Source organism: Plantibacter sp. RU18 (assembly GCF_050613355.1).
Classification (GTDB): Bacteria; Actinomycetota; Actinomycetes; order Actinomycetales; family Microbacteriaceae; genus Plantibacter.
On record NZ_CP159618.1, the window covers coordinates 2261392 to 2376315 of the forward strand.

The 114924-nt window shown below is 66.8% G+C and carries 104 protein-coding genes, 1 tRNA gene and 1 pseudogene (2 of these 106 cut by a window edge); 53 read left to right on the forward strand and 53 right to left on the reverse strand.

Features of this window, described 5'->3' with window-relative positions:
* From ABMA10_RS10910 to ABMA10_RS11005, 20 genes are all read left to right on the forward strand, one after another.
* On the forward strand, nucleotides 1–1086 hold the 3' portion of the coding sequence (locus ABMA10_RS10910) for a peptidoglycan D,D-transpeptidase FtsI family protein (RefSeq protein WP_347866616.1). The gene continues 687 nt to the left of window position 1, outside the view; only the last 1086 of its 1773 coding nucleotides appear in the window; the start codon falls outside the window, past its left edge; the stop codon is at nucleotides 1084–1086.
* Between the two features lie 26 nt (nucleotides 1087–1112).
* On the forward strand, nucleotides 1113–2657 hold the full coding sequence (locus ABMA10_RS10915; RefSeq protein WP_431031495.1) for a Mur ligase family protein: 1545 nt from the start codon (nucleotides 1113–1115) through the stop codon (nucleotides 2655–2657).
* A gap of 2 nt (nucleotides 2658–2659) precedes the next feature.
* On the forward strand, nucleotides 2660–4066 hold the full coding sequence (locus ABMA10_RS10920; protein ID WP_347866614.1) for a UDP-N-acetylmuramoyl-tripeptide--D-alanyl-D-alanine ligase: 1407 nt from the start codon (nucleotides 2660–2662) through the stop codon (nucleotides 4064–4066).
* Nucleotides 4063–5160 carry a phospho-N-acetylmuramoyl-pentapeptide-transferase gene (mraY, locus tag ABMA10_RS10925; protein ID WP_431031496.1) on the forward strand — a complete coding sequence of 366 codons (1098 nt, stop codon included), beginning with the start codon at nucleotides 4063–4065 and terminating at the stop codon, nucleotides 5158–5160. The genes ABMA10_RS10920 and mraY overlap by 4 nt, the downstream gene beginning before the upstream one ends.
* Nucleotides 5157–6668, forward strand: coding sequence for a UDP-N-acetylmuramoyl-L-alanine--D-glutamate ligase (gene murD / locus ABMA10_RS10930; protein ID WP_347866612.1), 1512 nt, complete (start codon nucleotides 5157–5159; stop codon nucleotides 6666–6668). The genes mraY and murD overlap by 4 nt, the downstream gene beginning before the upstream one ends.
* Complete coding sequence (gene ftsW / locus ABMA10_RS10935; RefSeq protein WP_347866611.1) at nucleotides 6646–7938, forward strand: putative lipid II flippase FtsW; 1293 nt, start codon at nucleotides 6646–6648, stop codon at nucleotides 7936–7938. The genes murD and ftsW overlap by 23 nt, the downstream gene beginning before the upstream one ends.
* Nucleotides 7935–9032, forward strand: a complete 1098-nt coding sequence (locus ABMA10_RS10940) for a UDP-N-acetylglucosamine--N-acetylmuramyl-(pentapeptide) pyrophosphoryl-undecaprenol N-acetylglucosamine transferase (RefSeq protein ID WP_347866610.1) — start codon at nucleotides 7935–7937, stop codon at nucleotides 9030–9032. The genes ftsW and ABMA10_RS10940 overlap by 4 nt, the downstream gene beginning before the upstream one ends.
* Nucleotides 9033–9060: 28 nt before the next feature.
* Nucleotides 9061–10473 (forward strand): UDP-N-acetylmuramate--L-alanine ligase, encoded by a 1413-nt coding sequence (gene murC, locus ABMA10_RS10945; protein WP_347866609.1) that lies wholly within the window; start codon nucleotides 9061–9063, stop codon nucleotides 10471–10473.
* Between the two features lie 10 nt (nucleotides 10474–10483).
* Nucleotides 10484–11611, forward strand: a complete 1128-nt coding sequence (locus ABMA10_RS10950) for an FtsQ-type POTRA domain-containing protein (RefSeq protein ID WP_347866608.1) — start codon at nucleotides 10484–10486, stop codon at nucleotides 11609–11611.
* 158 nt (nucleotides 11612–11769) lie between these two features.
* Nucleotides 11770–13008, forward strand: coding sequence for a cell division protein FtsZ (ftsZ, locus tag ABMA10_RS10955; RefSeq protein WP_431031497.1), 1239 nt, complete (start codon nucleotides 11770–11772; stop codon nucleotides 13006–13008).
* Entirely contained in the window at nucleotides 13008–13718 is a 711-nt protein-coding gene (locus ABMA10_RS10960; protein WP_347866606.1) for a YggS family pyridoxal phosphate-dependent enzyme, read from the forward strand. The genes ftsZ and ABMA10_RS10960 overlap by 1 nt, the downstream gene beginning before the upstream one ends.
* Before the next feature lie 44 nt (nucleotides 13719–13762).
* Entirely contained in the window at nucleotides 13763–14269 is a 507-nt protein-coding gene (locus tag ABMA10_RS10965; protein WP_347866605.1) for a cell division protein SepF, read from the forward strand.
* Between the two features lie 7 nt (nucleotides 14270–14276).
* A complete protein-coding gene (locus tag ABMA10_RS10970) occupies nucleotides 14277–14579 on the forward strand; it encodes a YggT family protein (RefSeq protein ID WP_431031498.1) in 303 nt (100 codons plus the stop codon).
* Between the two features lie 119 nt (nucleotides 14580–14698).
* On the forward strand, nucleotides 14699–15334 hold the full coding sequence (locus ABMA10_RS10975) for a DivIVA domain-containing protein (protein ID WP_347866603.1): 636 nt from the start codon (nucleotides 14699–14701) through the stop codon (nucleotides 15332–15334).
* A 13-nt stretch (nucleotides 15335–15347) separates the two neighbouring features.
* A complete protein-coding gene (gene lspA, locus ABMA10_RS10980) occupies nucleotides 15348–15971 on the forward strand; it encodes a signal peptidase II (protein WP_347866602.1) in 624 nt (207 codons plus the stop codon).
* Nucleotides 15968–16891, forward strand: a complete 924-nt coding sequence (locus ABMA10_RS10985; protein ID WP_347866601.1) for an RluA family pseudouridine synthase — start codon at nucleotides 15968–15970, stop codon at nucleotides 16889–16891. Before lspA ends, ABMA10_RS10985 begins: the two co-directional genes overlap by 4 nt.
* Nucleotides 16892–17081: 190 nt before the next feature.
* Nucleotides 17082–20546, forward strand: coding sequence for a DNA polymerase III subunit alpha (dnaE, locus tag ABMA10_RS10990; RefSeq protein WP_414693590.1), 3465 nt, complete (start codon nucleotides 17082–17084; stop codon nucleotides 20544–20546).
* Nucleotides 20547–20632: 86 nt separating this feature from the next.
* Nucleotides 20633–22003 (forward strand): histidinol dehydrogenase, encoded by a 1371-nt coding sequence (gene hisD, locus ABMA10_RS10995; RefSeq protein WP_347866599.1) that lies wholly within the window; start codon nucleotides 20633–20635, stop codon nucleotides 22001–22003.
* Nucleotides 22003–22488, forward strand: a complete 486-nt coding sequence (gene nrdR, locus ABMA10_RS11000; RefSeq protein WP_347866598.1) for a transcriptional regulator NrdR — start codon at nucleotides 22003–22005, stop codon at nucleotides 22486–22488. The genes hisD and nrdR overlap by 1 nt, the downstream gene beginning before the upstream one ends.
* Before the next feature lie 47 nt (nucleotides 22489–22535).
* Nucleotides 22536–23573: a quinone-dependent dihydroorotate dehydrogenase gene (locus tag ABMA10_RS11005; protein WP_347866597.1), complete on the forward strand. Its 1038-nt coding sequence runs from the start codon at nucleotides 22536–22538 to the stop codon at nucleotides 23571–23573.
* A gap of 71 nt (nucleotides 23574–23644) precedes the next feature.
* Here ABMA10_RS11005 and ABMA10_RS11010 read toward each other — a convergent pair whose 3' ends face one another.
* Nucleotides 23645–24244, reverse strand: coding sequence for a DUF3043 domain-containing protein (locus ABMA10_RS11010; RefSeq protein ID WP_347866596.1), 600 nt, complete (start codon nucleotides 24242–24244; stop codon nucleotides 23645–23647).
* A 43-nt stretch (nucleotides 24245–24287) separates the two neighbouring features.
* Between ABMA10_RS11010 and ABMA10_RS11015 the strand changes: the two genes are divergently transcribed.
* The 6 genes from ABMA10_RS11015 to ABMA10_RS11040 all read left to right on the forward strand — a co-directional run bounded on the left by ABMA10_RS11015 (nucleotide 24288) and on the right by ABMA10_RS11040 (nucleotide 29885).
* Nucleotides 24288–25733: a dipeptidase gene (locus ABMA10_RS11015; RefSeq protein ID WP_347866595.1), complete on the forward strand. Its 1446-nt coding sequence runs from the start codon at nucleotides 24288–24290 to the stop codon at nucleotides 25731–25733.
* 119 nt (nucleotides 25734–25852) lie between these two features.
* Nucleotides 25853–26218, forward strand: a complete 366-nt coding sequence (erpA, locus tag ABMA10_RS11020; protein WP_431031499.1) for an iron-sulfur cluster insertion protein ErpA — start codon at nucleotides 25853–25855, stop codon at nucleotides 26216–26218.
* Between the two features lie 162 nt (nucleotides 26219–26380).
* A complete protein-coding gene (gene ctaC / locus ABMA10_RS11025) occupies nucleotides 26381–27283 on the forward strand; it encodes an aa3-type cytochrome oxidase subunit II (protein WP_347866593.1) in 903 nt (300 codons plus the stop codon).
* Nucleotides 27280–29007 carry an aa3-type cytochrome oxidase subunit I gene (gene ctaD / locus ABMA10_RS11030; RefSeq protein WP_347866592.1) on the forward strand — a complete coding sequence of 576 codons (1728 nt, stop codon included), beginning with the start codon at nucleotides 27280–27282 and terminating at the stop codon, nucleotides 29005–29007. The genes ctaC and ctaD overlap by 4 nt, the downstream gene beginning before the upstream one ends.
* A 3-nt stretch (nucleotides 29008–29010) precedes the next feature.
* Complete coding sequence (locus ABMA10_RS11035) at nucleotides 29011–29433, forward strand: cytochrome c oxidase subunit 4 (protein WP_347866591.1); 423 nt, start codon at nucleotides 29011–29013, stop codon at nucleotides 29431–29433.
* A gap of 2 nt (nucleotides 29434–29435) precedes the next feature.
* Entirely contained in the window at nucleotides 29436–29885 is a 450-nt protein-coding gene (locus tag ABMA10_RS11040; protein ID WP_431031500.1) for a GNAT family N-acetyltransferase, read from the forward strand.
* Nucleotides 29886–30498: 613 nt separating this feature from the next.
* Here ABMA10_RS11040 and qcrB read toward each other — a convergent pair.
* Genes qcrB through ctaE form a run of 4 tightly spaced genes read right to left on the reverse strand, consistent with a single transcriptional unit; the run spans nucleotide 30499 to nucleotide 34780 of the window.
* Nucleotides 30499–32130, reverse strand: a complete 1632-nt coding sequence (gene qcrB / locus ABMA10_RS11045) for a cytochrome bc1 complex cytochrome b subunit (RefSeq protein WP_347866589.1) — start codon at nucleotides 32128–32130, stop codon at nucleotides 30499–30501.
* Nucleotides 32127–33212, reverse strand: a complete 1086-nt coding sequence (gene qcrA / locus ABMA10_RS11050; protein WP_347866588.1) for a cytochrome bc1 complex Rieske iron-sulfur subunit — start codon at nucleotides 33210–33212, stop codon at nucleotides 32127–32129. The genes qcrB and qcrA overlap by 4 nt, the downstream gene beginning before the upstream one ends.
* Before the next feature lie 35 nt (nucleotides 33213–33247).
* On the reverse strand, nucleotides 33248–34093 hold the full coding sequence (gene qcrC, locus ABMA10_RS11055; RefSeq protein ID WP_347866587.1) for a cytochrome bc1 complex diheme cytochrome c subunit: 846 nt from the start codon (nucleotides 34091–34093) through the stop codon (nucleotides 33248–33250).
* A gap of 18 nt (nucleotides 34094–34111) precedes the next feature.
* A complete protein-coding gene (ctaE, locus tag ABMA10_RS11060; RefSeq protein ID WP_431031501.1) occupies nucleotides 34112–34780 on the reverse strand; it encodes an aa3-type cytochrome oxidase subunit III in 669 nt (222 codons plus the stop codon).
* 144 nt (nucleotides 34781–34924) lie between these two features.
* Between ctaE and trpD the strand changes: the two genes are divergently transcribed.
* The 5 genes from trpD to ABMA10_RS11085 all read left to right on the forward strand — a co-directional run bounded on the left by trpD (nucleotide 34925) and on the right by ABMA10_RS11085 (nucleotide 38781).
* Entirely contained in the window at nucleotides 34925–35986 is a 1062-nt protein-coding gene (gene trpD / locus ABMA10_RS11065) for an anthranilate phosphoribosyltransferase (protein ID WP_347866585.1), read from the forward strand.
* Between the two features lie 119 nt (nucleotides 35987–36105).
* Entirely contained in the window at nucleotides 36106–37107 is a 1002-nt protein-coding gene (gene dhaK, locus ABMA10_RS11070) for a dihydroxyacetone kinase subunit DhaK (RefSeq protein ID WP_431031502.1), read from the forward strand.
* A 6-nt stretch (nucleotides 37108–37113) separates the two neighbouring features.
* Nucleotides 37114–37755, forward strand: coding sequence for a dihydroxyacetone kinase subunit DhaL (gene dhaL, locus ABMA10_RS11075; RefSeq protein WP_431031503.1), 642 nt, complete (start codon nucleotides 37114–37116; stop codon nucleotides 37753–37755).
* The gene (gene dhaM, locus ABMA10_RS11080; protein ID WP_347866582.1) at nucleotides 37752–38459 is read left to right on the forward strand and encodes a dihydroxyacetone kinase phosphoryl donor subunit DhaM; all 708 of its coding nucleotides are present in this window, start codon (nucleotides 37752–37754) and stop codon (nucleotides 38457–38459) included. The genes dhaL and dhaM overlap by 4 nt, the downstream gene beginning before the upstream one ends.
* A 97-nt stretch (nucleotides 38460–38556) precedes the next feature.
* The gene (locus ABMA10_RS11085; protein WP_347866581.1) at nucleotides 38557–38781 is read left to right on the forward strand and encodes a hypothetical protein; all 225 of its coding nucleotides are present in this window, start codon (nucleotides 38557–38559) and stop codon (nucleotides 38779–38781) included.
* A 15-nt stretch (nucleotides 38782–38796) separates the two neighbouring features.
* Here the strand turns inward: ABMA10_RS11085 and ABMA10_RS11090 are convergent, their stop codons facing one another.
* The 5 genes from ABMA10_RS11090 to ABMA10_RS11110 form a co-directional block, all read right to left on the reverse strand.
* The gene (locus ABMA10_RS11090; protein ID WP_347866580.1) at nucleotides 38797–39378 is read right to left on the reverse strand and encodes a TetR/AcrR family transcriptional regulator; all 582 of its coding nucleotides are present in this window, start codon (nucleotides 39376–39378) and stop codon (nucleotides 38797–38799) included.
* Nucleotides 39379–39872: 494 nt separating this feature from the next.
* Nucleotides 39873–40250, reverse strand: a complete 378-nt coding sequence (locus ABMA10_RS11095; protein ID WP_347866579.1) for a hypothetical protein — start codon at nucleotides 40248–40250, stop codon at nucleotides 39873–39875.
* 19 nt (nucleotides 40251–40269) lie between these two features.
* A complete protein-coding gene (locus ABMA10_RS11100; RefSeq protein WP_347866578.1) occupies nucleotides 40270–41130 on the reverse strand; it encodes a hypothetical protein in 861 nt (286 codons plus the stop codon).
* A 410-nt stretch (nucleotides 41131–41540) separates the two neighbouring features.
* Nucleotides 41541–41894 (reverse strand): hypothetical protein, encoded by a 354-nt coding sequence (locus ABMA10_RS11105; protein ID WP_347868715.1) that lies wholly within the window; start codon nucleotides 41892–41894, stop codon nucleotides 41541–41543.
* A gap of 398 nt (nucleotides 41895–42292) precedes the next feature.
* Nucleotides 42293–44665 (reverse strand): ATP-binding cassette domain-containing protein, encoded by a 2373-nt coding sequence (locus tag ABMA10_RS11110; RefSeq protein ID WP_431031504.1) that lies wholly within the window; start codon nucleotides 44663–44665, stop codon nucleotides 42293–42295.
* Between the two features lie 178 nt (nucleotides 44666–44843).
* On the opposite strand from ABMA10_RS11110, the gene ABMA10_RS11115 reads away from it, so the two are divergent.
* Nucleotides 44844–45443 (forward strand): HdeD family acid-resistance protein, encoded by a 600-nt coding sequence (locus ABMA10_RS11115; protein ID WP_347868716.1) that lies wholly within the window; start codon nucleotides 44844–44846, stop codon nucleotides 45441–45443.
* A gap of 63 nt (nucleotides 45444–45506) precedes the next feature.
* Here ABMA10_RS11115 and ABMA10_RS11120 read toward each other — a convergent pair whose 3' ends face one another.
* Nucleotides 45507–46271 carry an SDR family oxidoreductase gene (locus ABMA10_RS11120; RefSeq protein ID WP_347868717.1) on the reverse strand — a complete coding sequence of 255 codons (765 nt, stop codon included), beginning with the start codon at nucleotides 46269–46271 and terminating at the stop codon, nucleotides 45507–45509.
* A gap of 194 nt (nucleotides 46272–46465) precedes the next feature.
* On the opposite strand from ABMA10_RS11120, the gene ABMA10_RS11125 reads away from it, so the two are divergent.
* The 4 genes from ABMA10_RS11125 to ABMA10_RS11140 all read left to right on the forward strand — a co-directional run bounded on the left by ABMA10_RS11125 (nucleotide 46466) and on the right by ABMA10_RS11140 (nucleotide 49214).
* Complete coding sequence (locus ABMA10_RS11125; RefSeq protein ID WP_347868718.1) at nucleotides 46466–46963, forward strand: NfeD family protein; 498 nt, start codon at nucleotides 46466–46468, stop codon at nucleotides 46961–46963.
* The gene (locus tag ABMA10_RS11130) at nucleotides 46960–47940 is read left to right on the forward strand and encodes an SPFH domain-containing protein (protein ID WP_347868719.1); all 981 of its coding nucleotides are present in this window, start codon (nucleotides 46960–46962) and stop codon (nucleotides 47938–47940) included. The genes ABMA10_RS11125 and ABMA10_RS11130 overlap by 4 nt, the downstream gene beginning before the upstream one ends.
* A 9-nt stretch (nucleotides 47941–47949) precedes the next feature.
* Nucleotides 47950–48729 carry a glycerophosphodiester phosphodiesterase family protein gene (locus ABMA10_RS11135; protein WP_347868720.1) on the forward strand — a complete coding sequence of 260 codons (780 nt, stop codon included), beginning with the start codon at nucleotides 47950–47952 and terminating at the stop codon, nucleotides 48727–48729.
* A gap of 122 nt (nucleotides 48730–48851) precedes the next feature.
* Entirely contained in the window at nucleotides 48852–49214 is a 363-nt protein-coding gene (locus ABMA10_RS11140) for an RNA polymerase-binding protein RbpA (RefSeq protein ID WP_347868721.1), read from the forward strand.
* A gap of 46 nt (nucleotides 49215–49260) precedes the next feature.
* Here the strand turns inward: ABMA10_RS11140 and lnt are convergent, their stop codons facing one another.
* The 9 genes and pseudogenes from lnt to ABMA10_RS11185 form a co-directional block, all read right to left on the reverse strand.
* Nucleotides 49261–50763, reverse strand: a complete 1503-nt coding sequence (lnt, locus tag ABMA10_RS11145) for an apolipoprotein N-acyltransferase (protein ID WP_347868722.1) — start codon at nucleotides 50761–50763, stop codon at nucleotides 49261–49263.
* A gap of 86 nt (nucleotides 50764–50849) precedes the next feature.
* Nucleotides 50850–53270: a DEAD/DEAH box helicase gene (locus ABMA10_RS11150; protein WP_431031505.1), complete on the reverse strand. Its 2421-nt coding sequence runs from the start codon at nucleotides 53268–53270 to the stop codon at nucleotides 50850–50852.
* Complete coding sequence (tatC, locus tag ABMA10_RS11155; RefSeq protein ID WP_347868857.1) at nucleotides 53267–54028, reverse strand: twin-arginine translocase subunit TatC; 762 nt, start codon at nucleotides 54026–54028, stop codon at nucleotides 53267–53269. The genes ABMA10_RS11150 and tatC overlap by 4 nt, the downstream gene beginning before the upstream one ends.
* Nucleotides 54029–54165: 137 nt before the next feature.
* Nucleotides 54166–54438 carry a Sec-independent protein translocase subunit TatA gene (tatA, locus tag ABMA10_RS11160; RefSeq protein ID WP_347868724.1) on the reverse strand — a complete coding sequence of 91 codons (273 nt, stop codon included), beginning with the start codon at nucleotides 54436–54438 and terminating at the stop codon, nucleotides 54166–54168.
* Between the two features lie 81 nt (nucleotides 54439–54519).
* Nucleotides 54520–55527, reverse strand: a complete 1008-nt coding sequence (locus ABMA10_RS11165) for a helix-turn-helix transcriptional regulator (protein ID WP_347868725.1) — start codon at nucleotides 55525–55527, stop codon at nucleotides 54520–54522.
* Complete coding sequence (locus ABMA10_RS11170; RefSeq protein WP_347868726.1) at nucleotides 55520–56560, reverse strand: helix-turn-helix transcriptional regulator; 1041 nt, start codon at nucleotides 56558–56560, stop codon at nucleotides 55520–55522. The genes ABMA10_RS11165 and ABMA10_RS11170 overlap by 8 nt, the downstream gene beginning before the upstream one ends.
* 80 nt (nucleotides 56561–56640) lie before the next feature.
* Nucleotides 56641–57594 carry an FKBP-type peptidyl-prolyl cis-trans isomerase gene (locus ABMA10_RS11175; RefSeq protein ID WP_347868727.1) on the reverse strand — a complete coding sequence of 318 codons (954 nt, stop codon included), beginning with the start codon at nucleotides 57592–57594 and terminating at the stop codon, nucleotides 56641–56643.
* Between the two features lie 78 nt (nucleotides 57595–57672).
* Nucleotides 57673–58731: a tRNA (adenine-N1)-methyltransferase gene (locus ABMA10_RS11180; RefSeq protein ID WP_347868728.1), complete on the reverse strand. Its 1059-nt coding sequence runs from the start codon at nucleotides 58729–58731 to the stop codon at nucleotides 57673–57675.
* Nucleotides 58728–59397, reverse strand: a pseudogene (locus ABMA10_RS11185) (HAD family hydrolase). The gene ABMA10_RS11180 and the pseudogene ABMA10_RS11185 overlap by 4 nt, the downstream one beginning before the upstream one ends.
* 117 nt (nucleotides 59398–59514) lie before the next feature.
* Between ABMA10_RS11185 and ABMA10_RS11190 the strand changes: the two are divergent.
* Entirely contained in the window at nucleotides 59515–60453 is a 939-nt protein-coding gene (locus ABMA10_RS11190; protein WP_347868730.1) for a PAC2 family protein, read from the forward strand.
* 57 nt (nucleotides 60454–60510) lie between these two features.
* Here the strand turns inward: ABMA10_RS11190 and mshC are convergent, their stop codons facing one another.
* The 3 genes from mshC to ABMA10_RS11205 all read right to left on the reverse strand — a co-directional run bounded on the left by mshC (nucleotide 60511) and on the right by ABMA10_RS11205 (nucleotide 64024).
* A complete protein-coding gene (mshC, locus tag ABMA10_RS11195; protein ID WP_347868731.1) occupies nucleotides 60511–61749 on the reverse strand; it encodes a cysteine--1-D-myo-inosityl 2-amino-2-deoxy-alpha-D-glucopyranoside ligase in 1239 nt (412 codons plus the stop codon).
* Nucleotides 61746–62570 carry an undecaprenyl-diphosphate phosphatase gene (locus ABMA10_RS11200; protein ID WP_347868732.1) on the reverse strand — a complete coding sequence of 275 codons (825 nt, stop codon included), beginning with the start codon at nucleotides 62568–62570 and terminating at the stop codon, nucleotides 61746–61748. Before ABMA10_RS11200 ends, mshC begins: the two co-directional genes overlap by 4 nt.
* 134 nt (nucleotides 62571–62704) lie before the next feature.
* Nucleotides 62705–64024, reverse strand: coding sequence for a M20/M25/M40 family metallo-hydrolase (locus tag ABMA10_RS11205; protein ID WP_347868733.1), 1320 nt, complete (start codon nucleotides 64022–64024; stop codon nucleotides 62705–62707).
* A gap of 175 nt (nucleotides 64025–64199) precedes the next feature.
* Here ABMA10_RS11205 and ABMA10_RS11210 point away from each other — a divergent pair.
* Nucleotides 64200–64283: transfer RNA gene (locus ABMA10_RS11210), tRNA-Leu, on the forward strand.
* Nucleotides 64284–64459: 176 nt separating this feature from the next.
* Here the strand turns inward: ABMA10_RS11210 and ABMA10_RS11215 are convergent.
* Entirely contained in the window at nucleotides 64460–66277 is a 1818-nt protein-coding gene (locus tag ABMA10_RS11215; protein WP_347868734.1) for a DEAD/DEAH box helicase, read from the reverse strand.
* Nucleotides 66278–66424: 147 nt separating this feature from the next.
* Here ABMA10_RS11215 and ABMA10_RS11220 point away from each other — a divergent pair, with 147 nt between their 5' ends.
* The gene (locus tag ABMA10_RS11220; protein ID WP_347868735.1) at nucleotides 66425–67234 is read left to right on the forward strand and encodes an SGNH/GDSL hydrolase family protein; all 810 of its coding nucleotides are present in this window, start codon (nucleotides 66425–66427) and stop codon (nucleotides 67232–67234) included.
* Nucleotides 67235–67251: 17 nt separating this feature from the next.
* On the opposite strand, the gene ABMA10_RS11225 is transcribed toward ABMA10_RS11220, so the two are convergent.
* Both ABMA10_RS11225 and ABMA10_RS11230 read right to left on the reverse strand, forming a co-directional pair.
* Nucleotides 67252–68496 carry a D-alanyl-D-alanine carboxypeptidase family protein gene (locus ABMA10_RS11225; RefSeq protein ID WP_347868736.1) on the reverse strand — a complete coding sequence of 415 codons (1245 nt, stop codon included), beginning with the start codon at nucleotides 68494–68496 and terminating at the stop codon, nucleotides 67252–67254.
* 76 nt (nucleotides 68497–68572) lie between these two features.
* Nucleotides 68573–69376, reverse strand: coding sequence for a TrmH family RNA methyltransferase (locus ABMA10_RS11230; RefSeq protein ID WP_347868737.1), 804 nt, complete (start codon nucleotides 69374–69376; stop codon nucleotides 68573–68575).
* A gap of 140 nt (nucleotides 69377–69516) precedes the next feature.
* On the opposite strand from ABMA10_RS11230, the gene ABMA10_RS11235 reads away from it, so the two are divergent.
* Nucleotides 69517–70419 carry a Sir2 family NAD-dependent protein deacetylase gene (locus ABMA10_RS11235; RefSeq protein WP_347868738.1) on the forward strand — a complete coding sequence of 301 codons (903 nt, stop codon included), beginning with the start codon at nucleotides 69517–69519 and terminating at the stop codon, nucleotides 70417–70419.
* A 27-nt stretch (nucleotides 70420–70446) separates the two neighbouring features.
* Here the strand turns inward: ABMA10_RS11235 and ABMA10_RS11240 are convergent, their stop codons facing one another.
* Nucleotides 70447–71352, reverse strand: coding sequence for an alpha/beta fold hydrolase (locus ABMA10_RS11240; protein WP_431031506.1), 906 nt, complete (start codon nucleotides 71350–71352; stop codon nucleotides 70447–70449).
* Between the two features lie 105 nt (nucleotides 71353–71457).
* Here ABMA10_RS11240 and ABMA10_RS11245 point away from each other — a divergent pair, with 105 nt between their 5' ends.
* Nucleotides 71458–72225 (forward strand): 3'-5' exonuclease, encoded by a 768-nt coding sequence (locus ABMA10_RS11245; RefSeq protein WP_347868740.1) that lies wholly within the window; start codon nucleotides 71458–71460, stop codon nucleotides 72223–72225.
* Nucleotides 72226–72305: 80 nt separating this feature from the next.
* Here the strand turns inward: ABMA10_RS11245 and ABMA10_RS11250 are convergent, their stop codons facing one another.
* From ABMA10_RS11250 to glgA, 3 genes are all read right to left on the reverse strand, one after another.
* The gene (locus tag ABMA10_RS11250; RefSeq protein WP_056005588.1) at nucleotides 72306–72554 is read right to left on the reverse strand and encodes a type B 50S ribosomal protein L31; all 249 of its coding nucleotides are present in this window, start codon (nucleotides 72552–72554) and stop codon (nucleotides 72306–72308) included.
* A 185-nt stretch (nucleotides 72555–72739) separates the two neighbouring features.
* On the reverse strand, nucleotides 72740–73552 hold the full coding sequence (locus tag ABMA10_RS11255; protein WP_347868741.1) for an ABC transporter ATP-binding protein: 813 nt from the start codon (nucleotides 73550–73552) through the stop codon (nucleotides 72740–72742).
* A gap of 65 nt (nucleotides 73553–73617) precedes the next feature.
* A complete protein-coding gene (glgA, locus tag ABMA10_RS11260; protein WP_347868742.1) occupies nucleotides 73618–74799 on the reverse strand; it encodes a glycogen synthase in 1182 nt (393 codons plus the stop codon).
* A 45-nt stretch (nucleotides 74800–74844) separates the two neighbouring features.
* On the opposite strand from glgA, the gene ABMA10_RS11265 reads away from it, so the two are divergent.
* The gene (locus ABMA10_RS11265; protein ID WP_347868743.1) at nucleotides 74845–76089 is read left to right on the forward strand and encodes a glucose-1-phosphate adenylyltransferase; all 1245 of its coding nucleotides are present in this window, start codon (nucleotides 74845–74847) and stop codon (nucleotides 76087–76089) included.
* Nucleotides 76086–76784, forward strand: coding sequence for a phosphoserine phosphatase SerB (serB, locus tag ABMA10_RS11270; RefSeq protein WP_431030565.1), 699 nt, complete (start codon nucleotides 76086–76088; stop codon nucleotides 76782–76784). The genes ABMA10_RS11265 and serB overlap by 4 nt, the downstream gene beginning before the upstream one ends.
* Nucleotides 76785–76953: 169 nt before the next feature.
* Here the strand turns inward: serB and fabG are convergent, their stop codons facing one another.
* Nucleotides 76954–77664, reverse strand: a complete 711-nt coding sequence (gene fabG, locus ABMA10_RS11275; protein ID WP_347868745.1) for a 3-oxoacyl-ACP reductase FabG — start codon at nucleotides 77662–77664, stop codon at nucleotides 76954–76956.
* Nucleotides 77665–77827: 163 nt separating this feature from the next.
* Between fabG and ABMA10_RS11280 the strand changes: the two genes are divergently transcribed.
* From ABMA10_RS11280 to ABMA10_RS11290, 3 genes are read left to right on the forward strand one after another with little or no spacing between them, the layout of a single operon-like run.
* A complete protein-coding gene (locus ABMA10_RS11280) occupies nucleotides 77828–78136 on the forward strand; it encodes a DUF3099 domain-containing protein (RefSeq protein WP_347868746.1) in 309 nt (102 codons plus the stop codon).
* On the forward strand, nucleotides 78133–78357 hold the full coding sequence (locus tag ABMA10_RS11285; RefSeq protein WP_347868747.1) for a hypothetical protein: 225 nt from the start codon (nucleotides 78133–78135) through the stop codon (nucleotides 78355–78357). The genes ABMA10_RS11280 and ABMA10_RS11285 overlap by 4 nt, the downstream gene beginning before the upstream one ends.
* Complete coding sequence (locus ABMA10_RS11290) at nucleotides 78354–79202, forward strand: SURF1 family cytochrome oxidase biogenesis protein (RefSeq protein ID WP_347868748.1); 849 nt, start codon at nucleotides 78354–78356, stop codon at nucleotides 79200–79202. The genes ABMA10_RS11285 and ABMA10_RS11290 overlap by 4 nt, the downstream gene beginning before the upstream one ends.
* A gap of 102 nt (nucleotides 79203–79304) precedes the next feature.
* Here the strand turns inward: ABMA10_RS11290 and ABMA10_RS11295 are convergent, their stop codons facing one another.
* The 7 genes from ABMA10_RS11295 to sufB form a co-directional block, all read right to left on the reverse strand.
* Nucleotides 79305–80903: an ABC-F family ATP-binding cassette domain-containing protein gene (locus ABMA10_RS11295; protein WP_347868749.1), complete on the reverse strand. Its 1599-nt coding sequence runs from the start codon at nucleotides 80901–80903 to the stop codon at nucleotides 79305–79307.
* Nucleotides 80904–81045: 142 nt separating this feature from the next.
* On the reverse strand, nucleotides 81046–82212 hold the full coding sequence (locus tag ABMA10_RS11300) for a MalY/PatB family protein (RefSeq protein WP_347868750.1): 1167 nt from the start codon (nucleotides 82210–82212) through the stop codon (nucleotides 81046–81048).
* Between the two features lie 97 nt (nucleotides 82213–82309).
* Nucleotides 82310–82639 (reverse strand): metal-sulfur cluster assembly factor, encoded by a 330-nt coding sequence (locus ABMA10_RS11305; protein ID WP_347868751.1) that lies wholly within the window; start codon nucleotides 82637–82639, stop codon nucleotides 82310–82312.
* Nucleotides 82640–82667: 28 nt separating this feature from the next.
* The gene (gene sufC, locus ABMA10_RS11310; RefSeq protein WP_347868752.1) at nucleotides 82668–83444 is read right to left on the reverse strand and encodes a Fe-S cluster assembly ATPase SufC; all 777 of its coding nucleotides are present in this window, start codon (nucleotides 83442–83444) and stop codon (nucleotides 82668–82670) included.
* Between the two features lie 4 nt (nucleotides 83445–83448).
* A complete protein-coding gene (locus tag ABMA10_RS11315; RefSeq protein WP_347868859.1) occupies nucleotides 83449–83775 on the reverse strand; it encodes a non-heme iron oxygenase ferredoxin subunit in 327 nt (108 codons plus the stop codon).
* Nucleotides 83772–84992 (reverse strand): Fe-S cluster assembly protein SufD, encoded by a 1221-nt coding sequence (gene sufD, locus ABMA10_RS11320; RefSeq protein WP_347868753.1) that lies wholly within the window; start codon nucleotides 84990–84992, stop codon nucleotides 83772–83774. Before sufD ends, ABMA10_RS11315 begins: the two co-directional genes overlap by 4 nt.
* Nucleotides 84992–86410 carry a Fe-S cluster assembly protein SufB gene (sufB, locus tag ABMA10_RS11325; RefSeq protein WP_347868754.1) on the reverse strand — a complete coding sequence of 473 codons (1419 nt, stop codon included), beginning with the start codon at nucleotides 86408–86410 and terminating at the stop codon, nucleotides 84992–84994. Before sufB ends, sufD begins: the two co-directional genes overlap by 1 nt.
* 310 nt (nucleotides 86411–86720) lie before the next feature.
* Here sufB and ABMA10_RS11330 point away from each other — a divergent pair, with 310 nt between their 5' ends.
* A complete protein-coding gene (locus tag ABMA10_RS11330) occupies nucleotides 86721–87689 on the forward strand; it encodes a COX15/CtaA family protein (RefSeq protein ID WP_431031522.1) in 969 nt (322 codons plus the stop codon).
* A gap of 38 nt (nucleotides 87690–87727) precedes the next feature.
* On the opposite strand, the gene ABMA10_RS11335 is transcribed toward ABMA10_RS11330, so the two are convergent.
* Both ABMA10_RS11335 and ABMA10_RS11340 read right to left on the reverse strand, forming a co-directional pair.
* On the reverse strand, nucleotides 87728–90220 hold the full coding sequence (locus ABMA10_RS11335) for a DEAD/DEAH box helicase (RefSeq protein WP_347868861.1): 2493 nt from the start codon (nucleotides 90218–90220) through the stop codon (nucleotides 87728–87730).
* A 61-nt stretch (nucleotides 90221–90281) separates the two neighbouring features.
* The gene (locus tag ABMA10_RS11340; RefSeq protein ID WP_347868755.1) at nucleotides 90282–91202 is read right to left on the reverse strand and encodes a heme o synthase; all 921 of its coding nucleotides are present in this window, start codon (nucleotides 91200–91202) and stop codon (nucleotides 90282–90284) included.
* Between the two features lie 350 nt (nucleotides 91203–91552).
* Between ABMA10_RS11340 and tkt the strand changes: the two genes are divergently transcribed.
* Genes tkt through pgl form a run of 6 tightly spaced genes read left to right on the forward strand, consistent with a single transcriptional unit; the run spans nucleotide 91553 to nucleotide 99704 of the window.
* Nucleotides 91553–93643, forward strand: coding sequence for a transketolase (gene tkt / locus ABMA10_RS11345; protein ID WP_347868756.1), 2091 nt, complete (start codon nucleotides 91553–91555; stop codon nucleotides 93641–93643).
* Between the two features lie 24 nt (nucleotides 93644–93667).
* On the forward strand, nucleotides 93668–94777 hold the full coding sequence (gene tal / locus ABMA10_RS11350) for a transaldolase (RefSeq protein WP_347868757.1): 1110 nt from the start codon (nucleotides 93668–93670) through the stop codon (nucleotides 94775–94777).
* A complete protein-coding gene (locus ABMA10_RS11355; protein ID WP_347868758.1) occupies nucleotides 94774–96387 on the forward strand; it encodes a glucose-6-phosphate isomerase in 1614 nt (537 codons plus the stop codon). Before tal ends, ABMA10_RS11355 begins: the two co-directional genes overlap by 4 nt.
* 25 nt (nucleotides 96388–96412) lie before the next feature.
* Nucleotides 96413–97957, forward strand: a complete 1545-nt coding sequence (zwf, locus tag ABMA10_RS11360; protein ID WP_347868759.1) for a glucose-6-phosphate dehydrogenase — start codon at nucleotides 96413–96415, stop codon at nucleotides 97955–97957.
* Nucleotides 97954–98916, forward strand: a complete 963-nt coding sequence (locus ABMA10_RS11365) for a glucose-6-phosphate dehydrogenase assembly protein OpcA (protein WP_347868760.1) — start codon at nucleotides 97954–97956, stop codon at nucleotides 98914–98916. Before zwf ends, ABMA10_RS11365 begins: the two co-directional genes overlap by 4 nt.
* The gene (gene pgl / locus ABMA10_RS11370; protein WP_431030566.1) at nucleotides 98916–99704 is read left to right on the forward strand and encodes a 6-phosphogluconolactonase; all 789 of its coding nucleotides are present in this window, start codon (nucleotides 98916–98918) and stop codon (nucleotides 99702–99704) included. The genes ABMA10_RS11365 and pgl overlap by 1 nt, the downstream gene beginning before the upstream one ends.
* 84 nt (nucleotides 99705–99788) lie before the next feature.
* Here pgl and ABMA10_RS11375 read toward each other — a convergent pair whose 3' ends face one another.
* The 13 genes from ABMA10_RS11375 to rpsA all read right to left on the reverse strand — a co-directional run.
* Nucleotides 99789–100151 (reverse strand): RNA polymerase-binding protein RbpA, encoded by a 363-nt coding sequence (locus ABMA10_RS11375; protein ID WP_347868762.1) that lies wholly within the window; start codon nucleotides 100149–100151, stop codon nucleotides 99789–99791.
* Between the two features lie 70 nt (nucleotides 100152–100221).
* Nucleotides 100222–100470, reverse strand: a complete 249-nt coding sequence (gene secG / locus ABMA10_RS11380; protein ID WP_347868763.1) for a preprotein translocase subunit SecG — start codon at nucleotides 100468–100470, stop codon at nucleotides 100222–100224.
* A 136-nt stretch (nucleotides 100471–100606) separates the two neighbouring features.
* Nucleotides 100607–101410 (reverse strand): triose-phosphate isomerase, encoded by an 804-nt coding sequence (gene tpiA / locus ABMA10_RS11385; protein ID WP_347868764.1) that lies wholly within the window; start codon nucleotides 101408–101410, stop codon nucleotides 100607–100609.
* Nucleotides 101398–102615 (reverse strand): phosphoglycerate kinase, encoded by a 1218-nt coding sequence (locus ABMA10_RS11390; RefSeq protein WP_347868765.1) that lies wholly within the window; start codon nucleotides 102613–102615, stop codon nucleotides 101398–101400. The genes tpiA and ABMA10_RS11390 overlap by 13 nt, the downstream gene beginning before the upstream one ends.
* Before the next feature lie 136 nt (nucleotides 102616–102751).
* Entirely contained in the window at nucleotides 102752–103759 is a 1008-nt protein-coding gene (gene gap, locus ABMA10_RS11395) for a type I glyceraldehyde-3-phosphate dehydrogenase (RefSeq protein WP_086473268.1), read from the reverse strand.
* Between the two features lie 121 nt (nucleotides 103760–103880).
* The gene (locus ABMA10_RS11400) at nucleotides 103881–104507 is read right to left on the reverse strand and encodes a superoxide dismutase (RefSeq protein WP_347868766.1); all 627 of its coding nucleotides are present in this window, start codon (nucleotides 104505–104507) and stop codon (nucleotides 103881–103883) included.
* A 157-nt stretch (nucleotides 104508–104664) separates the two neighbouring features.
* A complete protein-coding gene (whiA, locus tag ABMA10_RS11405) occupies nucleotides 104665–105642 on the reverse strand; it encodes a DNA-binding protein WhiA (RefSeq protein WP_347868767.1) in 978 nt (325 codons plus the stop codon).
* Nucleotides 105643–105771: 129 nt separating this feature from the next.
* The gene (gene rapZ, locus ABMA10_RS11410) at nucleotides 105772–106653 is read right to left on the reverse strand and encodes an RNase adapter RapZ (RefSeq protein WP_347868862.1); all 882 of its coding nucleotides are present in this window, start codon (nucleotides 106651–106653) and stop codon (nucleotides 105772–105774) included.
* 33 nt (nucleotides 106654–106686) lie between these two features.
* Nucleotides 106687–108615, reverse strand: a complete 1929-nt coding sequence (gene uvrC, locus ABMA10_RS11415) for an excinuclease ABC subunit UvrC (RefSeq protein WP_347868768.1) — start codon at nucleotides 108613–108615, stop codon at nucleotides 106687–106689.
* Between the two features lies 1 nt (nucleotide 108616).
* Entirely contained in the window at nucleotides 108617–111508 is a 2892-nt protein-coding gene (gene uvrA / locus ABMA10_RS11420) for an excinuclease ABC subunit UvrA (protein ID WP_347868769.1), read from the reverse strand.
* A gap of 89 nt (nucleotides 111509–111597) precedes the next feature.
* Nucleotides 111598–113664: an excinuclease ABC subunit UvrB gene (uvrB, locus tag ABMA10_RS11425; RefSeq protein ID WP_347868770.1), complete on the reverse strand. Its 2067-nt coding sequence runs from the start codon at nucleotides 113662–113664 to the stop codon at nucleotides 111598–111600.
* A 66-nt stretch (nucleotides 113665–113730) separates the two neighbouring features.
* Nucleotides 113731–114357, reverse strand: coding sequence for a dephospho-CoA kinase (gene coaE, locus ABMA10_RS11430; protein ID WP_347868771.1), 627 nt, complete (start codon nucleotides 114355–114357; stop codon nucleotides 113731–113733).
* A 117-nt stretch (nucleotides 114358–114474) separates the two neighbouring features.
* A protein-coding gene (rpsA, locus tag ABMA10_RS11435; protein ID WP_347868772.1) for a 30S ribosomal protein S1 crosses the window boundary here: on the reverse strand, nucleotides 114475–114924 show its 3' portion. It continues 1008 nt past the right edge of the window; 450 of the gene's 1458 nt are visible here — the last part of the coding sequence; the start codon falls outside the window, past its right edge; it ends in the stop codon at nucleotides 114475–114477.

Sequence of the window (114924 nt, forward strand, 5' to 3'; positions counted from 1 at the left end):
GGCGGCGACGTCGTCCTCACCATCGACAAGGACATCCAGTGGTTCTCGCAGCAGTCGCTGGCCGCGCAGGCGCAGGCAGTCGGTGCGAGCTGGGGCATCGTGACGGTCATGGAGGTCTCGACCGGCAAGCTGCTCGCCGTCGCCGAGTACCCGGCAGTCGACCCCGGCAACGTCAGTGCGACCGCTGCTGAGGACCGAGGCTCGCGTGCCTTCGCCGCACCGTTCGAGCCCGGCTCGACGTACAAGTCACTCACCGCTGCCGCGCTCATCGATCAGGGCGTCGTGAGCCCGAACTCGCAGGTCGTCGCGCCGTTCCGGTACCTGCCGTCGAACGGTGCAGACATCAACGACAGCGAGTTCCACGACGACATGAACCTCACGTTGTCCGGCGTGATGGTGCAGTCCTCGAACACGGGCATGTCGCAGTTCGGCGAGAAGCTCGACGCTGACACCCGGTACGCCTACTTCCAGAAGTTCGGTCAGCTCCAGAAGTCGGAGGTCGGCTTCCCGAGCGAGTCCGGCGGCATCATGGCGGATGCAGCCGACTGGGACAACCAGACCACCTACGCGACCATGTTCGGGCAGGGTTTCTCGACGACCGCGATCCAGGGCGCGAGCCTGTACCAGACCATCGCCAACGGTGGCGTCCGCATGCCGGTGCAACTCGTCGAAGGCTGCAAGCACGCCGACGGGACGGTGACCGACGTCCCTGATGCCACCGGGACGCGCGTCGTGTCCGCCGACGCCGCCAAGCAGGTGAGCGACATGCTGGAGATGGTCGACCAGGAGAGCTGGGTGGCCGCGAACGTGGACGTGCCGGGCTACCGGGTGGCCATGAAGACCGGTACGGCTCAGCAGCCGGATGGCGAAGGCGGCTACAGCTCGAGCTACCTGGTCTCGATGGCCGGCTTCGCTCCCGCCGAGGCTCCGCAGTTCGTCGTTTCGGTGAACCTGGCCGACCCGGTTAAGATGAATTCATCGGCTGCGGTCGCTCCCATCTTCCGGGACGTGACCACCCAAGTGCTGAAGAGCAGGGGAGTGCAGCCCTCGACGGAGCCGGCACCGAACCTGCCGCTCGATTTTTGAACGACCTCATGAAGGATGGGCTCAGCGTGAACAATCAGGGCCCGATCAGCCTCAGGCCGGAGCATCCGCAGCGGCGGGCGCTCTCGCAGCTGGTGACCGAATTCGACCTCGATCTGCACGGCTCAGCCGATGGTGTGGAGATCAGCGGCGTTAGCCTGAGCTCCGGCTCGGTGGAGCCAGGCGACCTCTACATCGGGATGCCCGGTGTCCGTGCCCACGGGGCGGCCTACGCGGTGCAGGCGAAGGAGCGCGGCGCAGTCGCTGTCCTGACCGACGTCGCGGGGCGTGTGCTGGCCGAACCCGCCGGACTCCCGATCATCGTCGTGCCGGAGCCGCGTGCCGCTCTTGGCCACCTCGCTGCCTGGGTCTACCGGACCGCTGAGGAACCACCGACGCTGTTCGGCGTCACGGGCACCAACGGCAAGACCAGCGTGGTGTACCTGCTGAGCGGGATCCTCGCCCAGTTGGGGATCGTCTCAGGACTCAGTTCCACCGCCGAGCGCCGGATCGGCGAGCTCGCGGTGACCAGCTCGCTGACGACGCCCGAGGCGAGCGAGCTGCACGCGCTCCTCGCCCGCATGCGTGAGTCGGAGGTCCGAGCCGTCGCTATCGAGGTGTCCGCGCAGGCGCTCTCCCGGCATCGAGTCGACGGTCTCGTGTTCGACGTCGTGGGGTTCACCAACCTCAGTCACGACCACTTCGACGACTACGGCGACTTCGACGAGTACTTCGCGGCGAAGCGAGGACTCTTCGAGCCCGACCGGGCCCGGCGCGGTGTCGTCACCGTCGATTCCGAGTGGGGTGCTCGACTCGTCGAGGAGAGCCGCATCCCCGTCACCACGCTGACCACGCGCGCCGAGGTCGCGGCCGACTGGCGCATGACCATGGTCGAGGAGGCCGCGGGTTCCACGACGTTCCGGCTTGAGGGGCCCGAGGACCGGGTCCTGGTCACGCGGGTGCCGTTGCTCGGTTGGTTCATGGCAGCGAACGCCGCGCTCGCGATCGTGATGCTCGTCGAGTCGGGCGTCGAGTTCGACATGATCGCCCAGTCGCTGGAGCGCGACGGCGGGATCGACGCGTACATCCCCGGCCGTGCCGAACGGATCAGCGGCGATCGAGGTCCCGTCGTCTACATCGACTACGGTCACAGCCCCGACGCCTTCCTGAACACCCTCGCGGCGATCCGTGCCGTCACTCCCGGGCGGGTGATCATGGTGTTCGGCGCCGACGGCGACCGCGACACCACGAAGCGCGCGGACATGGGCGCGATCGCCGCCCGCGGAGCGGACGTCGTGGTCATCACGGACTTCCATCCACGGAGCGAGGACCCGGCGTCGATCCGACGCGTCCTCCTCGACGCCGCCCGCGATGCCGTGCCCGACGGCGAACTGCTCGAGGTGGCTGATCCCGCCACCGCGTTCCGCACCGCCCTCTCGCTTGCGTCCACCGGCGACTCGATCCTGTACGCCGGGCCCGGCCACGAGGACTACCACGAGGTCGCCGGCGTGAAGATCCCGTACTCGGCACGAGACGACTCCCGGGTCGCCCTCCGGGAAGCCGGCTGGCTCTGATCATGATCGACCTCACCCTCAGCGAGATCGCCGCCGCCACCAACGGCCGATTGATCCCTGCGCACGCCGCTCCCGACCTCATCGTCTCCGGAGTGTCCGACACCGACTCCCGCCTGATCACTCCGGGCGACATCTTCGTCGCGAAGCCCGGCGAGGAGACCGACGGTCACTTGTTCGCCGACGCCGCGATCGCGAACGGTGCCGCACTGCTTATCGTCGAACGTGAACTCCCGGTGGCGATGCCGCAGATCGTCGTCGCCGACTCCGTCACTGCGCTCGGCGACCTCGCGACCGAGGTGATCACCCGCGTCCGTGCCCTCGGGCGGCTCCAGATCGTCGGGATCACCGGGTCGAACGGCAAGACGACCACGAAGAACCTCCTCGCCGCTGTGCTCGAGCAGCTCGGCGAGACGATCAGCCCGAAGGCCTCCTTCAACAACGAGGTCGGTGCACCGATCACGATGCTCAAGGTCACGACCCAGACGCGCTTCCTCGTCGCAGAGATGGGCGCGAGCGGGATCGGCGAGATCGCGCGGCTCATCCGCATGGCGAAGCCCGACATCGGTGTCGTGCTGAAGGTCGGTCTGGCGCATGCCGGAGAATTCGGGGGCATCGAGGCCACGGTCACCGCGAAGACCGAGATGGTGTCGGAGCTCCTTGCGTCGGACGTCGCCATCCTCAACCTGGACGACGCACGGGTCGCAGGCATGGCGGACGCCACGAGTGCCAGGGTGCTGTGGTTCGGACTCAACGAGCGAGCTGCCGTCCGCGCGACGGACATCTCGGCGACCGCGTCCGGCACCGCCTTCCGGCTCCACCTGCCTGACAGCTCCTCAGCACCCGTCCGCTTCCGCGTCCTCGGCGAGCATCACGTGATGAACGCACTCGCTGCTGCGGCTGCCGCCTTCGAACTCGGGGCCACGCTCGAACAGATCGTCGTCGCGCTCGAGAGCGTGAGCCGCGCCGAGCGTTGGCGCATGGAGCTGCTCGGAGGTCGCGACGACGTCTCGATCATCAACGACGCGTACAACGCGAGCCCCGACTCGATGTCCGCCGCCATCCGCACGCTCGCCCAGATCGGCGCCGAGCGCCACCGCACCATCGCCGTGCTCGGTGCGATGAGCGAGCTGGGGGATTGGGCAGGAGAGGAGCACGATCGCATCGGCCTGCAGGTCGTCCGTCTCGGCATCGGCCGTCTCGTGGTCGTGGGTCCTGAAGCGCGACGCATGCACATCACTGCAATCAACGAGGGCTCGTGGGACGGCGAGTCGGTGTACTTCCCGACCGCCGACGAAGCATTCGACTACTTGAGCACCGAGATCGCCCCAGGCGACACCGTGCTCGTGAAATCGTCCAACTCGGCCGGCCTCCGGTTCCTTGGCGATCGACTGGGGGAGCTGTACGCATGAGAGTCCTACTTGCAGCGGGGGCGATCTCGCTGGCGTTCTCACTCTTCCTGACGCCACTCTTCATCAAGGCCTTCCGCAAACTGGCCTGGGGCCAGTTCATCCGTGACGACGGACCGCAGAGCCACCACACGAAGCGCGGAACCGCCACGATGGGTGGCGTCATCATCATCGTCGGCACCCTCGTGGGCTTCTTCGCCAGTTACCTCATCTTCCAGGAGCAGATCGGCGTCTCGGCGCTGCTCGTGCTGTTGATGATGGTCGGCCTCGGCATCGTCGGCTTCATCGACGACTTCCTCAAGGTCCGCAAGAAGCAGAGCCTCGGGCTCGGCGGATGGGCGAAGGTCGCGGGGCAGCTCGTCGTCGCCACCGTCTTCGCGGTGTTGGCGATCAACTTCCCGAACACCGAGGGCTTCACCCCGGCGTCGACGAACATCTCGGTCATCCGCGACATCCCGATCAACTTCATGGCGGTCGGCATCCCCGTGATCGGCATCCTGCTCTACATCCTGTGGACCTCGGTGATCGTCGCAGCAACGTCGAACGGCGTGAACGTCACGGACGGCCTCGACGGCCTCGCGACGGGTGCGTCCATCCTCGCGATCGGTTCGTACATCATCATCGGGTTCTGGCAGTTCAACCAGTCCTGCTTCAGTTCCTCGCTCGCCTCCGACGTCGCGTACAAGTGCTACGACGTCCGTGATCCACTCGACCTCGCGGTCGTCGCAGCGGCCATCGTGGGCGCGCTCATCGGCTTCCTCTGGTGGAACACGTCGCCGGCGCAGATCTTCATGGGGGACAGCGGTTCGCTCGCCCTCGGTGGTGCCCTCGCGGCCCTGGCCATCCTCAGCAAGACGGAGCTGCTGCTCGTGCTCGTCGGGGGACTCTTCGTCATCGAGGCAGGATCGGTCATCGTGCAGCGGCTGTACTTCAAGGTCACCCACGGCAAGCGCATCTTCCTCATGAGCCCGATCCATCACCACTTCGAGCTGAAGGATTGGGCTGAGGTCACGGTCGTCATCCGTTTCTGGATCATCGGCGGTCTGCTCGTCGCTGCGGGAGTCGGGTCGTTCTACCTCGAATGGCTCAGCCGATGAGTCAGGCCCGGTTGGACGAGTTGCGCAGCTGGCACGCGGACTGGCGAGGCCTCCGCGTCGCAGTCCTCGGGCTCGGCATGACGGGGTTCTCGGTCGCGGACACCCTGACCGAGCTCGGTGCTGAGGTGCTGGTGCTCGCCGGCACCGCGGCAGACGAGCGTGCAGACCTCGTCCGGGTCATCGGCGCGACGCTGCTCCAGCACGATCTCTCGACGGTCCCCGACGAACTCGTCGCGTTCGAGCCGGAACTCATGGTCGTCTCGCCGGGTTTCCACCCCGATCACCCCGTCGTCGCCTGGGCACAGCGTTCGTCGGTCCCGGTCTGGGGCGACATCGAACTGGCGTGGCGGGTCCGCGACAAGGTGGGTGTCCCAGCCGAGTGGATCTGCATCACCGGCACGAACGGGAAGACCACGACGGTCCAGCTGACGGCGTCGATGCTCGTCGAGGCGGGCTTCCGGGCAGCGCCGTGCGGCAACATCGGCGTACCCGTCCTCGACGCGGTGCGCGACCCGCAGGGATTCGACTTCTTCGTCGTCGAGCTGTCCAGCTATCAGCTGCACACGCTGGGCCTGCAGGGCGGACGCAGCATCGTCTCCCCGCTCGCGAGTGTGTGCCTGAACGTCGCTGATGATCATCTCGACTGGCATGGTTCGGCCGAGGCCTATCGGGCGGCGAAGGCCGTCGTGTACGAGAACACGAGAGTGGCGTGCGTCTACAACCGCGCGGACGCTGCGACGATGACGATGGTCGAGGAGGCCGAGGTCGTCGACGGCGCGCGCGCGGTCGGCTTCGGCCTCGACGTGCCGGGCCCGAGCGACTTCGGGGTCGTCGACGGCATCCTCGTCGACCGGGCGTTCCTCGACGACCGCCGCACGAGTGCACTCGAGATCACCACAGTGGCCGACCTCGCGCTGCGTGGCCTGTCGGCTCCGCACATCGTCGCCAACATCCTCGCGGCCGCAGCACTCGCCCGCGCTGCCGGCGTGAGCGTGCAGGCCGTGCACGACACGCTCACCGCATTCGGGCTCGATGCGCACCGCATCCAACTCGTCGCGCGGAGCCTCGAGGTCGAATGGATCGACGACTCGAAGGCGACCAACCCCCACGCTGCAGATGCATCGCTCGCGGCCTACCGCTCGGTGGTCTGGATCGTCGGCGGTCTCTTGAAGGGCGTCTCGATCGACCGGCTGGTGGAACGTCACGCCGACCACCTTCGCGGGGCGATCGTCATCGGCGCCGACCGGGCCGAGGTCCTCGAAGCATTCGCGCGACACGCGCCGACGCTCACGGTGATCGAGGTCACCGAAGCGGAGACTGAACTCGTCATGCCGGAGGCCGTCCGCCGGGCCGCCGAGATCGCTCAAGCAGGGGACACCGTCCTCCTCGCACCTGCAGCGGCCTCGATGGACCAGTTCACGGACTACGGACACCGTGGTCGCCTGTTCCAGGCGGCCGTTGAAGCAGAGGTGGGAGGTGAGGCGGATGATCGATCCGCCTCGCGCTGACCCACGCCGGGCACGGTCGTCACCCTCGCAGCGCGAGTCCGGCGACGCCGTGACGGCCGGTGCTTCAGCGAACGTCATGTCCAGCGCCCGCATCTCGCTCGGCAAGGTGCTCCGCCCGGAGTCGAAGAACTACTTCCTCCTCCTCGGAATCACGCTGTTCCTCGTCGGGCTCGGCCTCGTCATGGTGCTGTCGTCCTCGTCGGTCGAGTCGTATGAGGCCGGCGACGGGTACTTCGGGCTCTTCTGGCGGCAGGCCACGTTCGCGATGATCGGCGTCCCGCTCATGCTGGTCGTGAGTCGATTCCCCGCGCGCTTCTGGAAGAAGTGGGCCTGGATCTTCCTCATCGTCGCCATGGGACTCCAGCTGCTCGTCTTCACCCCGCTCGGCTATGAGATCGGCGGGAACCGCAACTGGATCGAGATCGGCGGCTTCACCGCCCAACCGTCCGAGGCGGTGAAACTGGCGCTGGTGGTGTGGCTCGGCCTCGTACTCACGGTCAAGCAGCCTCGGCTGCTCGAGTGGAAGCACGCGCTCATCCCGGTCATCCCGTTCGCCGGGCTGTCGATCGGCCTGGTCCTGCTCGGCGGCGACCTCGGTACGGTCGTCATCATGGCGTTCATCGTCTTCTCCGCGCTGTATTTCGCCGGGGTACGCCTCCGCTTCATCGCGATCCCCGTCGTCGCGGGAGCGGTCCTGTTCTTCATCATGGCGATCACCAGCGCCAACCGGATGCAGCGCATCATGGCCTTCTTCGGTGACGGTAAGGGTGACTACGAGAACTCGGACTGGCAGTCCACGCACGGGACCTGGGCGCTTGCGAACGGCGGCCTGTGGGGCGTCGGGCTCGGCAACTCACGTGCGAAGTACGGCTGGCTCCCCGCGATCTCCAACGACTTCATCTTCGCCGCGATCGGCGAGGAGCTCGGTCTCATCGGGGCCGTCCTCGTCCTCGGCCTCTTCGTCTTCCTCGCGGTCATGTTCATCCGAGTGATCCGTGCGAGCGACGATTCGTTCGTCCGTATCACGACGGGTGCGATCATGGCCTGGGTCATCGGTCAGGCGCTCGTGAACATCGGCGTCGTCCTCGGTGTGCTGCCGGTCCTCGGCGTCCCATTACCCCTCCTCTCGTCCGGTGGCACCGCGCTGCTCACGACGCTCGTCGCGATCGGGATCGTCCTGTCCTTCGCGCGCGAACGCGGTCGACCGGCGACCCAGAAGCCTCGGCGCACGGCCGCCAGGCGCCCCCAGACCTCCGGAGTCGCCCGATGACCACCTATCTCCTCGCCGGCGGCGGTACCGCCGGCCACGTCAATCCGCTACTGGCCGTCGCCGACGGCCTTCGTGCACGTGATCCTGAAGCAGAGATCCTCGTCGTCGGTACGGCCGAAGGGCTGGAGTCGCGGCTCGTGCCCGAGCGAGGGTACGAGCTGCTCACGATCCCGAAGCTGCCGTTCCCGCGTCGGCCCAACGCTGCCGCGCTGCGGTACCCCTCGAGGCTCCGGAGCGCGGTGTCGTCCGTGGTCGAGATCATCCGCGAGCATCGGGTCGACGTCGTCATCGGGTTCGGTGGCTACGCCGCCGCCCCCGCATACCGGGCCGCGAAGCGGGCGAAGGTCCCGCTGGTGATCCATGAGGCGAACGCCCGTCCCGGACTGGCGAACCGACTCGGTGCACGCTATACGCCCTATGTCGGCGTCGCGTTCCACCGGACGCCGATCCGCAACGCCCGTTTCGTCGGCATGCCGTTACGGCACGAGATCGAGGTGCTCGATCGTGATGCACTCCGTCCGTCCGCCCTCACAGAATTCGGACTGGTGGCGGAGCGCCCGCTCCTCCTCGTCACCGGCGGCTCGCTCGGCGCTCGACGGATCAACGCCACCATGAGTGAGAGTGCCGCCGACATCGTCGCCACCGGTTGGCAGGTGTTGCACATCACCGGAGCGACGAGCGAGATCTCGGACCCGGGTGTCGAGCACTACCGGCTGCTCGACTACTGCTCGCGGATGGATCTCGCGATCGCCGCGGCCGATCTCGCCGTGTCGCGGGCCGGAAGCGCGACCGTGAGCGAACTGTGTGCTGTGGGCGTTCCGGCGGTCTACGTGCCCTACCCGGTGGGCAATGGAGAACAGCGCTTCAACGCCGCGGATGTCGTCCGCGCCGGGGGAGCGGTTATGGTTGATGACGCGCGGTTCGTGTCGGAGTGGGTGCGGGAGCACCTCGTTCCGCTCCTCGCGGATCGGCACCGGGTCGACGACATGGCGGCACAGTCGAAGAGTGTCGGTGTCTCCGACGGCACGGCTCGCATGATCGCCCTCATCGATGAGGCGCTCCAACCATCGGTGCAGCGCGTGCGCGGCCGGTGACCGAAGTCTTCTCAGAAAGCGTGACACCGTGATCAAGCCAGACCCCACCGTCGAGATCCCAGCCGACCTCGGCATCGTGCACTTCGTCGGCATCGGTGGCAGCGGCATGAGCGGCATCGCGCGCCTCTTCGTCGGCGCAGGCTCACGCGTCACCGGGTCCGACGTGCGGGAGTCCAAGAACATCGATGCGCTCCGCGCGCTCGGCGTGCCGGTGGCCATCGGGCACGACGCTTCGAACGTCGGAGAGGCCGACACGCTCGTCGTGACCGGCGCGCTCTGGGCGGACAACCCGGAATACCTGCTGGCGAAGGAGCGCGGACTGACGATCCTGCACCGCTCGCAGGCCCTCGCCTGGCTCACCTCCGGCTCCCGGCTCGTGGCCGTCGCCGGTGCGCACGGCAAGACGACCTCGACGGGCATGATCATCACGGCTCTGCTCGAACTCGCCGCGGATCCGAGCTTCGTCAACGGCGGTGTCATCGAGTCGCTCGGGTTGAGCTCGGCTCGTGGCGAGGGCGAGCTCTTCATCGTCGAGGCCGACGAGTCCGACGGCTCGTTCCTGCTCTACGACGCCGCGATCGCGCTCATCACCAACATCGACCCCGACCACCTCGACCACTACGGCTCGCTCGAGGCCTTCGAGCAGGCGTTCGTGACGTTCGCCGAACAGGCGCGCGAACTCGTCGTGATCTCCTCCGACGACGCCGGTGCCGTCCGGATCACGCCGGCGCTGCGCGAGGTCGCCGGGAACAAGCGCATCCTCACCTTCGGCGAGGCCGCGGGCGCCGATGTCCGCCTGCACGATGTCGGCCCCACCGGTCCGGTGTCGTTCCGGCTCAGCTATGAGGGAACCACCTACGCGGCGACCCTGCGGGTGCCGGGGCGGCACAACGCCATCAACGCCGCCGGAGCGTTCGCCGTCCTCGTCGGAGTCGGGTTCGACCCGGCCGCAGCACTGCAGGCGATCACAGCGTTCGGCGGAACGCAGCGGCGCTTCGAGCTCCACGGCGTCGCGAACGGCGTGAGCGTCTACGACGACTACGCGCACCACCCGACCGAGGTCGCTGCAGCTCTCGCTGCTGCACGGACCGTGGTCGGGGAAGGCAGGATCATCGCCGTCCACCAGCCGCACCTGTACAGCAGGACCCGTCTGTTCGCGCAGGAGTTCGCCGATGCGCTCGAACGGTACGCCGATCACACGGTGGTCCTCGAGGTCTATGGGGCTCGGGAAGACCCCGAGCCCGGCGTCACCGGAGCGACCGTCTCGACGCGGTTCAGCGATGCGGGCCATGTCGCCTACATCGACGACTGGCAGCGCGCGGCGGAGTACACGGCGACCGTGGCCCGGCCCGGCGACTTCGTGATCACCCTCGGCTGCGGAGACGTGTACCGGATCGTGCCTCAGCTCCTCGAGGCCATCGCCGGTCACGAGTCCGCCTGATGGGTGTGCGGTGAAGCGCCCGGACGGCTTCGACCCCGCCGTCAGGCCACGGGCCGGGCGCAGCGGAGGGCCGCGAACCGACTCGGATCGAAGCACGCGCGGTGCGGGTGCGTCCCCATCGTCGGACGACGACCAGGCGACCGACGTCCTCGATCTCGACGTCGAGCGCCCGCAGGCGTCGCGAGCACCGGCCGACGACTCCGATGCCTCGTCCGCAGGTGCCGCCGGGTCGTCGGCCGCTGCGGCGACTTCGGGTTCCGAATCGAGACCGGCTGGGTCGACTGTGTCGACCGCCTCGCCGAAACCGCCGCGTTCGAAGCGCTCGAAGTCCTCGCGAGCGTCTGCCGTAACGGCGACGGTTCCGACGGCGGGGGAGGACTCCATCCTCGACCCGCGGGAAGCCGCACGGCTTCGACGTCGACACGAGCGCCAGGAGATCCGCCGCTTCACCGCGCGGAAGCGGGGGAGGCATCGCGCCTGGCTCGTCGTCGCTGCGATCCTCGGCGCACTCGTGGTGGTCTCGCTGGCCGGAGCGTACTCGCCGCTCATGGCCGTCCGGACGATCGAGGTCGTCGGCGCTTCGAGGGTGAGTCAGGCGGAGATCACGGAGGCGCTCGAAGGTCAGCTCGGTCGCCCGCTCGCGCTCGTTGACGGCGGCGCGGTGAAGGCGGTCCTCGTCGGATACCCGCTGATCGCGAGCTACTCGCTCGAGTCGCAGCCGCCGAACACGCTCGTGGTCAGGATCGTGGAACGTGAGCCGGTCGGTGTGCTGCAATCGGGCACCGTGTACACACTGGTGGACGCGGCCGGTGTCACGATCGAACGGAGCGACCAGCCCATCGCGGGCTACCCGACGCTCATGGTGTCCGGTGGCGCCTCCTCGAAGGGGTTCATCGCGGCAGCCGCTGTCGTGCGCGCGCTTCCGGCGGAGCTGCGGGCCAGGGTGGCATCCGTGTCGGCTTCGACCGCGGACGACGTCACCCTCACACTTGTGGACTCGCCGGCCGAGGTGGTCTGGGGGAGTGCTGACGACTCGGCGATCAAGGCTGTCAGCCTCGAACGCGCGATGGCGGCGACCGATCCGACGCAGGTGAACCAGTACGACGTGACGTCTCCGGCCAACGTCATCGTCCGCTGAGCACAACCTGCGCGAATTCGCAGTCGATCTGCCGACACGCGGGGGCGCGTCCCGGACGCGTCCCGACTGGCACCTAACGTCGTGCTCAAGGACAAATTGCATACGCAGCATGACTTTAAACCTGTACTAGAGGTTGAGAGTTCTCACGGAGGCCGGAAGTGACTACTAACCAGAACTACCTCGCCGTCATCAAGGTCGTCGGAATCGGCGGCGGTGGCGTCAACGCGGTCAATCGCATGATCGAGCTCGGCCTTCGAGGGGTGGAGTTCATCGCCATCAATACGGACGCGCAAGCGCTGTTGATGAGCGATGCAGACGTCAAGCTCGATGTCGGCCGCGAGATCACTCGCGGACTCGGCGCCGGAGCGGATCCCGAGGTCGGCCGTCGCGCCGCCGAGGATCACGCCGAGGAGATCGAGGAGGCCATCGCCGGAGCGGACATGGTCTTCGTGACCGCGGGCGAGGGCGGTGGTACCGGTACCGGTGGCGCGCCCGTCGTCGCGCGCATCGCGAAGTCGATCGGCGCACTGACCATCGGTGTCGTCACGAAGCCGTTCGGCTTCGAGGGCCGCCGTCGTCAAGCACAGGCCGAGCTCGGTGTCGCGCGTCTGAAGGAAGAGGTCGACACCCTCATCGTCGTGCCGAACGACCGGCTGCTGGAGATCAGCGACCGCGGCATCAGCATGCTCGAAGCGTTCGCGACCGCCGACCAGGTGCTGCTCGCCGGTGTGCAGGGCATCACCGACCTCATCACCACCCCTGGCCTCATCAACCTCGACTTCGCCGACGTCAAGTCGGTGATGCAGGGCGCCGGTTCGGCTCTCATGGGTATCGGCTCGTCGAGAGGCGCGGACCGAGCGATCAAGGCGGCAGAACTCGCGGTGGCGTCGCCCTTGCTCGAGGCGAGCATCGAGGGCGCGCATGGTGTCCTGCTGTCCATCCAGGGTGGCTCGAATCTCGGCATCTTCGAGATCAACGATGCAGCGAAGCTTGTCCAGGAGGCCGTCCACCCGGAGGCCAACATCATCTTCGGCGCTGTGGTCGACGACACCCTCGGCGATGAGGTGCGCGTCACCGTGATCGCCGCAGGCTTCGACGGCGGCGAGCCGCTCACCCGGACTGCGGCGTCGCCGGCCGACGCGGTCATCTCAGGCGGCGTCATGAGCTCCTCGGACGAGCCTGCCAGCGCTCCGATCAGCACCACGTCGAACGATTCCGCCGAGAGCCGCCCCGCTGCGGCTCCCGCTTCCACGGGATCCGACTGGAACTCGGGCCGCGGTGCGTCCGCGTTCTCCGGCGGCAACGCTCGTCAGTCGGAGACGGTCGTCGAGACGGCGGTCGCCGACCCCTCGTTCGACGATGAGGGCGAGCTGGACATCCCCGACTTCCTGAAGTAGTGGCAGTCGAACCGAACGTGGCCGGATCGGGTTCCCTGGAACCCGATCCGGCTCTGCTCGATCGTCTTGCCGACATCCGTGGTCGAGTGGCGCAGGCCACCCGTGACGCCGGTCGGGTCGACGAGCCGACGCTCATCGTCGTGACGAAGTTCCACCCGGTCGAGCTGGTGCGACGCCTCGCGGCAGCAGGTGTCAGCGATGTGGGGGAGAACCGTCACCCCGAGGCTCGCGACAAGGCTCTCGGATCAGAGGGTCTCGGACTCCATTGGCACTTCATCGGTCAGCTGCAGACGAACAAGGCCAAGCAGGTGCGGCGGTATGTCGACGCGGTGCACTCGGTCGATCGTCCCGAACTCCTCCGCGCCCTCTCGTCAGCGGACAGGAGTATCGACGTCTATCTGCAGATCAACCTCACCGACGATCCTGGCAGGGGTGGGGTGACCGGTGACGCAATGCTCGAAGCACTCGCTGTCGAGGCGCTCGAGACCACGGGTGTCGTCCTCCGTGGCGTCATGGCCGTCGCACCGCTCGACGAGCCGGCGACATCAGCCTTCGCGCGCGTCGCGGCCGCATCGGAGCGGGTGCGATCGCTTGCTCCGGGAGCGACCGGACTGTCGATCGGGATGAGCCACGACTTCGTCGAAGCCATCGATGCCGGCGCGACACACCTACGCATCGGCACGGCAATCACCGGGAATCGGCCAGTGTGACGTTAATCTCGAAGGTGCAAGGACCGCAGATCACGGAGGAAACGATGTCGAACCCACTGAAGAAGACCATGGTGTACCTCGGGCTCGCCGACGATGATCTGGAGTACGAGCAGCAGCAGACCGCTCAGGCCGAGCCGGCCCAGCAGGCCGAGCCACGACGGGCAGAGCGCCCGGAGCGTGTCGAGCGGGTCGAGAAGGCTGCTCCTGTCACTCCGCTCCGGAAGCCGGTTCCCGTGCGTCAGCCGGTCGCGCCGAGCTCAGACCTCAACGAGATTTTGACGGTGCACCCCAAGCAGTACCGCGACGCGCAGATCATCGCCGAGAGCTTCCGCGACGGCGTCCCCGTCATCATCAACCTCTCGCAGATGAGCGACGGCGATGCTCGTCGACTGATCGACTTCGCCAGTGGGCTCTCCCAGGGGCTCTACGGCAAGATCGAGCGCGTCACGAGCAAGGTGTTCCTCCTGTCTCCCGAACACGTCGCCATTTCCGGCGACAACGGCCAAGGTGCCCCCGAGGCGACCGAGGCGACGTTCTTCGCTCAGTCATAATTGAGGGGTGGCTTCTCTCATCTCCGTGATCGGCACGATTCTCTATCTCGCGCTGCTCCTCTATTTCTTCGTGCTCTGGGCACGGTTCATCCTCGACCTGGCTCGTGTGCTCCGGCCGCAGTGGCGCCCTTCCGGCGTCGGCCTGGTGCTCGCTGAACTCAGTTTCACGGTCACCGACCCGCCGATCAGGTTCTTCCGACGGGTCCTGCCCAGGGTGGCGATCGGTCCCGTCGCCCTGGATTTCGGGTGGACCCTGACGATGCTCTGCTGCATCATCGCCATGACGCTCGTGAATGTGTGGCTACGATAGAACGTCCGTCACCCGGCGGCAGCCTCCACTCGCGGCAACATGTCTCACCCTCTGGGTCAGACTTTGCTAGCGTGGGGGCGTTGTACAGATTTTCGATTCGACAGTGAAGGTGGTTCGCTATGGCGCTCACTCCCGAAGACGTGGTCCAGAAGCGGTTTCAGCAGACCAAGTTCCGCGAAGGCTACGACCAGGACGAGGTGGACGACTTCCTCGATGAGGTGGTCGTCGAACTCCGTCGCCTGATCCAGGAGAAGGACGAGGTCCAGCAGAAGCTGACCGCGGCCGAAGCCAAGGTGGCCGAGCTGCAGTCCGGTGGTTCGTCCGCTCCTGCTGCCCCCGCCAAGGTCGAAGCAGCTCCCGCTCCGGTCGTCGCACCGGTCGCAGCACCCGCTGCGGAGTCGGCGGACAACACTGCGGAGAGCTCCAACAACCTGCTGCAGCTCGCACGCCGTCTTCACGACGAGCACGTCGCCGAAGGTGCTCAGCGCCGCGACTCGCTCATCGCAGAGGGTCACGCGACCGCTGCCCGTGTCGTCGCCGAGGCTGAGGCCAAGCAGCGCGCGCAGATGCAGATCCTCGAGCAGGAGCGTTCCGTGCTCGAGCACAAGATCGACGAACTCCGCAACTTCGAGCGTGAGTACCGCTCGCAGCTGCGTGGCTACATCGAGGGCCAGCTCAAGGACCTCGACGCCTCGTCGTCGAGCTCCGCTCCCGACGCGCAGGCCGGCGTGACCGCCGACAGCGCAGCGGTCTAGCGCAGACCCCCGGTTGTCTCCCGCATCACCGTCGAAAACCAGCGCCAGGACTCTTGCAGTCCTGGCGCTGGTTGCCGTCGTGGCCTATTCGGCCGATCAATTCACCAAATTCCTCGTGACGACGAATCTCACGGTGGGTGAGAGCGTTCCCGTCCTCGGAAATGCGCTCGTGCTGTACTTCGTCAAGAACTCCGGAGCGGCGTTCTCCCTCGGGGCCGGGTACACCTGGATCTTCTCGATCCTGGCCGCGGTCGTCGTGGTCGTCATCATCTGGTTCGCCAGGCGGATCCGCTCTCTGGCGTGGGTGGTCGTCTTCGGACTCCTCCTCGGCGGTGTGCTGGGCAACCTGACCGACCGTCTCCTCCGGGAACCGTCCTTCGGCCTGGGTCATGTCGTCGACTTCATCTCGACGCCCTGGATGCTCCCGGCCATCTACAACGTGGCGGACATCTGCATCGTCGTCAGCATGGCGCTGTTCATCCTCCTGACGCTGTTCGGCGTGAACCTTGACGGCACTCGGACCACCCGCGCGAGCGAAGCCGCAGTCGACGCGAGCGAGCCGGTCGCCGAGACGACGCCGGAGACTCCTTCCGGATTGTCCACGGAGCTCCCTCCGACGAAGCCGGACCAGCAATGACCGAGTCACGTAGCCTGTTCGTCCCGGACGGGCTGGAGGGCGAGCGCGTCGACGCCGGTCTCGCCAAGCTCCTCGGGTTCTCGCGGAGCTATGCGGCTGAGGTCGCGATCGGCGGCGGTGTCAGCATGAATGGCAAGCCCGTCGACAAGTCGGATCGGCTCCTCGCCGGTGCCTGGCTCGAGGTCGAATGGACACCGCGCCGTGCGGCGGTCATCGTCCCGATCGCGGTGCCGGATCTCGGCATCGTTCACGACGACGACGACATCGTCGTCGTCGACAAGCCGGCCGGTGTCGCCGCCCATCCATCGGTGGGTTGGGAAGGGCCGACGGTGCTCGGCGCCCTCGCCGCCGCGGGCTTCCGCATCTCCACGTCCGGAGCGGCGGAGCGTGCGGGTGTCGTCCATCGTCTCGACGCCGGGACGAGCGGCCTCATGGTCGTCGCGAAGACCGAGCGTGCGTACACCTGGCTCAAGCGGGCCTTCCACGACCGCGAGGTGGAGAAGATCTACCGAGCTGTGGTGCAGGGCCACCCGGACCCACTCGCCGGGACCATCGACGGACCCATCGGCCGCCACCCGAGGCACGACTGGCGCTTCGCCGTCATCGCCGACGGCAAGCCGTCGGTCACGCATTACGAGACGCTCGAGGCCTTCCCCTACGCATCGCTGCTCGAGGTCCACCTCGAGACCGGCCGGACCCACCAGATCCGCGTCCACATGGCGGCGCAACGCCACCCGTGCGTCGGCGACACGATGTACGGCGCAGACGCGGCGCTGTCGGCTCGCCTCGGCCTGACCAGGCAGTGGCTCCATGCCACGAAGCTCGGCTTCGCACACCCCGCCACCGGCGAGTTCGTGCGTTTCGAAGCACCCTATCCCGCCGACCTCCAGCACGCGCTCTCGGTCCTCGAACTGGACTGAGCACCACTGCCCACCCGCCGCAGACGACGCCCGGTCCTCCCCAGGAACCGGGCGTCGGTCGTGACGGTTAGGCTTGATCCAGACCACCTCGACGTCCGCGTCGAACCCCACAGCACGATCCCCGGAGGCGCCGTCCGTGCCCACGTCCACCGATTCGTTCGTTCATCTGCACGTCCACAGCGAGTACTCGATGCTCGACGGTGCAGCCCGCGTGAAACCGCTCATCCAGGCGGCCGTCGAGCAGGGCATGCCCGCCGTGGCGGTGACCGACCACGGCAACATGTTCGGGGCGTTCGACTTCTGGCGGACCGCCACCGATGCCGGAATCAAGCCGATCATCGGGACGGAGGCGTACATCACGCCCGGAACGGCCCGCGGCGACCGCACGCGCATCAAGTGGGGCGACGGCGGCGGGGACGACGTCTCGGGAGCTGGTTCCTACACCCACATGACGCTCCTGTCGGAGACGACCGAGGGCATGCACAACCTGTTTCGGCTGTCGTCCAAGGCCTCGATCGAGGGCTACTACTTCAAGCCGCGCATGGACCGCGAGATCCTCAGCCAGTACGGCAAGGGGCTGATCGCCACGACCGGATGCCCGAGCGGTGAGGTCCAGACGCGCCTGCGTCTGGGCCAGTACGACGAAGCGGTGAAAGCCGCTGCGGACTTCCGCGACATCTTCGGCGCCGAGAACTACTTCTGCGAGATCATGGACCACGGACTCGGCATCGAGCGCCGCATCATGAGCGACCTCATCCGTCTCTCGAAGGACCTCGGTCTGCCGCTCCTCGCGACGAACGACCTGCACTACACGCATGCGGCCGACGCGAAGGCGCACGCGGCGCTGCTGTGCGTGCAGTCCGGTTCGACGCTGAACGACCCGAACCGCTTCAAGTTCGATGCGGACGAGTTCTACCTGAAGTCGGCCGAAGAGATGCGCCGCCTGTTCCGTGAGTACCCGGAAGCCTGCGACAACACTCTGGCGATCGCCGAACGTTGCGACGTGGCGTTCAACACCTCCGCGAACTACATGCCCCGGTTCCCGGTTCCGGCAGGCGAGGATGAGGAGAGCTGGTTCATCAAGGAGGTCGAGGTCGGCCTGCACCACCGCTATCCGGACGGCATCCCGTCCGACGTCCGAGAGCGCGCGAACTACGAGACCGGCGTCATCGTGCAGATGGGCTTCCCGGGGTACTTCCTCGTCGTCGCCGACTTCATCCAGTGGTCCAAGCGCAACGGCATCCGCGTCGGGCCCGGTCGCGGCTCCGGTGCCGGCTCGATGGCGGCGTACGCGATGCAGATCACCGATCTCGATCCGCTGCGTCACGGCCTCATTTTCGAACGGTTCCTGAACCCCGACCGCGTCTCCATGCCCGACTTCGACGTCGACTTCGATGATCGCCGCCGTGGTGAGGTCATCAAGTACGTGACGGAGAAGTACGGCGACGAACGCGTCGCGCAGATCGTCACCTACGGCACGATCAAGGCGAAGCAGGCGCTGAAAGACTCCTCTCGAGTCCTCGGGTTCCCCTTCGGCATGGGTGACAAGCTGACGAAGGCCATGCCGCCGGCGGTCATGGGCAAGGACATCCCGCTCGAGGGCATCCTCGACACCAAGCACCCGCGATACAAGGAGGCGGTCGACCTCCGAGGCATCCTCGACACCGATCCAGAGGCCCGTACCGTCTTCGAGACGGCGCTCGGCATCGAGAATCTGAAGCGCCAGTGGGGTGTGCACGCTGCAGGCGTGATCATGTCGAGTGACCCGCTCATCGACATCATCCCCATCATGAAGCGTGAGCAGGACGGCCAGATCGTCACGCAGTTCGACTATCCCGCCTGCGAGTCGCTCGGCTTGATCAAGATGGACTTCCTCGGGTTGCGGAACCTGACGATCATCAACGACGCGCTCGACAACATCAAGAGCAACCGCGATCTCGACCTCGTCCTCGAGGATCTCGAACTCGACGACCGCGGGGCCTACGAACTGCTCTCTCGCGGCGACACGCTCGGCGTGTTCCAGCTCGACGGTGGACCGATGCGAGCTCTGCTGCGGCTCATGAAGCCCGACAACTTCGAAGACATCTCGGCGCTCATCGCGCTGTACCGTCCAGGGCCCATGGGAGCGAACTCGCACACGAACTACGCGCTCCGCAAGAACGGGCAGCAGGAGATCACCCCGATCCACCCGCAACTCGCGGAGCCGTTGTCGGAGATCCTGTCGACCAGTTACGGCTTGATCATCTACCAGGAGCAGGTGATGGCGATCGCGCAGAAGGTCGCCGGGTTCTCGCTCGGTCAGGCCGACATCCTCCGTCGCGCGATGGGCAAGAAGAAGAAGTCCGAGCTGGACAAGCAGTTCGAGGGTTTCTCGGGCGGGATGATGGCCAACGGATTCTCGATGGAGGCCGTCAACAAACTCTGGGAGATCCTGCTCCCGTTCTCCGACTACGCGTTCAACAAGGCGCATTCCGCCGCCTACGGCGTCATCTCCTACTGGACCGCCTACCTCAAAGCGCATTATCCGGCCGAGTACATGGCCGGATTGCTGACGAGTGTCGGCGACTCGAAGGACAAGATGGCGCTGTATCTGAACGAGTGCCGCCGGATGGGCATCCAGGTGCTCCCGCCGGACGTCAACGAGTCGATCGGCTTCTTCGCCGCCGTCGGCGAGGACATCCGGTTCGGCCTCGGCGCGATCCGTAACGTCGGTGCGAACGTGGTCGAACTGATCCGGGTCGCGCGTGAACGGGAGGGACGGTTCACCTCGTTCCACGACTTCCTGCGCAAAGTCCCGTTGCCGGTTGCGAACAAGCGGACGATCGAATCACTCATCAAGGCAGGCGCCTTCGATTCCATGGGCGACAGTCGGCGTGCCCTCTACGAGATCCACGAGGACGCCGTCGACTCCGTCGTCAAGGACAAGCGCGCCGAGGCCTCCGGGAGCATCGGGTTCGACTTCGACAGTCTGTTCGCCGAAGTCGGCGAGGTTCCGCTGGCGAGCGTCCCCGAGCGCCCTGACTGGGCCAAGCGCGACAAACTCAACTTCGAGCGCGAGATGCTCGGCCTGTACGTGTCGGACCACCCGCTGGCCGGGCTCGAGATCGAGCTTGCGAAGCACGCGTCCACGACGATCACCGACCTCATGGCCTCCGAGGCAGCCGATGGCGAGACCGTCGTGATCGCCGGACTCGTCACGAGCGTGCAGCACCGCATCGCGAAGGCGTCGGGGAACCAGTACGGCATGATCCAGGTCGAGGACTTCGGCGGCGAGATGACCGCCATGTTCATGGGCAAGGCGTATCAGGAGTTCGCGCCCGAGCTCGTCGGTGATGCGATCGTCGTCGTCCGAGGCCGCGTCAGCGTCCGCGACGACGGGATGAACCTGCACGCCTACAGCATCTTCTCGCCCGACTTCCCGGAGACAGGCGGCGACCGGATGCTGCAGCTCTCGATGGCGGACGCGCGCGCGACGACCGAGATCGTCACGACGCTCAGTGACGTCCTCACCCGGCACACGGGCCCGACGGAAGTCCGGCTCAAGCTCATCCGCGGTGACGTCGCGCGCGTGTTCGAGCTGCCGTACCGGGTCAATCTGTCGTCCGGGTTGTTCGGCGAGCTGAAGTCACTGCTCGGCCCGAACTGTCTCGGCTGATCCCGTCGCCGCCGCTGCTGGGGGAGTGCTCGGAGCACTCCTCCTGCGGCGTGGGCCTACGGCCCGAGCGGTAGGCTGTGACGGCCATGATCACCACCATTGACCTCAGGGGAGTGCGGCCGAGCCGCGACGAGCTCCTCGACATGCTGCCCCGTCCCGTCGTCGACATCACTGCTGCTGCGCGCGCAGCCCAGACACTGATCGATGACGTTCGCGCGCATGGATCCACAGCCCTGCTCGAGCAGGCTGACCGATTCGACGGTGGACGTCCCGACGCGATCCGTGTGCCGCAGGCGGAGATCGACGACGCCGTCCTCGCGCTCGCCCCGGAGGTGCGCGCTGCGCTGGTCGAGGCGATCGATCGCGTGCGCGAGGCGACCCGCGCGCAGGTCCCGCCGACGCGGACGACGACGCTCGCCGACGGCGCGACCGTCGTGCAGCGGTGGGCACCCGTCGGTCGCGTCGGACTCTACGTCCCTGGCGGCAAGGCCGTCTATCCATCGAGCGTCGTGATGAACGTCGTCCCCGCTCAGGAGGCAGGTGTCGGCTCCGTCGCCCTCGCGTCCCCGCCGCAGCGTGAGTTCGGCGGTCGTGTACACCCGACGATCCTCGGCGCGGCCGGGTTGCTCGGCGTGACCGAGGTCTACGCGATGGGTGGCGCCGGAGCGATCGGCGCGTTCGCCTACGGCGTGCCGGACGCAGGACTCGCAGCCGTCGACGTCGTGACGGGGCCCGGGAACATCTTCGTCGCTGCGGCGAAGCGTCTCGTCAAGGGACAGGTCGGCATCGACGCAGAAGCCGGGACGACAGAGATCCTGGTGATCGCCGACGACACGGCAGATGCTCGACTCGTCGCTGCCGATCTGGTCAGCCAGGCCGAACACGACGAAGCGGCGGCGTCACTGCTGGTGACGGACAGTGCCGAGCTGGCCGACGCCGTCGAGGCCTGGTTGCTCCGCTACGCCGCCGGGACGAGGCACGGCGCACGCGTCGTCGAGGCGCTCGGCGGGCCACAGTCCGCGATCGTCCTCGTGGACGACCTCGACGCAGCCGTCGCCTTCAGCAATGCCTATGGACCCGAGCACCTCGAGGTGCAGACGTCCGACCCGGAGTCGCTCCTCGACACGATCACCAATGCCGGCGCGATCTTCCTCGGCAACCACACGCCGGTGAGCCTCGGCGACTACCTCGCGGGTTCGAACCACGTGCTGCCGACCGGGGGACAGGCCAGATTCTCCTCCGGACTCGGAGCATTCACCTTCCTGCGGCCGCAGCAGGTCATCCGCTACGACGAGGAAGCGTTGCGCCAGGTCTCGGCGCACATCGTCGCCCTGTCGGGTTCAGAGGACCTGCCGGCGCATGGCGAGGCGGTGACCGCGCGCTTCGGATTGGTCGCCGCGGAGCTCGACGCCGCGGCGTCTGCCTCGGGAGCCGTCGACGCCGAGGGAGGTCGCTGATGTACTGCCCGTTCTGCCGCCACCCCGATTCCCGCGTCATCGATTCCCGCACCAGCGACGATGGACTGGCCATCCGCCGTCGTCGACAGTGCCCGGAGTGCGGTCGCCGGTTCAGCACGATGGAGACTTCGAGCCTCGGCGTGATCAAGCGCTCAGGTGTGGTCGAACCATTCAGCCGCGAGAAGGTCGTCAGCGGTGTCCGCAAAGCATGCCAGGGGCGACCGGTCACCGATTCCGACCTCGCCGTCCTGGCACAGCGCGTCGAGGAGTCGATCCGGGCGACCGGGGCGTCCCAGATCGATGCGAACGACATCGGCCTCGCCATCCTGGCGCCGCTGCGTGAACTCGACGAGGTCGCGTATCTGCGGTTCGCAAGCGTCTACCAGGCGTTCGAATCGCTCGACGACTTCGAAGCGGCGATCGGCCTGCTCCGTGTGGAGCACGCTTCCGGCGGCACGACCCAAGCGGTCGCGACCGACCACTGACCGGCGTCCGGCCCGGGGTGCGCGGAGCCGCTACGCTTGGTTCCGGTATGTATCGCCTCCTCTTCACCCATGTCCTGTCGAAGCTCGATCCCGAGCGCGCCCATCACCTGGCCTTCGACGTCATCCGCGCGCTTCCGGCTACAGGGCTCGGGCCCGTCGTGAGGCGGCTGACCGCACCGCGTCTTGATCAGTCGGTCGAGACCCTCGGTCTGCGCTTCGAGACGCCGTTCGGAGTCGCCGCAGGCTTCGACAAGGAGGGCAAGGCCGTCCTCGGCCTCGGTCAGCTGGGATTCGGCCACGTCGAGGTCGGCACGATCACGGCGATTCCGCAGGCAGGGAACCCGACTCCGCGCCTGTTCCGCCTCATCCCGGATCGCGCCGTCATCAACCGCATGGGCTTCAACAACGGCGGTGCCGTGGCCGCACAGCGCCGACTCGAACGCACAGCGCGTGTCGGGCGTCGGCCGGTCCTCGGCGTGAACATCGGCAAGAGCCGCGTCGTCGACGTCGCGGACGCCACGGCGGACTACGTCGCAAGCGCCACACTGCTCGCTCCCGTCGCTGACTACTTGGTGGTGAACGTCAGTTCACCCAACACGCCAGGTCTGCGAGGCCTCCAGGAACTCGAACAGCTCGCACCACTTCTCGAAGCGGTCCGTGTCGCGGCCGGGACGACACCCTTGCTCGTCAAGATCGCTCCCGATCTCAGCGATGCCGAGGTCGACCGCATCGCAGAACTCGTCGTCTCCCTCGGGCTCGACGGCATCATCGCAACGAACACGACCCTCTCCCGGGACGGCTTGACGACCGATCCCGCCATCGTCGAGGCGGCCGGTGCCGGCGGGCTCTCGGGTGCACCGCTCGCGCAGCGCTCCCTCGCCGTCCTCCGTCGGATCCGGGCGATCGTGCCCGCTGAGCTCTGCGTCATCGCGGTCGGCGGCGTCGACACGGCCGAGGACGTCCAGGCGCGTCTCGACGCCGGCGCGACACTCGTGCAGGGGTACACGGCATTCCTGTACCGCGGTCCGCTCTGGGCCCGACAGATCAACCGTGGCCTCGACCGCATCGCCCGCACGGGCCGCTGAGCCTCACGAGGTCTGAAGACACGGAAACGCCCGTCGGTAGGTGACCAACGGGCGTCATCGTTCTGACCGGTTTACTTGTTCGGGAACTGACCGCGCTTGACCTGCGGCTTCGGCAGGCGCAGCGGGCGCAGCTGCAGTGCGCGCATCGCGGCGTACCAGCGCACGCCGCGTTCATCCTGCCCGTACTTCACACGGAGCGCCTTGCGCACACGGAAGCCGAGGAAGAAGCAGTCTGCGATGGCGATGACGAAGAACACCCAGAGGGTGAGCATGCCGTACACCTGGATCTCGGGCACGGGCATGAACGTGAGGATGATCACGAGGAACATGACCGGGATCATGAACTCGCCGATGTTGAAGCGCGCATCGACATAGTCGCGGACGAACTTCTTCTGCGGGCCGCGTTCGCGGGCCGGGAGGAACTTGTCGTCGCCGGCCGCCATGCCCGCCTGTGCACGGCGTCGTGCTTCCGCCTGCTGTGCCTTCGCAGCCTTGCCCGCCTCCTTGCGGTCGGAGGGGACCAGCGGACGCTTGTTCTGCGCCTCACGCTCAGCGCGGGACGGCGTCGGGCGGCCTTTCGCCTCCTTGGCGCCACGGGCGAGGCGGTCGGCGGTCTGCTGGGCAGTCTCGACGACAGGCTCTGATGCTGGGGTGCTCTGCTGTTTGGCCACGATGGAACGTCCTTGATTCGGGGATTCGCTTAAGATTACTCGCATGACGACAGGTACCACGACGGAATCGACCCAAGACCCACGCAATGACCAGGAACTGCTCGATCGGCTCCGCGAATCGGTAGCGGGAGCTCTGCCCTCATCGATCGCTGATCTGTCTGCCCTCGTGCGGATCCCCTCGGTGTCCTGGTCGGCGTTCGATGCCGCGGAGGTCGCCCGGAGTGCGGAGGCGGTCGCGGAGCTCGCGCGAGGTCTCGGGGTGTTCGACGAGGTCACCGTGAGGCGTTCGGCGATCGACGGCGGGACGGAACTCGGTCAGCCGGCCGTGCTCGCACGACGCGAACCACGGAACGGTCGGCCGACGGTGCTGCTCTATGCGCACCACGACGTCCAGCCGCCCGGCAGCGACGAGAAGTGGGAATCGCCGCCCTTCGAGCCGACGGTGCGTGACGGCCGCCTCTACGGGCGCGGCGCGGCCGACGACAAGGCGGGCGTGATGTCGCACATCGCGGCGATCCGCTCCGTCACGGAGGTCCTCGGCTCCGACCTCGACCTGGGGATCGTCCTGTTCATCGAGGGCGAGGAGGAGTTCGGCTCACGCTCGTTCGGCGCGTTCCTGGAGGAGCACCGCGACACGCTCGCCGCCGACGTCATCGTCGTGGCGGACAGCGACAACTGGGATGAGCGGACTCCTGCCCTCACCATCGGACTGCGCGGCAACGTCACCTTCCGGCTGCGTATCAAGACGCTCGAACATGCCTCACATTCCGGCATGCTCGGGGGAGCGGTGCCGGACGCGATGCTCGCCGCTGTCACTCTGCTCGCGACGCTCTGGGACACGGACGGTTCGGTCGCCGTCGCCGGGCTGACCTCGCACGACGCCGTCACGCCCGAGTTCGACGAGGCGCAACTGCGTGCCGAGTCCGGTCTCGCCGACGGTGTGACGCCCATCGGACGGGGCTCCATCCTCAGCCGTATCTGGTCGCAACCGTCCATCACCATCACCGGCATCGACGCCCCGTCGGTCGCGAACGCCTCGAACACGCTGGTGCCCGAGGTCTCCGTGCGACTGAGCGCCCGGATCGCCCCTGGACAGGACCCTGCAGAGGCATACCGCGCACTCGAGGCGCACCTGCGGGAAAACGCCCTGTTCGGCGCGCAGCTCACGATCGACGAGGTGGACCAGGGCAGCCCGTTCCTCGTGGACACGAGTGGGTGGGCTGTCGCCGAGGCGAAGCGCGCCATGGCGGACGCCTGGGAGGTCGAGCCGGTCGAGATGGGCGTCGGTGGCTCGATCCCGTTCATCGCCGACCTCGTCCGGGTGTTCCCGGAGGCACAGATCCTCGTCACCGGCGTCGAGGACCCCCACTCGCGAGCACACAGTCCCAACGAGTCCCTGCACCTCGGCGTGTTCCAGAAGGCGATCCTGACGGAGGCGATCCTGCTGGGCCGCCTGGCGGGTGCGCCGAAGCCGCCCTCGTCCGCCTAGACGCCTCGCGGACGACACGCCAGGAGCACCGCCGGGATTCCCGGGGGTGCTCCTGGCGTTGCAGCGGTTAGAATCGGTCCAAGGCGTCGACCGGCGCACCCGACCTCGCGAGGAGCATCATGAGCGACACCATCCTGACCGAGACCAAGACCGACGCGGCTCACGGAGTCGGCCTGTCCGACACTGCAGCACAGAAGGTCAAGAGCCTGCTCGAGCAGGAGGGCCGCGACGACCTCAGACTGCGTGTGGCCGTGCAGCCCGGTGGTTGCTCCGGTCTCATCTACCAGCTCTACTTCGACGAGCGCATGCTCGACGGCGATGCGACGGTCGACTTCGACGGTGTCGAGGTCATCGTCGACAAGATGTGCGTGCCCTACCTCGACGGGGCCTCGATCGACTTCGAGGACACCATCCAGAAGCAGGGTTTCACCATCGACAACCCCAATGCAGAGGGCAGCTGCGCCTGCGGCGACAGCTTCCATTGAGCCAGATTCTTCCGTGAAGGGGAAATCACCCGGTCCAGGGTGGTTTCCCCTTCGTCATTCCCGGCCGGTTTCCACCGCGCGGGCCGGAATGGTCCGGCGCTCACCGCCCATCCCCACTAGACTGGGGGCGATCCACAGGTGTGTATTCGAAAGGTTTCAGAGGTGCGCTCGACTCGTCGTCTCAGATGGTTTGCCATTCCGGTTGCAGCCACACTCGCCATAGTCCTGGCGGGTTGTACGCAGGCGGAACTGCATGGTTACCTGCCGGGATTCGTCGAGGGCGAATCTCCCGTCACGAACCACACGGACCGTATTGCGGGCCTGTGGGTGACGGCATGGCTGGTGCTGCTCGCAGTCGGTGTCGTGACATGGGGGCTCATCATCTGGGCCGTCATCGTCTACCGACGCCGCAAGGGCCAGACCGGTCTCCCGGTGCAGCTGCGGTACAACATGCCGATCGAGATCTTCTACACGATCGTCCCGCTCATCCTGGTGCTCGGCTTCTTCGCCTTCACCGCGCGTGACCAGAACGCCATCGAGACCCAGTACGAGGATCCCGATGTCGCGATCGAGGTCTTCGCCAAGCAGTGGGCCTGGGACTTCGTGTACGACGAGGCCGTCGACGGCGAAGACGTCTGGACCGCAGGCGTCCAGGCCGACGAGGGTCCCGGCGGCGTCATCGACCAGGACGCACTCCCAACCCTGTACCTGCCCGTCGGCAAGACCGTGAAGATCGCGCTCCAGTCGCGCGATGTCATCCACTCTTTCTGGGTCATCGACTTCCTGTACAAGAAGGACATGTTCCCCGGCAAGATCAACTACATGTCGTTCACGCCTGAGCGCGAGGGCACCTATGCCGGCAAGTGCGCCGAGCTCTGTGGTGAGTACCACTCCCTCATGCTCTTCAACGTGAAGGTCGTGTCGCAGGCCGAGTACGACGAGCACCTGGCCGACCTGGCCGAGTCGGGCAACATCGGCGACTACGGCACCGAGTACGACCGCAACAGCAACCTGCCAGGCACCAAGGCGCCGGCGGGTCTCGAAGAGCACGGAGACGCGGAATGACCTCCACCACGCTTCCCGCCGGCCAGGCGAGCGTCATGGGACGCAACACGGTCGAGCGCAAGGGCAACGTCCTGGTTAAGTGGATCACCTCCACCGACCACAAGACGATCGGGTACATGTACCTGATCGCCTCGTTCATCTTCTTCTGCCTCGGCGGCGTGATGGCTCTCATCATCCGCGCGCAGCTCTTCGAGCCGGGCGGGACGATCGTCGAGACCAAAGAGCAGTACAACCAGCTCTTCACGATGCACGGCACGATCATGCTGCTCATGTTCGCGACGCCGCTCTTCGCCGGCTTCGCGAACGCGCTCATGCCGCTGCAGATCGGCGCACCCGATGTCGCTTTCCCGCGGCTGAACGCCTTCGCCTTCTGGCTCTATGCGTTCGGTAGCCTGATCGCCGTCGGCGGATTCCTCACCCCGCAGGGTGCTGCAGCGTTCGGATGGTTCGCCTACTCGCCGTTGTCGAGTACCACCTTCTCGCCAGGTCTCGGCGGTAATCTCTGGGTCCTCGGCCTCGCGCTCAGCGGGTTCGGCACGATCCTCGGTGGCGTCAACTTCATCACCACGATCATCACGATGCGTGCCCCCGGCATGACGATGTTCCGCATGCCGATCTTCACGTGGAACGTCCTCGTGACCTCGATCCTCGTGCTGATGGCCTTCCCGGTCCTTGCAGCGGCGCTCTTCGCTCTCGCCGCCGACCGCGTCTTCGACGCGCACATCTACGACGCGGCCAACGGTGGCGTCATCCTGTGGCAGCACCTGTTCTGGTTCTTCGGCCACCCCGAGGTCTACATCATCGCGCTGCCGTTCTTCGGCATCGTCTCTGAGATCTTCCCCGTGTTCAGCCGCAAGCCGATCTTCGGGTACAAGACCCTCATCTACGCAACGATCGCCATCGCGGCGCTGTCCGTGACGGTGTGGGCGCACCACATGTATGTCACCGGCTCGGTGCTGCTGCCGTTCTTCGCGCTCATGACGATGCTCATCGCGGTCCCGACCGGCGTGAAGATCTTCAACTGGCTCGGCACCATGTGGCGCGGTTCAGTGACCTTCGAGACGCCGATGCTCTGGTCGATCGGCTTCTTGATCACCTTCGTCTTCGGTGGTCTCACCGGTGTCATCCTGGCCTCGCCGCCACTCGACTTCCACGTGTCCGACTCGTACTTCGTCGTCGCCCACTTCCACTACGTCGTCTTCGGCACCGTCGTCTTCGCGATGTTCGCCGGCTTCTACTTCTGGTGGCCGAAGTGGACCGGCAAGATGCTGAACGAGAAGCTCGGCTACTGGCACTTCTGGCTGCTCTTCATCGGCTTCCACACGACGTTCCTCATCCAGCACTGGTTGGGTGTCATCGGCTTCCCTCGTCGCTACGCGACATACTCGCCGGAGGACGGCTTCACTTGGATGAACCAGTTGTCGACGGTCGGATCCTTCATCCTCGCGATCTCGTTGCTGCCGTTCTTCCTGAACGTGTACATCACCACGCGCAAGGCGCCCCGTGTCACTGAAGACGACCCGTGGGGCTACGGCGGTTCGCTCGAGTGGGCGACCAGCTCGCCGCCGCCGCGTCACAACTTCGTCTCCATCCCGCGTATCCGTTCGGAGCGCCCGGCATTCGACCTGCACCACCCCGAGGTGGGTATCCCGGTCGGCGTGGGCCCGGCGAAGGATGCTCCTGATGCCCCGACGCTCGACATCGATGCTGGAAAGGTGAAGTAGCCAATGCGCGCGAATGTCATCCTCTTCACGATCCTGACGGTCTTCTGTGCACTGCTCTGCGCCGTGTACACGGTGTGGTCGCTCGTCGATCCGCTGCATGGACGCGTCGAGTGGGTCGGAACGGTCACGCTGGCCCTCGCGGCTATCCTGAGTGCGTTCCTCGGGTTCTACCTGAGCCGCGTGCACAAGAGCCAGGGAGCCGAGCTTCCCGAGGACACCCTGACCGCGAACATCGACGACGGCGACCCCGAGCTCGGTCACTTCAGCCCGTGGAGCTGGTGGCCCATCATCCTCGCTGGTGCGTGCGCGCTGCTCGTGCTCGGTCTGGCTGTCGGCTTCTGGATCGCGATCATCGGTATCCCCTTGGTGGTCATCGCGGTCGTCGGCTGGAACTACGAGTACTACCGCGGTTACTTCGCACGCTGATGGTGACCTCGTTCAGCATCCGCCGGGGACAGCCCGACGATCGTTCTGCGGTCTTCGGACTCGCGGGACAGCTCATCACCGGATCGATCCCGCCTGGTGCGGATGACTTCGTGACGGCGTACAACAACGTCATGCGCCCCCGTGAAGACGAGACGAACGTGCTCTACGTCGCGATCGACCAGGACGAGCACGTGGTCGGATACACGCTCATGAGCGTGTCCCGTCTGCTGCACTCGGCTGGCCTGACCGCTCATCTGCAGGAGCTCGTCGTCGACGAGAGCGCCCGCGGTGCCGGTATCGGTTCTGCCCTGGTGGAGGCGAACGAGCACTATGCCGTCGAGCGAGGTGCCCGTCAACTCACGATGTCGACGTCGCGTGCCGGCGACTTCTACCGACGTCTCGGATACAACGTGACGGCTGAGTTCTACAAGAAGATCCTGCCGCTCGGCTGAACGACGACGACGTAGTTCCTCGGAACGCCCCGGAGCCTCCTGCTCCGGGGCGTTCTCTGTGTTGTGGCAGGTGATCACCGATCTGGATCGCAGCCTGCGCTGCTCCTCGAGCCGTGCGGGTCAGCATGGCGCGACGCACAGCCATGAGCGGCTTTGCCGATGCGCGCAACTGCCGGCCATCGCTCTCCATGGATGGTCGCATCGGGGGAGCGCCGGTGAGGCGGCCGGGACGGCTCACCGGCGCGGACAGTACGACGGCAGGCCTCTTGTGCCACCCTCGCTGTTCGTGGAAATGCGGCCATGGCCGTGTTCTGTGAACGCTGTGTCGACGAGTGCGCCCTCGATCCTGACATCAGCAGCACCACCCGCTCCATGAGCTCGTCAACGAGCACCGTCTTCAACGCTGTGACGCCAGGTCCAGGTGTGCGATCAGCTGCCGGGGAGGGCGCTGCGTGGATGGGGCCCATCATGTAACGGCACATGCATGCCTCGGGGCGCGTTACCGATGGAACGCCGGGGGAGTGTCGATCGTCAGCGCCACCGGCACGAGGGTGGATGACGACGAAACCCCGGCATCCGAATGGACGCCGGGGTTCCGGTGATGCTGGTAGAGCTAGTGGTGGTCGTGCGATTTCTCGATCTCGGTCTGCGTGACCGGAGCGATCCGGTCTTCGAAGAACCAGCGCGAGAGAGCTGCTCGGGCCTTCTGCATGCCCGTGATCTTGCCCTTGGCGTTCGGGCGGATCATCAGGGGCTTGTGGTCCTTGTAGCTCGCCAGGCGCCAGCGCTCGTACTCGTCGACGGGCTCGTGGACCTCGATGTACTCGCCGCCGGGGAGCCGGACGATTCGACCGGACTCGTACCCGTGGAGGAGGATCTCGCGATCCTTCTTCATGAGGGCGAGGCAGGTGCGCTTCGCAAGGAAGTACGCAATGAACGGACCGAGGATCAGGATGGCCTGGAGGGTGTGGATCACACCTTCCATGGTCACCTTGAAGTGCGTTGCGATGATGTCCGAGCTCGCCGCTGCCCACAGGGCCGCGTAGAACGTGACACCGGCCGCACCGATCGCCGTGCGCGTCGGGGCGTTGCGTGGACGGTCGAGGATGTGGTGCTCGCGCTTGTCACCGGTGATCCAGCCTTCGACGAACGGATAGATGAACACCGTGACGATGAACAGACCGAGGACGAGGACGGGAAGGATGATGTTGAACGAGAACGTGTGGTCCCAGAGGACGAACTCGAGGTGAGGTGGAACGAGTCGGAGAGCGCCGTCGGCGAATCCGATGTACCAGTCCGGCTGGGTACCTGCAGACACAGGTGACGGGTCGTATGGCCCGTAGTTCCAGATCGGATTGATGGTGAACAGTGACGCGATCAGCATCACGACGCCGAAGACGATGAAGAAGAACCCACCGGCCTTGGCGGCGTACACCGGGAGGACCGGGAAGCCGACGACGTTCTGCTCGGTGCGGCCAGCGCCCGGGAACTGCGTGTGCTTGTGCACGACGACGAACATCAGGTGCAGAGCGATGAAGAGGAGCACCATCGCCGGGAGCAGCAGGATGTGCAGCGTGTACAGGCGGCCGACGATGTCGGTGCCCGGGAACTCGCCACCGAACAACAGGAATGTCGTCCAGGTGCCGATGATCGGCAGGCCCTTGACCATTCCGTCGATGATCCGCAGGCCGTTTCCGGAGAGCAGGTCGTCGGGGAGGGAGTAGCCGGTGAAGCCTTCCGCCATCGCGAGGATGAACAGGACGAATCCGATCACCCAGTTGAGCTCACGAGGCTTGCGGAACGCACCGGTGAAGAAGATGCGCAGCATGTGCAGCCCGATGGAGGCGACGAACAGCAGTGCCGCCCAGTGGTGCACCTGACGCATGAGCAGGCCACCGCGGATGTCGAACGAGATGTCCAGTGTGGACGCCATGGCGACCGACATCTCGATGTTCTTCAGCGGGACGAACGATCCGTCGTAGTGGACCTCGGCCATCGAGGCCTGGAAGAAGAAGGTGAGGAACGAACCCGACAGCAGGATGATGACAAAGCTGTAGAGTGCGACCTCGCCGAGGAGGAACGACCAGTGGTCGGGGAAGATCTTGCGACCGAACTCCTTGACCGCGACCGAGACCGAGGTTCGTTCTTCGATGTAGTTCGCCGCGGCGGCCGTGAAGCCACCGGACTTCTTCGCCGGAGCGGCCGGAGCCTGCTCAGGGGCGCGTGTTGCAGTCGAGGTACTCAATGACGCTCCCAGAAGCTCGGGCCGACAGGTTCATGGAAGTCGCTCCGCGCGACGAGGTAGCCCTCGTCGTCGATGGTGATCGGCAGCTGCGGAAGCGGCCGTGCGGCCGGGCCGAAGATGACCGCGCAGTGGTTCGTGACGTCGAACTGCGACTGGTGGCACGGGCAGAGGAGGTGGTGGGTCTGCTGCTCGTAGAGCGCAACCGGGCAACCGACGTGCGTGCACACCTTGGAGTAGGCGACGATGCCGTCGTAGGACCAGTCCTTCTTGGACTCCTCCTCGACGAGATCCTCGGGCTTCAGCCGCATGAGCAGGACGATGGCCTTGGCCTTCTCGTTGAGGACGTGATCCGCCTCGTGGAGGTTCTCCGGGATCACATGGAACGCGCTGCCCAGGGTGACGTCCGACGCCTTGATCGGTGTGCCGGAGGGGTCGCGAGCGAGACGCGTTCCTTCCTTCCACATCGTGTGCTGCATGAGCTCGACCGGGTCTTCGTCGTACGGTGCAAGTCCGCGGAAGAGGGCGATACCGGGCAGCGGGAACACGATGAGCGAACCGATGAGGCTGTTGCGGATGAGCGTGCGTCGGCCGATGCCGGACTCGACGTTGCCCAGGTGCATGATCTCGACCGCACGATCGCGGCTCTCCTGGTTTCCACCGACCTTGTGCCGGTAGTCGATGCCCTCTTCATCGTGCATGAGGGCCTTGCCCCAGTGCACGGCGCCGATGCCGATCGCGAGCAGGGCGAGTGCCATGCCGAGACCGATGAACAGGTTGTTCAGGCGGACGGAACCGATGTCCTCGGGTTCGATCGGGAACGCGATGTAGGCGGCGACCGCCCAGACGCTGCCGACGATCGACAGGTAGAAGAGCGTGTAGACGGCGCGCTCGGCCCGCTTGTCCTTCTTGGGGTCGAGGTCCGTGACGCGCTTCCGGTGGGGCGGCAGACCAGGGTCGACCACAGCATCGCGGGTGATGACCCCGGTACCGGTCGCAACCTGCAGCTCCTGCCCGTGGGCGGACGGATCGGCAGACGAGTCGGCGGCTTGAATCTCCGAGCCGCTCGAGTTGTCGTGAGCCATTGTGCTCCTTCTTACGTGATGTCGATCCGCGAAGGTCAGTTCGACTTCGCGGTGATCCAGACGGTGAGGGCGACGATCGAGCCGAGGCCGAAGATCCACAGGAAGAGGCCTTCGGAGACGGGCCCGAGCGAGCCGAGGTCGTTACCGCCCGGTGACGGGTTGTTCTCCATGAACTTGAGCGCCGTGATGATGTCGCGCTTGTCCTCGGGGGACAGGTTCATGTCGTTGAAGACCGGCATGTTCTGCGGGCCGGTGATCATGGCTTCGTAGATGTGTGCTGCGCTGACGCCGACGAGCGAGGGAGCGTACTTCCCCTCGGTCAGGGCGCCGCCGGCAGCCGCGACGTTGTGGCACATCGCGCAGTTGATCCGGAAGAGCTGGGCGCCGTTGGATGCGTCACCGTTGCCGTCGAGGTACTCCTCGGCGGGGATCTGAGGGCCGGGGGCGACCGATGCGACGTAGGCGGCAAGCGAGGAGATCTGTTCCTCGGTGAACTGCACCGGCTTCTCCGGAGCCTGGGGGCCCTGGTTCTGCAGGGGCATACGGCCGGTGCCGACCTGGAAGTCGACGGCAGCCGCACCCACACCGAGGAGGCTCGGACCGGCGGTCGTGCCCTGCATATCGAGGCCGTGGCAGGTGGCGCAGTTGGCGGAGAAGAGCTTCTCGCCCTCGTCCACGGAGGCCTGCGTGTTCGCTGCCGAGGCGGGTTCTGCACTGGCGGTGCTCACGCTGAACGCCGCGTACGCGCCGCCGGTGAACAGGAGGCCGATCGCGAGCAGTGCCACCGAGGCGAGCGGGCTGCGACGCCCGGTCTTCCGGTTCTTGCGCGCGGTCTTCGTGCTGCCCTTGGGGGCTGCCGGCTGGGTGAGGTCAGTCTTCATGGAGTCAGTCATTCCGGGTTATCGCAGGATGTAGATGACGAAGTAGAGGCCGATCCACACGACGTCGACGAAGTGCCAGTAGTACGACACGACGATGGCGCTCGTCGCCTCCTTGTGGCCGAATCGTTTGACCGCGAAGGCGCGGCCGATGACGAGCAGGAAGGCGATCAGTCCGCCGGTCACGTGCAGGCCGTGGAAGCCCGTCGCGAGGTAGAAGGCCGAGCCGTAGGCGTTCGAGTTGAGGGAGATGCCCTCGCTCACCAGCGTCGCGTACTCCATGACCTGACCGGCGACGAAGACGGCACCGAGTGCGTAGGTGAGGAAGAACCACTCGACCATGCCCCACTTGCGCGGGCTCCAGCCCGTCATGCGAGGCTGCATCCGCTCTGCGGCGAAGACGCCGAACTGGCACGTGAACGACGAGGACACGAGGATGATCGTGTTGATCGTCGAGTACGGGACGTTCAGCCGTCCGGCTTCTGCAGCCCACAGCTCGGGGGCCATCGATCGCAGCGTGAAGTAGATCGCGAACAGGCCGGCGAAGAACATGACCTCGCTGCCCAGCCAGACGATCGTTCCAACCGCGACCGGGTTCGGTCGGTTGATCCGGGGCGCGCTCGGCGCGAGGTTGATTGAGGTGCTCGTCACCCCTCCATTATGGCCGAAAGCGGGAGGGGTTTTTCGCATTTCGGGGGTCCGGAGGGCAGTCTGATCAGTAAGGCTAGCCTTAGTTCCTGACCGAAATCTCCGGTTCTCCTGCGGGATTCATGTGATTCAGGGGCTCCCCACCGACTTCGGAGCTCGGCGGGTCGCACTTGTAGGATCGTCGATATGCCTCTCACGACCTGGCCGACGCTCATCGGCGACCTCCTCGCCGGAACCGATCTCAGCGTGTCGGAGTCGACCTGGGCGATGGAACGGATAATGACCGGTCAGGTCACGGACGCCCAACTGGCCGGTTTCCTCATCGCGCTGCGGACCAAGGGGGAGACGGTCGATGAGATCGTGGGGTTCCGGGACGCGATCCTCGATCACGCGAAGCCCCTCGTGGCCCCTTCTCGGGCACTGGACATCGTCGGTACCGGTGGCGACCGTTTCGGAACTGTCAACATTTCCACGACGGCGTCCATCGTGGCAGCGGCGACCGGGATCCCGGTCATCAAACACGGCAACCGAGCCGCGAGTTCTGCCTCCGGCTCGTCAGACGTCCTCGCGGCGCTCGGCGTCGATCTCGCGTTGCCGACCGAACTCGTGGGGGAGGTGCTGGCATCGACGGGGATCACGTTCGCGTACGCCGCTGCCTTCCACCCGGGTTTCGGCCATGCGGGCCCCGTCCGGGCTGAGCTGGGCGTGCCGACCGTGTTCAACTTCCTCGGTCCGCTGGTGAACCCCGCGCGGCCCGAGGCCTCAGCCGTCGGGGTCGCTCACGCGGACCGCATCCCGCTGTTCGTCGGCGTGTTCCAGACCCGCGGCGCGACAGCGCTCGTGTTCCGCGGCGACGACGGACTCGATGAACTCACCACGACGGGCCACAGTCATCTCTGGGAGATCAGCCGCGGTGCAGTGACCGAGCACGACCTCGACCCGCGGGAGCTCGGCATCGCCCGGGCGGACATCGACGACCTCATCGGTGGGGATGCCGCACACAACGCCGCTGTCGTCCGGGCGACGCTCGCCGGCGCGGAGGGAGCAGTCCGCGACATCGTGCTGCTGAACGCTGCAGCGGGCATCGTGGCGTTCGAGCTCTCCGAGGATCCGGCGCAGTCCCAGCGTCCCATCCTCGAACGGTTCGCCGCAGGACTGGAGCGCGCCGCGCAGGCGATCGACTCCGGAGCCGCGACCGCGCGTCTCGACGCCTGGGTCGAGGCGACGCGCGCCCTCGGAGCCCGCTGACGCCTCTCGCGAGCACAGGCGTTGCGGCCCCTATCGGCGGATCGCCGCACGGCGTAGGTTGAGACTCGATGCTGGCGCACCCGGTCGGCGGACCCGAACCGATCTTGCAGGAGGATTCAATGAAGAAACTCATCAACGATCCGAAGAACGTCGTGGACGAGGCGGTGGCCGGTTTCGGCGCTGCTCATCCTGACCTCGTCACGGTCTCGCTCGACCCCGTCTTCATCGCCAGACTCGACGCTCCGATCGCGGGCAAGGTCGGCATCGTGAGTGGTGGAGGCAGCGGACACGAGCCGTTGCACGGGGGATTCGTCGGTTTCGGGATGCTCGATGCAGCCGTGCCTGGACCGGTCTTCACCTCACCGACCCCTGACCCGATCCTCGCGGCGACCAAGGCTGTCGACGGCGGCGTCGGCGTGCTCCACATCGTCAAGAACTACACCGGCGACGTCCTGAACTTCGAGACCGCTGCCGACCTTGCGTTAGCCGACGGTATCGAGGTCCGATCGGTGGTCGTCAACGACGATGTGGCCGTCAAGGACTCGCTCTACACCGCTGGACGACGAGGGGTGGCGGGCACCGTCCTGGTCGAGAAGATCGCCGGTGCCCGGGCTGAGGCAGGGGGGAGTCTCGACGAGGTCGCGGACATCGCGACCCGTGTCAATGAGCGGACACGGACGATGGGTGTCGCTCTGACGCCCTGCGTCGTGCCGCACGCCGGAGAGCCGAGCTTCACCCTCGCGGACGATGAGATCGAGATCGGCATCGGGATCCACGGCGAGCCCGGGCGCGAACGCATCCCGATGGAGCCAGCCGACCGCATCGTCGATCGGCTGCTCGCGGCCGTGCTGGAGGACCTTCCGTACGAACGCGGAGAACGGGCGCTCGTGCTCGTCAACGGGATGGGTGGGACGCCGCAGGTCGAGTTGTTCATCGTGTCCCGGCGTGTCGCAGAGGCCCTCGCGGAGCACGGCATCGAGATCGCCCGTTCCCTGGTGGGCAACTACACCACGAGTCTGGAGATGCAGGGTGTCTCGATCACGCTGCTGAAGCTCGACGACGAACTGATCGAATTGTGGGACGCCCCCGTGCAGACGGCGGCGCTCCGGTGGGGAAGGTAGGCAGGGATGGGTCTCGATGGAGCATGGGCGATCGCCTGGATGCAAGCGAGCGCAGAGGTCGTCGCCGAGCACCGGGTCGAACTCATCACCCTGGATCGGGAGATCGGCGACGGCGACCACGGCGAGAACCTCGACCGCGGCTTCTCGGCGATCGTGCCGAAGCTCGCGGATCAGCCGGCCGACGCGTCGCCGGCTGACATCCTCAAGCTCGCTGCGACCACGCTGATCTCGACGGTGGGTGGTGCCAGCGGCCCGCTCTACGGTACGGCGTTGCTGAAAGCCTCGATCGCCGTCTCGGGATCGACCGAACTCGACGCCGACGGTGTCGTCGCGATGCTGACCGCTGCGCACGACGGGGTCGTGCTCCGTGGCAAGGCGGAGTCCGGCGACAAGACGATGGTGGACGCGTGGACGCCGGCCGTCGACGCCGCGGTCGCGGCTGCGGCCTCCGGCGCGACGCCAGCCGGAGTGCTCGATGCCGCTGCGACAGCGGCGCTCGAGGGTGCTGTCGCGACCGAGCCGCTCGTTGCGCGGAAGGGGCGCGCGAGCTACCTCGGCGAACGCGCGATCGGCCACCGTGACCCGGGCGCGCAATCGACCGCCTACCTGCTCCGGGCCGCGGCGACGGCGGCGGAGGCAGCGGCATGAGCGGGGTGTCGGTCGGAGTCGTGTTCGTCTCCCACAGTGCTCAGATAGCCGAGGGGCTCATCGCGCTCGCGCGTCAGATGGCACCGGATGCATCCCTCGCGGCGGCCGGCGGCACAGACGAAGGCGGGATCGGGACGAGTTTCGAGCTCGTGCAGGCGGGTATCGCCATGACGGACCGTGGTGACGGAGTCGTCGTCCTGTGCGATCTCGGGTCTGCGATCCTGACGGCCGAGACTGCGCTCGACTTCCTCGACGACGACGTCCGGGCGCGGGTGCGCATCGTCGATGCTCCGCTCGTCGAGGGCGGAGTGGCCGCAGCGGTCGCCGCCCAGACCGGCGCGTCGCTCGACGAGGTGGTTGCTGCCGCACGGTCCGCCGTCGGAACACCGGAGCCGCTCGCCGCCGGAGGAGCGCCCGACGCGAGCGGGTCGACGACGTCGGTGTCGCACGCCGCCGGTACGACCGTGACGCTGCGCAACAAGGACGGCCTGCACGCTCGCCCGGCGGCCGAATTCGTGAAGCTCGCGAGCACCTTCTCCGCGAAGGTCGTCGTGAATGGGAAGGACGCCAAGAGTCTTCTCGGGATCATGGCGCTCGGTCTGGTGAAGGGAGCCGACGTCGACTTGCAGGCTGACGGTCCGGACGCCGAAGCCGCAGTGGACGCCCTGGGTTCGCTGATCGAGTCGGGGTTCGGCGAGCTCTGAGGTTCGGCGATGCCCCGCGGCGGCTTGAGCCGGAGCACGTCACGGACGGCTGCGCAACGGGGTGGCCGGAGGAGTCGGCCGGCGTAGCATGACCGCCATGAATGAGCAGACAACGGTGTCGGAGGCCTCGGAACAACAGTGCACGGTGTGCGGGCACGCACTGTCCGAGCATGCGTTCGACCGTTCCTCGGGGCACGACCACTTCATGTACTGCCCGACGGCCGAGCGCTTGCCGGACCCGTCGGAATCGGCAGTGCCGGTCAACGAGTTCGGCATGGCGCAGTGGGACAAGGATCCTGATCGTGTGATCAGCCCCAGCTGACCACCTTCGAGCGGGTCAGCGTGACGTCAGGAGCGTCTGAACCGCCTGGATGAGGGTGCCAGCCGGGGGAGTGGCGCCGATCGGGTCCCGAGCGGCGCCGTCGAGCAGCCAGCGGGTCCAGGCCGCGAGCTGTGCCGGAGCCACGTCACTCCGGATGTCGCCCTGCACGCTGGCCGCCTCGAGATGGCCGCGGAGGAAGTCGTCGATGCTCGAGGCGTTCTCGTTCACCGCGGCAGCGACCTCGGGGAGATGCGCGACGCCCGCGATCGCGTTCGCGAATCCGACCGAGTGTTCCGTCGCGCGTTCCCGCTCGACTTCGCGGACATGGTCGAGGATTGCGGGCAGGCCGCGGTCGAATTGCGAAATGCGTTCGAGGTGCTGCGTTGTCGAGTCGGCGTTCGCGTGCAGCAGCATGACGAACACCGCCAGCTTTGTGGGGAAGTAGTGGAAGAAGGTGCCGGAGGCTATCCCGGCCTCGCTGCAGATCGAAGCGGTTGTCGTGCGCTCGTACCCGGAGGTCGCGAATTGGCGATATGCGGCCGCGAGGATGAGCGAGCGACGCTGGGTCAGGCGCACGGGATCGACGGTTCGAGGCATACAGGCAGTATACAAGTAAGTAGAGCAGCGACTCTAGAGTAGCCACTCTACCGAGAATTCAAGCTCGGCAATCCCTGTTCAGAGCGCATTTCGTCCGGTCGGGGAGCGGGGCGGAGTCGAGGTTGCAACCTGAACGTCTCCAAGCCGCGTCGTCCTCGCCGAGGGTCGCCGGGTGCAGCACCGTTGACGGCGACCTCGGTGTAGCGAGCTGTGGAACGCGAGTGGTCCTCTGTCCGGATGCGTCCTGATCGGTCCACGCAGTGGCGTCGCCGGGGAGGAGTGCGTGCGTCGCCTGAGTGCGCAACGCGAAGCCGGAATCCGTTTGACTGGATATGCGGCTTATCACGATGGGGACTATTGCTCGCACGAGCCGTTGTCGTGCGATGGCTGATAGCGAGGCGGCCGTCGGGGTGCTCGCAAACACGCGTCAGGCGCAGCACGCAGGCATGTGCCCGAATGCTGCGCCCGATGGGCTCTCTGCCGGCCTCTTGCCGCTAGCTCCGTGTGATGAGAGCCAGAGTTGCCCCGATGGTGTAGCCGGCCATCACTGCCGCGATTGCCGTCGTGACCATCGGAGGCAGTCCGATCAGTGCGGACGTGAGGGCGAGAGCGGCGATTACGAGACCAGCGCCGAGCAGCATGCGAGTCGTGCCTGTATCAACGGCCATACGCCATCGAGCGGGGCCTGGCTTGATGAGACTGGGAGCGAAGACGACGACGACAGCCGCAAACGAGCTGCCAACGAACCAGGCTGGAGGGGCGGCTCCGGAAGAAATCGCCGCGGAGATCCCAACGGCAATCGTCATGCCGGCGAGGACGATGCCGATAGCGACGGCGGCCGTCCCTGTGGGCGGTGTGTCCTGCGTGTTCATCGGATTCTCCGTTCTCGGGCTAGCAGGCTGTGACGACTGGGAAGGTCGCTGCTGCAACGTAGTGGAACTTACGGACCCCGAGGCACTGCCCCTGAGCCAGAGCGTCTGACGCGGTTCCCTGTGCCCAGGATGCGCCCGCTGCGCAGAGCGCGCCAGCCACAACGGTACCGAGGAGCGCGCATGCGGCTCCCAGGATCGCGGCCGCGGTACCGCCGTGGCTCGCGACTGTCTGGGTCTCGGCCTTGCTGAGCACTACCGTACAGAACAGCGCGTCGCAGGTCAGGCGAGGGTCTGCCACGACCGGGTACGCGGCGTCGGCGTGCTGCACATGCTGGGTGAGCACGTTGCCTTCGACTGAGTACCACGTTGGAACGGCGGCACCGTTAGCGTCGAATGCCCATGGCGCCGCGAGCAGGTTGATGACAACACCGTCGCTGTCGGACACGAGTACGCCGCCGCCTTCGAGAAGCTCGAGAGCTACAGGCTCTCCCTGCGTCGCGAAATCGTACTCATACGTTGTGGGGGCACCGGCGTCTTCAATCGTGGTGAGAATCTGCAGGCCGCCGTCCGCGGGCACCACCGGCGTGGTCTTCGAGCCGTCGTTGTTGTCATAGGTCACCTCGCCGCCAATCAATCGCGCGCTACTGGCCGTGTCCGCGGCTGGCAGACCGATATTGAGGTTGCCGGCTTCGCCGAGGTCGAGGGAGATCCATCGGATGGGTCGACGGGCATGGAAGCCAGCCCATTCGAACTGACAATGTCGTCGGCGACGTGGAAGGCAGAGTTGGCTGTTGCCGGCAGGGAACTCGCGACTATCAAGGCCAGAGCGGCCATCGTGGAAATACTGGCGAAATGTGCAATCTTCACGGTCGTTCTCCATATCCGCGGCGTCGTCGCCACTACAGCCAAGCTAGGTGCATGGTGTTTGTGTGTCAAGGCGTAATAAGGACCAACACCTGTTATCTAGTATTCTTGTGTAGCGATTTACCTGTCGTTCTGAGAATCGGAACACATTTTGGGAACGGCGGCGCCTTGGGTCCGTGATCTGCGGCCCAACGCGCAGAGATGGTACTCGGGAGGGATGCCTCGCCGTGCTGCTTGGGCTCATGTGGCATGGGCGCCTTTCGTCCGTAGCAGCGCGGGGGGGGGGGGGGGCTCTGATCTCATTTCGTGCGCGACGCCGGGTAGCTGGCCATCGTGGTTCCGGCGCGGGCGGCGTGGTTCGTCATTGTCATGGAGGAGTAGCGGACGAGCGCGGCGAGGCTCGTGGGGTCGAGCTCTTTCGAGAGGTCAAAGAGGGTGGTATTGCATGTTGCGAGCGGTTGGATGTTGAAGATTTTGAGGCGGTTCCAGAGAGTGTTCGCGCTGACGTGGGTGCCGGGTCTCGGGGGAGGGGAAGAGCCACGGAGAGTTGGTGTTCATGGACCGTGTTCGGGTGCCGTCGCTGAGGTGATCGGCGAACAGGGTAGTCAGGGGCTCGGGGACCGGGGCGGCTTGGGAGCCGAGGGCGGTGGTCATCCCGTAGGCGGTGGTCATCCCGTAGGCGGTAGTTTCGAAGTCTTCTGCGCGCAGGGCGACGATCTTCCCGATCGGGGTGCCGTAGAGCAGGAAGATGAGTGCGGCGATCCTGGTGCTGGCGTACATGAGCCAGGTTCTGAACGCCCCGCAGGTGCGCGAAGAAGTTGTTCGCGTCTCCCGGGAGCCATTCCCACGGGTGTTTTCCAACGAACGAGGCCCTGAGCATCACTGAACGGGTACGCCGTTGGACCGTACTGAGTCCAAGGTTCTGCGCGAGCCGTTGACGTTTCCAGCCGGTCAGCGAGAGGGATCTCAATGAGAGACCGGATGGAACAAGCCCAGATCAAAGCGCTGATCGCGCGTCTGGCGCGCCAGCGTATCCAGGGGGACTACCTGCAAATTCTGCAGATAGTCTTCTTACGAGTTGACATAATGTGCATTATCAGCTCTTTCGGGGCCCGCCGCGAGAGGGGCTCGACGGCCTCCGTGAGGGGAAATCGACAAGCTCGACGATGACCCGTCCGTCAGGAGCCGACGTACTGCGCCAGGTGCTCACCGGTAAGGGTCGAACGCGTTGCGATGAGCGCTGCCGGCGTTCCGGCGAACACGAGCCGTCCGCCGTCGTGGCCGGCGCCCGGCCCGAGGTCGACGAGCCAGTCCGCGTGTGCCATGACCGCCTGATGATGTTCGATGACGATGACCGACTTGCCCGAGTCGACGAGACGGTCCAGCAGGCCGAGCAGGTTCTCGACGTCCGCCAGGTGCAGGCCGGTCGTCGGCTCGTCGAGGATGTACACCGAACCGGAGTCGGCCATCTGCGTCGCAAGCTTCAACCGCTGGCGTTCACCGCCGGACAACGTGGTCAGTGGCTGACCGAGGCTCAGGTAGCCGAGCCCGACGTCGGCGAGCCGGGCGAGGATCGTATGCGCGGACGGTGTCTTCGCGGGGCCGGCGGCGAAGAATGCCTCGGCTTCGGTGACGGACATCGCGAGCACCTCGCTGATGTCCCGCTCCCCCAACTGATATTCCAGAACAGAAGCATCGAAACGGCGTCCCTCACACACCTCGCACACCGTCGAGACGCTCGCCATCACTCCGAGGTCGGTGAAGATCACGCCAGCTCCGTTGCAGTTGGGGCAGGCCCCCTCGGAGTTGGAGCTGAACAATGCCGGCTTGACACCGTTCGCCTTTGCGAACGCCTTGCGGATCGGCTCCAGAAGCCCGGTGTACGTGGCCGGATTACTCCGACGGGAGCCGCGGATGGCGCTCTGGTCCACGGTGACGACGCCGACGCGGCCCGCGACCGATCCATGGACCAGCGAGCTCTTCCCGGAACCGGCGACTCCGGTGACGACCACGAGGACGCCGAGCGGGATGTCGACATCGACGCCCGTCAGGTTGTGCTCCGTCGCTCCCCTGATCTCCAGCACGCCCGTCGGTTCGCGCAGCGTCGTTTTCACCGCGGCACGGTCGTCAAGGTGTCGCCCCGTCAGGGTGTCGCTCGCGCGCAGACCATCGACGGTCCCTTCGAACATCACCTCTCCCCCGTTGGTACCGGCTCCGGGGCCGAGATCGACGACGTGGTCCGCGATGGCGATGGCTTCAGGCTTGTGCTCGACCACCAGGACTGTGTTGCCCTTGTCGCGCAGCCGGAGGAGTAGCTGGTTCATCCGCTGGATGTCGTGGGGGTGCAGACCGACGGTGGGTTCGTCGAACACGTACGTCACATCGGTGAGCGACGAACCGAGGTGACGGATCATCTTCGTGCGCTGCGCCTCGCCCCCGGACAGTGTTCCGGTGGCGCGGTCAAGCGACAGATACCCGAGACCGATCGTGACGAAGGAGTCGAGTGTCTCCTGCAGCACGGCGAGCAGCGGGCGGACCGATGGCTCGTCGAGCGCTCTCACCCACTCCCCCAGATCGCTGATCTGCATGGCGCAGAGTTCGGCGATGTTCCGACCGGCGATGCGTGAACTCCTGGCACCCGCGCTGAGTCGGGTGCCGCCGCAATCCGGACAGGTGGTGAAGGTCACTGCGCGGTCCACGAACGCACGGATGTGCGGCTGCATGGCTTCGCGATCCTTCGACAGGAACGACTTCTGCACCTTCGGGATGAGCCCCTCGTAGGTCATGTTGATGTCGCCGACCTTGACCTTCGTCGGTTCATGACGGAGGAAGTCGTGGAGCTCCTGTTCGCTGTAGTCGCGGATGGGCTTGTCCGCGTCGAGGAATCCGGACCCCGTGAAGATCCGCACACCCCAGCCGTCCGGTGTGTAGCCAGGGATCGTCAGAGCGCCCTCGTTGAGTGACTTGCTGTCGTCGTACAGCTGCGTGAGATCGATGTCGTTCACCAGGCCCATACCCTCGCATCGCGGACACATGCCGCCGGTGATGGAGAAACTGCGACGTTCCTTCGTGCTCTGTCCCCCGCGTTCGATGGTGACGGCCCCGGCTCCGCTGACCGACGCCACGTTGAACGAGTACGCCTGCGGAGAGCCGATCGACGGGTCGCCGAGCCGGCTGAAGAGGATTCGTAGCATCGCGTTCGCGTCGGTCGCAGTGCCGACGGTGGACCGCGAGTTTGCGCCCATGCGCTCCTGATCGACGATGATGGCGGTCGTCAGTCCTTCGAGGATGTCGACGTCGGGGCGCGCCTGCGACGGCATGAAGCCCTGGACGAAGGCGCTGTAGGTCTCGTTGATCATGCGCTGCGATTCGGCGGCGATCGTCCCGAACACCAGAGAGCTCTTGCCCGAGCCCGAGACACCGGTGAACACCGTCAATCGACGCTTCGGGATCTCGACGCTGATGTCCTTGAGGTTGTTCTCCCGTGCGCCCTGCACCCGGATGAGGTCGTGGCTGTCGGCGAGCGGGGTCGCGGGAGGCGAATCGTTCATGAGTGACAGCGTAGCCGGGCGTCAGACGAGCGATCCGCGTCCGCCCAGATGTCCGACAGGCGTCGAGTTGACGAAACACTCCTTCATGCTGTGAAAATGCTGTGCGAGTGCGTCACACTGGGATACGCGACCGTATCGCTACGGTTGCACCGCACTGTTCGCCTGTCAGGAGCCGACCATGTCTGAACCGTCCATCGTCACCACCACCTACGTCTTGAACTCCGCGAAGCTCTCCGCGAGCCAGATCCGGGGCATCCGCTGGGCCTTCGCGATCGGTGGCATCCTCACGATCGCACTCGGCATCTTCCTGCTCGCCGCGCCGAAGGCGTCGCTTGTCGCCGTCGCCTGGATCTTCGCGATCTACTTCCTCATCGCGGGCATCGCCCGCATCACGCGCGGCATCGTCGCGAAGGACCTCGGCGGAGCGTGGCGCGTGTTGACGATCGTCTTCGGCGTGCTGCTCCTGCTCGCGGGTGTCTACATCTTCATCGACCCGCTGCTCGGCATCGGCGCCCTCGTGTTCGTGATCGGCATCTCCTGGATCATCGAAGGCGTGGCGTCACTGTTCGACGCCTCACCCGACGTGTCGCGCTGGATCACCGTTCTCTACGGTGTCATCAGCGTCGTCGCCGGTATCTTCGTCCTCGCGAACCCCGTCCTCGCGGCGTTCACGCTGCTCCTCGTGACGGCGTTCTTCCTGATCGCCGCCGGCGTCGTGGAGATCGTCCAGGCGATCACGTTCGGCAAGCAGGCCAAGAAGGCCGGCCTCGCCGCCTGACCCTCCGATCGAACGCGAACGGCCGGCCCTTCCAGGACCGGCCGTTCGTCGTGAGGGTGGGTGTTACTCGGCGACGAAGTCGCTCGTGTCGCCGACATAGCGGGTGTGGTTCTCGGGGATCGGGTCGACCGATGCCGCGGCGACCTCCGCAGCGAACTCCCCGACGTTGTAGAGGCGTCCCGCGGACTCCTTGCGTGAACTGATCGCGCCCGGGTTCGCGCGCTCGAGGAGCGTCGCGGTGATCGTGCCCTCGATCATGTCGCCGGAGACGACGACGAACCCGACGCCGGCCGCGTCGAAGTCGGCCTGCTTGGCGCGAAGCGCATCCTCGCCGGCGCGCTTGGACGTCGCGACGGGGACGTACTCGGGCATCGTCGGCGTCGTCCGGATGAAGTGGGCCTGGTGGCTCGTGACGAACACGATGCGCGAACCCGGTCCGAGCAGCGGGAGTCCATGCTCGACGACGCTCACCTGCGCATCGCGATTGAGCTGCATCGCGTAGTCCTCCGCCATGCCACTCTCCATGCCGCCAGAGGCGTTCAGGACGAGTACGTCGAGGTCGCCCAGTTCGGCCTTGGTCGTGGCGAACATCGCTGCGACCGACTCGGGATCGGTGAGATCCGCTCCGACGACGACGGCCTGCACTCCGAGCGCGCGTACCTCGTCGGCGAGCTTCACCGCGCGCGCCTCCTTGTTGCGGTAGTTGATGACGACATTCGCGCCGGCTCCGGCGAAGTAGCGGATGGTGTCGGCGCCGATACCGCGGGAGGAGCCCGTCACGAGGACGTTCTTCCCGGCGAGGGATCCGGCGGCCAGAGGGTTCGTCACAGGTGGGCTCCTTCAGATCTGGGACCGCTCATCGGCGGCTGGTTCCAGCCAACGACCCTATCAACATCGGTTGGCACCGACCGGGTCGCCGGGCAGTACAACTGCTAGCGTTGAGGAGAAGCGGCGCAATGTCTCGCGCTCCGCAGAACCGCGAGGCGGCCGATGCGAGAGCCGGTTCGAGAGGAAGCAGTGCCATGGACGTCATCACCGAGTACGCGTGGATCGCCTGGCTGGTACTCATCCTCGTCTTCGTCATCATCGAGGTGCTCTCGCTGGAGTTCACCTTCCTGATGCTGGCCGTCGGCAGCGTCGTGGGCCTGCTCTCCGGGTTGATCGGGGTCCCTTGGTGGGGCCAACTCCTCATCGCCGCGGCCGCGTCAGTCCTGCTGCTGCTCGCTGTGAGACCGGCGCTGCTGCGCGCATTGCAGAAGGGTGCCGACCCGGCGAAGAGCAACGTCGACGCCCTCCTCGGGCAGCACGGCATCGTCGTGTCGACCGTGTCGCGTCATGACGGCCAGGTGAAGCTGAGCAACGGCGAGACCTGGACGGCCAGGATCGCGCAGGACTCCCTCGAAGCACCCCTCGAGCCGGGTACGCCCATCGTGCTCACCATCGTCGACGGCGCCACGGCGATCGTCGTCCCAGTCCCGACCCGGCCGCAACTGCCGGACGAGCAGAAGGAGCAATCGTGAACGACATCAGTCCAGGAGCGGTCATCGGATGGGTGATCGCGGCCATCGTCATCATCTTCGTGCTGGTGGTGCTGTTCCGCTCCATCCGGATCATCCCTCAGGCGAGCGCCGGTGTGGTCGAACGACTCGGCAAATACCACAAGACACTTCTCCCGGGATTGAACCTCCTCATCCCCTTCATCGACCGGCTCCGTCCGCTCATCGACCTGCGCGAGACGGTGGTCTCCTTCCCGCCGCAGCCCGTCATCACCGAGGACAACCTCGTCGTCTCCATCGACACGGTCGTGTACTTCCAGGTGACCGACGCGCGGGCCGCGACGTACGAGATCGCGAACTACCTCGGTGCCGTCGAGCAGCTGACGACGACAACCCTCAGGAACGTGGTCGGCGGGCTGAACCTCGAGGAGGCGCTCACGAGCCGCGATGAGATCAACAGCAAGCTGCGCATCGTCCTCGACGAGGCGACCGGCAAGTGGGGCATCCGCGTGGGACGCGTCGAGCTCAAGGCCATCGACCCGCCGCTGTCCATTCAGGATTCGATGGAGAAGCAGATGCGCGCCGAGCGTGACCGTCGTGCTCTCATCCTCACCGCCGAGGGAACGAAGCAGTCGGCGATCCTCACCGCCGAGGGAGCTCGTCAAGCAGAGATCCTGCGAGCCGAGGGTGACGCCCAGGCCGCAGTGCTCCGCGCGCAGGGCGAGGCGTCGGCCATCCAGACCGTGTTCAAGGCGATCCACGACGGCGACCCCGACGAGAAGCTGCTCGGCTACCAGTACCTGCAGATGCTGCCGAAGCTCGCCGAAGGCCAGGCGAACAAGCTCTGGGTGATCCCGAGCGAGCTCACCGAGGCGTTGAAGGGCATCGGTTCGGCCTTCGGCCCGGGAAACACCCGCGACCCGGCAGCCACGGCTCGTGCTGCCGCTGCCGCCGCTGCGCAGGTTCCACCGACGGTTCCGCCCTTCGCCGGCACGCAGTAGGTTCCAGGCGTGCCCGAGGACGAGCTCCCCTTCTTCCGTCCGGCGAAGCCCCGCATCCTGGCGCACCGAGGGCTCGCCGGGCCCGGAGCTCCGGAGAACACGATCGCAGCGTTCCGCAGAGCACTCGAAGCGGGGGCCGAGTACGTCGAGACCGACACGCACTGCACCCGCGACGGCCACGCCGTCCTCGTCCACGATGCCTCCCTCCGTCGGTTCACCGGCGACCCACGCCCCATCGCCGAGTTGGACCTCGCCGAGTTGCAGCGGGTGGATCTCGGCGGTGATCGGGTCCCGACCCTCGCCGAAGCGCTCGAGTCCTTTCCCCTGACGCGCTTCAATCTCGATGTCAAGGCGGTCACTGCGGTCGCACCGGCGACATCGGCGATCCTCGAGGTCGGAGCGGCGGACCGGGTGCTCGTCACGTCCTTCGACGAGGGACGCCGGGCTGCGATCTCGACTGCTCTCACCGATGCGGTGGGACAGGGGCGGGTGGCGAGTTCGGCTTCGGCCGCGATGTTGCTGCGCGCGCTTCCTGCCGCCACGTTCCGGCGCATGGGGACCGTGCGGCGGTCGCTGGCCGGGGTGCAGGTCCTGCAGGTACCGGAGCGGTTCAGGGGTTTCCCCATCGTCACGGCGCGGTTGATCCGTCAGATGCACTCGCTCGGTGTGGAAGTGCACGTCTGGACGGTCAATGATCCTCGGGACATGCAGCGCCTCCTCGACCTCGGCGCGGACGGCATCGTGACCGACCGATGCGATCTCGCCCTCGCGGTCGTCGCTTCGCGGTGACGTCGCCAGAATCAGCCGGCCGATGTAGCTGGGCACGAGCTGGGAGCTGAGTGGGGGAACGGAACACTTTACCCAGCTTGTGGGTTTATAACTATGGGTGCCGAGCGAGAGGAGACCACACAATGGCAGATCGTAGTTTGCGCGGAATGCGCCTGGGCGCCCAGAGTCTACAAACGGAAGAGGGCGTCATTTTCTCGGCGCGAAGCAACCACACCTACCGGTGCCAGAGTTGTGAGCGCGAGACCACCATGACGTTCGCCGCTGATGCGGAAGTACCCGAGCTCTGGGAGTGCCGACACTGCGGCGCGGAGGCGATCCTCCTCGTCGATTCCAAGCCTGTGGTCGTCGACCGCGGCGATGTGAAGATCCCCAGGAGCCACTGGGACATGCTGCTCGAGCGTCGATCGCGTGACGAACTCGAAGAGTTGTTGGAAGAGCGCCTCAGCTACCTGCGCGCGCGTCGCGGTCAGCAGAAGAGCGCCTAGTACCGAGCCGCCAGGCCTCCCCTCGATCGGCTGATCCGGAACCGGATCAGCCGATCGTCATGTCCGGGCGGTGATCGCCACGGCGTCGACGCGAGAGGAGACCGGCGAGGAGGAGCGTCGCAAGTCCCACGCCGGCGATGAAGAGCTCGAGCTGATGCCCGAATGCCATCGACGGGGTCACCGTGTCTGCGAGCGGGACGTCGGCGACCATCGATCCCGGAACGAACGCGGGGATGCTCGAGATGGTCGCACCGTCGGGACCGATGATCTGGCTCGTACCCACCGTCGAGATGTTCACGACGGAACGAGCCGACTCGATGGCCCGCAGACGTGCGATCGCGAGCTGCTGCTCGTTCTCGTCGGTCTGACCGAAGTCGGCGTTGTTCGTCTGAGCGAAGACGATGCGCGCCCCGCCCGCCACAGCATCTCGGGTCAACTGGTCGTCGGCGATGTCGAAGCAGATGCTGATCCCGGCGAGGATGCCGTCGATGTCGAAGACGTTGTCCTTCGTGCCGGGCGTGTACTCGCGCTGGATGAGGCCGATGAGGTCCGGTGACAGCGGTTCCCAGAACTTGCGATCGGGAACATACTCGCCGAACGGGACCGGGTGCTTCTTGTCGTAGACGTCCTGGACGCCATCGGGGTAGCTCCAGAGCAGCGACGAGTTGAAGTAGCGGTCTCCTCGTGACGAGATGGTACCGACCACGAACGGAGCATCCATGCGCCCACTCAGGTAATCGAGTGCGGCGGCCGATTGCGGGACGCGCTGTGGGTCGAGGTCGGCGCTCCCCTCCGGCCACACGACCACGTCCAGGTCCTCGTCCATGATCTTCAGTGTCTCGTCGATCTGAGTCTGCATGACGGTACCGGGCGATGCGGCGTCGAAGTATCCCGCCGGCCCGTTGCCTTGGACGGCCCCGACCCGCATCGACCCTGTCGTGGCGGTCGGCCATGCCGGGATGATCAGGACGGCGATCACTGCCAGTACTGCTGTTCCGACGCGCGTCATGGCCGGGAGATCGCCCGTCGACGCGAGTTGCAGCGCGAGCGCGACGAGGAGCACCATCAGGAATGACAGACCGGAGATCCCGACCCAGGCGACGAGCGGCGCGAACGGGCTCTCGGACTGGCTGAGCGCCATCCGCGCCCACGGGAATCCTCCGTAGGGCCAAGTGCTCACCAGCGTCTCGCGAGCCGTCCACACCGCCGCGACCACGGCCGACGTCAGCCAGACGCGGCCCCCGACTCCGGGGAAGGCCCGTGGGACCCATCGGTAGGCGAGGGTGATGAGCACGGCACCGAGAGAGAAGAAGATCGACTCCACGGTCGAGAGCGCGGCCCACGGCACCGGCCCGAGGTACGCCGTCGCCCATTCGATGTGGATGAGGTAGAACGCCTCTCCTGCGACGAAGCCGACGAGGAGCGCACCGCCGACGCTGCGCCCCATGAGGCACAGCAGCACGAGCGCGATGCCGACGAACGTCAGCGGCCAGACACTCTGATCCGGGAATCCGCCGTCGAGGACTGGTCCGGCAGCGATGGCGACCACGATCGCGAGCCAGAATGGCAGTGGTGGTCTGCCGCCGCCCGGCTCGTCAGTCGCGCGGAGCGTTGAGCTCCGCGACCGTCCGCCGCTCACAGCGAGCTGTACGCGACGATGCCACGCCGGATGGAATCGAGGGCTTGTCGTGAATTGCGTCCGACCGGGCCGTCGACGATGCGCAGTTGGTCGAGCAGGTCGATGGTCTGTTTGCACCAACGCACGAAGTCGCCGGCCGCGAGTTCAGCCTCGACGAGCACGACGTCGAGACTCGCGCCCTTCGACCACTGGTGCATCGCGAGTGAGAGCCCGGTGGAGATCGGGTTGCTCCCGGGCAGCTTGTGTTCCCGTTCGGTGTCGTCGAGACGGCTCCAGATGTCCTGAGTGCGTTCGAGTGCCGACCGGAAGGCCCCGCGGGGAAGGAACCGCTCGGGTGTGTTCTGCTCGTCGCGTCGTGGCTCGTACACGATGGCTGCAGCCATCGCGGCGAGGGAGGCCGCGTCGAGTTCGTTCCAGGCTCCAGTGCGCAGGCATTCGGCGACGAGGAGGTCCCGTTCGCCGTAGATGCGCTTCAAGGTCCGGCCTGCCGCGGCCACGATGACCGCGCCGTGCTCGTCGCGACCGAGGTACTCGTATTCGAGCAGCACGTCGACCACACGGTCGAACACGCGCGCCACGGCGCCGGTGCGGGTCTGGATCTGCTGGCGCAGTTGGTCGGTCTGTTTCTTGAGCTTGAACCAGCGCTCGGCCCACCGCGCGTGGTCCTCACGCTGCGGGCAGACATGACAGGCATGCGCCCGCATCCGCTTGCGCAGCTCTGCGAGCTTCCGCTGGCGGCGGTCCTTCGATGCCCGCGAGCCGTGGGCCTCGCCCTTGCGCTCGAGGTCGGTGAGTTCGCGACGGATGCCCGCATACTCGGCGAAATCGCCCAGGTGGCATGACATCGACTTCTCGTAGCCGGCGAGTGAGCTCTCCTGCTCACGGACCTTGCGAGCGATTCCGACGACGGCGCGGTCCGCCTGGAACTGCGCGAACGACGATTCGAGGATCTGACGAGTGCGCTGGCGCCCGAACTGGTCGATCAGGTTGACGGCCATATTGTAGGTGGGCCGGAAGCTCGAGTTCAGCGGGTACGTCCGGCGAGACGCGAGAGACACGACGGACTGCGGGTGCAACCCCTCGTTCCACTGGATGACCGCGTGCCCCTCGACGTCGATGCCACGACGACCGGCACGACCGGTGATCTGGGTGTACTCCCCCGGCGTGATCGGCACTCGTGCCTCGCCGTTGAACTTCTCGAGCTTCTCGAGCACGACGGTGCGCGCCGGCATATTGATGCCGAGGGCGAGGGTCTCGGTTGCGAAGACGACCTTGACGAGCTTGCGCTGGAAGAGTTCCTCCACGACCTCCTTGAACGCCGGCAGCAGCCCGGCGTGGTGCGCGGCGACACCGCGCTCCAGCCCGTCGAGCCACTCCCAGTAGCCCAGGATGGCCAGGTCCTCGTCGAGGAGGGTCCGACAGCGCTCGTCGACGATCTGGCGGATCTCGTCACGCTCGTGCGCCTCGGTCAGGCGGATGCCGGATCGCAGCACCTGCTTCACGGCCTGGTCGCAGCCGATCCTGCTGAACACGAAGAAGATCGCCGGCAGCAGGTGGTGGTCGCCCAGCATCTGGACGAAGGGGCCCCGATCCATCTTCTCGGTGCGGTGCGGGGCCCGACGTTGGTTGTACCTGCTGATGTCCTTGTACTGGCGGCTGTTCGGTGCTCGTCCTCCGAACTGCGCCATCCGGACGAGTTCCGGGTTGACCTGATGGGTGTCGGCGAGGCTCGGCGCCGCGAACAGGTCGACGAGCTTGTTCCGCATGAGGACGTGCTGAGTGAGGGGCACCGGACGCTCCTCCGAGACGATGACCGCAGTATCGCCGCGGACGGCCTGGAGCCAGTCGCCGAACTCCTCGGCGTTCGACACGGTGGCGCTGAGTGACACCATGCGCACCGCCGCTGGGAGATGGATGATGACCTCTTCCCAGACGGCGCCGCGGAAGCGGTCGGCCAGGTAGTGCACTTCGTCCATGACGACGTACGCGAGATCGGTGAGTGCATCGGAGTCGGCGTACAGCATGTTGCGCAGCACCTCGGTCGTCATGACCACGATGCGGGCGTTGCCGTTGACGTTGGTGTCGCCGGTGAGGAGTCCGACGTTCTCGGGTCCGTACTCGGCTGTCAGTTCTTGGAATTTCTGGTTGCTGAGCGCCTTCATCGGCGTCGTGTAGAAGACCTTCTTGCGCGTACCGTGCAGCGCGAGCGCGATCGCGAACTCGGCGACGATCGTCTTCCCGGCACCCGTCGGTGCCGCGACGAGGACGCTGCTGCCGCCCTCGATCCGTTCGCACGCCTCCAGCTGGAAGGCGTCGAGGTCGAAGCGCTGTCTGGCGCGGAACTCCTGAAGCCTCGGCGTCGCAGAGCGGACCGCTGCCGCCCGATACCGTTCAGCCGGGGAAGCAGGGTCGCTCATGCAAGGTCCTTGCTGCCGAGTTCGGCATCGATCCGCTGCTGACGCTTTCTGACACGACGATCGTGGAGCCAGGCGATGCCGTACGCCGCGAAGTACAGGATGATCATCGGGATGGCAAGCACGAACATCGACACGATGTCGGCCGCCGGGGTGGCGATGGCCGTGAAGAGGACGATGACGAGGATCGCGACGCGCCAGCCCTTGATGATCGATGCGGCGGAGAGCACGCCGACGAAGTTGAGCAGCACCAGGAAGACGGGCAGGACGAATGCGACGCCCACGGCCAGCACGAGCTTGAGCACGAAGTCGTAGTAGGTCGTTGCATCGAGGAAGTTCGCTGCGGCGGTCGGGGTGAAGCCGAGCATCAGCTCGACGACGTGCGGCAGGACGAACCATCCGGCGTAGCACCCGGCGAGGAAGAGCGGGACGGCGGTCGCGAAGAAGCCGATGGCGTATTTGAGTTCCTTGCGCGTGAGACCGGGGACGAGGAACGCCCAGATCTGATAGAGCCACACGGGGCTCGAGAGCACGATGCCGGCAGTCAGCGCGATCTTCATGCGGAGGTCGAAGGCGCTCGTGACGTTCGTGAAGTTCAGGAACGCCTGGCCGCGGTCGTCTGCGATGACGAGGATCGGCGCGCTCATCGCCTCGATGATCCACTCGGACGCGATGAAACCGGCGATCATGCCGACGATGATGCCGATGGCGGCGTAGAAGAGCCGCTTCCGGAGTTCGACGAGATGCTCGCCGAGCGACATGCGCCCCTCGCGGTTCCGGCTCTTCGGGCGCTTCTCGGTCATTGCCACGGCTGCGCGGTCCATTCCTGCACGGCGTGTTCGAGGCGCACTCGTCTGGTGCCAGACACTGGCGTCATCACGCTCGGGTGGTCCTCGGGCTAGGGCTGGGCAGGCGGGTCGGTCGGCTTCGGCTGGACCGTCGCCGCGGGAGTCTGCTCGGGAGCGCTCGGTGCGGCGGGGGCAGCGGTGCCCTTCGCGGCGTCGGGCGACTCCGGGTCGTCATCGCGCATGCTCTTGACCTCGCTCTTGAAGATGCGCATGGACTGTCCGACGCTGCGGGCGAGCCCGGGGAGCTTCGGTGCTCCGAACAGCAGCAGCACGATGAGAAGGATGATGACGAGGTGCCACCCAGTGAAAGCGTTGCCGAACATAGTCTTCGTTCCTGATCTTCGAGGTCGAGGTGCACCCACTCTACCTTGCATTCGAGCGGACGCTGCTGGAGTGTCGCGGACTCAGTTCGTGGCGTCCGAGCGATATTGCACGAGCCCGGCTGATGCCCAGTCGGACACGGCTGCCCTGGCATCTTCGGGGCCCAGCACGGTGATGAGCCCCGGATGGGCCGCGACGAGGCGTTTCAGCCCGTGATGGTGGGCGAGCCGGAGCGTCGCGGTGACCTCGGTGTCGGTGTCCTCGCGTACCGCGGACGCGCCGGTCCGGTCGACGTTGACGACGTAGTCCTCGATGAGCGGCAGGACCGAACTCCGGACGAGCACGGTGACCGTGCGGTCCGAGTCGCTCGGCTCGAACAGAGCCGTCGGGACGACGACGTCCGCCTCGCGGAACACGACCTCCGCGTCGCTCTCGCGGAGCCCGGTCATGCGGTCGAGGCGGAATCGTCGGGTCGCCTCGCGGAGATGGCACCACCCGAAGAGGTACCAGTCCTGGTCTTGGGACTCGAGCCGGAGCGGATCGACGAGCCGTGCCTCGGTCGCGCCCCTTGCGTCGACGTAGTCGAACTCCACGCTGTGTCCTGCGGCGACGGCGCCGCGGATGATGCCGACAGCGGTAGCCGAATAGGACTCGGTGACGGCGAGCTGACCGGGCGCCGATGACGCACCTCGCGCGAGTTTGGCCATGACACCGCCGATGACGTCGCTGTCGACGAATTCCGGCAGGCGCTGGAGTGATTGCAGACCGGCGATGAGCGCTGAGGCTTCCCGCGCGGAGAATCGAGGGGTGTCGTCCAGCGCGACCCGATGGGTCAGGACGATCTCGTCATCCTCCTCGAAGCTTCCCCAGTCGATGTCGAAGAGGTCACCCGCGAGGTATTGACGGGTGTCGCCAGGAACGCCTGAGACGGTCAGGAGCTCGACCGCCTCCCGGATCTGGCGTGGTGGCAGTCCGAAGTGACGTGCAGCCTCGTCGACCGTCACACGTTCGCGATCGATGAGATACGGGACGAGAGACAGCAGGAAGATCAACTTGTCCTGTGCTCGGGGTGCAGATGGTCGCTTAGCCACGAGGTGCCTCCGGTTCGGACGCCTGGTCGTCGAGGTCGCGATGCCGGGCGACGACCAGCGCGAGCCGGGTGGAGACCGCATCGATGAGCGTCGGCGGGTCGAGCACGAGGACTTCGGGACCGAAACCCGCGAGCTCGTCAGCGAGGATGTTGAGGTCGAGGTAGGGGATGGTCAGCTCTGCAGGGTCGGCGGTGCCGACGTGATATCGGTTGCCGAGGCGGGCTGCGGCGTCGGAGCCGGGTTGGACGCGCACGAGCGCCCGCTGGGACGCAGAAACGCGTCGGAGCCCCTCGATGGCCTCTGCCGCGTTGTCGCGGTCTTCGGCAGCGAAGATCGCTCCGGTCGGTTTGACCTGACCCACGATGCGCGACAGCAGGAACGTGCGCGGTTCGTCGACCGTGCGGTCAGTCGCGTACAGGTGCCAACGTCCCTCGTGCTGCACGAGCGCGAGCGGTGCGACGGTGCGGACCCGCGGGCGCTGCTCCCCCGGTTTCAGGTAGGGGAAGGAGACGACGGCACGTCGTTCCAGCGCGGCGTCGAGCGGTTCGAAGGAGGTCTCCCGCGTCCGGAGACGCGGGGCGTACCCGATGATCGGTTCGTCCGGGTCGATCCCGAGTGAACGCAGTTTCGTCATCGCACGTTGTGATTGCCCGGACAACGATCCCTCGCGCCACACCGTCGCTGCGAGTGACAGCAGTGAGAGCTCCGCAGGGGTGAACCGCACGTCCGCGGGGAGCTCATAGGCGCCCTTGGGGATGCGGTAGCGCATCGACTGGTTGTTGCCCGGTTCGCCGGGCTGCTCGATCGTCTCGAGCGGCACGCCGAGTTCGCGGATGTTGTCCTTGTCGCGCTCGAACTGGCGCTCCAGGCTGGCGTTGGCGCCGTCGCGCGAGAACTGCTGGCGGTAGCCCTGGACGGTCGAGAGGATCTCGTTCTTCGTCAGGCCGGTCTGTGTCGCGAGGAGGGCGAGCACGAGGCTGAAGAGTCGCTCCTCGACCGGGACCGGCTTCGGGGATTCACGGGCTGAGGACACCAGCCCAGTCTACCGACGGACGGCCCGCTCCCGACTCGCGACGCGAGGTGGGAACGGGCCGTCTCGGCCGAGGGCGGCCGCTACTGCGCTGCAGGCTGGGTGCCGAGGACGTCGATGACGAACACCAGGGTCGAGCCGGCAGGGATGGTCTGTGAACCCTGGTCGCCGTAGCCGTCCGCAGGGGTGACGACGAGGATGATCTGCGAGCCGACCGTGGAACCGACGACGGCGTCGTTGAACGCCTTGATCATCTGGCCGCCGTCTGCCGCGAAGACGAGGGGCGTGCCCTTCTCCCAGCTGCTGTCGAAGACGCTCTTGTCGTCCCAGAGCACACCGGTGTAGTTGACGATGACCTGGTCGCCGGACTTCACCGTCGCGCCGTCGCCGACCTTCGACAGGGTGTGCTTGGTGGTCTTCGGGGCGCCGGTCGACGGGATCGTCACGCCGGGTTGACCGTTCGGTGCGACCACCACGGACGGGAAGCCGGAGGGGATCGGAAGCTCAGCGCCGTTCGCCGCGGCGAGGAATGCGCCTTGGACGTCCGCGACCAGGACGATCGAATCGTCCTTCTTGATGCCTGCACTGGCATTGCCCTCGTCGCCGAACGCGTCCTTCGCCGACATCACGGCGGTCACGCGGGAACCGACCGTGGCACAGGTCAGCGCCTTCGTGAGCCCGGGCAGCGTGCTCGACATAGCGACGAGTGTGCTCGCGGGAGCCGTGAAGTCGCTCTGCTGGATGACTTCGCCCGTGCGGCCGTTGATCAGGACGAGGTTGATGCTGGCGGTTCCGCCTGCGGAGATCTGGTCGCCGTCGCCCTCGATCGTGATCTGTCGTTCGGTCTTCGAGGTGTAGATCGGCGAGGGGACGTCGACCTGGGGCTGGCTGCCGAAGTCGCCGGACACCTTGACGAGTTTCGTCGCGGCTCCCGGCGATGCCGCGATGTCGCAATCGGCGGCGGCCTGGGCGCTACAGCCGGTCAGGGAGACCAACAGCAGGCCTGCTGCGGCGATGAGAGCGGGTGCAGTGCGCACGGATCCTCGATTCGGTGATACGGGTGGGACGGCAGGGCGCCGTCGCACAGTTTAGTTGACGCTGAAGTGACTCTGCGCTCAGTGCTCGTCGCCTGTGGAGACGGTCGGCTCCTCAGAGTCATCGCCGCCGGCGCTCGGAGCGTCGTCCAGGCCTCGGGCGCGCGACAACTCGGCGCTCGCACCGGCGAGGCGGGCGCGCTTGCGCAGGATCTTCGCGCTCGCCGAGCGCTCACCCAACGCGCCTGGTGTCCAGAGTTCGACGTCCTCATCGCTGAAGTCGGTCTTCGACGCGCGGCGCTTGAGTTCCGGCAGGACCGTTCCGGGCGCGAGCTTCCGCGCCGTGATGAGGAATCCGGTGTGTCCGATCATCCGGTGGTCCGGGCGGACGGCCAGCCCCTCGACGTGCCAGCCACGAACCATGGTCTCGTTCGACTGCGGGTTCGTGAAACCACCGGTGGCGCGGATCGCCTCGGCGACGCGCGAGAGCTGGGTGACCGTGGCGACGTAGCAGAGGATCACGCCGCCGGGCTTGAGTGCCTCCCATGCGACGTCGAGGCACTCCCAGGGAGCGAGCATGTCGAGCACCACCCGGTCGACGGACTCGGCGGGCATGGTGTCCGGCAGGGTCTCCTGGAGGTCCCCGACGGTGACGGACCAGTTGTCGGGGTCGTAGCCGAAGAAGGTCGCGGCGTTGCTGCGGGCGACCTCTGCGAAGTCCTCCCGTCGCTCGAACGACGCGAGACGACCCGACGGGCCGATCGCTCGGAGCAGCCACAACGACAACGCACCGGATCCGACTCCGGCCTCCACGACGGTCGCGCCGGGGAAGATGTCGGCCTGGCCGATGATCTCCGCGGCGTCCTTGGGGTAGATGATCGCCGCACCGCGAGGCATCGACATGACGAAGTCGACGAGCAGCGGGCGGAGCGCGAGGTGCTCGATGCCCTCGGTGTTCGCGATCACGCTGCCGTCCGGTAGTCCGATGATGTCGGTGTGCTGGATGATGCCGCGGTGCGTGTGGAACGCCTTGCCCACCTCGAGCGTGACGGTGTTCTTGCGCCCCTTGGGTCCGGTGAGCTGCACGCGGTCGCCCTCGCGGAAAGGGCCGCTGTTCTGCGGTTGGTGGTTCGCGCTCATCGCTGTGCTGCCTCGTCTTCTACGGGGTGTTCGGTGGTGCCGGCCGCTGCGCGCAGCCCGGCGAGATCGGCGACCGTCCGCCCGAGGAGCGTCGACCAGGTGGTGTGATGCGGCCCGGTCGGGATCGGGATGATGTGTGGGACCGAGACGGCGATGGTGCCCGCCGCGACGGCCGAGGCGAGCCCGGTGGCCGAGTCTTCGATCGCGACGCAGTCGCGCGGGTCGACGCCGAGCGCGTGGGCCGCACGCAGGTACGGATCCGGATGCGGCTTGGGCTGCTCGACCTCATCACCGGCGACGATCAGGTCGAAGGCGTCGAAACGGGATGCCGTTGGCGATGTCCTCGGCCATGGAGCGGATCGACATCGTGACGAGTGCCGTCGGGACGCCAGCTTCGCGGAGCTCCTGCAGCAGTTCCTGGGCGCCCGGTCGGAACGGGACGCCGCGTTCGTCGATGAGGCGGCGGACATGGTTCGTGAGGTGGAGGACGATCGCATCCGCGTCGAGAGCGACGCCGCGACCCTGCAGCACGGCCGCAGAGTCCCACAGGCCTGAGCCGACGAGCAAGAGACCGTCCTCGTGCGTCCACACTCCCCCATGGGCCGCGACCAGCTGGGTCTCGGCCTCCATCCAATAGGGCTCGGTGTCGACGACGGTGCCGTCCATGTCCCACAGGACGGCGGCTGGGAGGAGAGTAGTCACGGGGTGCCATGCTACCGGGTGGTGAAGCGCCTATCCTGGATGGATGGTCGCGGGAGGTCCCCGTGCGCCGAGGAGTGTGACGTGACGGAAGACACCAAGGAGCCGCTCGGCGGTCGCCTGCTCGTGGTGGCGTTCGAAGGATGGAACGACGCCGGTGAGGCGGCGAGCGGCGCTGTGCGCGTGCTCCGGGCCTCGCTCGCGCTGCAGCCCCTGCTCGAGATCGACCCCGAACCGTACTACGACTACCAGTTCAACCGGCCCACGGTGGGTGTGGACGAAGACGGGAGACGATCGCTCACCTGGCCCGGTACGACCATCTCCGGACCGGATCCAGCAGCGGCGAAGCCCGCGACCCCCCTCGCCGAAGACGCTGAGATCCGGGTCAGTGCGGACGGCGGCGACAACATCTACGTACTCCTCGGGTCCGAGCCGTCGAGAGGCTGGAAGGCCTTCGTCGATGAGGTCCTCGCCGTCGTCGCAGAGCAGCGCATCACGAGCATGGTGATGCTGGGTGCGATGCTCGCAGACGTCCCGCACACCAGACCGATCTCCGTCTTCGCATCGAGCGAGAGCTCAGAACTCCGACAGGCGTTCGGGCTCGAGCGGAGCACCTATGAGGGTCCGGTCGGTATCCTCAGCGTGCTTGCCGACGCGGCAGAACGCCAGGGGGTGCAGAGCCTGTCGGTCTGGGCGTCGGTCCCCCACTATGTCCACAGCGCCCCGTCGCCGAAGGCCGTCCTGGCGCTCATCGACAAGCTCGAGGAACTCATCGACGTGGTCATCCCCCGCGGCGACCTCGTCGAGGAGTCGGGTGAATGGCAGAGCGGGATCGACACGCTGGCGGCTGAGGACGACGACATGGCCGCATACATCCAGCAGCTCGAGCAGGCACGGGACACCGTCGAGTCGCCCGAGGCGAGCGGCGAGGCCATCGCCAAGGAGTTCGAGCGATATCTGCGCCGCGACGAGGGTAAGGGCGACGGCAAGGGCGACGAGCCCTGGCGCAAGGACCGCGAGTAGCGGTCTTCTCCGTCGGCCCCAGCTGCCGGCGGTCGATCCAGACCACGCCGTCCCGGATCAGCGGATGCCGAGCAGGGCGTCGATGCTGTTCCGGACGAGGGCCGCGTCGTCGACGCCTGACGAGGCCGCTGCATCCACGAGGGCGATGGCACCAGGTGTGTCGAGGTCGTCTGCCAGGCGCTCGCGCAGCGAGTCGAGGAGCGCTGTGGACGATCCGCCTGCAGACGAGTCCGCCGTGAATGCGACGCGCCAAGCGGACAGCCGAGCGACTGCCTGCTCGAGGTGCGCGTGGTCCCACTCCCAGTCGCTGCGGTAGTGGTTCGCGAGGATCGCAAGCCGGATCGCGGCAGGATCCGAACCGTCCGCGGCGAGACGCGAGACGAGCACGAGGTTGCCGAGTGACTTCGACATCTTCTCGCCCTCGTAGGCGACCATGCCCGCATGGCTGAAGACCTGTGCGAGGGGGTGTCCTGACAGTGCGGCCGCGTGACCGGCGCTGAGGTCGTGATGCGGGAAGACCAGATCGGATCCTCCGCCCTGCACGGTGAAGTCCGAACCGAGGTGTTCGAGGGCGATGACCGAGCACTCGATGTGCCAGCCGGGGCGTCCTCGACCGACGACGGTCTCCCAACTCGGTTCGCCGTCTCGGGCCGCCCGCCAGAGCAGCGGGTCGAAGGGGTCCCGCTTGCCGTCGCGGTCGGGGTCTCCCCCGCGCTCGGCGAAGTAGGTCGCCATCGTCGCCTCGTCGAGACCGCTCTCGGTGCCCAGATGCCAGACGTCGTCGGCCGCGGCACGCACGTCGAAGTAGACGTCGTCGCCCACCGTGCTCTCGGGTGTCGGGACGGAGTAGCCGAGCCCGCGCTCGACGAGCAGCGCGACCGCCGAGGCGATCGGTTCGATGACCTCGGTCACGGCGACGTAGTCCTCCGGAGGCAGGATGCGCAATCGTTCCATGTCGGTCCGGAAGAGCTCGACCTGGCTCTCGGCGAGCTCGCGCCAGTCGACGCCGGTCGCGTTCGCACGCTCGAGGAGCGGGTCGTCGACGTCGGTGACGTTCTGCGCGTAGTGCACCTCGTACCCGGCATCGAGCCAGACGCGCTGCAGCGTGTCGTACGCCAGGTAGCTCGAGGCGTGCCCGAGGTGGGTGGCATCGTACGGCGTGATGCCGCACACGTAGAGCCGAGCCGTGCGTTCGGCAGAGGCTTCGACGAGGCTCCGGCTCGGGGTGTCCCAGAGACGCGGCGCGCTCCCCGATCCGGGCAGCTGCGGGACGACGGGCGCCAGCCAGGCTCTCACGCGGCGAGCACGCCCGTGCCGAGGAGCACGAGGAGGACGACGCCGAGCACGATGCGGTAGATGACGAACGGCAGGAAGCTGCGCTTCGAGATGTAGCTCATGAAGAAGACGATGACGGCGAGGCCGACGACGAAGGCGATGATCGTCGCCACCAGCGTCTCGAGCGGTCCGTACGGACTCGGTTCGCCGATGCTCTTGAACACCTGGTAGAAGCCACTGCCGAAGACCGCCGGGATGGCGAGGAGGAAGGCGTACCGGGCGGCGGCGCGGCGTTCGTAGCCCATGAAGAGCCCGGCGGTGATCGTGCCCCCTGAACGGGAGACGCCGGGGATGAGCGCGAGGGCCTGGGCCCCGCCGAAGATCGCGCCGTCTCGATAGGAGAGGTTCTTGAGCCGACGCTTCTTCGCGCCGACCGCGTCAGCGATGCCCAGGAGGATACCGAAGGCGATGAGCATGATCGCGACGATCCAGAGTGAGCGGAACGTCGTCTCGATCTCGTCCTGGAACAGCAGACCGAGGATGACGATCGGAATGCTGCCGATGATGATGAGCCACCCCATGCGGGCATCCGGGTCGTTCCGTGGGATCTTGCCGACCAGAGCCTTGCACCAGGAACTGACGATCCGGACGATGTCTCGCCAGAAGAACACGACGACGGCCGCCTCAGTGCCGATCTGGGTGATCGCGGTGAACGCTGCACCGGGGTCCTTCGCGCCGGGGAGGAACTCCCCCAGGATGCGCAGGTGCGCGCTGGAGGAGATCGGGAGGAACTCCGTGAGGCCCTGTACGAGGCCGAGGATGATGGCGTTGATGAAGTCCACAGCGCGCCTTTCTGTAGCCGTATGGCTCAGTCTGCAGCCGGATGGCTGGTGTTCGGCCGGATCCGGCAGTCGTCGGCGGGGCGGCTCCAGGCCGTCCGTCTGTGCGTGAGCACACGACGACGACCCGTAGAATATCAGTAGTCGAGGAGGAGGTCGGTCAAGACCTGCCTGCCAAACCCTAGCGCGTCGAGCGGCACCCGCTCGTCGACTCCGTGGAACATCGCAGGGAAGTCGAGGTGCTCGGGCAGGCGGAGCGGCGCGAAGCCGTAGCCGGTGATGCCGAGCAAGGACAGCGCCTTGTTGTCCGTGCCGCCGGAGAGCATGTACGGCAGGACCGGTGCGCCCGGATCGTGCCGGCCGAGGGTCTCGATGACGGCATCCACCAACGGTCCTGAGAACGGGGTCTCAAGACCGATGTCGCGGTGCATGACCACGATCTCGATGTCCTCCCCCACGATCTCGGCGACCTGCGCGAGGACGGCGTCCTCCTCGCCCGGGAGTGTGCGGATGTCGATGAGGGCCTCGGCGCGATCGGGGATGACGTTGTGCTTGTAGCCGGCCTGCAGCAGGGTCGGGTTGCTGGTCGTCCGCAGCGACGCCTGGATGAAGCCCGAGGCGGTGCCGGTCGCGAGCGCGAGCTCGTCGGGACTGAGGTGTTCGGGTGTGGTGTCGAGGATCCGTGCGATCTCGGCGAGCAGCTGGTCGGTCGTCGAGGTGAGGCGGATGGGCCACTCCGTCCGGCCGAGTGCTGCGACAGCCTCCGCGAGGCGTGTGACGGCGTTGTCCTGCACGTAGCGCGAGCCGTGGGCCGCGCGGCCGGTCGCAACGAGCTTGATCCAGAGGAGCGCCTTCTCGGAGGTCTGCAGGAGGTAGGAGCGACGACCGGCGAAGGTGATCGAGTACCCGCCGACCTCACTGATCGCCTCTGTCGCTCCCGCGAAGAGCTCCGGGCGCTCCGACACGATGTGGTGCGACCCGAAGACGCCCCCGTTCTCCTCGTCCGAGAACATCGCGATCACGAGATCCCGTTCCGGTCGGCGTCCGCTGCCGAGGATGTCCGTGAGGGACGCGAGGATCATCGCGTCCATGTTCTTCATGTCCACGGCGCCTCGACCCCACAGCAGGCCGTCCTTGATCTCGCCGCCGAACGGGTCGACGGACCAGTTCGCGGGGTCCGCGGGGACGACGTCCAGGTGGCCGTGCACCACGAGTGCGGGTTTGTCGGGGTTCGCGCCGGTGACCCGGGCGATGACACTCGTGCGACCCGGGGCCGCATCGATCAGTTCGGGCTGCAAGCCGAGGTCCGCGAGGTAGGACTCGACGTATTCTGCGGCCTCGGTCTCGCCGTTCGACCGACCCTCGCCGTAGTTCGTGGTGTCCATGCGGATGAGGTCGCGAGCGATGCGCGTGGTCTCGTCGAGCTGGGGTACGGATGCGTCTGAGCCGGAGGTCATGCCTCAACGCTACCCGCAGCCGTGTCCGGCGTGGACACTCGTGACGGATCGAGCCGGGAAGGTCGCCTGCGGATGCCGATGAGCAACGCGGTTCGGTCGAGGTGGTGAACATGTCTCGAAATCCGTGATAGTGTTTCTTCTCGTGCCCAGCGAAAGCCGGACACGATCACAACACGCGCGGGTGGCGGAAATGGCAGACGCGCTAGCTTGAGGTGCTAGTGCCCTTACGGGCGTGGGGGTTCAAGTCCCCCTTCGCGCACACCGTGTTGAGACGGCGAACGGCCGGAGCGAAAGCTCCGGCCGTTCTTGTTTTCCTGGGTGCATTGCGCGGGCCGATCATACGATCACGTCGTTCAGGTCGAGGACCAGATGTCCTCCCGGACCCATGTTCAAAGCCCGGCCGGGCTCACGTGCAGTCCTGCATGACCCGGACGCTCAGTGGCCGTGCCCCAGTCGCCGCCGTAACAGGTCGATGCGCGCCTGCAACTGGGTGACACTCGCCTGTGCCACCGCTGGGCCACCGCAGACGCGCCGCAGCTCGGCGTGCACGAGGCCGTGTGGTTCCTTCGTGTGCTTCGCGTAGAGGCCGACGAGCGTGTTGAGGACCGAACGCTGCTCCTTGAGCGTGCGGTAGAGCGGTGCCGGGATGTCCGCCTCCGGGCTCGGCGATCCGGCGTTCTTGTCGACGAATGCGCCGCGCTTCGCCTGGCGGCTCTGCCGCTGGACGAGCAGTTCGTGCACCTGCTCGGGTTCGAGCAGCCCTGGGAAGCCGATGAAGTCGAACTCCTCCTCGGTTCCGGGCTGCGCGAGCTCACCGAACTCGTCGCCGTCGAAGACGACGCGGTCGAAGTGCGCGTTGGAGGAGACCGCTTGCCAGGTGAATTCCTCAAGCAACGAATCGGACGCCTTGTCCTCCTTCTCGGCGGCCGCCATCATGGCGTCCTCCGGGTTGAAGAGGTCCCCCTCGGCGTCGGGGTCGCTCGGTCGGTCGAGGGCATGATCCCGTTCGAGCTCGAGCTTCTCGGCGAGGGCCATCAGGTTCGGCACGTTCGGAAGGAAGATGCTCGCGATCTCACCGCGGCGTCTGGCGCGGACGAAGCGTCCGATTGCCTGGGCGAAGAACAAGGGGGTGGCCGATGAGGTCGCGTAGACACCGACGGCGAGCCGGGGCACGTCGACGCCTTCCGACACCATGCGGACCGCGACCATCCAGCGCTTCGAGTTTCCGGCGAAGTCGGCGATCCGATCGCTCGCCTCCTTCTCGTCGGAGAGCACGATGGTCGGCAGCTCGCCCGTCAGCTCGTGGAGGATCGCCGCGTAGGCACGCGCCGTCATCTGGTCGGTCGCGATGACGAGGCCACCCGCGTCGGGCACCGCCTGCCGGACCTCGGAGAGTCGGAGGTCGGCGGACTTCAGCACGGCGGGGATCCAGTCGCCCTGGGGGTCCAAGGCGGTCCGCCAGGCTGCGGAGGTGATGTCCTTGGTGTTGCCCTCCCCGAGCCTCGCCTCCATCTCGTCGCCGGCCTTCGTGCGCCACCGCATGTGCCCGGCATAGACCATGAAGAGCACCGGACGGACGACGCCGTCCTCGAGGGCGCGACCGTAGCCGTAGTTGTAGTCGGTGACCGAGGTACGGATTCCCTGCGCGTCCGGCTGGTACACGACGAACGGGATGGGCGCCGTGTCGGAGCGGAACGGTGTCCCGGTCAGCGACAGGCGACGCGTCGCCCGCGCGAACGCCTCGTGGATGCCGTCGCCCCAGCTGAGCGCGTCACCGCCGTGGTGCACCTCGTCGAGGATCACGAGGGTACGGCCGGAGTCCGTCGCGCGCTGGTGCACCGGAGGGTTGGCCGCGACCTGCGCGTAGGTGACGGCGACACCGTGGTAGTGCCGCCCGAAGACCTGGTCGCGGTTCGCGAAGTTCGGGTCGAGACGGATCCCGACACGGCTGGCTGCTTCGGCCCATTGTCGCTTCAGATGGTCGGTCGGCGCGACGACGGTGATCCGGTCGATCGTGCCGCGATGCAGGAGCTCCGATGCGAGTCGCAGTGCGAATGTGGTCTTGCCTGCGCCAGGCGTCGCCGCCGCCAGGAAGTCGCGCGGCTCGGTCTGGAAGTACTGCTCGAGGGCCTCGGCTTGCCAGGCACGCAGCTTGCTCGCGGTACCCCAGGCGGCGCGTTCCGGGAAGGCCGGCGAGAGGTGTTCGGCTGCGGAGCTGCCCAGATGCTGGGTCGATGGGGTTTCCGCGTTCACTGGAGACCAATGTACCCGACCCCACCGACAGTGCCGACCATCCGAGCCGACGAACGGGAGTCGAGGATCTCCGTCGCGCGGCTGATCCGCCGCAGGTGCTCAAGGCGTACATTGGAACGTCTGGATACGCATCTGGAGGAGCACAGCATGAGTGAACGGCACCATCCCTGGACACGCTACGTCGCGATCGGCGACTCCTTCACCGAGGGCATCGGGGACCCGGATCCCGGGACACCGGGCGGCAATCGGGGCTGGGCCGATCGCGTCGCCGAAGTCCTCGATACGCAGAACGCCGACTTCTCGTACGCGAATCTCGCGGTCCGCGGCAAACTGGCCCAGCAGATCCTGGACGACCAGATCGAGCCGGCGCTCGAGTTGCGCCCCGACCTCATCACGATCTCGGCTGGGGGCAACGACGTCATCCGTCCGGGCACCGATCCCGACGACATCGCCAGGCGGCTCGAGCAGGCGATCATCCGGCTGCGCGGTGACGGCGCGACCGTCGTGCTGTTCACCGGTGTCGATGTCGGGTTCTCCCCCGTGTTCCGGAGCATCCGCGGCAAGGTCGCGATCTACAACGAGAACCTGCGCGCGATCGCGACACGCCACGAGTGCATCGTCGCCGACCAATGGTCACTCGCGGCCATCCAGGACCCGCGGATGTGGGCTCCCGACCGACTGCACCTCAACGCGCTCGGGCACCACGAGGTCGCACGTATGGTGCTCAAGGCATTGGACGTCGAGAACGACCTCAAACCGCTCCAGCCGGAACCATTGCCGGCGAGCCGCTGGCGCCAGGCGCGGACGGAGGACCTCGCTTGGGCGCGGGAGTATCTGGTCCCGTGGGTACTCCGCCGCGTGCGGCATCAGTCCTCGGGTGATCACATCACCGCGAAGCGGCCCACAGCCGGCCCGTTCCACCCCGCTGACGTGCATGGACAGGAACTCGACGTCTGAGCCTCGGTCGGCTCTCCTCAGGGGTTGGTGAGCCGCCACCACGGTGTCACCGGTGCGATGTCGCCGTCCAGCGCGATCGGCACGTCGATGGTGGCCGCGCCGCCCTCCGCGCCGACACCGACGGCGTAGCTCAACGAGCCGACCGTCGATCCACTCGCACCCGCTTCGATCGATCGGGCCGTCGCTGTGACGGTGATCGGGGTGTCCTGCCAGACGAGCACGGACGCGTCCGTGGCGACGACCACGTTCGCGGACTGCTCCCACTCCGTCGTGTATGACCCGACCGACTCCCCCGCCGTTGCGAGCTGCACCTCGTGGAATCCTGCGGGCATGCTCTGCAGGAGCGAGACGACGGCGTCGTCGAGGGTCGTGTGGTCGGCCGCGCCGAGGATCACGCCGACGACCGTGACCGTGCGCCCGTCCACCTGGAGGTCTGCCGAGAACATGAGGCAGGCGCCGGAGGCGTCGTCGGTACCCGTCTTCAGTCCGGTGACCCCGTGCTGTCCGAGGAGGGCGTTGGTGTTCTCGACCTCGCCGATCGCCGGAAGGATCGCGGTCGTCTCGCGAACGATGGGCGACAGCACCGGATCCGCGAGGACCATCTTCCCGATGGTGATGAGGTCGCTCGGGGTACTGACGTTCGTCTCGCCGAGGCCGCTCGTGTTCGTCACGGTCGTGCCGGTGAGCCCGTGGGCGTCGAGCCACGCGCGGGCCGCAGCGAGGTAGGCGTCGACGGAGCCGTACGCCCATACCGCGAGCGAGATGCTGTAGTTGTTGGCGGACGGCAGCAGGAGAGCTTCGAACATCTGCCGTTGGGTGAACACCGAGCCGGCGACGACCGGTGCCGCTGAGCCGTTCTCGGCGATCGTGTCGTAGTAGAAGTCGACGTCGGCCTCGGTCAGCGTGATGTCCGGGCCGGTCTCCCCCGCCGCCATGGGTTTCGCGTCGAGGACGACGAGCGAGGTGATGGTCTTCGTCAGGCTCGCGATCGGGAAGGGCGTCTGGTCCCCGCTGGAGCTGAGGACGCCGTCGAAGCCCACCGCCCCGATCGCACCGCGACCGAAGCCCGGCCAGGCGACGGGTGACGTCTGCTGGACGAGTGATGTCGCGAGGGCGTCAGGGCTCTCGAGCGCCGCGGCTGCGGCGGGTACCGGACGGATGAGCGCGCCGGCGCCGTAGCCCAGGATGCCGATGACCACCGCGAGGATGCCGAAGACGGCGAGACGGCGGCGGCGGTAGATCTGTCGTCTCGTGAGTGGCACCCGGTCATGTTACCTGCCGCTCCTGCACGTCTGCTGTCGCGCCACTCGGCTTGCCGGGACGGGACGGCGCCGCGGGTCAGCGGACTCTGAGCTCCCACAGCGCGACAGCGCTGGCCGACGCGACGTTGAGCGAGTCGACGCCGTGCAGCATCGGGATCGTGACGATGGTGTCCGCAGCGTTCAGCGCGGAGGCGCTGAGTCCGTCGCCCTCGGCCCCGAGCACGATCGCAAGACGGGCCGGTGCGGTGAGCGCGTAGTCGTCGAGATCGACGGCGTCGTCAGCGAGCGCGAGCGCTGCCGTCTGGAAGCCGGCTTCCCGCAGGATGACCGAGGCATCATCCCACTCCGGGAGTCTCGTCCACGGGACCTGCAGGACCGTCCCCATGCTGACGCGGACGCTGCGTCGGTAGAGCGGGTCGGCGCATCTCGGTGTGATGAGCACGGCGTCGGCACCAAGACCTGCGACGGAGCGGAAGATCGCCCCGACATTCGTGTGGTCGACGATGTCCTCGAGGATGACCACACGTCGTGCGTCGGCGAGGAGCTCGGCCGGGTCTGCGAGGGGCGGCCGGTGCATCGAGGCGATCGCGCCGCGATGCAGGTGGAACCCGGTCAGCTGTTCGAGCAGTGCCGGTTCGCCGACGAACACGGGGACGTCGTGTTCGCTCAGCAGCGGGGCGACGTCGTCGAGCCACTTCTCCTGGAGGATCACCGATCGCGGGCGGTGCCCGGCGCGCAGGGCGCGTTCGATGACCTTCGGCGACTCGGCGATGTAGAGTCCACCGGCCGGTTCTGACACCCGCCGCAGGGCGACGTCGGTCAGCCGCGAGTAGTCGGCGAGCCGATCGTCGTCCAGCTCGGTGATACGGATGACCTGCATGTGGGTGTTCCTCTCGGGCGGGTGCGCACTCCACCTTGCCAGAGTCCGGAAATACATTCGAAAACGAGGCCGTTTAGACTCAGGGAAGGACGACGGTTCCGGAGCACTCCGGTCAGGCCGGTGTTCGGGACGGAGCGGGGATGAGCGCGCTGATCGAAGCGGGTGGTTCCGCGCGGGAGACGATCGAGGCGGCCACCGAGCGCGCGATCGAACTGCTCGATGGACGACGCCTGTCGTTCCTCACCGGGGCGGGCGTGAGCACGGACTCCGGGATCCCCGACTACCGGGGCAAAGGTGCTCCGAAGCGGACGCCGATGACGGTGGACCAGTTCCTCTCGAACGACGACGCAGCACGGAAACGGTATTGGGCCGGGAGCCACCTCGGCTGGAAGCGTTTCGACGGTGCGCGCCCGAACGCCGGACATCGTGCCATCGCCGCCCTCGAGGAGGCCGGCGTCGCGGACGGCGTGATCACCCAGAACGTCGACGGTCTGCACGTCCGTGCCGGGTCACGACGGGTGGTCGACCTCCACGGCTCGATGGACCGTGTCAGTTGCCTCTCCTGCGGCCAGAGCTATGCGAGGTCCGGCATCGCCGAACGCATGACGACGTTGAACCCCTGGCTCGACACCGAGACCGATGTGACCATCAATCCGGACGGCGATGCCGAGGTGGGGCGCGTCGACGAGATCGTCGTGCCCACGTGCACGGTGTGCGGCGGCATGCTCAAGCCCGACGTCGTCTTCTTCGGTGAGTTCATCCCGACGGAGAAATTCGCTGAGGCGGCATCGCTCGTGCGTGGCGCCGACGCTCTCGTCATCGCAGGCTCGTCGCTCGTCGTCAACTCCGGCATCCGGCTCCTCGAGCTCGCGAGACGCAAGCGCATCCCCGTCGTCGTCATCAACCGTGGCCCGACGAAGGCCGACGGTCGCGCCGAGGTCAAGCTCGACGCCGGCACGAGCGAGACACTGACCCACATCGCGTCGCGGCTGCTGCCGGCCGCGTTCACGAGCGTGATCGCTCAGGAGGCCACGGACGCCTGAACCGTCCGCGGAACCGTCGTCGGCTGATCAGTCGTCGGCGGGTGGCTCGGCGGCCAGGAAGGTGGTGAGGCGCGCAGCAGCATCGTGCGGTTCCTCGTAGTGGATGAGGTGACCGACGCCCGGGATGACATGGAGCTGGGCGTCCGCGAACCGTTCGGCGAGGACGAACTGCGCAGCCACCGGCGTGATGTCGTCACGCTCCGCGGCGATGAGCAGCGTCCGGGTCGGGATGCGGTCGGCGTACTCGCTCACATCGTGACTGACCGAGGCGGTGAACGACTCGAGGACGACTTCACGGTCGGAGAACGCGCTGAAGTACTGGTCATGCTGGTCGTGGATCCAGCGACGAAGCGACGGATCCTTGGTCTTGGCCATCGCGACACTCATGATGCGGACGACGCCCTTGTTGCGGAGGAACGCGAACCCCAGGCGCCTCGGGAGCTTCGCCGACGACCAGTAGTAGAAGACCGCGAGACGGGTGAGGACACCACGGGGTCCCTGGAGAGCCGGTGCCGCGATCGGGTTGATGAGGACGAGGTCGTCGGGGCGCAGGCCGCCGGCCACGGCAGCGCTCGAGACGATGGACCCGAAGGAGTGTCCGAGGAGGACGATGCGACCGGTCGGGGCGAGTGCTTCCATGAAGCGGCCGAGCCAGGCGGCGTAGCCGTCGACCGAGTGCGCGCTGATCGTCAGCGGCGCGGAGCTGCCGAAGCCCGGCAGATCGGGAGCCACGATACGGAACCCGGAGAGCTGTGCGACAACTGGCTCGAGGCCGTGGTGATCGCCGCGGAACCCGTGGACCATCACGATGGTCGTGGCAGCGTCCGGGGAGCCGTAGTCCCAGAATCGGGTCTCGGCGCCGTCCACGAGGAGCGCGCGCTCCTGGACGGGAATGCGATCGAGTTGTTCGGCATACGGGGAGACGACGGGCATCCTCCCAGTCTAGGCAGTGGTCCCGAGCGTCCACCGGACGACCACTCCGCGCGTCGGCTCGGCGTGGCACGAGGCCCTGTCGGAGGCGCGACGTATGGTGAAAGCGTGAATACGGTCGAGACGAACCCCAGCTGGACGGACCGCCTCGCGGTCTTCGACCTCGAGACGACGGGCATCGAGGTGGAGACGAGCCGTGTTGTCACGGCGTTCGTCGGCGTCATCGGTGCCGACGGGTCGCTCGAGCAGTCGTGGTCATGGATGGCGGACCCCGGCATCGACATCCCCGAGCGAGCGACCGAGGTCCACGGCGTCACGACCGAACGCGCCCGTGCGGAGGGACGTCCGGCTGCAGCGGTCGTCGGCGAGATCGTCGCCGTACTCCGAGACCTGCTCGATGCCCGCACCCCGGTGGTCGCCTACAACGCGCCGTACGACTTCTCGTTGCTGCACTTCGAAGCACTACGCCACGGGATCGAGTCGATCATCGCTCCCTCGCCGGTCGTCGACCCGCTCATCCTCGATCGCCGACTCGACAAGTACCGCAAAGGGAAGCGGACGCTCGAGGTCGTCGCCGCTCTGCACGGTGTCCCGTTGGACGGTGCGCACGACGCAGGCGTCGACGCCGTCGCGGCAGGACGCGTCGCGCAGGCGATCGGGCGTCTGTACGCCGCTGAGCTGCCCTCGGGCGTGGACGAGCTGCACGAGGCGCAACGGGCCTGGTCGCTCGAGCAGGCCGCCGACTTCCAGTCCTACATGCGTCGCATCCGAGACCCGGAGTTCGTCGCCGAAGGTGAGTGGCCGATCCGTCACGGGCAGGATGCTCCGGCTGCGCCTGTCGCCGTGCCTGCAGATCAGCTCCCCATCGGGATCTGAACCGATAGACGTCGCCCCGGCACACGAGAGAACGCCCCGATCCGAGGATCGGGGCGTTCTGCGTTCGACTGGGTCGAAGACTACTTGCCGAAGCCCTTGAAGCGCTGGTTGAACTTCTCGACGCGGCCGGCGGAGTCCATGATGCGCTGCTTACCCGTGTAGAACGGGTGCGACTCGGACGAGATCTCCACGTCGATCACCGGGTAGGTGACGCCATCGAGGTCGATCGTCTTGCCCGACGAGACCGTCGAGCGCGTGAGGAACGTTGCGCCGGAGGCGAGGTCGCGGAAGACGACGGCTTCGTACGTGGGGTGGATGTCAGATTTCATCAGCAGTCCTTGTTGAGTGGATGGTGTGGGCAGTACCCGCGCCCGAGGCTCCGGACGGGAGGCAGCAAGCACAAGGCAGAAAGCACAGGACGAAAAGCACAGCGCTCCGCGAGCCAAAGGATAACTTTACCAGACTCGGCTCGTCTCTGCTCGCCATGGCCGATCGGCGAGCCGGGACGGGTGCGTCAGGCCGTCGAGACCGCGGTACGACCCGCCCGCGCGGAGCGGGCGTGGAAACGACCGTCCTCCTCGCTCAGCTCGATCGGGAGGTCGAAGGTGTCGCTGAGGTTCTCGGACGTCAGGGTGTCGCCGATGGGGCCGGCGGCGACGATCTTGCCCCCGCGGACGAGGAGCACGTGGGTGAAGCCCACCGGGATCTCCTCGACGTGGTGGGTGACCATGATGATCGCCGGCGAGTCGTCTGCGCTTGCGTAGCCGCCGAGCAGCTCCACGAGCTCTTCGCGCGTCCCGAGGTCCAGGCTCGCCGCCGGCTCGTCGAGCAGCAGCAGTTCGGGGTCGGTCATGATGGCGCGTGCGATCTGCACACGCTTCTGCTCACCATCGCTGAGCGTCCCGAAACGACGCTCCGCCAGGTGTTCGAGCTTCCATTCGGCGAGGACTCGGGTCGCGCGCTTGATGTCGATGTCCTCGTACTGTTCGACCCACCGACCGGTGACCGAATAGGCAGCGGTCAGCACGACGTCGAGGACCGTCTCCTCCGGCGGAACGCGTTTGGCGAGGGCGGAGGATGCGAAGCCGATGCGCGGACGGAGCTCGAACACGTCCACTCGCCCGAGGGTCTCGTCGAGCACGCCGACCGACCCCTTCGAGGGGTGGATGAGTGTGGCGGCGAGCTGCAGGAGCGTCGTCTTGCCGGCACCGTTCGGGCCGAGGACGATCCAGCGTTGGTCCCCCGTCACCGTCCAGTCGACGCCATCCAGGATGGGGTTGAGATTGCGGACCACGGACACGTCGGAGAATTGCAACACGCTCGGCATGGTCCTAGCCTAACCGTCCGCACTCGGCTCGCACGTCCGTCCGCAGCGGTATCCGCGGACCTGTTTCACACGAGGCTGCGGTACAGCTCCGCCGTCTGCGTCGCGATGCGCGACCAGCTGAAGTCGGACTCCGCGCGCCGTCTTCCGGCAGCCCCGTAGATCCGGGCCTGAGCGGGATCCTGCACCACCTCGGTGAGCGTGGCCGCGAGGTCTGCGACGAACCGTTCAGGGTCGAGCGGGGTCCCCGTGCCGTCGGAAGCCTGCGCGAGTGGGACGATCCTGCCCGTCACGCCGTCCTGGACGACCTCGGGGATGCCGCCGGTCCCTGTCCCGACCACGGCAGCGCCGCACGCCATCGCCTCCAGGTTGACGATGCCGAGCGGTTCGTAGATCGACGGGCAGACGAAGGTCGTCGCCGCCGTCAGCACCGTGCAGAGTTCATGACGCGGCAGGAGGCGTTCGATCCACACGACGCCGGTACGCTCCGTCTGCAACTCTTCGACGAGACCCCTGACCTCGGCCAGGATCTCCGGAGTGTCGGGTGCTCCGGCGCACAGGATGAGTTGGACGTCCGGCGGCAGCAGACGAGCGGCGCGCAGCAGGTAGGGCAGGCCCTTCTGGCGGGTGATGCGGCCGACGAAGACGACCGAGGGACGCGCGGGGTCGATGCCGAGCGAGCGCAGCAGCTCGTCGTCGACACGCGGCTGCCAATCGGTCAGGTCGATGCCGTTGTAGATGACCTGGACCTTCGCCGGGTCGAGCGCGGGATAGGACCGCAGGATGTCGCGGCGCATCCCCTCACTGACCGCGACGACCGCAGCGGCGCCCTCGTAGGCCGACTGCTCGATCCAGCTCGAGACGCGGTATCCGCCGCCGAGCTGCTCCGCCTTCCACGGGCGCAGGGGTTCGAGGCTGTGCGCGGTGACGACGTGCGGGATGCCGTGCAGCAGCGAGGCGAGGTGTCCGGCGCCGTTCGCATACCAGGTGTGCGAGTGGACGAGGTCGGCACCCGCGACATCCTGGGCGATGAGGAGATCGGTACCGAGGGTGGTCAAGGCACCGTTCGCGCCCTGCAGCTCGGCCGGGACCCCGTAGGCCACCGTGTCCGGCTCATCGCGTGGCGCGCCGAAACAACGGACCGTCACGTCGATGTCGCTGCGGAGGGATTTCACCAGTTCCGCGACGTGGACACCCGCTCCGCCATAGATCTCCGGCGGATACTCCTTTGTCACAAGATCGACTCGCATGTCTAGACGCTAGTACAGGTCTCGTCCGGCATCTATTGTGAAGCCATGGCCGCATCAAAGAAGATCTTCGGAATCGTCCTCGCTGGTGGGGAAGGAAAGCGGTTGATGCCGCTGACCGCAGACCGCGCGAAACCGGCCGTACCGTTCGGCGGGCAGTACCGTCTGATCGATTTCGCGCTGTCGAACCTCATCAACTCGGGACTCACCCAGATCGTCGTCCTCACCCAATACAAGTCGCACAGCCTCGACCGCCACGTCTCGCAGACCTGGCGTCTGTCGGGTCTCCTCGACTCCTATGTCGCGTCCGTCCCGGCGCAGCAGCGGCTCGGCAAGCGCTGGTTCAGCGGCTCGGCCGACGCCATCCTGCAGAGCTTGAACCTGATCCGCGACGAGAAGCCCGACATCGTGGTCGTCGTCGGTGCGGACCACGTGTACCGCATGGACTTCGCGCAGATGATCCAGGCGCACATCGACTCGGGGAAGAAGGCGACCGTCGCGGCGATCCGCCAGCCGATCTCCCTCGCGGACCAGTTCGGCGTCATCGACGTCGACGCGGGCGATCCGACGACCATCGCACGGTTCCTCGAGAAGCCACTGGACGCGCCGGGGCTGCCGGACTCTCCCGGCGAGGTCCTGGCCTCGATGGGCAACTACGTCTTCGATGCCGACGCGCTCATCCAGGCCGTCATCGACGACGGCGAGGTCACGAGCTCGAACCACGACATGGGTGGCGACATCGTGCCGTACTTCGTCGACAAGGGCGAGGCCGGCGTCTACGACCTCCAACGCAACGACGTTCCAGGATCCACGGATCGCGACCGCTACTACTGGCGGGACGTGGGGACGATCGACTCGTTCTACGAGGCGCACCAGGACCTCATCTCCACGCTGCCGGTCTTCAACCTGTACAACCGCGACTGGCCGATCTTCAGCTCCCAGCTCAACTCGCCGCCGGCGAAGTTCGTGCGCGACGCGAAGGGGAACCTGGGGCAGACGATCGACTCGATCGTGTCCCTCGGCTCGCTCCTGTCCGGCGCGCACATCGAGCGCAGTGTGCTCGGTCCGTGGGCGCTCGTCGAATCGGGGGCGCACGTCTCCGACTCGGTGGTGTTCGACAAGGTGCACATCGAACCGGACGCCGTCGTCAAGCGGGCTATCCTGGACAAGGATGTGGTGGTCACATCGGGCGCGCGCGTCGGAGTCGACCACGACCGTGACCGCGCTCGCGGCTTCACCGTCACCGAGTCCGGTCTCACCGTCGTTGGTAAGGGAGTACGCGTCGTTCCATGAGTATCGAGCGTTCGGCGTCGGCGGATCACCAGACAGCACCCGCATCGACCGGACAGGGCGTTCGGTTCCTCGCGGTCCTCGACGCCGACTCGACGCTCATCGAGAACGAGGTCATCGAGCTGCTCGCCGAGGAGATGGGCAGCCTCGCTGAGGTCGCCGGCATCACCGAGCGTGCCATGCAGGGCGAGTTGGACTTCGCCGAGAGCCTGCGCGAGCGCGTCGCGACGCTCGCGGGACTGCGCGTCGACCGCATCCCGGTGATCGCGGCGCGCATCACGCTCACACGCGGGCTGGAAGAGCTGATCGATGGACTGCACCGGCGCGGCTCGCGGATCGGGGTGGTCTCAGGAGGCTTCCACGAGCTGCTCGATCCGCTCGCATCCGCGCTCGGACTCGACCACGTCAGGGCGAACCGACTCGCCGTCGCGGACGGCCGCTTGACCGGAGGCCTCGACGGTCCCATCATCGATGCAGCCGCGAAGGCCGAGGCGCTCGCGGAGTGGGCGGCCGAGGACGGCATCCCGCTGTCCCGCACGGTCGCGATCGGCGATGGCGCGAACGACCTGGAGATGATGGCGACAGCCGGGCTCTCGGTCGCCTTCAACGCGAAGCCGATCGTCAGACGCCGGGCGGACGTCGTCGCCGGACGGGTGGATCTCGCCGGTGTCCTCCCGCTCCTGGGCTTCGTCGACTGAGTGCGCTGTGCCGGTCTGTACCGGTCAGCTGCCACCCGGGACGAGGAACCCCACCTCAGAGACGATGATCACGAGCTGCCCACGGTGCGGGTGAACGCGATGACGCCGCGGCGACGACAGCGGGCCAGGACGATTCCGTCCTGGCCCGATGCCGTGCTGGGTCCGTTCGTCAGTGCCCCATGCCGAGGCCGCCGTCGACCGGGATGACCGCACCCGAGATGTAGCCTGCGTCGTCTCCGGAGATCCAGACGACGACCTTCGCGACCTCGTTGGCGCTCGCGAACCGCGCAGCCGGGATGCTCTTCTTGTACTCGGCCTGCGTCTCCGTGGGCAGCTCGGCCGTCATGTCCGTCTCGATGAAGCCGGGAGCGACGACGTTCGCGGTGATGCCTCGCGCTCCGAGCTCGCGCGTGATGGAGCGCGCCATGCCGACGAGCCCGCTCTTGGACGCCGCGTAGTTCACCTGGCCCGCCGAGCCGTAGAGACCGACGACGCTGGAGATGAGGACGATCCGGCCGAAGCGCGCCTTCAGCATCCCTTTCGACGCGCGCTTGACGACCCGGAACGAGCCGCCGAGGTTCGTGTCGACGACCTGATCGAAGTCGTCCTCGCTCATGCGCATGAGCAGTGTGTCCTTCGTGATGCCGGCGTTCGCGACGAGGACCTCGACGGGGCCGAGTTCCGCTTCGATCGCCGTGAAGGCGGCGTCCACGGATGCCGCATCGGTGACGTCCGCACGGACGGTGAAGGCGCCGGCGGGCCCCTCGCCCGACCGAGCGGTGACGGCGACGCGGTGACCCTGCGCGATGAACTCCTCGGCGATCGCATATCCGATCCCCCGGTTGCCTCCGGTGACGAGCACAGTGCGTGGCGTGGTCATGGGCGATTCCTCTCCTGCGGCGGTGCCGGTCGGCTGGTTGCTGCGACCGTCGACGGCCGCGACATTCCCGCCGCGGACCCGTACCAGCATATGGGCGGGTGAGAGCGCAACCGGCCATTTCACGGCCGCTGTGTGCCCGATGAGCGCGTAGGCTGGGGGTGGAATGAAGCAGCAGAGCATCACGTCACTCCCACCGTCGCCCGATCAGGAACGACGGCAGCGGATCATCAAGTATTCGATCACCATGGGTGTTCGGTTGCTCTGCCTCGCTGCGCTCCCGTTCGTGCACGGCGGCTGGATGTTCGCCGTCGCGGCAGGGGCGATCTTCCTCCCCTATGTCGCCGTCATCCTGGCGAACGCCGGGTCCCTGCCGAACCGCGGCGCCATCGAACGGCCGACCGGCGTCGTCGTGTCGCAGCGGCCGACGAGCACCGAGGACACCTCGCGCCCGGGTCCGGCGGACCAGGCATGATCGGCTTCGGCACCGGACCGGACGGCGTCATCTGCTCGCGCGCCGGCTGTCATGCCGGAGCGGGCTGGCGGATCGAGTGGCGCAATCCCAAGATCCACACCGAGGACCGCGTGAAGGTCTGGACGGCATGCGACGAGCACGTCGACTTCCTGACGGCGTTCCTCGAGGCACGCTCGTTCCCGCTCACGCGCCTTCCCCTCGATACGGAGGTGCCGTCATGACCGCCGGATGGCGCTTCGCCTTCAGCCGACGCTGGCTCGGCTACCTCGGTGTCGCAATCGTGTTCGCGATCGTGTGCGTCCTGCTCTCGAACTGGCAGCTCTCACGAGCGAGCGAGAAGGAGGCCGAGGTCGAACGCATCGCGGTGAACTGGGATGCCCCAGCGACACCCATCGATGAAGCGTTGCCGGGTCTCGACTCGTTCAGCGTGGCCGACGAGTGGCATCCCGTCTCCATGGCCGGGACCTACCTCGTCGATGAACAGCTCCTGGTCCGCAACCGGCCACGCGACAACCAGGCGGGTTTCAACGTCCTGACGCCGCTCCGGCTCGCGAACGGAGACGTCTTCATCGTGGACCGCGGCTGGGTGGCCGCCGGGGATTCCCTCGAAGCGCCTGAGTCGATCCCGGCGCCGCCGAGCGGCGAGGTGTCGGTCGTCGTCCGCATCCGTCCTGGTGAGCCCACGCTGCCGGGCCGAGGGGCGGCAGACGGTCAGGTCGCGACCATCAACCTGCCGCAGATCGCCGAGCTCCGCGGTGAGACACTCTACTCGGGTGCCTACGGCATGCTGATGTCCGAGAGCCCGGCTCCTGCCGACACAGCGCCACTCGGCCCGATCAAGCCACAACCGAACGAGGGCATGCACCTCTCGTACGCATTGCAGTGGGTCGTGTTCGCGTTGATGGGGTTCCTGTTCCTCGCCTACGCGATCCGCCAGGAGTACCGCATCCTGAACTCCGACGATCCGAAGGAACAGCGTCGTGCCGCGGCGCGCGCCGCTCGGAAGGCCACGAGGGTGCGTTCGGACTCCGACATCGAGGACGAGATCCTGGAAGCGAGTCGCTGAGCAACGGCTCGGAGGCACGACTCCGGAGCAGCACTGACAGCAGCGTCCCGGAGCGCGCGCCTGCGCCGAGGAGATGATTCCTCGGCGCAGAGGCGCAGACGGCTATGCCAGGCTGACGAGGTCCTGGTAATCCTTGTTCCAGTGGTCCTCGACGCCGTCTGGCAGGATGAGCACCCGCTCGGGGTTCAGCGCCTCGACGGCACCTTCATCGTGGCTGACGAGCACGACAGCGCCCTCGTAGTGCGCGAGAGCGTCGAGGATCTCCAGGCGGCTCGCGGGATCGAGGTTGTTGGTCGGTTCGTCGAGCAGCAGCATGTTCGCGCCGGAGACGACGATCATCGCGAGCGCCAGACGGGTCTTCTCTCCACCGGACAGCACGCCGGCGAGCTTATTCGAGTCGTCGCCGGTGAACAGGAATGAGCCGAGGACCTTGCGGGCCTCCATCTCGGTGATGTTCGGTGACGAGGAGACCATGTTCTCAAGCACGCTGCGCTTGACATCGATCGTCTCATGCTCCTGCGCGTAATACCCGACGCGGAGACCGTGGCCGGGCTCGAGTTGCCCGGTGTCGGGCTGGTCGACACCGGCGAGGATGCGCAGCAGGGTCGTCTTGCCTGCTCCGTTGAAACCGAGGATGACAACCTTCGAGCCGCGGTCGATCGCGAGGTCGACGGCGGTGAAGATCTCGAGGGAACCGTAGCTCTTCGAGAGGTTACTGGCCATGAGCGGCGTCCGGCCGCAGGGTGCAGGCGTCGGGAATCGCAGCTTCGCCACACGGTCCACCGCTCGGACCTCTTCGAGTCCCGAGAGCATCTTCTCGGCGCGGGCGACCATCTGGTGGGCCGAGGCGGCCTTGCTGGCCTTCGCGCCGAACTTCGCTGCCTGCAACTGCAGCGCTGTGGCCTTCTTCTCGACGTTGGTGCGCTCCTTCTTGCGGCGCTCCTCATCGGCCTCGCGCTGACGCTGGTAGTTCTTCCAGTTCATGTTGTAGATGTCGATGACCGTGCGGTTGGCATCGAGGTAGAAGACACGGTTGACGGTCTCACCAACGAGCTCGATGTCGTGGGAGATGACGATGAACCCGCCCTTGTACTGCTTGAGGAACTCGCGCAGCCAGACCACCGAGTCGGCGTCGAGGTGGTTCGTGGGCTCATCGAGGATCAGCGTCTGCGCGTCGGAGAACAGGATGCGCGCGAGTTCGATCCGGCGGCGCTGGCCACCTGAGAGCGTCTTGAGCTGCTGATCGAGGATGCGGTCCGGCAGGTTGAGGTTCGACGCGATCGATGCGGCTTCAGCTTCGGCGGAGTACCCACCCAGTGCGTTGAAGCGGTCGGTCAGGTTGCCGTACTTCTTCATCGCGGCTTCGGCGACCTTCGGGTCGTCGCTCGCCATGGCCATGCTCGACTCGTGCATGCCGAGTGCGAGCTGTCCGAGGCCACGGGCATCGAGGATGCGCGTACGTGCCAAGTCTTCGGGGTTCCCGGAGCGCGGATCCTGCGGGAGGTACCCGATCTCTCCCCCGCGGTCGATCTTGCCCGTCGTCGGCAGGGTCTCTCCGGCGAGGGTCTTGGTCAGGGTGGTCTTGCCGGCGCCGTTGCGGCCGACCAGACCGATCTTGTCACCGGCGGAGACACGGAAGTTCACGTGCTCCATGAGCACGCGTGCCCCCACGCGGATCTCGAGGTCGTGCACACTCAGCAAGGCATGGTCCATTTCTTCGGGTGCGTTTCGACAACGCGGAGGGTGGGGGTCAACTTCCCAGTATAAATCCTCAAACGCGTGCTCTTCACCGCGAGCGGTTCGAGCCCCGAGGAATCAGGAGTGCAACGGCACGGGCCGCCGGTCAGCGCAGGCCCGCGATCCGTTCGGCGGCCTGCGTGAGCAGCTCGGGATCGCAGGCGAGATTCAGGCGGGCATGACCGCGTCCGGAGGGCCCGAACGGCGCTCCTTCCTGCAGCGCGACCTTCACCTCGCGCAGGATGCGTCGGGCGGGCGCTTCGTTCCAGCCGAGGGCCGTGAAGTCCAGCCACGCCAAGTATCCAGCGGCCGGTATGCGGTACCCGACTGCCGGCAGGTGCGTCGCGAGGAGGTCCGCAAGGAGCCTCCGGTTACCGTCGATGAGTTGGAGTAGGCCGTCGAGCCACGGTTCGCCGGCCTCGAACGCGGCGACCGAGGCGAGCACACCGAATTGACCCGTCCGCCAGAACACCTCGACGGGCATCCTCGCGACGACGCTGCGGGGTCCGGGCGCCGCGGTCACCATCACAGCGCATTTGAGACCGGCGAGATTCCACGCCTTGCTCGCCGACAGCACCGCGAAGCCGTTCGCCGCAGCCTCGTCGGACACGCTCAGGTACGGGACGAAGACCTCACCGGGTTGGGTCAGTGGAGCGTGGATCTCGTCGCTCACGACCGCGACACCGTAGCGTGCGGCGAGAGCTGCGACGGCGCGGAGCTCCTCGAGCGTGTGCGGACGGCCGATCGGATTATGCGGATTGCAGAGGAGGAACGCCTTGGCGCCGGCGCTGAACGCCGCCTCGAGTCCTGGCAGGTCCAGTCTGAGTGCGCCGTCCGCGTCACCGGCACCGGTGCCGTCCCGCAGCGGAACCTCGACGACGACCGCCCCGGCCTCCGGGACGAGTTCGAAGAACGGCGGGTACACCGGTGGTGTGATCACGACGGCGTCGCCCGGGGACGTTACCCGTCGGAGGATCTCGACGATCCCCATGCTCACATCGGCAGTCGTGAAGACCGAATCGGGGTCGACCGTCCATGCCCAGCGACGCCGAGCGAAACCGGTGAACGCCTGTGGGAGGCGGGTGCGGCTCGCCACATACCCGGCATCACCGCGATCGATCGCCGCGTGCAGGGCTTCACGGATGACCGGAGCGAGCGGGACGTCCATCTCCGCGACGAACATCGGCAGAACGTCGTCCGGATACTCCGACCACTTCTCGCTCGTCCGGCTGCGGAGGACGTCCAGTGGGTCTGCAGAGACGGTCTCGGTCATACGTCGACCCTATCCGCCGTGACCCGGAGTGCCACAGCCCAGGACGACGAAGGGTGGAGGGTTCGTGTTGAACCCTCCACCCTGTACTCGTCCTCGATCAGATCGAGAACCCGAGAGCGCGCATCATGTCGCGACCGTCGTCGGTGATCCGCTCCGGACCCCACGGCGGCATCCACACCCAGTTGATGCGGAACGCATCGACCACGCCGTCAAGCGCCTGACCGGTCTGTTCCTCGAGCACGTCGGTGAGCGGGCACCCGGCAGAGGTCAGCGTCATGTGGATGATGAGCGCGTTGTTCTCGTCGTCCCAGCCGAGATCGTAGATGAGGCCCAGGTCGACCACGTTGATCCCGAGTTCGGGATCCATGACGTCCTTGAGCGCTTCCTCGACCTCGTCGAACTTCTGCGGACTCAGCGTTGTTACCATGTCGTTATCTTAGACCGCGGATCCGGTCTCAAGCACCTTCCGGCGCGACGACTGCATCGACGAGGAAGCGGTCGTAGCCCTCGTTCTCGAGGCGGTCCGCGAGCTCGGGACCACCCTGCTCAGCGATCTTGCCGTTCACGAACACGTGCACGAAGTCCGGCTTGATGTAGCGGAGGATGCGCGTGTAGTGCGTGATGAGGAGCACACCGAGGCCGGTGTTCTCCTTGGCGCGGTTGACGCCCTCCGAGACGATCTTCAGCGCGTCGACGTCGAGGCCGGAGTCGGTCTCGTCGAGGACCGCGAACTGCGGCTTGAGGAGTTCGAGCTGCAGGATCTCGTGACGCTTCTTCTCGCCGCCGGAGAAGCCCTCGTTGACGTTGCGCTCAGCGAAGGCCGCATCCATACGCAGGCTCTTCATGGACTCGCGGACGTCCTTGATCCAGCCGCGGATGGCAGGGGCCTCCCCGTCGACAGCGGTCTTCGCCGTGCGGAGGAAGTTGGTGACGGTGACGCCCGGGATCTCGACGGGGTACTGCATCGCGAGGAAGAGACCGGCGCGCGCGCGCTCATCGACGGTCATCGCAAGGACGTCCTCGCCGTCGAGCGTGATCGAGCCACTGTCGACGGTGTACTTCGGGTGACCGGCGATCGTGTAGGCGAGGGTCGACTTGCCGGAACCGTTCGGGCCCATGATCGCGTGGCTCTCGCCCTTGCGGATGGTGAGGTCGACACCACGGAGGATCGGCTTCGTGCCCTGTTCGGTTTCGACGCTGACGTGCAGGTCGCGGATTTCGAGGACTGACATGGTGCTAGATCTCTTTCGTTGCGGTCGGGTCGATGTAGATGTCGCCGTCGATCAACTCGACGGTGTAGACGGGGACCGGCTCATAGGCCGGAAGGGTGAGTGGCTTGCCCGTGGTGAGTGAGAACTGGGAGCCGTGCGCCCAGCATTCGAGGTTGCCGTCCTCGACGAAGCCCTCGGAGAGCGAGATGTCACCGTGGGTGCAGACGTCGCCGATCGCGAACAACTCGTCCGAGGCATCGCGCACGAGTGCGATCGGCACGCCGTCAACCACGACCCGCTTGGCCTGGTTGACGGCGAGCTCGTCGAACGAGCACACCTTCGTCGCCACTATCGCTGCACTCCGCCTGCTGCGGTCTCGGCGTCGTTCACATCTGCGCCGAGGAGTTCGGCCTCGATGGCGGCCGACAGGCGCTCCTGCAGCTCGGGGTCGCCGATCTGCTGGATGATCTCGATGAGGAAGCCGCGGACGACGAGACGACGTGCCTCGTCCTCAGGGATGCCTCTCGCCTGCAGGTAGAACAGCTGCTCGTCGTCGAAGCGTCCGGTGGCGCTCGCGTGGCCGGCGCCGGCGATGTCGCCGGTCTCGATCTCGAGGTTCGGGACGGAGTCCGCCCTCGTGCCGTCGGACAGCACGAGGTTGCGGTTCTGCTCATAGCTGTCAGTGCCGACGGCCCGGTTGCTGATGAGGACGTCGCCGATCCAGACGGATCTGGCACCCTGCCCTTGGAGCGCGCCCTTGTAGGTCACTCGGCCTCGTGTCTTCGGGGCATCGTGGTGCATGTACACCTGCTGCTCGAGGTGCTGGCCCGCGTCGGAGAAGTAGACGCCGAGCGAGTCGAGGTCGGAACCCTGCCCCGACAGATGGAGCGTCGGGTTCACACGGACCACCTTGCCGCCGAGTGAGACGACGACGTGTTTGAGGTGCGCGTCGCGGCCGATGGACGCGAAGTGGCTCGCGAGGTGCACAGCGGCGTCGTCCCACCACTGCACGCTGACGACGGTGATGTCCGCCTGCTCGCCCACGACGATCTCGACGTTCTCGGTGAGTCGTGCGTCGCCGGTGTTCTCGATGATGATGAGTCCACGGCTGAACGGTGCCGCCGTGATGACGGTGTGTGCAGCTCGGGCACCGGAGCCGAGTCCGCTGCGCTCGATGCGGAGGGTCTTCGCCTCTTCCCCCGAGACGGTGATCGAGAGTGCCTGCTCGAACGTCGACCAGGCGTTGGCGGACGCCCGCTCCTCCGGGATGCCGGCGGAACCGATCCGCGCATCGTCGCGAGCGATCCACTCGACGGCGAAGCCGTCGACCTCGTCGTGGCGCATGGGGCTCGGCGAGCCGTCGAGCTCACCCGCGGTGAGATCGGTGAACAGGGCGACGGGGCTGAGTTTCCAGACCGCTTCGCGCCCCGTCACCGCTGGGAAGTCGGCGACATCGAACGAGCTGAACCGTTCCGATCGGGTCTGCACCGGGACGACGCGTCCTGCGCCGTCGCTGTGTGCCGTGATGCCGTGCTGTCCTTCGGTCTGAGTCGGTGCTGCAGTCGTCATTAACCGACTGATCCTTCCATGCCCATCTCGATGAGCTTGTTGAGTTCGAGTGCGTACTCCATTGGCAGCTCACGAGCGATCGGTTCGATGAAGCCGCGGACGATCATGGCCATCGCCTCGTCCTCCGGCATGCCGCGGCTCATCAGGTAGAAGAGCTGCTCTTCGCTGACCTTCGAGACGGTCGCCTCGTGGCCGAGCTGGACGTCGTCGACGCGGATGTCGATCGCCGGGTAGGTGTCGCTGCGGGAGATGGTGTCGACGAGGAGCGCGTCGCATCGCACGGTGTTCGCGGAGTGATGCGCGTTCGCATCCACCCGGACCTCACCGCGGTAGCCTGCGCGTCCGCCGCCTCGGGCGATCGACTTGGAGACGATCGAGGACTGCGTGTACGGCGCCATGTGGATCATCTTCGCGCCGGCATCCTGGTGCTGGCCCGGGCCTGCGAACGCCACGGAGAGCGTCTCGCCCTTGGCGTGCTCGCCCATGAGGTAGATGGACGGGTACTTCATCGTGACCTTGGAACCGATGTTGCCGTCGATCCACTCCATGGTCGCGCCCTCGGCGGCGGTCGCCCGCTTGGTCACGAGGTTGTAGACGTTGTTGGACCAGTTCTGGATCGTCGTGTAGCGCACACGTGCGTTCTTCTTCACGATGATCTCGACGACGGCCGAGTGCAGCGAGTCGGACTTGTAGATCGGGGCAGTGCAGCCCTCGATGTAGTGCACGTAGCTGCCCTCGTCGGCGATGATGAGCGTGCGCTCGAACTGGCCCATGTTCTCCGTGTTGATGCGGAAGTAGGCCTGCAGCGGGATCTCCACGTGCACGCCCGGTGGCACGTAGACGAACGATCCCCCCGACCACACGGCCGTGTTCAGAGCGGCGAACTTGTTGTCCCCTGACGGGATGACCGAGCCGAAGTACTCCTCGAAGAACTCCGGGTGCTCCTTGAGTGCGGTGTCGGTGTCCATGAAGATGACACCCTGCGCCTCGAGCTCCTCGTTGATCTGGTGGTAGACCACCTCGGACTCGTACTGGGCCGCGACGCCGGAGACGAGGCGCTGGCGCTCCGCCTCGGGGATCCCGAGCTTCTCGTAGGTGTTCTTGATGTCGTCCGGCAGGTCTTCCCAGGTCTGGGCCTGCTTCTCCGTGGAGCGGACGAAGTACTTGATGTTCTCGAAGTCGATCTCGGAGAGATCGGCGCCCCACGTGGGCATCGGCTTCCGCTCGAAGAGCTGCAGGGCCTTGAGACGACGCTGCAGCATCCAGTCGGGTTCGCTCTTGAGCGCGGAGATGTCGGTAACGACCTCGGTGGAGATGCCGCGGCGCGCGGAGGCACCTGCGACGTCGCCGTCATGCCAACCGAACTCGTATTGGCCGAGTCCGGCGAGCTCCGGGCGATCGATCAGGATGTCTGACATGTGTCCCTCTTTCCTCCCTGGAGACAACCACCGGCTGGAGGTCGTCATTCCCTCCCGCAAGACACGCCGAATCGGAGCAGAGTGCGGAGGGATGTGCGGGCGGCTTCGTTGCGAACCTACAATGTTCATGAACCTTGGCGCTTCTCGCGCGCACCATGAACCTCATAATCCTACAGCTTCCTGTGGGTATTGGGTGAGGTTGGTGCACACTGCCCTGGTCTCCCCCGCGAACCGAAGGACCGTCTCCGTGTCAGAACTCCCCCAGGCCATCGATCGACCGACGCTCGCCGGCAGGATCCGCCGGAGCCGGATCGTCGACGGCTTCGTCGCCTGGCTTCCCGACACGATCGACAGGCGCGTCCGGGTCATCGCGTGGTTGTCGTTCGCATTCCAGCTCGTGCTCATCGGCACCGGTGGCGCGGTTCGTCTGACCGCGTCCGGCCTCGGCTGCCCGACGTGGCCGCGCTGTACGGCCGAGTCGTTCGTGAACACGCCGGAGATGGGCATCCACGGCTTCATCGAATTCGGCAATCGTCTCCTCACCTTCGTCCTCGCCTTCATCGTCATCGCCGCGTTCCTCGCGGTGATCCGTCTGCGGAAGCAGCGGAAGGACCTCTTCTGGCTGACGCTCCTGCAGGGCCTCTCGATCCCAGCTCAAGCGGTGCTCGGTGGCATCACCGTCTTGACCGGTCTCAACCCGTACGTCGTCGGCCTCCACTTCGTCGTCTCGATCGTGCTGGTCGCGCTCACCACGATGCTCGTTCACCGGGTCTACCGTGGCCCGCGTGGCACGGTGAAGGTCATGCCGAGCTGGTACACCGTCGTCGTCCACGTGACGAGCCTGTTCGTCGCGATCACCGTGGTGTTCGGCATCCTCACCACTGGATCCGGGCCGCACGCCGGGGACAACTCCAAGGAGGTCCCGGCGCCACGCAACGGTTTCAACCCGGAGTTCCTGCAGCACCTGCACAGTTGGCCCGCCTATGCGACGCTCGCCGGAACGCTCATCCTGCTCATCGGTGTGATCGCGCTGAGCGGTCGGCGCGGCGCTCGCGGCGTGCGCACGGCGATCCTCGCCCTGCTCGGCGTCGAGATCCTGCAGATCGCCGTCGGACTCACGCAGGCCCGTCTCGGTCTGCCCGAGGTCCTGGTCGGCCTGCACATGGTGCTCGCCGGACTCCTCGTGGCGGCCATGACCTGGGTCGTCCTGCAGCAGCGCATCCCGACGATGAACGTGTCCTCGGGAGAAATGGCGCCCAGCCTCGCCGCTGCTCGATAGACGCTCGAGGAACTCGGCAGCGACGTTCGCCGGTCGCGTCAGCGCATGCCGACGGCGGTGACCCGCACGACCGCGGTGCCTGTATCGTCGGAGGCGTCGAGGTCGACGACGGCATCGATGCCCCAGTCGTGGTCTCCGGCCGGATCGGCGAACACCTGTCTGACGCGCCAGACGCCCCCGGCATCGCCGACCGGGCGTTCGTCCTCGTCATCGATCACCAGCAGCGCGGGACTCCGCGCTGCGGCACCGGTCGGCAGTTCGCCGTGCTCCTCGAAGTAGGGGTCCATCGCGTCCGCCCAGGCATCGGCGTCGAAGCCGACAGCCGCATCGAGCTCGCCCAGCGCCTCGTAGCGCTCGAGCGAGGCCAGCTGGACACGCCGGAACAGTTCGTTGCGCACGAGCACGGTGAATGCCCGCCGGTTCGCCAGGACGCTTCTCGGCGCCGGCGGCAGGGTGTGCGCCGCCTGCTCATGGCGCGCAGGATCGGGGTGGGAGAGCTCCTCCCATTCGTCGAGGAGGCTCGAGTCGACCTGGCGGACGAGTTCGCCGAGCCACTCGATGAGGTCTTGGAGCTCGTCGTCCTTGAACTCGTCCGGGACGCTCTGCCTGATGGCGCGGAACGCATCGGACAGGTAGCGGAGTACCAGACCTTCGGAGCGCGACAGGCTGTAGAACGAGACGAACTCGCTGAAGTTCAGGGCGCGCTCGATGAAGTCGCGCACGATCGCCTTCGGCCGCAGCTCGAGGTCGAGCGCCCACGGTTGAGCGGCCGTGTAGCTCGCGAAGGCTGCCTCCAGCAGTTCCGCGAGTGGCTTCGGATGGGTCACCTCCTCGAGGAGTTCCATCCGCTGCTCGTACTCGATCCCCTCGGCCTTCATAGCCTGCACGGCCTCACCTCGTGCGAGGTGCTGCTGCGCCATGATGATGGCTCGCGGGTTGTCGAGTGTCGACTCGACGACCGAGATGACGTCGAGGGCGAAGCCCGGCTGCTCGGGATCGAGCAGCTCGAACGTCGCGAGTGCGAAGGGCGAGAGCGGAGCGTTGAGGGCGAAGTTCGGCTGCAGCTCGACGGTGAGGCCGATGACGATCTCGCCGGTCCGCGGATCCGGCGTCTGCGTGATGACCCCGGCGGTCCGGAGGGTGCGGTAGATCTCCAAGGCTCGCCGTGCGAGCGCGAACTGCTTCGTGCGCGGCTCGTGATTGTCGAACACGAGCGAGCGGATGGTGCCGAAGCTGTCTCCACCCCGCGCGATGACGCTCAGCATCATGGCATGGGTGAGTTGCATGTGGCTGGTGAGCGTCTCAGGTTCGGCCGCCACGAGTCGCTGGAAGCTCGGCTCGCCCCAGGAGACGAAACCCTCCGGTGCCTTCTTCCTGATGATCTTGCGCCGCTTCTTGGGGTCGTCACCGGCCTTCTCGATGAGTTTGAGGTTCTCACTCTCGTGTTCCGGAGCCTGGATGACGACCGTTCCGGCGGTGTCGTAGCCCGCGCGCCCCGCTCGACCGGCGATCTGATGGAACTCCCGCGCGTTGAGCTGGCGCATCCGTGTGCCGTCGTACTTCGTCAATGCGGTGAAGAGCACGGTGCGGATGGGGACGTTGATTCCGACGCCGAGGGTGTCGGTTCCGCAGATGACGCGCAGGAGGCCGCGCTGGGCGAGCTGCTCGACGAGTCGGCGGTACTTCGGCAGCATCCCGGCGTGGTGCACTCCGATTCCGCTGCGCACGAGGCGGGACAGTGTGGTCCCGAAGGCGGTGCTGAAGCGGAAGTCGCCGATCGCCGCCGCGATCTCGTCCCGTTGCTCGCGCGTCACGATCTTGAGACTCGTGAGCGCCTGCGCCCGTTCGAGGGCGGCCGCCTGGGCGAAGTGCACGATGTAGACGGGCGCCTGGTTGGTGAGCAGGAGCTCCTCGACCGTCTCATGGATCGGTGTCGTCGCGTAGGAGAAGTGGAGGGGTACGGGACGTTCGACGCCGGTCACGACCGCGCACTCGCGTCCCGTGCGGCGCTCGAGGTCTGCTGCGAGCTCGCTGACGTCGCCGAGTGTCGCGGACATGAGGACGAACTGTGTCTTCGGAAGGGTCAGGAGCGGCACCTGCCACGCCCATCCGCGGTCGGGATCCGCGTAGAAGTGGAACTCGTCCATGACGACCTGGTCGATGCCCGCGTCCGCGCCGTGGCGAAGTGCCAGGTTCGCCACGATCTCGGCGGTGCAGCAGACGATCGGTGCGTCAGCGTTGACCGAGGAGTCGCCGGTGACCATCCCGACGTTCGAGGCACCGAACATCTCCACGAGCGCGAAGAACTTCTCGCTCACGAGGGCCTTGATGGGAGCCGTGTAGTAACTGCGTCTGCCTGAACTGATGGCGGCGAAGTGTGCGCCCGCTGCGACGAGGCTCTTACCTGTCCCCGTCGGGGTCGACAGGATCACGTTTGCTCCGTCGACGATGCCGATCAGCGCTTCCTCCTGCGCGGGATACAGGCTGATGCCGCCGGCTTCCGCCCAGGAGACGAAACGATCGAAGACCATGTCGGGGCTCTCCCCCGACGCAGCGATCAGCTGGCCGCGCTCCGGTGCGTCGCCCACCGGGTCAGAACGGGAGTAGCGGGTCGATGCCGACGGCGAGGAACAGGAGGGTCAGGTAGGTGATCGAACCGTGGAACACGCGCATCGGCGACACATGCTCGTGGCGGATCGCGAGGTTGTAGAGACGATGCGTCTCGTAGACGAACCAGCCGCCGGAGAGGAGCGCGACTGCGCTGTACAGCACGCCCATGTCCGCGACGGGGATCAGTAGCAGCGAGCATGCGACCGTGGCCCAGGCGTAGAGGATGACCTGCAGGCCCACCTGCGCGCGCCCTCGGACGACCGCGAGCATGGGGACGTCGACTGCCTTGTAGTCGCTCCGGTACTTCATCGAGAGCGGCCAGTAGTGCGGCGGGGTCCAGAGGAAGACGACGGCGAAGAGGATGATCGGCGCCCAGCTGAGGGAGCCCGTCACCGCGGCCCAACCGATGACCACGGGGAAGCAGCCGGCGATCCCACCCCAGATGATGTTCTGCTGGGTGCGACGCTTCAGCCACAACGTGTAGATGAACACGTAGAAGAGGATGGCTCCCACGGACAGCGCAGCGGCGAGCCAGTTCGTTGTGGCGAGGAGCCACAGGGTGGAGACGACAGCGAGGGTCCAGGCGAACACCAGCGCCTCGCGCGGTGTGAGCTCGCCGGTGACCAGCGGTCGCTTCTTGGTGCGGTCCATGACGGCGTCGATGTCGCGGTCGATGTAGCAGTTGAAGGCTGCGGCGGATCCGGCGCTCAGTGAGCCGCCGATGACGGTCGCGATGACGAGCCACCAGTCGGGCAGGCCACCCTTGGCGAGGATCATGACGGGGATCGTCGTGACGAGCAGGAGCTCCATGACCCGCGGCTTCGTGAGGGCGATGTACGCCTTCGCCTTGCGTCGGAAACCGAGCCTGGGGCTCGAGACACGTTCTGCTACAGCGACGTCCATTGCTCCTCTAACGTTCGTTCGCCACGCACTGCTCGCCCGGTGCGCGGTCCGCAGACGATTCTACGACACGCGGGCCCCACGCAGTGCTCACGGCGGGCGCCGTGCTGCAAGCGCTGCAACGATCCTGCGCTGCGTGGCGTTCGCGGTCATCGAACATGGACCGACGAGTGTGGTGGTTCGCTATGCTGGAAGTGCTCGCCAGCCACTGTGCACGCGTGTTCCTCCCTTCAAGTCGTTCGAAGTGCGGTGCCGCGTGCGCGGACGCCGAAGAAGTCGTGGGCCGCGAACGCACAGAAGAAGGCACGACTGAAGCGTCGTCCTCCTGTTCCGATAAGAAGGGTCAGTATTCAGTGGCAGCTCTGCAGTGGGAAAGCATTGACAACCAAGCAGTCGACACGGCGCGAATCCTCGCCGCCGACGCCGTGGAGAAGGTCGGCAACGGCCACCCCGGCACGGCGATGAGTCTCGCTCCGGCGGCCTACCTGCTGTTCCAGAAGGTCATGCGGCGCGACCCGAAGGACCAGGACTGGCTCGGACGCGACCGCTTCGTACTGTCGGTCGGGCACAGCTCGCTGACGCAGTACGTCCAGCTCTACCTCGGCGGCTACGGCCTCGAGCTCTCCGATCTCGAGGCGCTCCGCACGTGGGGCTCCCTCACGCCTGGTCACCCGGAGTACGGTCACACCAAGGGTGTGGAGATCACCACGGGTCCGCTCGGACAGGGTCTCGCCTCCGCCGTCGGGTTCGCCTACGCATCGCGCTTCGAGCGCGGTCTCTTCGACCCCGAAGCCGATGCGGGCACGAGCCCGTTCGACCATTTCGTCTACGTCATCGCCGGCGACGGCGACCTGCAGGAGGGCGTCACCAGCGAGGCCTCCTCGCTGGCCGGGCACCAGCAGCTCGGCAACCTCATCGCGATCTACGACTCCAACCAGATCTCGATCGAAGACGACACGAACATCGCCTTCACCGAGGACGTCAAGGCTCGTTACGAGGCGTACCACTGGCACGTCCAGGTGGTCGACTGGAAGAAGACCGGCGAGTACGTCGAGGACGTCCACGCACTGAACGACGCGATCGAAGCCGCCAAGGCCGAGACCGACAAGCCCTCGCTGATCATCCTCAAGACGATCATCGGCTGGCCCGCGCCCAAGAAGCAGAACACCGGCAAGATCCACGGCTCCGCACTCGGCGCCGAGGAGCTCGCAGCGGTCAAGGAGGTGCTCGGCTTCGACCCCGAGCAGAACTTCTTCGTCGCAGACGAGGTCATCGAGCACACCCGCAAGGCCGTCGATCGCGGTGCAGCTGAGCGCGCAGAGTGGCAGGTGACGTTCGACGCATGGGCTGCAGCCAACCCCGAGCGCGCAGCACTCCTCGCGCGTCTGGAGACCGGTGAGCTCCCCGACGGCGTCGAGTCCGCTCTTCCCGTGTTCGAGGCGGGTAAGGACGTGTCGACCCGTGCCGCCTCCGGCAAGGTGCTCAACGCGCTCGGCCCGGTCATCCCCGAGCTCTGGGGCGGCTCCGCCGACCTCGCCGAGTCGAACAACACGACGATCGAGGGTGGTGCGTCGTTCATCCCGAGTGAGCACTCCACCCACGAGTGGACCGGCAACCCCTACGGTCGCGTCCTCCACTTCGGTATCCGCGAGCACGCCATGGCCGCCATCCTGAACGGCATCGTGCTCCACGGCCCGACGCGCGCCTTCGGTGGGACCTTCCTCATCTTCAGCGACTACATGCGTCCTGCGGTCCGTCTCGCCGCGCTCATGAACGTGCCGTCCATCTTCGTCTGGACGCACGACTCCGTCGCGCTCGGCGAGGACGGCCCGACGCACCAGCCGATCGAGCAGCTCGCTTCGCTGCGCGCCATTCCGAACCTCGCCGTCGTCCGCCCGGGCGACGCCAACGAGGTCGCATACGCCTGGCTCGAGATCCTCAAGCGTCGTGGTGGCCCGTCCGGCATCGCGCTGACCCGTCAGAACATCCCGGTGTTCGAGCGCGGCACGGGCGAGGCGACCGGTGAGACCTTCGCGAGTGCCTCCAACGTCTCGAAGGGCGCGTACGTGCTCGCAGAGGCTCCCGGCGGCACCCCCGACGTCATCCTCATCGCGACCGGCTCCGAGCTGCAGCTCGCCGTCGAGGCTCGCGAGGTCCTGCGCGGCGAGGGCGTCAACGCCCGCGTCGTCTCGGTCCCCGTCCTCGAGTGGTTCGAGGACCAGTCGGCCGAATATCGCGAGTCCGTCCTCCCGAAGGCCGTCACCGCGCGCGTCTCCGTCGAGGCTGGCCTCGGCCTGACCTGGAAGAGCATCGTCGGTGACGGTGGCCGTACGGTCTCGATCGAGCACTTCGGTGCGTCGGCCGACTACAAGACGCTGTTCCGCGAGTTCGGCATCACCACGGAGGCAGTCGTCTCCGCAGCACACGAGACGCTCGGCAAGTAGCCCGGGCGAAGGAGACAGAAGAACATGACTGAAACCCCAACCGCTCAGCTGTCCGCCGCCGGCGTCAGCATCTGGCTCGACGACCTCTCCCGCGGACGCATCCAGTCCGGTGGCCTGGAGCAGCTCATCGCGGACCGCAACGTCGTCGGCGTCACCACGAACCCGACCATCTTCGCCGCCGCGCTCAGCAACGGCGACGTCTACGCCGAACAGGTCGCGACGCTCGCCGCGGCCGGCACGTCGGTGACCGACGCCGTGTTCGAGATCACGACAGACGATGTGGCAGCAGCCTCGAAGATCTTCCGCCCGATCTACGACGGCTCTCACGGCTACGACGGCCGCGTCTCGATCGAGGTCGAGCCCGGCTTCGCCCACGATGCTGCCGCCACGATCGAACAGGCCAAACAGCTCTGGGCCAAGGTCGACCAGCCGAACGCGATGATCAAGATCCCCGCAACTGTCGAAGGCCTCGAGGCGATCACCGCGGTGATCGGCGCGGGTATCAGCGTCAACGTCACGCTGATCTTCAGCCTCACGCGCTACCGCGAGGTCATCAACGCATTCCTCACCGGTCTCGAGCAGGCCAAGGCTGCCGGCCACGACCTCTCGACCATCCACTCGGTCGCTTCGTTCTTCGTGTCGCGAGTCGACACCGAGATCGACAAGCGTCTCGACGCGATCGGCAGCCCGGAGGCCGTCGCCCTCAAGAGCAAGGCAGGTGTCGCGAACGCCCAGCTCGCCTACGAGGCCTTCGAGCAGGAGTTCTCCAGCGAACGCGCCACTGCACTCATCGAGGCCGGTGCGAACAGGCAGCGCCCGCTCTGGGCATCGACCGGCGTCAAGTCGGCCGAGCTCCCGGACACGCTCTACGTCACGGAGCTCGTCGCAGACGGCGTCGTCAACACCATGCCGGAGAAGACCCTCGAGGCCACCTTCGACCATGGCGTCATCACCGGCGACACGGTCACCGGCTCGTACGGGTCCGCCAACGAGGTGCTCGACGCCCTCGCAGCGCTGGGCGTCTCCTACGACGAGGTCACTGCGCTCCTCGAGAAGGAGGGCGTTGAGAAGTTCATCGTCTCCTGGAACGAGCTGCTCGACACCGTGACCGCCGCCCTGGAGGCCGCCAAGTGAGCTTCAAGATCCACGTGAGCGGCGCGGCCGAGGCCGCTGTCGAGGCGGTCGTCCCGACCCTCGTCAGCGACCTCGTCGCTTCGCGCATCACGGACCAGGACCCCACCCTGTGGGGTCCTGCGACCGAGGCTGAGGCGTCCAAGCGTCTCGGCTGGGTCCAGGCGGTCTCCGTCTCCCGTGCACTCGTCGAGCCCATCCTCGCCCTGCGCGAGGAACTCCACGACCAGGGCATCGACCACATCGTGCTCGCGGGAATGGGCGGCTCCTCGCTCGCGCCCGAGGTCATCACCAACACGCTCGACGGTCAGCTCACGGTCCTCGACTCGACGGCACCCGGCCAGGTCCTCGCGGCCCTCGCCGACCGCCTCGAGTCGTCCGTCCTGGTCGTGTCGTCGAAGTCCGGTTCCACGGTCGAGACCGACAGCCAGCGTCGTGCCTACGAGGCCGCGTTCACGGCAGCGGGTATCGACCCGACCGGGCGAATCGTCATCGTCACCGACCCGGGTTCCCCGCTCGAGACCGCTGCGAATGCGGCGGGCTACCGCGTGTTCAACGCCGATCCCAACGTGGGCGGTCGCTACAGCGCACTGACCGCGTTCGGTCTCGTTCCGTCCGGACTCGCCGGTGTCGACATCGGCGCGCTCCTCGACGAGGCCGATTCGGTCCTCGGCGAGCTCGCGATCGATGACGCTTCGAACCCAGGACTCATCCTCGGTGCAGCCATCGGTGGCACCGTCCCTCTGCGCGACAAGGTCGGTCTGATCACCGACGGAACGCACATCGTGGGCTTCCCCGACTGGGCGGAGCAGCTGATCGCCGAATCGACCGGGAAGTCCGGCCGCGGTCTGCTTCCCGTCGTACTGAACACACTTGCTCCCGAACTCGAGTCGAAGCCCGCCGATCTCCAGATCGTGCGCATCGTCGACGACGCCCACGAGCTCCATCTGTTCCCTCGGGACCGCCACGAGGGAGAGATCCTCGTCAGCGGCAGCCTCGGTGCGATGATGCTGGTGTGGGAGTACGCGACGGTCGTCGCCGGTCGTCTGCTCGGCATCGACCCGTTCGACCAGCCCGACGTCGAGTCGGCGAAGATCGCGACCCGTGGGCTGCTCGACAACCGTCCTGAGCCTGAAACCCCGGCGTTCGTCGAGGACGGCATCGAGGTCCGCGGCTCCGACGGTCTCCTCGCCGGGGTCACCACGCTGTCCGGCGCGATCGAGGCGCTGCTCGCGCAGCTCCCGGCCGACGGCTACGTCGCGATCCAGGGCTACGTCGACCGTCTCGCCTCTCCGCAGCTCGAGAGCATCCGCGACCTCGTCGCGGCGAAGGCGGCCCGCCCCACGACCTTCGGCTGGGGCCCGCGCTTCCTGCACTCGACCGGCCAGTACCACAAGGGTGGCCCGGCGAACGGCGTGTTCCTGCAGATCACGGAGACGGCACCTGTCGATCTCGAGATCCCGGAGCGACCGTTCACCTTCGGCCAGCTCATCGAGGCCCAGGCGGGCGGCGACGCCCGCGTCCTCGCGGAGCACGGCCGCCCGGTCCTCACACTGACGCTCTCGTCACCGGACCAGAACATCGTCACCCTCTTCGACGCCGTCAACGACTAGCGCGCGTCACAGTACAAGGAGCTTCATGTCCCCGGTGGAAATCACCCCGGAGTCCAACCCATTGCGGGTGGACACCGACCGACGCCTCAATCGGATCGCGGGTCCGAGCGGCCTCATCATCTTCGGCGTGACAGGCGACCTGTCCCGCAAGAAGTTGATGCCGGCCGTGTACGACCTCGCGAACCGCGGCCTTTTGCCGCCCGGCTTCTCGCTCGTCGGGTTCGCCCGACGCGACTGGGAGGACCAGGACTTCATGGAGGTCGTCCACGACTCCGTGAAACAGTACGCCCGCACGGAGTTCCGTGAGGACGTCTGGAACCAGCTCGCGCAGGGCATCCGCTTCGTTCCCGGCGAGTTCGGCGACGACGCGGCCTTCGAGAAGCTCAAGGCCACGATCGAGGAACTCGATGCCGACCGCGGAACCATGGGCAACCACGCGTTCTACCTCTCCATCCCGCCGAAGGCGTTCCCGCAGGTCACGGAGCAGCTCCGGCGCTCCGGCCTCGCGGAGCCCGCCGAGGGTCAGTGGCGCAGGGTCGTCATCGAGAAGCCGTTCGGGAGCGACCTCAAGACGGCTCGCGAACTCAACGACATCGTGCAGTCGGTCTTCCCGTCCGACTCGATCTTCCGGATCGACCACTACCTCGGCAAGGAGACGGTTCAGAACATCCTCGCGCTCCGTTTCGCGAACCAGTTGTACGAACCCATCTGGAACGCGAACTACGTCGACCATGTACAGATCACGATGGCCGAGGACATCGGCGTCGGCGGTCGTGCCGGGTACTACGACGGGATCGGCGCCGCCCGCGACGTCATTCAGAACCACCTGCTCCAGCTCCTCGCGCTGACCGCCATGGAGGAGCCCATCTCCTTCAACGCAGCCGATCTGCGCGCGGAGAAGGAGAAGGTGCTGGCTGCCGTCCGGCTTCCGGACGACCTCGGCGCCGCGACCGCTCGCGGCCAGTACGCCGGCGGTTGGCAGGGTGGCGAACATGTCACCGGGTTCCTCGACGAGGACGGGATGGATCCCGAGTCGACGACGGAGACCTACGCCGCGATGCGCCTCGACATCGGCACCCGCCGGTGGGCCGGCGTGCCGTTCTACCTGCGCGCAGGGAAGCGTCTCGGCCGTCGCGTGACCGAGATCGCCGTGGTCTTCAAGCGTGCCCCGCAGTATCTCTTCGCGGAGAGCCAGACGTCTGCACTCGGGCAGAACGCGCTCGTCATCCGCGTCCAGCCCGATGAGGGCGTCACGATCCGGTTCGGCTCCAAAGTCCCTGGGGCTGGCACGCAGGTGCGCGACGTCACGATGGACTTCGGCTACGGACATGCATTCACCGAGGCGAGCCCCGAGGCCTACGAGCGACTCATCCTCGATGTGCTGCTCGGCGACCCGCCACTGTTCCCCCGGCACGAGGAGGTCGAGCTCTCCTGGAAGATCCTCGATCCGATCGAGGAGTACTGGGCTGCTCAGGACACACCGCTGGAGCAGTACGCTCCCGGAACCTGGGGCCCGTCCTCTGCCGATGACCTCATGAACCGCGACGGACGTACCTGGAGACGACCATGATCGTAGACCTGCCCGACACCACCACGAGCAAGCTCTCCAAAGCGCTCGTCACCATCCGCGAGGATGGCGGCGCCGTCGCTCTGGGGCGTGTGCTCACCCTGGTGATCTCGACGCGTCTGGGTGCCGAGGAGGAAGCCATCGAGGCCGCCAATGAGGCGTCTCGTGAGCACCCGATGCGTGTCATCGTGTTGTCGACCGAGGCGGAGGGCGAGCGCTCGTCCGTCGGCGACCGTCTCGACGCGCAGATCCGCGTCGGTGGCGATGCCGGCGCGAGCGAGGTCGTCATCCTCCGCGCGTACGGTGCGGTCGCCGACAACGAGGAGAGCCTCGTCACGGGTCTCCTCCTGCCTGACGCACCGGTCGTCGCCTGGTGGCCGGGTGAGGCGCCCGAGCGCGTCTCAACCTCGCCGATCGGCCGGATCGCCCAGCGACGCATCACGGACGCGTCAGCAGCGGCGGACACCCACGCTGCGCTGCGCGGTCGTGCCGCGAACTACGCGCCCGGTGACACCGACTTCGCGTGGACCCGTTTGACGCTGTGGCGGGCCCAGCTCGCCGCAGTGCTCGATCAGCCGCCCTACGAGCCGGTCACGGCGATCGAGGTCTCCGGAGCATCGGACTCCCCGTCCACCGAACTGCTCGCGGCCTGGCTGCAGCTGCAGCTGCAGGTCACGGTGACCCATGAGCTGAGCATGGCCCACGGCTCGAGCGGCATCCACGGTGTCCGCCTGACGCGCGCCTCCGGGAACGTCATCCTCGAGCGTCCCGTTCCGGACATCGCGACCCTCATCCAGCCCGGTCAGCCGACGCACGACCTGTCCCTCCCCCGGCGCAGCCTGCGCGACTGCCTCGCAGAGGAACTTCGCACGCTCGACCCCGACGTGCTCTACGGACAGGTCATCACGGTCGGCCTGCCCGGACTCGGTGAGCCGGTCACGCTTCGAGCTCGGGCAAGCTGATGCCGACCGAGCGACGCGTCCTCGTCTATCAGGACCGCGAGCAACTGACCACCTCTGTCGCCAAGCGGTTCCTCTCGCGGACGCGGGAGCTCCTCGAGTCGCAGGAGACCGTGCATGTCGTGCTCACGGGCGGAACCGTCGGGACGGGTACGCTGGCCGCGGTGGCCGCGTCGAAGGACCGCGCCCGTGTCGACTGGTCGCGCGTCCACCTGTGGTGGGGCGACGAACGGTGGGTCCCCCGCGACCACGCCGATCGCAACGAGTTCCAGGCGCGTGAAGCGCTCCTCGACGACCTTCTCGCTCTCCCAGAGCGTGCTCTGCTCGCGGAGCACGTGCACGGCTACCCGGCACCAGAGGACGGGATCGATCTCGATGCCGCCGCCACCTGGTATGCCGACGAGCTGAAGCGGTTCGCTCGAGACGATGAGGACCACCCACGCTTCGACATCACGTTCCTCGGTGTCGGACCGGACGGGCACGTCGCTTCGCTCTTCCCGGAACGCGCCGAGGTCTCGGTGACCGACGTCTCGGTCGTTCCGGTGCGGAACTCCCCCAAGCCCCCCGCGGAGCGCCTGAGCCTCACCCGGCCGGCGATCAACTCCTCGGTCAGGGTGTGGCTCGTGCTCGCCGGCGCAGACAAGGCCTCGGTGCTCGGTCTCGCGCTTGCAGGGGCCAGCTACAACGAGGTCCCCGCTGCCGGAGCCAAGGGTCGCAAGCGCACCGTGTTCTTCGTCGATCAGGACGCCGCGGCCGAAGTGCCCGACGCGTTGATCCTGCCGGAGTACTGATCGCTCAGGTCCACAACGGACAGCAACGCAACATGAACAGGCCGTTCCCCTCGGGGAACGGCCTGTTCATGTTGCGGCGTCGGGCTACTTGGAGGCGGTGCCTCGGCGTGCGCGAAGCTGCTGCAGCGCCTCTTCGAGCAGCTGCTCTGCCTCTTCCTCCGTGCGACGTTCCTTCACGTAGGCAAGGTGCGTCTTGTACGGTTCGAGCTTTGCGACCTCGGGCGGGTTCGCCTTGTCGCGGCCTGCCGGCAGTCCGGAGGTCGGGCAGTCGATCGTCTCGGGGATCTCCTCGTCGGGCACGTTGGCCGCGAAGTGCCGGACGGTCTCGTTGCCGAGGGCGTCCCAGTAGGAGATGGCGATGCGGTCGGCGTGGTAGCCGTGGTCCTGCTCGCCCATGGGACCTGCGCCGACGCGTGATCCTCTGATTGCGCTTCCGCCTGATGCCATGGTGTTTCCTCTTTCTCGTGCTGTCGAGAGTGATTCGGGTGTGTTACGTGGAGCCGGGGCCGCGAGCTGTTTACGCCGCGGCGAACTTGGTCAGGAGACCGATGACGACGATGCAGGCGCCCCACGTGAGACCGAGGATGACGGTGAAGCGGTTGAGGTTCCGCTCTGCCACGCCCGAGGAGCCGAGGTTGCTGGACGAACCGCCACCGAACATGTCGGAGAGTCCGCCACCGCGACCCTTGTGCAACAGGATCAGGAAGGTGAGCAGGAGGCTGGTGATGCCGAGCAGCACCTGCAGGACGACCTGGAGAATCTCCACGTGAAACCTTTCGCATTCGCGTTCAGAGGGGCTGAACCGTCGTCAAGTATACCTCGACGGTGCAACGGACCCGGCTCGGCCCGCGGACGATGCCGCAGAGCCGAGCCAGGTGGGTGATGCTGGATGAGTCGAGCGCTTACAGGCCGACGTGCTGGGAGAAGCGTGCAATGCCCGCGAACTCCTCGGCGAGGAGGCTCGCGCCACCGACGAGGGCACCGTCGACGTCGGGTTCGCGCATGAAACCGGCGATGTTCGAAGACTTCACGGATCCGCCGTAGAGGATACGGGTCCGCTGGGCTGCATCGTCGCCGAGGACCTCGGCGAGCGTGGCGCGGAGCGCTGCAGCGACCTGCTGCGCCTGCTCCGGCGTCGCGGCCTGACCGGAACCGATGGCCCAGACGGGCTCGTAGGCCACGACGATGTCGGCGTCGGGCGACAGGCCGGCGATCGCGGCGCGGAGCTGCGCGACCGGCACTGCCGACGGACCGTGCTGCTCGAGGTCCGCCGCAGTCTCGCCGATGCAGATCACCGGGACGAGCCCGTGCTTGACCGCAGCCGCGGTCTTCGCCTGGACGACCTCGTCGGTCTCGTCGTGCAGGGTGCGACGCTCGGAGTGACCGACGAGCACGTAGCGGCAGTCGAGCTTCGCGAGGAACGCTCCGGAGATCTCGCCTGTGTAGGCGCCGGAGTCGTGCTGCGACAGGTCCTGTGCGCCGTAGGCGAGCTGGAGCTTGTCAGCGGCGACGATCGTCTGGACCGAACGGAGATCGGTGAACGGCGGGAAGATCGCGACCTCTGCGTCGGCGTAGTCGTGCTTGCCGTCCTTCAGCGTCCAATCGAGCTTCTGGACGAGCGCGATCGCCTGGAGGTGATCCAGGTTGAGCTTCCAGTTGCCGGCGATGAGGGGCACGCGCGCGTGCCCCGGGGTTACTGCTGCCATCCGAGGACCTCCAGTCCAGGCAGGCGCTTGCCCTCGAGGAACTCGAGGCTCGCGCCGCCGCCAGTTGAGATGTGACCGAACTGGTCATCATCGAAGCCGAGCGCGCGAACCGCGGCGGCCGAGTCACCGCCACCGACGACGCTGAGGCCGTCCGTGCGGGTAAGAGCTTCTGCGACAGCACGGGTGCCCGCCGCGAACGGAGCCAGTTCGAAGACGCCCATCGGGCCGTTCCAGAACACGGTCTTGGAGGAGGCCACGATCTCCGCGAACGCGGCTGCCGTGTCCGGACCGATGTCGAGGCCGAGGCCGGCGGAGCCGTACGGTGTGTCCTCGATGCCCTCGGCGGGGCGCACGACGTGTTCGGCGTCCGCACCGAACTTCGAGGCGACGACGACGTCGGTGGGCAGCACGATCTTCACGCCGAGCTCCTCCGCCTTGGCGAGGTAGCCGAGGACGGTGTCGATCTGATCCGCTTCGAGCAGACTCGAGCCGACCGGGTGGCCCTTGGCGGCGAGGAAGGTGAAGAGCATTCCGCCGCCGATGAGGAGCGAGTCGACGCGCGGGAGGAGGTGACCGATGACGCCGAGCTTGTCCGACACCTTCGAACCGCCGAGGACGACCGTGTACGGGCGCTCAGGGGTCTCGGTGAGCCGGTCGAGGACGTCGAGCTCGGTGGAGATGAGCAGGCCTGCGGCACTCGGCAGGAGCTTCGCGAGCTCGTACACGCTCGCCTGCTTCCGGTGGACGACGCCGAATCCATCGGAGACGACCACATCGCCGAAGGCGGCGAGCTTCGCGGCGAACGCGTTGCGTTCGGCCTCGTCCTTGCTCGTCTCGGCGGCGTTGAAGCGCAGGTTCTCGAGGAGCACGACGTCGCCGTCGGTGAGGGCGGCGACAGCCTCGGTGGCAGCACTGCCCACGGTGTCGGCGGCGAAGGTCACGGGCTTGCCGAGGAGTTCGGACAGACGCTGCGCAACCGGCGCGAGGCTGTACTTCGCGTCAGGCGTGCCGTCGGGCCGGCCGAGGTGAGAGACGATGACGACTCGCGCACCCTGGTTGATGAGTGCGTTGACGGTCGGGAGGGCTGCGCGGATGCGGCCGTCATCGGTGATGACGCCGTCCTGCAGCGGGACGTTGAGATCGAGGCGGACGACGGCGCGGCGGCCGCCGAGGGCGCCGAGCGAATCGAGGGTGCGGAGGGTCATGTGGTGGGTCTTTCTCTGCGCGGAGCCGGGACAGACGATGAAGCCGAACGGGCGCCCTGAACATGATTCAGGACGCCCGTTCGGACCATGCGGTGTCTGGCTGCTCTGGTGAGGAGTCTGGCAGACAGCCGGTTGGTTAGAGGCGGTCCGCGACGTACTCGGTGAGGTCGACGAGGCGGTTCGAGTAGCCCCACTCGTTGTCGTACCACGAGGCGACCTTGACCTGCGAGCCGATGACCTTCGTGAGGCCGGCATCGAAGATCGAGGAGTGCGGGTCCGTCACGATGTCGCTCGAGACGATCGGGTCCTCGGTGTACTTGAGGATGCCCTTGAGGGGACCCTCTGCGGCCGTCTTGTATGCAGCGTTGATCTCTTCGACGGTGGCCGGGTTCGTCAGCTCGACAGTGAGGTCGGTGATGGAGCCGGTCGGGACCGGGACGCGCAGCGCGTAGCCGTCGAGCTTGCCGACGAGCTCCGGGATGACCAGACCGAGCGCCTTGGCTGCGCCGGTCGAGGTCGGGATGATGTTGACCGCTGCGGCGCGCGCGCGACGGAGGTCGCTGTGCGGTCCGTCCTGCAGGTTCTGGTCGGCAGTGTAGGCGTGGACCGTGGTCATGAGACCGCGCTCGATACCGAAGTTGTCGAGCAGCACCTTGGCGAGCGGCGCGAGGCAGTTCGTGGTGCAGGAGGCGTTCGAGATGATGTCGTGCGTCGCTGCGTCGTAGGTGCCCTCGTTGACGCCGAGGACGATGGTCGCGACGTCGCTCCCCGTGGCGGGAGCGGAGACGAGGACCTTCTTCGCGCCGGCGGTGATGTGCTTGCGCGCATCGTCCGACTTGGTGAAGCGGCCGGTCGACTCGATGACGATGTCGACGCCGAGCTCGCCCCAGGGCAGGTCTGCGGGGTCGCGCTCCGCGAGGACGATGATGGGCTTCCCGTTGACGATGATCTTGTCGCCGTCGAGCTCGACCGTCGCGTCCAGACGACCCGTGATGGAGTCGTACTTCAGGAGGTGGGCGAGAGCCTTGTTGTCGGTGAGGTCGTTGACTGCGACGATCTCGAGGTCGCTGCCCTTGGCGAGGGCGGCGCGGAAGAAGTTGCGGCCGATGCGGCCGAAGCCGTTGATGCCGATCTTGACGGACACAGATGACTCCTGATACTGAGGCGCCGACGGCGCGATTGTACGGTCTGCTCGGAGTGAGCGCCTACTCAATTGAGCAGGAAGTGGTCCGTCCCGGCCCGGAGGACCGGGACGGACCGGTCAACTACGACAGTACCAGCAGGCCGTTGGTCTGCTTGCGCGCGACCTCGAAGCGAGCCTGGACGTCAGCCCAGTTGACGATGTTCCAGAACGCCTTCACGTAGTCCGCGCGGACGTTCTTGTAGTCCAGGTAGTAGGCGTGCTCCCAGACGTCGAGCAGCAGCAGCGGGACGGTGCCGGCGGGGAAGTTGCCCTGCTGGTCGAAGAACTGCTGGATGTTGATGCGCTGGCCGAGGGTGTCCCACGTGAGCGCTGCCCAGCCGGAACCCTGCACGCCGAGCGCAGCCGCGGTGAAGTGCGCCTGGAACTTGTCGAAGTTGCCGAAGTACTCGTCGACAGCCGACTCGAGCTCACCGGTGGGCTTGTCGCCGCCGTCGGGTGAGAGGTTGTTCCACCAGACGGTGTGGTTGACGTGTCCGCCGAGGTTGAACGCGAGGTCCTTCTCGAGCTTGTTGACGTTCGCGAAGTCGTTCGCGTCACGCGCTTCTGCGAGCTTCTCGAGAGCCGTGTTGGCTCCTGCGACGTACGCGGCGTGGTGCTTGTCATGGTGCAGCTCGGTGATCGTCGCACTGATGTGCGGCTCGAGCGCGCTGTAGTCGTAGGGCAGTTCGGGCAGTGAGTAAACAGCCATATTCGTTGTGATCTCCTCGTGTTGTCCCGTGCGCTGTCTGCACACGGCTCTGAGCGTCATCACCCAGTCTAGCGAGCGGCAACCGACACGAGGCCTGGGTTCTTCCCAGCATGACGAAACACGTCGGCACGGCCGCGCCGAGGGTTCATGGTGTGTTTCAGTCCTCGTAATCGGCCGGCAGGTTGGCGTCGGTTCCCGGGATACCGAGGTCGCTCGCGTGCTTGTCGGCCATGGCGAGGAGGCGGCGGATACGGCCGGCGATCGCGTCCTTGGTCATCGGCGGATCCGCGAAGTGGCCGAGCTCGTCGAGGCTCGCCTCCCGGTGATCGAGGCGCAGCGCTCCCGCGTACCGAAGGTGCTCGGGGACCTCGTCGCCCAGGATCTCGAGGGACCGCTCGACGCGTGCGCACGCAGCGACGGCCGCCTGAGCGGAACGACGCAGGTTGGCGTCGTCGAAGTTGACGAGGCGGTTCGCCGTCGCGCGGACCTCCTTGCGCTGACGCATCTCCTCCCAGGAGGTGACCGTCCCCGTGGCACCCATGAGGGAGAGCATGCCGCTGATGGCGTCGCCCTCGCGGATGACGACGCGGTGGATCCCCCGGACCTCGCGTGCTTTGGCCGGCACGCCGATCCGACCGGCGGCACCGACCAGGGCCATCGCGGACTCGTTGCCCGGGCAGACGACATCCAGCGAGGCGGAACGGCCGGGATCGGTGAGCGACCCGGTCGCGAGGAAGGCCCCGCGCCAGACGGCGGCGAGTTCGTCGCGTGAGCCTGTCGTGAGACGGTTCGGAAGCCCGCGAACGGCGCGGCGGCGGGCATCGAGGAGTCCGGTCTGGCGGGCGAGTGTCTCTCCGCCCTCGATCACACGCACGACGAAGAGCGTCGGTTTCCCATTGCTCCCCGGATTCTGCACGAGGATCTCGCTGCGGATGCCGTAGAGCTCACCGATGTCCCGGCGGACGCGCTGCGCCAGCGTCGGGCTGTCGAGTTCGGCTTCGATGGCCACCCGGCCGGAGATCGTGTGGAGACCGCCGGAGAAGCGGAGGAGGGATGCGAGCTCGGCCGCGCGGACCGAGTTGCGGGTCTCGCGGACGAGCGCCAGTTCGTTCTTGACGTCGGCGGTGAGGGCCACGGTGGTTCCTATCTGTCGTGATGACGCCGTCGGATGCCGGCCTCGATCATGCTGCGGGTGTTGTCGCCCGATGACCGCGGCCATCGGTGCGCTCGGGTTCGCCAGCGGATGCGGCGGGCCCGGTGGACGCTATTCGCGTCCGAGGTCTCGGTGCCTGACGTGCACGGCGACGCCCGACTGCGTGCGGAGGCGGTCGGCCAGCTCGAGCGCGACGGCGACCGAACGGTGCTTCCCGCCCGTGCAGCCGATCGCGATCGTCGCGTGCCGCTTGTTCTCACGCTGATATCCGGCGAGTACCGGTTCGAGTGCCCTCGAGTAGCTGTCGAGGAACTCCGTCGCGCCGGGCTGCGAGAGCACGTAGCGGCTGACCTCCGCATCCTGGCCACTCAACGCGCGGAGTTCCGGCACCCAGAACGGGTTCGGGAGGAAGCGCATGTCCGCGACGAGGTCCGCGTCCGGCGGCAGACCGTACTTGAAGCCGAAGCTCAGTACCGTCACCTGCACGCCGGGGACTTCGGCTCCGGCGAAGAGCTCACGGGTGGTGGTGGCGAGCTGGTGGATGTTGAGGTCGCTCGTGTCGATGATGACATCGCTCGATTCACGGATCTCGCTGAGCCGTTGGCGCTCCGCGACGATGCCGTCGAGGATCGTCCCCTCACCTTGTAGCGGGTGAGGCCTGCGGACGGCCTCGAAACGGCGCACGAGTGCGGCGTCCGTCGCCTCGAGGAAGATCATGCGCAGATGCGTGCCACTGCGCAGAGCCGGCACGATCTCTTGGAGGTCACTGAAGAAGTCGCGGCCACGGACGTCGACGACGGCGGCGATCCTGGGGAGCCGCGAACCGGCGCGTTCGGCGAGATCCACCAGGGGACGGAGCATCTGCGGGGGCAGGTTGTCGACGACGTACCAGTCGAGGTCTTCGAGTGCGTTCGCGACGGTGGAACGGCCTGCGCCCGACATTCCGGTGACGATGAGCACTTCCTGCTGGTGCTGCGGCTGGCCGGGGGTCATCGACACGCTTTCCTCGAGGGTGGAAGTACCAGACTACCCATTCCGCGGAGCCTGTGACGGCTGTCGGGTGCCACCCGATGCCAGGGCGTCGTGGATGGTCGCGGCCAGTTTGTCGCCGATGCCCTTGACCTCGGTGATCTCGGCCGGCGTCGCCGTCTTCAGGCGCGCGACCGAGCCGAAGTGCCGGAGGAGCTCCCGGACCTTCGCCGGACCGAGGCCGGGGATCTCTCCCAGCACCGTCGAGATGTCACGCTTGCGCTTCTGGCGCTGGAAACTGATCGCGAAGCGGTGGGCCTCGTCGCGGACACGCTGCAGGAGGAACAGCGCTTCGCTCCCGCGGGGCAGGATCACCGGGTAGGGGTCGTCCGGTAGCCAGATCTCCTCGAGACGCTTCGCGAGGCCGCACAGCGTGATCCCGGTGAGGCCCGACTCCTCGAGCGCGCGCGCCGCTGCGGCGACCTGCGGTTGTCCGCCGTCGACGATCAGCAGCTGCGGCGGATAGGTGAACTTCCGGCGCTTGCGCTCTCCGGTCGCTTCGTCCACCGTCTCGACGGGGTCTGCCGAGGTGAGGTGCGCCAGGCGGCGTGACACGACCTGGTAGATCGAGTCGGTGTCGTCGGTGGATTCGGCCACCCCGAACCTGCGGTACTCGTCCTTGCGTGACAGACCGTCCTCGAACACCACCATCGAGGCGACGATGTTCGTCCCGCTCAGGTGCGAGACGTCGAAGCACTCGATCCGGAGCGGTGCTTCAGGCATACCGAGCGCGTCGCGGATGTCTTCGAGGGCCTGGGTGCGTGCGACGAAGTCCGAACTCCGACGAGTCTTGTACAGCATCAGTGACTGCTTCGCGTTGACCACAGCGGTCTCCATGAGAGCGGCCTTCTCGCCGCGTTGGGCCACGCGGACCGCGACCTTCGTGCCTCGACGGTCTGCGAGCCAGTCCTCGAGGCTCGCGGCGTCGTCCGGCAGCTCCGGGACGAGGACCTCACGCGGGACCTCCGGCCCGCTCGCGCTGGCATAGACCCGCTGCACGACGCTGTCGACGAGCTCGGCGGTGGACATGTCGAGCTCTTTGTCGACCGTCCAGGATCGGACACCACGGATGCGTCCGCCGCGGACGATGAACTGCTGCACTGAGGCCGCGAGTTCATCGTGCTCGATGCCGAAGAGGTCGGCGTCGACGGCGTCCCGCAGGACTACGGCGCTCTTCGCGAGCACCTGGTCGAGCGCCTGCAGCTGATCGCGGTACGTGGCGGCGGACTCGTAGTCCTGGCGTGCGGCCGCGTCTTTCATGTCCGCGGTGATGCGGGTGGTGAACCGACGATCGTTGCCGACCATGAAGGAGACGAAATCGTCGACGATCGCGCGATGCTCCTCGGTCGTGACCTTGCCGGAGCACGGACCGCCGCAACGCCCGATCTGCCCCGGGAAGCATGGTCTGCCCGACGTCATCGCGCGCTTGTACGCGGAGTCGGAGCAGGTCCTGACCGGGAACACCTTGATCATGAGGTCGACGGTGTCGTGGACGGCCCAGATCTTCGGGTATGGACCGAAGTACTTGGCTCCGGCGATGCGGGTGTTGCGGGTCACCATGACCCGGGGCGCCTCATCGCCGAGTGTCACCGCGAGGTAGGGGTACGACTTGTCGTCGCGGAACTTGACGTTGAACGGCGGGTCGTACTCCTTGATCCAGGTGTACTCGAGCTGGAGTGCCTCGACGTCGCTGCCGACCGTTGTCCACGTGACGTTCGTCGCCGTCGTCACCATCCGGCGTGTGCGCTCGTGCAGCGAGTGCAACGGAGCGAAGTAGTTGCTCAACCTCGCGCGGAGGTTCATCGCCTTGCCGACGTAGAGCACCCGGCCTGAGTCATCGCTGAAACGGTAGACACCCGGCGAGGCGGGGATCTCCCCCGCCTTCGGCCGATACGCCAGGCCGCTTCCGCCGCGGGCAGCCGCCACGTCAGCCGGCCTTGCGGCTGCCGCCGGCCTCTGCCTCGAACAGTTCGTTCAGGAAGAAGCCCGTGTGGCTGCCGGGGACGGTCGCGAGGTGCTCCGGTGTGCCGACGCTCAGGATGGTGCCGCCGCCGGCGCCTCCTTCAGGGCCTAGGTCGATGAGCCAGTCCGCCGACTTGATGACGTCGAGATTGTGCTCGATCACGATGACCGTGTTGCCCTTGTCGACGAGGCCGCCGAGCACCAGCAGGAGCTTCCGGACGTCCTCGAAGTGCAGACCCGTCGTCGGTTCGTCGAGGACGTAGACGCTGCGACCATTGCTGCGGCGCTGCAACTCGGTCGCGAGCTTCACGCGCTGTGCCTCACCGCCCGAGAGGGTCGTCGCGCTCTGGCCGAGTCGGACGTATCCGAGTCCGACCTCGACGAGCGTCTTCAGGAAACGGTGGATCGACGAGATCGGCTCGAAGAAGTCGGCCGCCTCGGCGATCGGCATGTCGAGCACCTCGGCGATGTTCTTGCCCTTGTAGTGGATCGTGAGGGTGTCGCGGTTGTACCGTGCTCCCCCGCACACCTCGCAGGCGACGTAGACGTCCGGGAGGAAGTTCATCTCGATCTTGATCGTGCCGTCTCCGGAACAGGCCTCGCAACGGCCTCCCTTGACGTTGAAGCTGAAGCGGCCGGCGAGATACCCGCGGACTTTGGCCTCCTGCGTCTCGGCGAAGAGGTTGCGGATCTTGTCGAACACGCCCGTGTACGTCGCCGGGTTCGAGCGGGGGGTCCGGCCGATCGGCGCCTGGTCCACGTGGATGACCTTGTCGAGATGCTCGAGACCGGTCACGCGGGTGTGCTTGCCCGGCAGCTTCCGTGCGCCGTTCAACTTGTTCGCGAGCACGCGGTAGAGCACGTCGTTGACGAGCGACGACTTGCCGGAGCCGCTGACGCCCGTGACCGCGGTGAGGACGCCGAGCGGGAAGTCCGCGCTGACCTTGCGCAGGTTGTTGGCCTGCGCCCCGATCACCTGGATCTGTCGTTTGGGGTCGATGGGGCGGCGCTTCGCCGGGATCTCGATCGACTTGCGGCCGGAGAGGTAGTCGCCGGTGAGCGACTCCGTGTTCGCCTCGAGTTCCTCATAGGAGCCCGAGTGCACCACTCGCCCGCCGTTGACACCCGCGCCGGGGCCGATGTCGACGATCCAGTCGGCGGTCCGGATGGTGTCCTCGTCGTGTTCGACGACGATGAGGGTGTTGCCGAGGTCGCGCAGGGCGACGAGAGTCTCGATGAGGCGGCGGTTGTCACGCTGGTGGAGGCCGATGCTCGGCTCGTCGAGCACGTAGAGCACGCCCGTGAGCCCCGAGCCGATCTGCGTGGCGAGGCGGATGCGCTGTGCCTCGCCACCCGAGAGCGAGCCTGCGGTGCGTGACAGGTTGAGGTAGTTGAGACCGACCTGGATGAGGAAGTCGAGGCGGAGCTTGATCTCCCGCAGCACCTGCGCGGCGATGTGCGCCTCACGGTCGCTGAGTTCGAGACGGTCCATGAACTGGCGCGCGTCGGTGAGGCTGAGCTCCGCGACCTCGGCGATGCTGTGCTCGTGGATGAGCACGGCGAGGACTTCGGGCTTCAACCGTCGGCCACCACAGACCTGACACGGGACTTCTCGGAGGTACTCGGACCAGCGCACGCGCTGGCTGTCGGTGTCGGCCTGGAGGTACTGGCGCTCGATGTAGGGGATGACGCCCTCGAAGCCTGAGGAGTAGCTCATCTCGCGGCCGAAGCGGTTCTTCCACTTGACCTTGACTTTGAAGTTGTCGCCGCGGAGCACCGCTTCCTGCACGGTGGCCGGCAGATCCCGCCAGGGGGTGTCGAGCGAGAAGTCGAGGTCGCGGGCGAGGCCGTCGAGGAGCTTCTCGTAATACTGGTAGAGCCCCTTGCCCTGCGTGGTCCAGGGGACGATGACGCCCTCGTTGATGCTGAGTTCATCGTCGCCGAGCAGGAGTTCGGCGTCGACCGACATACGCGTGCCGAGACCGGAGCACTCGGGGCACGCACCGAATGGTGCGTTGAAGGAGAATGTGCGCGGCTCGATCTCCGTCAACTGCAGCGGGTGGTTGTTCGGGCAGGAGAGCTTCTCGGAGAAGGTGCGCCAGGCGTCGTCGCCCTCTTCGTCGACGAAGTTGATCATGACGAGCCCGTCGGTGAGCGACAGTGCGGTCTCAAGGGAGTCGGTGAGCCGACCGAGGATCTCGGGGCCGGCGACAAGACGGTCGACCACGACGGAGATGTCGTGTTTGACCTGCTTCTTGAGCGTCGGTGGTTCGGAGAGCTGGACGGCCTCACCATCGACGATGGCGCGCGCGAAGCCCTTCGCGGAGAGTTCCTTGAAGAGGTCGACGAACTCGCCCTTCTTCTGGCTCACCACCGGCGCGACGATCTGGTACCGGCGCTTCTCGTCGAGTTCCATGAGCTGGTCGGCGATCTGCTGCACCGTCTGGCGCTGGATGACCTCGCCGCAGATCGGGCAGTGCGGGATGCCGATGCGCGCCCAGAGGAGACGCATGTAGTCGTAGACCTCGGTGATCGTGCCGACGGTCGAACGCGGGTTCCGGTTCGTGGACTTCTGGTCGATCGAGACCGCGGGGCTCAGACCCTCGATGAAGTCGACGTCCGGGCGGTCGACCTGGCCGAGGAACTGGCGCGCGTAGGCCGAGAGCGACTCCACGTAGCGTCGTTGCCCCTCGGCGAAGATGGTGTCGAACGCGAGGGAGGACTTCCCCGAGCCGGAGAGACCCGTGAACACGACCAGGGAGTCGCGCGGGATCTCCAGATCGACGTTCTGGAGGTTGTGCACGCGGGCGCCGCGAACACTGAGCGTTGAGTGGTGATCTACCTTGGCAATTGACACCCTTGAAGTCTACGCAGCACCACCGACACCGGACTCCCGGTCCGGGTCTGTGGTACTGCGCTCTCAGCGAAGCCCGAGCCGGGACGGACTCAGATATGCCCGGCCTTGGCCATCTGTCGGAGCTCCTGCTTGAGCTCGGAGACCTCGTCGCGCAGGCGGCCGGCGAGTTCGAACTTCAGCTCCGCGGCAGCCGAGAGCATCTGGGCATTGAGGTCGGCGATGATCGACTCGAGGTCGTTCGCGCCCTCGGCGGCGATGCCCTCTCTGCGGAGGTTCGGCGTCGGGCTCTTCTTCTTGCCGTTGTCGCGACCGGCGAGCAGTGCAGCGGTGTCTGCGCCTTCGCGGGCGAGTGCCTCCGTGATGTCGGCGATCCGCTTCCGCAGGGGCTGCGGGTCGATCCCACGCTCGAGGTTGTAGGCGACCTGCTTCTCGCGGCGGCGATCGGTCTCCTCGATCGCGCGTTTCATGGAATCGGTGAGCCGGTCCGCGTACATGTGCACCTCGCCCGAGACGTTTCGAGCGGCTCGCCCGATGGTCTGGATGAGCGAGGTGGACGAGCGCAGGAAACCCTCCTTGTCGGCGTCGAGGATCGCGACGAGGGAGACCTCGGGGAGGTCGAGCCCCTCACGCAACAGGTTGATGCCGATGAGGACGTCGTAGACGCCTTGACGCAACTCGCTCAGCAGCTCCACGCGGCGCAGCGTGTCGACGTCCGAGTGGAGATACCGGACACGGACGCCCGCCTCGGTGAGGAAGTCCGTGAGCTCCTCGGACATCTTCTTCGTGAGGGTCGTGACGAGGACCCGTTCGTCGCGCTCGGCGCGGACCCTGATCTCCTCGAGTAGGTCGTCGATCTGTCCGTCCGACGGCTTCACGATGATCGCGGGGTCGACGAGGCCGGTCGGGCGGATGATCTGCTCGACGATGCCGTCCGCGATGCCCATTTCGTATTTGCCCGGCGTCGCCGACAGGTACACGGTCTGGCCGACGCGGTTCTTGAACTCGTCCCAGCGGAGCGGCCGGTTGTCCATCGCGCTCGGGAGACGGAAGCCGTGTTCGACGAGCGTGCGCTTCCGCGAGGCATCGCCCTCGAACATCGCGCCGATCTGCGGGACGGTCACGTGTGACTCGTCGATGACCGTGAGGAAGTCGTCGGGGAAGTAGTCGAGCAGGCAGTTCGGGGCTTCGCCGGCAGAGCGGCCATCGATGTGCCGCGAGTAGTTCTCGATGCCAGAGCAGAACCCGATCTGCTGCATCATCTCGAGGTCGAAGGTCGTCCGCATGCGAAGACGCTGGGCCTCGAGGAGTTTGCCCTCCCGCTCGAGCGACTGGAGTCGCTCGGCGAGCTCCTCCTGGATGGTGCCGATCGCGCGCTGAATGGTCTGCGGGCTGGCCGCATAGTGCGATGCAGGGAAGACGGAGACCGCTTCGAGCTTCTTGACGATGTCGCCGGTGAGCGGGTGCAGGGCGTAGAGCGCTTCGATCTCGTCACCGAAGAACTCGATGCGGATGGCGAGCTCTTCGTAGACCGGGATGATCTCGATGGTGTCGCCGCGGACGCGGAAGTTACCCCGTGAGAAGTCGACGTCGTTGCGGTTGTACTGCATGCCGACGAACTTGCGGATGAGGCGGTCGCGGCCGATGTTCTGGCCCACCTGCAACGCGGCCATCGCCTCCAGGTACTCCTCGGCAGCACCAAGGCCGTAGATGCAGGACACGGTGGAGACGACGATCACGTCGCGGCGACTCAGCAATGAGTTGGTGGTCGAGTGCCGGAGTCGCTCCACCTCCGCATTGATCGACGAGTCCTTCTCGATGAAGGTGTCCGTCTGGGGGACGTACGCCTCCGGCTGGTAGTAGTCGTAATAGGAGACGAAGTACTCGACCGCGTTGTTCGGCATGAGTTCGCGGAACTCGTTCGCGAGCTGCGCCGCGAGGGTCTTGTTGTGGGCGAGCACCAGTGTCGGGCGCTGGACGGCTTCGATCAGCCAGGCGGTCGTGGCCGACTTGCCGGTTCCGGTCGCGCCGAGGAGCACGACGTCGGTCTCGCCGGCGTTGATCCGGCCGGAGAGCTGCTCGATCGCAGCGGGCTGGTCACCGCTCGGTTCATACTCGCTGATCACCTCGAACGGGTGGACGGCACGGGTGGGTTCCATGCTTCGAGTCTACGGAGCGCCACCGACACCGCTCCCCCGCTTCGCCCACAGCGGAGCGGCCGACGGTCAGTCGGTCCTGGTCGCCACCCGATTGGCGGCTGCGGCGGCTGCGTCGCTCCAGACGGCGTCCACCTGGCTGATCGTGTGGTCGAGTGTGCCCGCTGTGTCGATGACGACATCCGCCACAGCCGCGCGCTGCTCATCGCTCGCCTGCGCGGCCATGCGTCGTTCCGCCTCGTCGAGTTCGAGTCCGCGGATCTGGGTGAGTCGGCGCGCTCGGACCTCGCTCGGCGCGAAGGCGACGACGACGAGGTCGAACTCGTCCTTGCGCCCGGTCTCGACGAGCAGCGGCACGTCGTAGACGACGATCGCAGCGGGGTTCGTGGACGCTTCCGCGATGCGTTCCTGAGACCGGCGCTTCACCTCGGGATGCACGATCGCATTGAGGTCTGCCCGCGCCTGTTCGTCGGCGAACACGATCGCGCCGAGGGCCGGTCGGTCGAGGGCGCCGTCGGCCCCGATGACACCAGGACCGAACCGTCTGGCGATCGCGTCGAGCCCCGGTGTGCCGGGCTCGACGGCCTCGCGGGAGAGGACGTCGGCGTCGATGACGACGGCGCCGTGCTCGGCGAAGCGCGCAGCGATGGTCGATTTCCCGGAGGCGATGCCCCCGGTGAGGCCGATGAGATACATGCCTGCCAGCGTACCGGCGTCGCCGTGGACATCGTCCGTGACGACGCCGGAACGCAGCAGGGGGCCGCCCGAAGGCGACCCCCTGCTGGACGTCGACCGAGGTCGACGCGGACGTGACTAGTTGCTCGAGAGCTTCTCGCGCAGTGCGGCGAGCGACTCGTCGTCTGCGAGGGTGCCGCCACCAGCGGACTCGCTCGTGAACGAGGAACCGGCCGAGGACGAAGCGGTGGTCGAGGAGGCCTGGTTGGCCTCTTCCACGGCTGCAGCTGCAACCTGCTTCTTGTGGGCTTCCCAACGCGCCTGGGCGGCAGCGTAGTCCTGCTCCCACTTCTCGCGCTCGGCGTCGAAGCCTTCCTTCCACTCCTGCGTCTCGGAGTCGAAGCCCTCGGGGTACTTGTAGTTCCCGAGCTCGTCGTACTCCGTGAGCATGCCGTAGAGGGCCGGGTCGAACTCGGTGCCCTCGGGGTCGACGCCCTCGTTGGCCTGCTTGAGGCTCAGCGAGATACGGCGACGCTCGAGATCGATGTCGATGACCTTGACGAAGACCTCTTCGCCGACCGACACGAC

What these genes read in the sequence shown, in the direction of transcription:
- qcrC (WP_347866587.1), bottom strand. Translation starts at nt 34,093, where the DNA reads ATGAAGACTGACCTCACCCAGCCGGCAGCCCCCAAGGGCAGCACGAAG.
- sufB (WP_347868754.1), bottom strand. Translation starts at nt 86,410, where the DNA reads ATGTCAGACATCCTGATCGATCGCCCGGAGCTCGCCGGACTCGGCCAA.
- ABMA10_RS11400 (WP_347868766.1), bottom strand. Translation starts at nt 104,507, where the DNA reads ATGGCTGTTTACTCACTGCCCGAACTGCCCTACGACTACAGCGCGCTC.
- dhaK (WP_431031502.1), top strand. Translation starts at nt 36,106, where the DNA reads ATGAAGAAACTCATCAACGATCCGAAGAACGTCGTGGACGAGGCGGTG.
- uvrB (WP_347868770.1), bottom strand. Translation starts at nt 113,664, where the DNA reads ATGGAACCCACCCGTGCCGTCCACCCGTTCGAGGTGATCAGCGAGTAT.
- tal (WP_347868757.1), top strand. Translation starts at nt 93,668, where the DNA reads ATGACTGAAACCCCAACCGCTCAGCTGTCCGCCGCCGGCGTCAGCATC.
- trpD (WP_347866585.1), top strand. Translation starts at nt 34,925, where the DNA reads ATGCCTCTCACGACCTGGCCGACGCTCATCGGCGACCTCCTCGCCGGA.
- ABMA10_RS11300 (WP_347868750.1), bottom strand. Translation starts at nt 82,212, where the DNA reads ATGACCGAGACCGTCTCTGCAGACCCACTGGACGTCCTCCGCAGCCGG.
- ABMA10_RS11035 (WP_347866591.1), top strand. Translation starts at nt 29,011, where the DNA reads ATGCGCGCGAATGTCATCCTCTTCACGATCCTGACGGTCTTCTGTGCA.
- ABMA10_RS10985 (WP_347866601.1), top strand. Translation starts at nt 15,968, where the DNA reads ATGACCGAGTCACGTAGCCTGTTCGTCCCGGACGGGCTGGAGGGCGAG.
- tatC (WP_347868857.1), bottom strand. Translation starts at nt 54,028, where the DNA reads ATGTCGCTCGGCGAGCATCTCGTCGAACTCCGGAAGCGGCTCTTCTAC.
- ABMA10_RS11250 (WP_056005588.1), bottom strand. Translation starts at nt 72,554, where the DNA reads ATGAAATCTGACATCCACCCCACGTACGAAGCCGTCGTCTTCCGCGAC.
- nrdR (WP_347866598.1), top strand. Translation starts at nt 22,003, where the DNA reads ATGTACTGCCCGTTCTGCCGCCACCCCGATTCCCGCGTCATCGATTCC.
- ABMA10_RS10975 (WP_347866603.1), top strand. Translation starts at nt 14,699, where the DNA reads ATGGCGCTCACTCCCGAAGACGTGGTCCAGAAGCGGTTTCAGCAGACC.
- ABMA10_RS11115 (WP_347868716.1), top strand. Translation starts at nt 44,844, where the DNA reads ATGTCTGAACCGTCCATCGTCACCACCACCTACGTCTTGAACTCCGCG.
- ABMA10_RS11335 (WP_347868861.1), bottom strand. Translation starts at nt 90,220, where the DNA reads ATGGTCTTCGATCGTTTCGTCTCCTGGGCGGAAGCCGGCGGCATCAGC.
- ABMA10_RS11290 (WP_347868748.1), top strand. Translation starts at nt 78,354, where the DNA reads ATGACCGCCGGATGGCGCTTCGCCTTCAGCCGACGCTGGCTCGGCTAC.
- ABMA10_RS11265 (WP_347868743.1), top strand. Translation starts at nt 74,845, where the DNA reads ATGGCCGCATCAAAGAAGATCTTCGGAATCGTCCTCGCTGGTGGGGAA.
- ABMA10_RS11015 (WP_347866595.1), top strand. Translation starts at nt 24,288, where the DNA reads ATGACGACAGGTACCACGACGGAATCGACCCAAGACCCACGCAATGAC.
- murD (WP_347866612.1), top strand. Translation starts at nt 5,157, where the DNA reads ATGAGTCAGGCCCGGTTGGACGAGTTGCGCAGCTGGCACGCGGACTGG.
- ABMA10_RS11220 (WP_347868735.1), top strand. Translation starts at nt 66,425, where the DNA reads ATGAGTGAACGGCACCATCCCTGGACACGCTACGTCGCGATCGGCGAC.
- ctaE (WP_431031501.1), bottom strand. Translation starts at nt 34,780, where the DNA reads ATGCGAAAAACCCCTCCCGCTTTCGGCCATAATGGAGGGGTGACGAGC.
- sufC (WP_347868752.1), bottom strand. Translation starts at nt 83,444, where the DNA reads ATGTCAGTCCTCGAAATCCGCGACCTGCACGTCAGCGTCGAAACCGAA.
- erpA (WP_431031499.1), top strand. Translation starts at nt 25,853, where the DNA reads ATGAGCGACACCATCCTGACCGAGACCAAGACCGACGCGGCTCACGGA.
- fabG (WP_347868745.1), bottom strand. Translation starts at nt 77,664, where the DNA reads ATGACCACGCCACGCACTGTGCTCGTCACCGGAGGCAACCGGGGGATC.
- mraY (WP_431031496.1), top strand. Translation starts at nt 4,063, where the DNA reads ATGAGAGTCCTACTTGCAGCGGGGGCGATCTCGCTGGCGTTCTCACTC.
- ABMA10_RS10920 (WP_347866614.1), top strand. Translation starts at nt 2,660, where the DNA reads ATGATCGACCTCACCCTCAGCGAGATCGCCGCCGCCACCAACGGCCGA.
- ABMA10_RS11365 (WP_347868760.1), top strand. Translation starts at nt 97,954, where the DNA reads ATGATCGTAGACCTGCCCGACACCACCACGAGCAAGCTCTCCAAAGCG.
- ABMA10_RS11150 (WP_431031505.1), bottom strand. Translation starts at nt 53,270, where the DNA reads ATGAGCGACCCTGCTTCCCCGGCTGAACGGTATCGGGCGGCAGCGGTC.
- coaE (WP_347868771.1), bottom strand. Translation starts at nt 114,357, where the DNA reads ATGTATCTCATCGGCCTCACCGGGGGCATCGCCTCCGGGAAATCGACC.
- ABMA10_RS10965 (WP_347866605.1), top strand. Translation starts at nt 13,763, where the DNA reads ATGTCGAACCCACTGAAGAAGACCATGGTGTACCTCGGGCTCGCCGAC.
- ABMA10_RS11085 (WP_347866581.1), top strand. Translation starts at nt 38,557, where the DNA reads ATGAATGAGCAGACAACGGTGTCGGAGGCCTCGGAACAACAGTGCACG.
- ABMA10_RS11110 (WP_431031504.1), bottom strand. Translation starts at nt 44,665, where the DNA reads ATGAACGATTCGCCTCCCGCGACCCCGCTCGCCGACAGCCACGACCTC.
- ABMA10_RS11255 (WP_347868741.1), bottom strand. Translation starts at nt 73,552, where the DNA reads ATGCCGAGCGTGTTGCAATTCTCCGACGTGTCCGTGGTCCGCAATCTC.
- ABMA10_RS11375 (WP_347868762.1), bottom strand. Translation starts at nt 100,151, where the DNA reads ATGGCATCAGGCGGAAGCGCAATCAGAGGATCACGCGTCGGCGCAGGT.
- ABMA10_RS11340 (WP_347868755.1), bottom strand. Translation starts at nt 91,202, where the DNA reads ATGGACGTCGCTGTAGCAGAACGTGTCTCGAGCCCCAGGCTCGGTTTC.
- ABMA10_RS11230 (WP_347868737.1), bottom strand. Translation starts at nt 69,376, where the DNA reads ATGCAGGTCATCCGTATCACCGAGCTGGACGACGATCGGCTCGCCGAC.
- ABMA10_RS11140 (WP_347868721.1), top strand. Translation starts at nt 48,852, where the DNA reads ATGGCAGATCGTAGTTTGCGCGGAATGCGCCTGGGCGCCCAGAGTCTA.
- ABMA10_RS11390 (WP_347868765.1), bottom strand. Translation starts at nt 102,615, where the DNA reads ATGACCCTCCGCACCCTCGATTCGCTCGGCGCCCTCGGCGGCCGCCGC.
- dhaL (WP_431031503.1), top strand. Translation starts at nt 37,114, where the DNA reads ATGGGTCTCGATGGAGCATGGGCGATCGCCTGGATGCAAGCGAGCGCA.
- tatA (WP_347868724.1), bottom strand. Translation starts at nt 54,438, where the DNA reads ATGTTCGGCAACGCTTTCACTGGGTGGCACCTCGTCATCATCCTTCTC.
- ABMA10_RS11095 (WP_347866579.1), bottom strand. Translation starts at nt 40,250, where the DNA reads ATGAACACGCAGGACACACCGCCCACAGGGACGGCCGCCGTCGCTATC.
- ABMA10_RS11105 (WP_347868715.1), bottom strand. Translation starts at nt 41,894, where the DNA reads ATGTACGCCAGCACCAGGATCGCCGCACTCATCTTCCTGCTCTACGGC.
- ABMA10_RS11125 (WP_347868718.1), top strand. Translation starts at nt 46,466, where the DNA reads ATGGACGTCATCACCGAGTACGCGTGGATCGCCTGGCTGGTACTCATC.
- ABMA10_RS10940 (WP_347866610.1), top strand. Translation starts at nt 7,935, where the DNA reads ATGACCACCTATCTCCTCGCCGGCGGCGGTACCGCCGGCCACGTCAAT.
- dhaM (WP_347866582.1), top strand. Translation starts at nt 37,752, where the DNA reads ATGAGCGGGGTGTCGGTCGGAGTCGTGTTCGTCTCCCACAGTGCTCAG.
- ABMA10_RS11005 (WP_347866597.1), top strand. Translation starts at nt 22,536, where the DNA reads ATGTATCGCCTCCTCTTCACCCATGTCCTGTCGAAGCTCGATCCCGAG.
- ABMA10_RS11205 (WP_347868733.1), bottom strand. Translation starts at nt 64,024, where the DNA reads ATGACCTCCGGCTCAGACGCATCCGTACCCCAGCTCGACGAGACCACG.
- zwf (WP_347868759.1), top strand. Translation starts at nt 96,413, where the DNA reads ATGTCCCCGGTGGAAATCACCCCGGAGTCCAACCCATTGCGGGTGGAC.
- ABMA10_RS11280 (WP_347868746.1), top strand. Translation starts at nt 77,828, where the DNA reads ATGAAGCAGCAGAGCATCACGTCACTCCCACCGTCGCCCGATCAGGAA.
- ABMA10_RS11235 (WP_347868738.1), top strand. Translation starts at nt 69,517, where the DNA reads ATGAGCGCGCTGATCGAAGCGGGTGGTTCCGCGCGGGAGACGATCGAG.
- ABMA10_RS11240 (WP_431031506.1), bottom strand. Translation starts at nt 71,352, where the DNA reads ATGCCCGTCGTCTCCCCGTATGCCGAACAACTCGATCGCATTCCCGTC.
- ftsW (WP_347866611.1), top strand. Translation starts at nt 6,646, where the DNA reads ATGATCGATCCGCCTCGCGCTGACCCACGCCGGGCACGGTCGTCACCC.
- ABMA10_RS11285 (WP_347868747.1), top strand. Translation starts at nt 78,133, where the DNA reads ATGATCGGCTTCGGCACCGGACCGGACGGCGTCATCTGCTCGCGCGCC.
- ABMA10_RS11100 (WP_347866578.1), bottom strand. Translation starts at nt 41,130, where the DNA reads ATGGAGAACGACCGTGAAGATTGCACATTTCGCCAGTATTTCCACGAT.
- ABMA10_RS11090 (WP_347866580.1), bottom strand. Translation starts at nt 39,378, where the DNA reads ATGCCTCGAACCGTCGATCCCGTGCGCCTGACCCAGCGTCGCTCGCTC.
- serB (WP_431030565.1), top strand. Translation starts at nt 76,086, where the DNA reads ATGAGTATCGAGCGTTCGGCGTCGGCGGATCACCAGACAGCACCCGCA.
- ABMA10_RS11305 (WP_347868751.1), bottom strand. Translation starts at nt 82,639, where the DNA reads ATGGTAACAACGCTGAGTCCGCAGAAGTTCGACGAGGTCGAGGAAGCG.
- glgA (WP_347868742.1), bottom strand. Translation starts at nt 74,799, where the DNA reads ATGCGAGTCGATCTTGTGACAAAGGAGTATCCGCCGGAGATCTATGGC.
- qcrA (WP_347866588.1), bottom strand. Translation starts at nt 33,212, where the DNA reads ATGGCTCACGACAACTCGAGCGGCTCGGAGATTCAAGCCGCCGACTCG.
- pgl (WP_431030566.1), top strand. Translation starts at nt 98,916, where the DNA reads ATGCCGACCGAGCGACGCGTCCTCGTCTATCAGGACCGCGAGCAACTG.
- hisD (WP_347866599.1), top strand. Translation starts at nt 20,633, where the DNA reads ATGATCACCACCATTGACCTCAGGGGAGTGCGGCCGAGCCGCGACGAG.
- rapZ (WP_347868862.1), bottom strand. Translation starts at nt 106,653, where the DNA reads ATGACCCCCGGCCAGCCGCAGCACCAGCAGGAAGTGCTCATCGTCACC.
- sufD (WP_347868753.1), bottom strand. Translation starts at nt 84,992, where the DNA reads ATGACGACTGCAGCACCGACTCAGACCGAAGGACAGCACGGCATCACG.
- ctaD (WP_347866592.1), top strand. Translation starts at nt 27,280, where the DNA reads ATGACCTCCACCACGCTTCCCGCCGGCCAGGCGAGCGTCATGGGACGC.
- ABMA10_RS11180 (WP_347868728.1), bottom strand. Translation starts at nt 58,731, where the DNA reads ATGAGCGCGAACCACCAACCGCAGAACAGCGGCCCTTTCCGCGAGGGC.
- dnaE (WP_414693590.1), top strand. Translation starts at nt 17,082, where the DNA reads ATGCTCGACGGTGCAGCCCGCGTGAAACCGCTCATCCAGGCGGCCGTC.
- tpiA (WP_347868764.1), bottom strand. Translation starts at nt 101,410, where the DNA reads ATGGCAGCAGTAACCCCGGGGCACGCGCGCGTGCCCCTCATCGCCGGC.